General features: G+C 42.4%; 114 protein-coding genes and 1 pseudogene (2 of these 115 only partly in view). 46 read left to right on the top strand and 69 right to left on the bottom strand.

Annotation, left to right across the window (positions count from 1 at the left end):
* From ZOBGAL_RS12140 to ZOBGAL_RS23570, 4 genes are all read left to right on the top strand, one after another.
* Positions 1-143, top strand: the end of a protein-coding gene (locus ZOBGAL_RS12140) for a hypothetical protein (RefSeq protein WP_013993907.1). Its footprint begins 283 nt before the window's first position; 143 of the gene's 426 nt are visible here — the last part of the coding sequence; its start codon lies beyond the left edge, outside the window; its stop codon occupies positions 141-143.
* A 15-nt stretch (positions 144-158) separates the two neighbouring features.
* Positions 159-1,595 carry an SDR family oxidoreductase gene (locus ZOBGAL_RS12135; RefSeq protein WP_013993906.1) on the top strand — a complete coding sequence of 479 codons (1,437 nt, stop codon included), beginning with the start codon at positions 159-161 and terminating at the stop codon, positions 1,593-1,595.
* Between the two features lie 100 nt (positions 1,596-1,695).
* Positions 1,696-3,186: a BCCT family transporter gene (locus ZOBGAL_RS12130; protein ID WP_013993905.1), complete on the top strand. Its 1,491-nt coding sequence runs from the start codon at positions 1,696-1,698 to the stop codon at positions 3,184-3,186.
* A gap of 336 nt (positions 3,187-3,522) precedes the next feature.
* Positions 3,523-3,678, top strand: a complete 156-nt coding sequence (locus tag ZOBGAL_RS23570; protein ID WP_013993904.1) for a hypothetical protein — start codon at positions 3,523-3,525, stop codon at positions 3,676-3,678.
* Positions 3,679-3,810: 132 nt separating this feature from the next.
* Here the strand turns inward: ZOBGAL_RS23570 and ZOBGAL_RS12125 are convergent, their stop codons facing one another.
* Both ZOBGAL_RS12125 and ZOBGAL_RS12120 read right to left on the bottom strand, forming a co-directional pair.
* A complete protein-coding gene (locus ZOBGAL_RS12125; RefSeq protein ID WP_013993903.1) occupies positions 3,811-4,506 on the bottom strand; it encodes a LytR/AlgR family response regulator transcription factor in 696 nt (231 codons plus the stop codon).
* A complete protein-coding gene (locus ZOBGAL_RS12120; protein WP_013993902.1) occupies positions 4,493-5,524 on the bottom strand; it encodes a sensor histidine kinase in 1,032 nt (343 codons plus the stop codon). Before ZOBGAL_RS12120 ends, ZOBGAL_RS12125 begins: the two co-directional genes overlap by 14 nt.
* Positions 5,525-5,716: 192 nt before the next feature.
* On the opposite strand from ZOBGAL_RS12120, the gene ZOBGAL_RS12115 reads away from it, so the two are divergent.
* The 7 genes from ZOBGAL_RS12115 to ZOBGAL_RS12085 all read left to right on the top strand — a co-directional run bounded on the left by ZOBGAL_RS12115 (position 5,717) and on the right by ZOBGAL_RS12085 (position 10,664).
* Complete coding sequence (locus tag ZOBGAL_RS12115) at positions 5,717-5,995, top strand: EF-hand domain-containing protein (protein ID WP_013993901.1); 279 nt, start codon at positions 5,717-5,719, stop codon at positions 5,993-5,995.
* Between the two features lie 32 nt (positions 5,996-6,027).
* Positions 6,028-7,068: a YHYH protein gene (locus ZOBGAL_RS12110; RefSeq protein WP_013993900.1), complete on the top strand. Its 1,041-nt coding sequence runs from the start codon at positions 6,028-6,030 to the stop codon at positions 7,066-7,068.
* Between the two features lie 31 nt (positions 7,069-7,099).
* Positions 7,100-7,729 (top strand): hypothetical protein, encoded by a 630-nt coding sequence (locus ZOBGAL_RS12105; protein WP_013993899.1) that lies wholly within the window; start codon positions 7,100-7,102, stop codon positions 7,727-7,729.
* 140 nt (positions 7,730-7,869) lie between these two features.
* On the top strand, positions 7,870-8,640 hold the full coding sequence (locus ZOBGAL_RS12100; RefSeq protein ID WP_013993898.1) for a YHYH protein: 771 nt from the start codon (positions 7,870-7,872) through the stop codon (positions 8,638-8,640).
* A gap of 5 nt (positions 8,641-8,645) precedes the next feature.
* On the top strand, positions 8,646-9,263 hold the full coding sequence (locus tag ZOBGAL_RS12095) for a toxin-antitoxin system YwqK family antitoxin (protein ID WP_013993897.1): 618 nt from the start codon (positions 8,646-8,648) through the stop codon (positions 9,261-9,263).
* A complete protein-coding gene (locus tag ZOBGAL_RS12090) occupies positions 9,232-9,912 on the top strand; it encodes an SCO family protein (RefSeq protein WP_013993896.1) in 681 nt (226 codons plus the stop codon). Before ZOBGAL_RS12095 ends, ZOBGAL_RS12090 begins: the two co-directional genes overlap by 32 nt.
* Positions 9,909-10,664, top strand: coding sequence for a hypothetical protein (locus ZOBGAL_RS12085; protein WP_013993895.1), 756 nt, complete (start codon positions 9,909-9,911; stop codon positions 10,662-10,664). Before ZOBGAL_RS12090 ends, ZOBGAL_RS12085 begins: the two co-directional genes overlap by 4 nt.
* Before the next feature lie 137 nt (positions 10,665-10,801).
* On the opposite strand, the gene ZOBGAL_RS12080 is transcribed toward ZOBGAL_RS12085, so the two are convergent.
* The 4 genes from ZOBGAL_RS12080 to ZOBGAL_RS12065 all read right to left on the bottom strand — a co-directional run bounded on the left by ZOBGAL_RS12080 (position 10,802) and on the right by ZOBGAL_RS12065 (position 13,982).
* Positions 10,802-11,536: a LytR/AlgR family response regulator transcription factor gene (locus ZOBGAL_RS12080; protein ID WP_013993894.1), complete on the bottom strand. Its 735-nt coding sequence runs from the start codon at positions 11,534-11,536 to the stop codon at positions 10,802-10,804.
* A gap of 2 nt (positions 11,537-11,538) precedes the next feature.
* Positions 11,539-12,579, bottom strand: a complete 1,041-nt coding sequence (locus tag ZOBGAL_RS12075; protein ID WP_013993893.1) for a sensor histidine kinase — start codon at positions 12,577-12,579, stop codon at positions 11,539-11,541.
* A gap of 12 nt (positions 12,580-12,591) precedes the next feature.
* Complete coding sequence (locus ZOBGAL_RS12070; protein WP_013993892.1) at positions 12,592-12,918, bottom strand: DUF4907 domain-containing protein; 327 nt, start codon at positions 12,916-12,918, stop codon at positions 12,592-12,594.
* Positions 12,919-12,983: 65 nt separating this feature from the next.
* A complete protein-coding gene (locus ZOBGAL_RS12065) occupies positions 12,984-13,982 on the bottom strand; it encodes a Kelch repeat-containing protein (protein WP_013993891.1) in 999 nt (332 codons plus the stop codon).
* A gap of 240 nt (positions 13,983-14,222) precedes the next feature.
* On the opposite strand from ZOBGAL_RS12065, the gene ZOBGAL_RS12060 reads away from it, so the two are divergent.
* Positions 14,223-15,536, top strand: a complete 1,314-nt coding sequence (locus ZOBGAL_RS12060; RefSeq protein WP_013993890.1) for a DUF4270 family protein — start codon at positions 14,223-14,225, stop codon at positions 15,534-15,536.
* The gene (locus ZOBGAL_RS12055) at positions 15,529-16,782 is read left to right on the top strand and encodes an OmpP1/FadL family transporter (protein ID WP_013993889.1); all 1,254 of its coding nucleotides are present in this window, start codon (positions 15,529-15,531) and stop codon (positions 16,780-16,782) included. The genes ZOBGAL_RS12060 and ZOBGAL_RS12055 overlap by 8 nt, the downstream gene beginning before the upstream one ends.
* An 8-nt stretch (positions 16,783-16,790) precedes the next feature.
* Here ZOBGAL_RS12055 and ctlX read toward each other — a convergent pair whose 3' ends face one another.
* The 38 genes from ctlX to rpsL form a co-directional block, all read right to left on the bottom strand.
* Positions 16,791-17,723, bottom strand: a complete 933-nt coding sequence (gene ctlX, locus ZOBGAL_RS12050; RefSeq protein ID WP_013993888.1) for a citrulline utilization hydrolase CtlX — start codon at positions 17,721-17,723, stop codon at positions 16,791-16,793.
* A gap of 124 nt (positions 17,724-17,847) precedes the next feature.
* Positions 17,848-18,762: a dimethylarginine dimethylaminohydrolase family protein gene (locus ZOBGAL_RS12045; RefSeq protein WP_013993887.1), complete on the bottom strand. Its 915-nt coding sequence runs from the start codon at positions 18,760-18,762 to the stop codon at positions 17,848-17,850.
* A gap of 110 nt (positions 18,763-18,872) precedes the next feature.
* Positions 18,873-20,159 carry a citrate synthase gene (locus ZOBGAL_RS12040; RefSeq protein WP_013993886.1) on the bottom strand — a complete coding sequence of 429 codons (1,287 nt, stop codon included), beginning with the start codon at positions 20,157-20,159 and terminating at the stop codon, positions 18,873-18,875.
* 146 nt (positions 20,160-20,305) lie between these two features.
* Positions 20,306-21,841 (bottom strand): glycogen synthase, encoded by a 1,536-nt coding sequence (locus ZOBGAL_RS12035; RefSeq protein WP_013993885.1) that lies wholly within the window; start codon positions 21,839-21,841, stop codon positions 20,306-20,308.
* A 133-nt stretch (positions 21,842-21,974) separates the two neighbouring features.
* Complete coding sequence (gene eno, locus ZOBGAL_RS12030; RefSeq protein WP_013993884.1) at positions 21,975-23,267, bottom strand: phosphopyruvate hydratase; 1,293 nt, start codon at positions 23,265-23,267, stop codon at positions 21,975-21,977.
* 113 nt (positions 23,268-23,380) lie between these two features.
* On the bottom strand, positions 23,381-24,508 hold the full coding sequence (gene carA / locus ZOBGAL_RS12025; protein ID WP_013993883.1) for a glutamine-hydrolyzing carbamoyl-phosphate synthase small subunit: 1,128 nt from the start codon (positions 24,506-24,508) through the stop codon (positions 23,381-23,383).
* 93 nt (positions 24,509-24,601) lie between these two features.
* Positions 24,602-25,168, bottom strand: a complete 567-nt coding sequence (gene rplQ, locus ZOBGAL_RS12020; RefSeq protein WP_013993882.1) for a 50S ribosomal protein L17 — start codon at positions 25,166-25,168, stop codon at positions 24,602-24,604.
* Positions 25,169-25,229: 61 nt separating this feature from the next.
* Positions 25,230-26,222: a DNA-directed RNA polymerase subunit alpha gene (locus ZOBGAL_RS12015; protein WP_013993881.1), complete on the bottom strand. Its 993-nt coding sequence runs from the start codon at positions 26,220-26,222 to the stop codon at positions 25,230-25,232.
* A gap of 18 nt (positions 26,223-26,240) precedes the next feature.
* Positions 26,241-26,846, bottom strand: coding sequence for a 30S ribosomal protein S4 (rpsD, locus tag ZOBGAL_RS12010; RefSeq protein ID WP_013993880.1), 606 nt, complete (start codon positions 26,844-26,846; stop codon positions 26,241-26,243).
* Between the two features lie 88 nt (positions 26,847-26,934).
* Positions 26,935-27,339, bottom strand: a complete 405-nt coding sequence (gene rpsK, locus ZOBGAL_RS12005; protein WP_013993879.1) for a 30S ribosomal protein S11 — start codon at positions 27,337-27,339, stop codon at positions 26,935-26,937.
* 12 nt (positions 27,340-27,351) lie between these two features.
* Complete coding sequence (gene rpsM, locus ZOBGAL_RS12000; protein ID WP_013993878.1) at positions 27,352-27,726, bottom strand: 30S ribosomal protein S13; 375 nt, start codon at positions 27,724-27,726, stop codon at positions 27,352-27,354.
* 2 nt (positions 27,727-27,728) lie between these two features.
* Positions 27,729-27,845, bottom strand: a complete 117-nt coding sequence (gene ykgO, locus ZOBGAL_RS23055; protein ID WP_013305171.1) for a type B 50S ribosomal protein L36 — start codon at positions 27,843-27,845, stop codon at positions 27,729-27,731.
* A gap of 24 nt (positions 27,846-27,869) precedes the next feature.
* Entirely contained in the window at positions 27,870-28,085 is a 216-nt protein-coding gene (infA, locus tag ZOBGAL_RS11995) for a translation initiation factor IF-1 (RefSeq protein ID WP_013751343.1), read from the bottom strand.
* A gap of 2 nt (positions 28,086-28,087) precedes the next feature.
* Positions 28,088-29,431, bottom strand: a complete 1,344-nt coding sequence (gene secY, locus ZOBGAL_RS11990) for a preprotein translocase subunit SecY (RefSeq protein ID WP_013993877.1) — start codon at positions 29,429-29,431, stop codon at positions 28,088-28,090.
* A gap of 12 nt (positions 29,432-29,443) precedes the next feature.
* Entirely contained in the window at positions 29,444-29,896 is a 453-nt protein-coding gene (gene rplO / locus ZOBGAL_RS11985) for a 50S ribosomal protein L15 (RefSeq protein ID WP_013993876.1), read from the bottom strand.
* 13 nt (positions 29,897-29,909) lie between these two features.
* Entirely contained in the window at positions 29,910-30,092 is a 183-nt protein-coding gene (gene rpmD / locus ZOBGAL_RS11980; protein ID WP_013993875.1) for a 50S ribosomal protein L30, read from the bottom strand.
* A gap of 11 nt (positions 30,093-30,103) precedes the next feature.
* On the bottom strand, positions 30,104-30,628 hold the full coding sequence (gene rpsE / locus ZOBGAL_RS11975) for a 30S ribosomal protein S5 (protein WP_013993874.1): 525 nt from the start codon (positions 30,626-30,628) through the stop codon (positions 30,104-30,106).
* An 8-nt stretch (positions 30,629-30,636) separates the two neighbouring features.
* Positions 30,637-30,993, bottom strand: a complete 357-nt coding sequence (rplR, locus tag ZOBGAL_RS11970; protein ID WP_013993873.1) for a 50S ribosomal protein L18 — start codon at positions 30,991-30,993, stop codon at positions 30,637-30,639.
* Between the two features lie 9 nt (positions 30,994-31,002).
* Positions 31,003-31,545 carry a 50S ribosomal protein L6 gene (gene rplF / locus ZOBGAL_RS11965; RefSeq protein WP_013993872.1) on the bottom strand — a complete coding sequence of 181 codons (543 nt, stop codon included), beginning with the start codon at positions 31,543-31,545 and terminating at the stop codon, positions 31,003-31,005.
* An 18-nt stretch (positions 31,546-31,563) separates the two neighbouring features.
* Positions 31,564-31,962, bottom strand: coding sequence for a 30S ribosomal protein S8 (gene rpsH / locus ZOBGAL_RS11960; protein ID WP_013993871.1), 399 nt, complete (start codon positions 31,960-31,962; stop codon positions 31,564-31,566).
* 66 nt (positions 31,963-32,028) lie between these two features.
* Positions 32,029-32,298 carry a 30S ribosomal protein S14 gene (rpsN, locus tag ZOBGAL_RS11955; RefSeq protein WP_013993870.1) on the bottom strand — a complete coding sequence of 90 codons (270 nt, stop codon included), beginning with the start codon at positions 32,296-32,298 and terminating at the stop codon, positions 32,029-32,031.
* A 1-nt stretch (position 32,299) separates the two neighbouring features.
* Positions 32,300-32,851 (bottom strand): 50S ribosomal protein L5, encoded by a 552-nt coding sequence (gene rplE, locus ZOBGAL_RS11950; RefSeq protein ID WP_013993869.1) that lies wholly within the window; start codon positions 32,849-32,851, stop codon positions 32,300-32,302.
* A gap of 3 nt (positions 32,852-32,854) precedes the next feature.
* On the bottom strand, positions 32,855-33,169 hold the full coding sequence (gene rplX / locus ZOBGAL_RS11945) for a 50S ribosomal protein L24 (protein ID WP_013993868.1): 315 nt from the start codon (positions 33,167-33,169) through the stop codon (positions 32,855-32,857).
* A 14-nt stretch (positions 33,170-33,183) separates the two neighbouring features.
* A complete protein-coding gene (gene rplN, locus ZOBGAL_RS11940) occupies positions 33,184-33,552 on the bottom strand; it encodes a 50S ribosomal protein L14 (protein ID WP_013993867.1) in 369 nt (122 codons plus the stop codon).
* Between the two features lies 1 nt (position 33,553).
* Positions 33,554-33,814: a 30S ribosomal protein S17 gene (gene rpsQ, locus ZOBGAL_RS11935; protein WP_013993866.1), complete on the bottom strand. Its 261-nt coding sequence runs from the start codon at positions 33,812-33,814 to the stop codon at positions 33,554-33,556.
* Positions 33,815-33,827: 13 nt separating this feature from the next.
* Positions 33,828-34,019, bottom strand: a complete 192-nt coding sequence (gene rpmC / locus ZOBGAL_RS11930) for a 50S ribosomal protein L29 (protein WP_013993865.1) — start codon at positions 34,017-34,019, stop codon at positions 33,828-33,830.
* Between the two features lie 8 nt (positions 34,020-34,027).
* Positions 34,028-34,459: a 50S ribosomal protein L16 gene (gene rplP, locus ZOBGAL_RS11925; RefSeq protein ID WP_013993864.1), complete on the bottom strand. Its 432-nt coding sequence runs from the start codon at positions 34,457-34,459 to the stop codon at positions 34,028-34,030.
* Between the two features lie 19 nt (positions 34,460-34,478).
* A complete protein-coding gene (rpsC, locus tag ZOBGAL_RS11920; protein ID WP_013993863.1) occupies positions 34,479-35,201 on the bottom strand; it encodes a 30S ribosomal protein S3 in 723 nt (240 codons plus the stop codon).
* A gap of 1 nt (position 35,202) precedes the next feature.
* Positions 35,203-35,610, bottom strand: coding sequence for a 50S ribosomal protein L22 (rplV, locus tag ZOBGAL_RS11915; protein ID WP_013993862.1), 408 nt, complete (start codon positions 35,608-35,610; stop codon positions 35,203-35,205).
* A gap of 3 nt (positions 35,611-35,613) precedes the next feature.
* Positions 35,614-35,892, bottom strand: coding sequence for a 30S ribosomal protein S19 (gene rpsS / locus ZOBGAL_RS11910; RefSeq protein WP_013993861.1), 279 nt, complete (start codon positions 35,890-35,892; stop codon positions 35,614-35,616).
* 14 nt (positions 35,893-35,906) lie between these two features.
* Positions 35,907-36,731 carry a 50S ribosomal protein L2 gene (gene rplB / locus ZOBGAL_RS11905; protein WP_013993860.1) on the bottom strand — a complete coding sequence of 275 codons (825 nt, stop codon included), beginning with the start codon at positions 36,729-36,731 and terminating at the stop codon, positions 35,907-35,909.
* A gap of 9 nt (positions 36,732-36,740) precedes the next feature.
* Positions 36,741-37,031, bottom strand: a complete 291-nt coding sequence (gene rplW / locus ZOBGAL_RS11900; protein ID WP_013993859.1) for a 50S ribosomal protein L23 — start codon at positions 37,029-37,031, stop codon at positions 36,741-36,743.
* Between the two features lie 6 nt (positions 37,032-37,037).
* Positions 37,038-37,667 (bottom strand): 50S ribosomal protein L4, encoded by a 630-nt coding sequence (rplD, locus tag ZOBGAL_RS11895; RefSeq protein ID WP_013993858.1) that lies wholly within the window; start codon positions 37,665-37,667, stop codon positions 37,038-37,040.
* Entirely contained in the window at positions 37,667-38,284 is a 618-nt protein-coding gene (rplC, locus tag ZOBGAL_RS11890; RefSeq protein WP_013993857.1) for a 50S ribosomal protein L3, read from the bottom strand. Before rplC ends, rplD begins: the two co-directional genes overlap by 1 nt.
* A gap of 188 nt (positions 38,285-38,472) precedes the next feature.
* Positions 38,473-38,778 carry a 30S ribosomal protein S10 gene (gene rpsJ, locus ZOBGAL_RS11885; RefSeq protein WP_007094989.1) on the bottom strand — a complete coding sequence of 102 codons (306 nt, stop codon included), beginning with the start codon at positions 38,776-38,778 and terminating at the stop codon, positions 38,473-38,475.
* Between the two features lie 11 nt (positions 38,779-38,789).
* Positions 38,790-40,922, bottom strand: a complete 2,133-nt coding sequence (gene fusA, locus ZOBGAL_RS11880) for an elongation factor G (protein WP_013993856.1) — start codon at positions 40,920-40,922, stop codon at positions 38,790-38,792.
* A 6-nt stretch (positions 40,923-40,928) separates the two neighbouring features.
* On the bottom strand, positions 40,929-41,405 hold the full coding sequence (gene rpsG, locus ZOBGAL_RS11875; protein ID WP_013993855.1) for a 30S ribosomal protein S7: 477 nt from the start codon (positions 41,403-41,405) through the stop codon (positions 40,929-40,931).
* Between the two features lie 74 nt (positions 41,406-41,479).
* On the bottom strand, positions 41,480-41,854 hold the full coding sequence (gene rpsL / locus ZOBGAL_RS11870; RefSeq protein WP_010519393.1) for a 30S ribosomal protein S12: 375 nt from the start codon (positions 41,852-41,854) through the stop codon (positions 41,480-41,482).
* A gap of 687 nt (positions 41,855-42,541) precedes the next feature.
* On the opposite strand from rpsL, the gene ZOBGAL_RS11865 reads away from it, so the two are divergent.
* The 7 genes from ZOBGAL_RS11865 to rlmB all read left to right on the top strand — a co-directional run bounded on the left by ZOBGAL_RS11865 (position 42,542) and on the right by rlmB (position 55,656).
* A complete protein-coding gene (locus ZOBGAL_RS11865; RefSeq protein WP_013993851.1) occupies positions 42,542-45,802 on the top strand; it encodes a SusC/RagA family TonB-linked outer membrane protein in 3,261 nt (1,086 codons plus the stop codon).
* Positions 45,803-45,812: 10 nt separating this feature from the next.
* Entirely contained in the window at positions 45,813-47,240 is a 1,428-nt protein-coding gene (locus ZOBGAL_RS11860) for a SusD/RagB family nutrient-binding outer membrane lipoprotein (RefSeq protein ID WP_013993850.1), read from the top strand.
* Between the two features lie 27 nt (positions 47,241-47,267).
* Positions 47,268-48,443, top strand: a complete 1,176-nt coding sequence (locus ZOBGAL_RS11855) for a hypothetical protein (protein ID WP_013993849.1) — start codon at positions 47,268-47,270, stop codon at positions 48,441-48,443.
* A 932-nt stretch (positions 48,444-49,375) separates the two neighbouring features.
* Positions 49,376-52,474, top strand: coding sequence for a SusC/RagA family TonB-linked outer membrane protein (locus ZOBGAL_RS11845; RefSeq protein WP_013993847.1), 3,099 nt, complete (start codon positions 49,376-49,378; stop codon positions 52,472-52,474).
* A gap of 6 nt (positions 52,475-52,480) precedes the next feature.
* On the top strand, positions 52,481-53,989 hold the full coding sequence (locus tag ZOBGAL_RS11840; protein WP_013993846.1) for a SusD/RagB family nutrient-binding outer membrane lipoprotein: 1,509 nt from the start codon (positions 52,481-52,483) through the stop codon (positions 53,987-53,989).
* 11 nt (positions 53,990-54,000) lie between these two features.
* Complete coding sequence (locus tag ZOBGAL_RS11835; protein ID WP_013993845.1) at positions 54,001-54,774, top strand: hypothetical protein; 774 nt, start codon at positions 54,001-54,003, stop codon at positions 54,772-54,774.
* A gap of 135 nt (positions 54,775-54,909) precedes the next feature.
* Positions 54,910-55,656: a 23S rRNA (guanosine(2251)-2'-O)-methyltransferase RlmB gene (gene rlmB, locus ZOBGAL_RS11830; protein ID WP_013993844.1), complete on the top strand. Its 747-nt coding sequence runs from the start codon at positions 54,910-54,912 to the stop codon at positions 55,654-55,656.
* A gap of 21 nt (positions 55,657-55,677) precedes the next feature.
* Here the strand turns inward: rlmB and ZOBGAL_RS11825 are convergent, their stop codons facing one another.
* On the bottom strand, positions 55,678-56,433 hold the full coding sequence (locus tag ZOBGAL_RS11825; RefSeq protein ID WP_013993843.1) for a rhomboid family intramembrane serine protease: 756 nt from the start codon (positions 56,431-56,433) through the stop codon (positions 55,678-55,680).
* 144 nt (positions 56,434-56,577) lie between these two features.
* On the opposite strand from ZOBGAL_RS11825, the gene ZOBGAL_RS11820 reads away from it, so the two are divergent.
* Positions 56,578-57,855, top strand: coding sequence for a replication-associated recombination protein A (locus ZOBGAL_RS11820; protein WP_013993842.1), 1,278 nt, complete (start codon positions 56,578-56,580; stop codon positions 57,853-57,855).
* Here the strand turns inward: ZOBGAL_RS11820 and ZOBGAL_RS11815 are convergent.
* From ZOBGAL_RS11815 to ZOBGAL_RS11785, 7 genes are all read right to left on the bottom strand, one after another.
* The gene (locus ZOBGAL_RS11815) at positions 57,852-58,700 is read right to left on the bottom strand and encodes a hypothetical protein (protein ID WP_013993841.1); all 849 of its coding nucleotides are present in this window, start codon (positions 58,698-58,700) and stop codon (positions 57,852-57,854) included. The two genes, ZOBGAL_RS11820 and ZOBGAL_RS11815, sit on opposite strands and share 4 nt — an antisense overlap.
* A gap of 114 nt (positions 58,701-58,814) precedes the next feature.
* Positions 58,815-60,245 (bottom strand): DUF5723 family protein, encoded by a 1,431-nt coding sequence (locus tag ZOBGAL_RS11810; RefSeq protein ID WP_013993840.1) that lies wholly within the window; start codon positions 60,243-60,245, stop codon positions 58,815-58,817.
* The gene (locus ZOBGAL_RS11805; RefSeq protein WP_231854758.1) at positions 60,242-60,733 is read right to left on the bottom strand and encodes a hypothetical protein; all 492 of its coding nucleotides are present in this window, start codon (positions 60,731-60,733) and stop codon (positions 60,242-60,244) included. The genes ZOBGAL_RS11810 and ZOBGAL_RS11805 overlap by 4 nt, the downstream gene beginning before the upstream one ends.
* Positions 60,734-60,843: 110 nt before the next feature.
* Positions 60,844-61,533, bottom strand: a complete 690-nt coding sequence (locus tag ZOBGAL_RS11800; RefSeq protein ID WP_013993838.1) for a YjjG family noncanonical pyrimidine nucleotidase — start codon at positions 61,531-61,533, stop codon at positions 60,844-60,846.
* The gene (locus ZOBGAL_RS11795; RefSeq protein WP_013993837.1) at positions 61,526-62,821 is read right to left on the bottom strand and encodes a polysaccharide deacetylase family protein; all 1,296 of its coding nucleotides are present in this window, start codon (positions 62,819-62,821) and stop codon (positions 61,526-61,528) included. Before ZOBGAL_RS11795 ends, ZOBGAL_RS11800 begins: the two co-directional genes overlap by 8 nt.
* 74 nt (positions 62,822-62,895) lie before the next feature.
* Positions 62,896-63,594 carry a RadC family protein gene (gene radC / locus ZOBGAL_RS11790; protein ID WP_013993836.1) on the bottom strand — a complete coding sequence of 233 codons (699 nt, stop codon included), beginning with the start codon at positions 63,592-63,594 and terminating at the stop codon, positions 62,896-62,898.
* Between the two features lie 109 nt (positions 63,595-63,703).
* Positions 63,704-65,062, bottom strand: coding sequence for a UDP-N-acetylmuramate--L-alanine ligase (locus ZOBGAL_RS11785; protein WP_013993835.1), 1,359 nt, complete (start codon positions 65,060-65,062; stop codon positions 63,704-63,706).
* A gap of 257 nt (positions 65,063-65,319) precedes the next feature.
* Between ZOBGAL_RS11785 and ZOBGAL_RS11780 the strand changes: the two genes are divergently transcribed.
* The 6 genes from ZOBGAL_RS11780 (at position 65,320) to ZOBGAL_RS11755 (ending at position 78,857) form a co-directional block, all read left to right on the top strand.
* Positions 65,320-68,205 (top strand): gliding motility-associated C-terminal domain-containing protein, encoded by a 2,886-nt coding sequence (locus ZOBGAL_RS11780; protein ID WP_013993834.1) that lies wholly within the window; start codon positions 65,320-65,322, stop codon positions 68,203-68,205.
* 3 nt (positions 68,206-68,208) lie between these two features.
* Positions 68,209-69,147: a PorP/SprF family type IX secretion system membrane protein gene (locus ZOBGAL_RS11775; RefSeq protein WP_013993833.1), complete on the top strand. Its 939-nt coding sequence runs from the start codon at positions 68,209-68,211 to the stop codon at positions 69,145-69,147.
* A 2-nt stretch (positions 69,148-69,149) separates the two neighbouring features.
* Entirely contained in the window at positions 69,150-71,294 is a 2,145-nt protein-coding gene (locus ZOBGAL_RS11770) for an OmpA family protein (RefSeq protein ID WP_013993832.1), read from the top strand.
* Positions 71,295-71,438: 144 nt separating this feature from the next.
* Positions 71,439-71,750: a cupin domain-containing protein gene (locus ZOBGAL_RS11765; RefSeq protein WP_046287899.1), complete on the top strand. Its 312-nt coding sequence runs from the start codon at positions 71,439-71,441 to the stop codon at positions 71,748-71,750.
* Positions 71,751-71,784: 34 nt separating this feature from the next.
* A complete protein-coding gene (locus ZOBGAL_RS11760) occupies positions 71,785-72,570 on the top strand; it encodes an SDR family oxidoreductase (protein ID WP_013993830.1) in 786 nt (261 codons plus the stop codon).
* Positions 72,571-72,806: 236 nt separating this feature from the next.
* The gene (locus ZOBGAL_RS11755; protein WP_013993829.1) at positions 72,807-78,857 is read left to right on the top strand and encodes an alpha-2-macroglobulin family protein; all 6,051 of its coding nucleotides are present in this window, start codon (positions 72,807-72,809) and stop codon (positions 78,855-78,857) included.
* Positions 78,858-78,870: 13 nt separating this feature from the next.
* On the opposite strand, the gene ZOBGAL_RS11750 is transcribed toward ZOBGAL_RS11755, so the two are convergent.
* The 4 genes from ZOBGAL_RS11750 to ZOBGAL_RS23050 all read right to left on the bottom strand — a co-directional run bounded on the left by ZOBGAL_RS11750 (position 78,871) and on the right by ZOBGAL_RS23050 (position 82,313).
* A complete protein-coding gene (locus tag ZOBGAL_RS11750; RefSeq protein ID WP_013993828.1) occupies positions 78,871-79,236 on the bottom strand; it encodes a hypothetical protein in 366 nt (121 codons plus the stop codon).
* A 194-nt stretch (positions 79,237-79,430) separates the two neighbouring features.
* The gene (locus ZOBGAL_RS11745; protein ID WP_013993827.1) at positions 79,431-79,952 is read right to left on the bottom strand and encodes a DUF4136 domain-containing protein; all 522 of its coding nucleotides are present in this window, start codon (positions 79,950-79,952) and stop codon (positions 79,431-79,433) included.
* 67 nt (positions 79,953-80,019) lie between these two features.
* Positions 80,020-81,021, bottom strand: a complete 1,002-nt coding sequence (gene obgE / locus ZOBGAL_RS11740) for a GTPase ObgE (RefSeq protein WP_013993826.1) — start codon at positions 81,019-81,021, stop codon at positions 80,020-80,022.
* A gap of 185 nt (positions 81,022-81,206) precedes the next feature.
* Positions 81,207-82,313 (bottom strand): adenylate kinase, encoded by a 1,107-nt coding sequence (locus tag ZOBGAL_RS23050; protein ID WP_013993825.1) that lies wholly within the window; start codon positions 82,311-82,313, stop codon positions 81,207-81,209.
* Positions 82,314-82,423: 110 nt separating this feature from the next.
* Here ZOBGAL_RS23050 and ZOBGAL_RS11730 point away from each other — a divergent pair, with 110 nt between their 5' ends.
* The 5 genes from ZOBGAL_RS11730 to ZOBGAL_RS11710 all read left to right on the top strand — a co-directional run bounded on the left by ZOBGAL_RS11730 (position 82,424) and on the right by ZOBGAL_RS11710 (position 87,335).
* Positions 82,424-83,596 (top strand): 5-(carboxyamino)imidazole ribonucleotide synthase, encoded by a 1,173-nt coding sequence (locus ZOBGAL_RS11730; RefSeq protein ID WP_013993824.1) that lies wholly within the window; start codon positions 82,424-82,426, stop codon positions 83,594-83,596.
* Positions 83,597-83,600: 4 nt separating this feature from the next.
* Positions 83,601-84,092: a 5-(carboxyamino)imidazole ribonucleotide mutase gene (gene purE / locus ZOBGAL_RS11725; RefSeq protein WP_013993823.1), complete on the top strand. Its 492-nt coding sequence runs from the start codon at positions 83,601-83,603 to the stop codon at positions 84,090-84,092.
* Positions 84,093-84,123: 31 nt separating this feature from the next.
* The gene (locus ZOBGAL_RS11720) at positions 84,124-84,525 is read left to right on the top strand and encodes a hypothetical protein (protein ID WP_013993822.1); all 402 of its coding nucleotides are present in this window, start codon (positions 84,124-84,126) and stop codon (positions 84,523-84,525) included.
* 22 nt (positions 84,526-84,547) lie between these two features.
* Complete coding sequence (locus ZOBGAL_RS11715; protein ID WP_013993821.1) at positions 84,548-86,566, top strand: M3 family metallopeptidase; 2,019 nt, start codon at positions 84,548-84,550, stop codon at positions 86,564-86,566.
* Between the two features lie 247 nt (positions 86,567-86,813).
* The gene (locus tag ZOBGAL_RS11710) at positions 86,814-87,335 is read left to right on the top strand and encodes a 5' nucleotidase, NT5C type (protein ID WP_013993820.1); all 522 of its coding nucleotides are present in this window, start codon (positions 86,814-86,816) and stop codon (positions 87,333-87,335) included.
* Here ZOBGAL_RS11710 and ZOBGAL_RS11705 read toward each other — a convergent pair.
* Positions 87,332-87,688, bottom strand: coding sequence for a rhodanese-like domain-containing protein (locus ZOBGAL_RS11705; protein ID WP_013993819.1), 357 nt, complete (start codon positions 87,686-87,688; stop codon positions 87,332-87,334). The genes ZOBGAL_RS11710 and ZOBGAL_RS11705 overlap by 4 nt on opposite strands.
* Before the next feature lie 120 nt (positions 87,689-87,808).
* On the opposite strand from ZOBGAL_RS11705, the gene ZOBGAL_RS11700 reads away from it, so the two are divergent.
* Entirely contained in the window at positions 87,809-88,363 is a 555-nt protein-coding gene (locus ZOBGAL_RS11700; protein WP_046287897.1) for a sigma-70 family RNA polymerase sigma factor, read from the top strand.
* A 2-nt stretch (positions 88,364-88,365) separates the two neighbouring features.
* Positions 88,366-88,593: a hypothetical protein gene (locus tag ZOBGAL_RS11695; RefSeq protein ID WP_013993817.1), complete on the top strand. Its 228-nt coding sequence runs from the start codon at positions 88,366-88,368 to the stop codon at positions 88,591-88,593.
* On the opposite strand, the gene ZOBGAL_RS11690 is transcribed toward ZOBGAL_RS11695, so the two are convergent.
* Entirely contained in the window at positions 88,590-89,414 is an 825-nt protein-coding gene (locus tag ZOBGAL_RS11690; RefSeq protein ID WP_013993816.1) for a UbiA prenyltransferase family protein, read from the bottom strand. The two genes, ZOBGAL_RS11695 and ZOBGAL_RS11690, sit on opposite strands and share 4 nt — an antisense overlap.
* A gap of 125 nt (positions 89,415-89,539) precedes the next feature.
* Between ZOBGAL_RS11690 and gcvP the strand changes: the two genes are divergently transcribed.
* From gcvP to ZOBGAL_RS11665, 5 genes are all read left to right on the top strand, one after another.
* Positions 89,540-92,392, top strand: a complete 2,853-nt coding sequence (gene gcvP, locus ZOBGAL_RS11685; protein ID WP_013993815.1) for an aminomethyl-transferring glycine dehydrogenase — start codon at positions 89,540-89,542, stop codon at positions 92,390-92,392.
* Positions 92,393-92,558: 166 nt separating this feature from the next.
* Positions 92,559-93,614, top strand: a complete 1,056-nt coding sequence (locus ZOBGAL_RS11680) for a 3-oxoacyl-ACP synthase III family protein (RefSeq protein WP_013993814.1) — start codon at positions 92,559-92,561, stop codon at positions 93,612-93,614.
* Between the two features lie 43 nt (positions 93,615-93,657).
* Positions 93,658-94,194 carry a class I SAM-dependent methyltransferase gene (locus ZOBGAL_RS11675; RefSeq protein WP_046287466.1) on the top strand — a complete coding sequence of 179 codons (537 nt, stop codon included), beginning with the start codon at positions 93,658-93,660 and terminating at the stop codon, positions 94,192-94,194.
* Positions 94,195-94,241: 47 nt separating this feature from the next.
* Positions 94,242-95,102, top strand: a complete 861-nt coding sequence (locus ZOBGAL_RS11670) for a glycosyltransferase family 2 protein (RefSeq protein WP_046287896.1) — start codon at positions 94,242-94,244, stop codon at positions 95,100-95,102.
* A 100-nt stretch (positions 95,103-95,202) separates the two neighbouring features.
* Complete coding sequence (locus ZOBGAL_RS11665) at positions 95,203-96,000, top strand: hypothetical protein (protein WP_013993811.1); 798 nt, start codon at positions 95,203-95,205, stop codon at positions 95,998-96,000.
* A gap of 54 nt (positions 96,001-96,054) precedes the next feature.
* Here ZOBGAL_RS11665 and ZOBGAL_RS11660 read toward each other — a convergent pair.
* The 8 genes and pseudogenes from ZOBGAL_RS11660 to ZOBGAL_RS11620 all read right to left on the bottom strand — a co-directional run bounded on the left by ZOBGAL_RS11660 (position 96,055) and on the right by ZOBGAL_RS11620 (position 106,082).
* Positions 96,055-97,247: pseudogene (locus tag ZOBGAL_RS11660) on the bottom strand (IS256 family transposase).
* A 1,293-nt stretch (positions 97,248-98,540) separates the two neighbouring features.
* Positions 98,541-99,050 carry an OmpH family outer membrane protein gene (locus ZOBGAL_RS11650; RefSeq protein WP_013993810.1) on the bottom strand — a complete coding sequence of 170 codons (510 nt, stop codon included), beginning with the start codon at positions 99,048-99,050 and terminating at the stop codon, positions 98,541-98,543.
* A gap of 143 nt (positions 99,051-99,193) precedes the next feature.
* Positions 99,194-100,015 (bottom strand): OmpH family outer membrane protein, encoded by an 822-nt coding sequence (locus tag ZOBGAL_RS11645; RefSeq protein ID WP_013993809.1) that lies wholly within the window; start codon positions 100,013-100,015, stop codon positions 99,194-99,196.
* Between the two features lie 91 nt (positions 100,016-100,106).
* Positions 100,107-102,719: a BamA/OMP85 family outer membrane protein gene (locus ZOBGAL_RS11640; protein WP_013993808.1), complete on the bottom strand. Its 2,613-nt coding sequence runs from the start codon at positions 102,717-102,719 to the stop codon at positions 100,107-100,109.
* A 4-nt stretch (positions 102,720-102,723) separates the two neighbouring features.
* Complete coding sequence (locus tag ZOBGAL_RS11635) at positions 102,724-103,464, bottom strand: isoprenyl transferase (protein WP_013993807.1); 741 nt, start codon at positions 103,462-103,464, stop codon at positions 102,724-102,726.
* A 177-nt stretch (positions 103,465-103,641) separates the two neighbouring features.
* Positions 103,642-104,340: a type IX secretion system protein PorG gene (porG, locus tag ZOBGAL_RS11630; RefSeq protein WP_013993806.1), complete on the bottom strand. Its 699-nt coding sequence runs from the start codon at positions 104,338-104,340 to the stop codon at positions 103,642-103,644.
* Between the two features lie 101 nt (positions 104,341-104,441).
* Positions 104,442-105,323: an NAD kinase gene (locus ZOBGAL_RS11625; RefSeq protein WP_013993805.1), complete on the bottom strand. Its 882-nt coding sequence runs from the start codon at positions 105,321-105,323 to the stop codon at positions 104,442-104,444.
* Between the two features lie 102 nt (positions 105,324-105,425).
* Positions 105,426-106,082: a CBS domain-containing protein gene (locus ZOBGAL_RS11620; RefSeq protein ID WP_013993804.1), complete on the bottom strand. Its 657-nt coding sequence runs from the start codon at positions 106,080-106,082 to the stop codon at positions 105,426-105,428.
* 93 nt (positions 106,083-106,175) lie between these two features.
* On the opposite strand from ZOBGAL_RS11620, the gene ZOBGAL_RS11615 reads away from it, so the two are divergent.
* From ZOBGAL_RS11615 to clpX, 6 genes are all read left to right on the top strand, one after another.
* A complete protein-coding gene (locus ZOBGAL_RS11615; RefSeq protein WP_013993803.1) occupies positions 106,176-106,889 on the top strand; it encodes a pyridoxine 5'-phosphate synthase in 714 nt (237 codons plus the stop codon).
* Positions 106,890-107,660 (top strand): alpha/beta fold hydrolase, encoded by a 771-nt coding sequence (locus tag ZOBGAL_RS11610; protein WP_013993802.1) that lies wholly within the window; start codon positions 106,890-106,892, stop codon positions 107,658-107,660.
* Between the two features lie 113 nt (positions 107,661-107,773).
* Positions 107,774-108,124 carry a phage holin family protein gene (locus tag ZOBGAL_RS11605; RefSeq protein WP_013993801.1) on the top strand — a complete coding sequence of 117 codons (351 nt, stop codon included), beginning with the start codon at positions 107,774-107,776 and terminating at the stop codon, positions 108,122-108,124.
* Positions 108,125-108,220: 96 nt separating this feature from the next.
* Complete coding sequence (tig, locus tag ZOBGAL_RS11600) at positions 108,221-109,543, top strand: trigger factor (protein ID WP_013993800.1); 1,323 nt, start codon at positions 108,221-108,223, stop codon at positions 109,541-109,543.
* Positions 109,544-109,645: 102 nt separating this feature from the next.
* Entirely contained in the window at positions 109,646-110,326 is a 681-nt protein-coding gene (gene clpP, locus ZOBGAL_RS11595) for an ATP-dependent Clp endopeptidase proteolytic subunit ClpP (protein WP_046287895.1), read from the top strand.
* 97 nt (positions 110,327-110,423) lie between these two features.
* Positions 110,424-111,659, top strand: coding sequence for an ATP-dependent Clp protease ATP-binding subunit ClpX (clpX, locus tag ZOBGAL_RS11590; RefSeq protein WP_013993798.1), 1,236 nt, complete (start codon positions 110,424-110,426; stop codon positions 111,657-111,659).
* A 124-nt stretch (positions 111,660-111,783) separates the two neighbouring features.
* Here clpX and ZOBGAL_RS11585 read toward each other — a convergent pair whose 3' ends face one another.
* Both ZOBGAL_RS11585 and ZOBGAL_RS11580 read right to left on the bottom strand, forming a co-directional pair.
* Positions 111,784-112,347 carry a hypothetical protein gene (locus ZOBGAL_RS11585; RefSeq protein WP_013993797.1) on the bottom strand — a complete coding sequence of 188 codons (564 nt, stop codon included), beginning with the start codon at positions 112,345-112,347 and terminating at the stop codon, positions 111,784-111,786.
* A gap of 74 nt (positions 112,348-112,421) precedes the next feature.
* Entirely contained in the window at positions 112,422-113,936 is a 1,515-nt protein-coding gene (locus tag ZOBGAL_RS11580; RefSeq protein WP_013993796.1) for a GH3 auxin-responsive promoter family protein, read from the bottom strand.
* A gap of 77 nt (positions 113,937-114,013) precedes the next feature.
* Here ZOBGAL_RS11580 and ZOBGAL_RS11575 point away from each other — a divergent pair, with 77 nt between their 5' ends.
* Complete coding sequence (locus ZOBGAL_RS11575; RefSeq protein ID WP_046287894.1) at positions 114,014-114,808, top strand: DUF2797 domain-containing protein; 795 nt, start codon at positions 114,014-114,016, stop codon at positions 114,806-114,808.
* Between the two features lie 220 nt (positions 114,809-115,028).
* Here ZOBGAL_RS11575 and ZOBGAL_RS11570 read toward each other — a convergent pair whose 3' ends face one another.
* Positions 115,029-115,343 carry the final stretch of an AsmA family protein gene (locus ZOBGAL_RS11570; RefSeq protein WP_013993794.1) on the bottom strand. The gene runs 2,415 nt beyond the window's last position, so only the last 315 of its 2,730 coding nucleotides appear in the window; the start codon falls outside the window, past its right edge — the gene reads right to left on this strand; its stop codon occupies positions 115,029-115,031.

Raw genomic sequence — 115,343 nt, 5'->3', positions numbered from 1 at the left:
AAGGTGACATCGGTATCTATTCCATATATCGCGACCATTATTATGTCAAGGTCAAGGCAGACACCAAGGCCATACAAAAATTCTTTATCAAGCTTCAAAATTACAAGGCCGATAATGCTCCGACTTCGATCGACGACCTCTAACCCATAAAACTGCCCATGAAAATACTCTTGACAGGCGCCAACGGCTATATTGGCATGCGACTATTGCCCCAATTACTAGAAATGGGCCATGAGGTAGTGTGCACGGTACGTGACGAAACAAGATTTTCGATAGACAAAGAAATACGGGCACAGATCCAGGTGCTTGAAATCGATTTTCTAAAGGAAGTTGATCTTTCGATCATTCCAAAAGACATAGACGCGGCCTATTTTCTGATCCATTCCATGAGTTCGTCCGTACAGGATTTCGATGCCTTGGAAGCGCAGACCGCCGAAAACTTCAATACCTACCTCAGCCATACCCAGGTCAAACAGGTAATCTACTTAAGTGGAATCGTCAATGAAGAGAACCTGAGCAAACACCTACGGTCCCGAAAAAATGTGGAGCAGATTTTATACAAGGGCAATTTTCAGCTTACGGTATTACGTGCGGGCATTATTGTGGGATCAGGCAGTTCTTCCTTCGAGATCATTCGCGACCTATGTGAAAAACTCCCTGTAATGATTACCCCAAAATGGGTCTTGACCAAAACCCAGCCCATTGCCATTAGGGACATCTTGACATTTTTGACCGGTGTTTTGGGCAATGAGAAAACCTATAACGATTCTTTTGATATTGCCGGCCCCGATGTACTGACCTATAAACAAATGTTGGAGCAGTACGCCGAGGCCCGCGGATTTAAGAATTACATTATTACGGTTCCGATCATGACCCCTAAATTGTCGAGCTATTGGCTGTACTTTGTAACCTCTACCTCTTACAAATTAGCCCTAAACCTTGTCGACAGCATGAAAATAGAGGTCATTGCCAAAGACAAGAGACTGCAAGAATTATTGCATATAAAACCACACACTTATAAAGAAGCCATTGCCCTCGCCTTTAAAAAAATCGAGCAAAATCTCGTAGTTAGCAGCTGGAAGGACAGCATGGTAAGCGGGCGCTTTAAAAAGAACCTGGGGAAATACATACAGGTTCCCAAGTATGGCGTTCTTAAAGATGAAAAAAAAATCAGGGTAGACGACCCGGAACAGGTCTTGCGCAACATCTGGAAAATTGGCGGGGAAACCGGGTGGTACTACGGGAATTGGCTGTGGAAGATTCGTGGAATCATCGATAAATTTTCGGGAGGTGTCGGTCTACGCCGCGGGCGAACGCATCCCGACAAAATTTTCGCTGGCGACTCGCTTGATTTTTGGCGCGTTCTTCTCGCCGATAAAAAAGCAAAACGCCTATTGCTCTTTGCAGAAATGAAGTTACCTGGCGAAGCGTGGCTCGAATTTAAGATCGACGAACACAATATACTGCACCAAACGGCCACATTTCGCCCGCGCGGTCTTAAGGGCCGGCTCTATTGGTACAGTATTATCCCTTTTCATTTCTTTATTTTCGGAGGCATGATCCGTAACATAGCCAAGGCCAAGCCATCGCCCTAAAAAACTACCTTGACATTTTTTTGTATTTTTCAAGAAAGTAATCCCTACCCAAGGAGACTTAGAGCGGATTAGAACCCAAAAGATACATACCTTGCCCAAAATGCGCCATCTAAAAAATCCGTTGCTTGCCCTCCCCATAGGTTTTCTTGTCCTTTTTACCTTCGTTGTTTTTTTTGCCACGGAAAAGAGTTACGAGTTTATTGAACTGACCTCTATTTGGGTGCGGAACTATTTTGGTTTTTTCTACCTGTATTTAGGCTTGGGCTGTGTGCTCTTTCTTATTATTATCGCCCTTTCCCCCATCGGAAATATTAAGCTCGGAAAAAAAGAGTCCTCTCCCGAATACTCTCTTTGGTCGTGGACGGCAATGTTGTACAGTGCGGGCATGGGCTCGGGCATTTTATTACGTGCCGTTCAGGAACCCGTATTTATGCAGCAACACCCGCCCTTCGCTTCGCATTTGACGCCCGAAATCCTGGCCTTGGAATTCACCTTCTATCAATGGGGACTCACGGCATGGGCGTTTTATGGACTTTTTGCCATGGTAGTCGGTTATGCCCTTTTCGTACGCAAAAAGAAAGTCAGGGTAAGTTCGACCATTGAAGATTCCATTTCAAGCCCTTTGGCCAAAAAGGGAATCGATATCATGACTATCATTACCACGGTATTCGGACTCATTGCCGCTATTGGCTTGGGCACTACACAAATAAACGGAGGTCTCAACCATATCTTTGATTACGATTTCGGGATAGGCACCACATTACTTTTGGCCATCTTAATCTCGGCAATTGCTTTCTATTCGGCATGGCAGGGTGTGAACAAAGGCATCAAAGCCATTTCTAGAATCAACATTCTCATCACTACCCTCTTACTGTTGTTCGTATTCCTTATGAGTGATATGAGCGCAATATTGACCGCTTTTGGCAAGGCAAGCCTTAACTACCTGATCGACTTCGTTCCCATGAGCCTGGCCTACGGAAGCTATCACCCCGGCATGACCTTCTTGACCGATTGGACTTTTTATTATTGGGCCTTTTGGCTGGCATGGGCACCCTTTACGGGTATTTTTATCGCCAGGATTTCAAAGGGGCGCACCTTGAGACAATTGCTTCTTGGGGTCTTGATCATACCGTCGTTCGGAACGTTTTTTTGGTTTTCCGTTTTTGGTACCTCGGCATTCGGACTCATAGAGGACTGGGGCCAATACCAAAATGAATTTGGCCATGTGTTCTCTTCCATTTTCGTGTTTTTCGAAAATTACCCCATGGCCACCCTTTTGAACTTTACTACCATTTTGCTACTTGTGGGCTTTTTGGTCACCTCGGTCGACAGCGCGGTATTCGTATTGAGCATGTTTACCGACAGGGGCAAGAAAAACCCAAAGAAGAAACATAGGTTGATTTGGTCGGCCTGTATCCTTTTGGCAACCCTGGCCCTTATCCTTTTGGGCAATGCCAAGCCCGACATTGATGTCCTTACGGCCGTCCAGAAGCTTCTGATCATTACCTCCTTGCCCTTTGCCCTCTTTATGGTCTATATGGCCGGGGCATTTGTATGGGAGGTTTCCCGAAAACAGAAGTCCATTAATTAAGGTCCCTTTTTCCTGTGCTTTACTTCGATTAGGCAACGATTGACCGACAAGATTAAAACACGGCTATACACCACCAAAAATCTTCACAACAAAATTCATAAGATCCGTGTCCCAACACAAAAAATAACTGGTCAAAAGGGCCAAAATCGCGCAGCACTAGAAAACAACAAGGCTACAAGCCGCTCGATGAACTGAATCATATCTCCGATGAGTTAAAATGGCATTCAACAAAAAATGGCAGTTTTACATCACAAAACCCACATTTGACAACAATCCCGTTTTTCGTGGCAATGGGTAATGTAAATTAGATAAACAAACCAATAATCCCCCACCGTTATGAACAACAGATTAAAGAGTTTACTTTATTTAGCAAGTTTTGTAACCGCCGTAATTGTTTATGATAGATACAACAAAGACCACGAAGACAACAGCAACCATGTGGTTGCCGATGTTGTTATAGAACAAATTTCAGCACCTGAGAGGTTGAACTAAAAAAATTGTGAAAATTATCGAGCTTCCCAAAAGCCCTATGATTTTCACCAGAACATGCCTACTTGACTAAAAAGGGCCTAACGCAGAGTTAGGCCCTTTTTAATTTGAACAAGATACCACAGGCATCTGTCATTACTCGAAAAGCTCCTTTTTCACGGCCTCAAAATATTGCGCACTGACAGGTATTTCGGTTTTTCCTATAAAAATATCGCGCCCCTTTAAGGTCGTTACCTTTGTTTTATTCACGATATACGAGCGATGCACACGCATAAAGCGATCACTGGGCAAAAGTTCCGTCAGTTTTTTTAACGACTGCAAGCTCATAAGTTTTTTGTCCTCTAGATAAAAATTGACATACTCGCTATCACTTTCTATATATAGGAGGTCGTCATATTTGACCTTATGCAAATCGTAGCCCGATTTTACCGTAAGACTATCTGAAAGCATTTCACCGGTCTTCCCCGAATCCTCTATTTTCGCCTTCACCTTATTGACCGCAAGCAAAAAACGTTCAAACGTGATGGGTTTCAACAGGTAATCGACAACATTGAGTTCATAGCCTTGAAGGGCATATTCTGAATAGGCCGTGGTAAATATAACCTGAACCCCATCGGGAATCAGTTTTACAAAATCGGTCCCCTTGATTTCGGGCATCTGGATATCCAAAAAAAGTAAATCGATTTTCTCATCTTTCATAAGGCCCAATGCATCCAACGGATTGGCCATTTCATCTACAAACTGCAAAAAACCCAATCTCCCGATATATGTTTTGAGCAACCCCCTGGCCAGCTCTTCGTCATCGATAACAAGACATTTAATCGTTTTCATCCAAATCAATAGTTAGGTTAACCGTATATGTTTCCGCTTTTGGCTCTATTTGCAATCGATGTTTTTCAGGATAAAGTATTTCAAGCCTCTTCTTCACATTTTCAAGACCTATTCCTCCCACGACATCTTTCGTTATGGCGTTTTTCGGGATACTATTCGCTATAAAAAAATCTATTTTACGCTTATCGCACGAAACCCGGATCTCTAAAAACGAACCCTCTATCCTTTCTATATTGCCATGCTTCAAAGCATTCTCTACAAAAGGGATCAAGAGCATAGGCGCAATGGAAACCGTCGAGTTTTGGATGTCAAAATGCGTCGTAATCGGAAAGGGCTTACTACTCTTCAGGGCAAAAAGCGCCAAATAATTCTCAATATACGATATCTCTTTACCAATAGGCACTAATGGCCTATCGCATTCGTACAACACATACCTGAGCATTTCAGATAAGGTACTGATACTCTCTTGGGTGCGGTTTGAATCTATAACCGAAAGGGCATAGATATTGTTCAAGGCATTGAACAAAAAATGTGGGTTTATCTGAGATTTCAAGAATTTCAGCTCCATCTGTAGGCCGGCATTCTTATTCCGAATGGTCTCTTCCTCTTTCTTTTGGGCCAACAAAAAGGTTTCGACAAAGGTAGCCAATACATAGGCCACCGAAAGGACCAGAAATTGAATCAGAACTTGGGGCGGTGCCATATGGGGCCTACCGGGCGGAGGCCCTCCCATAGGAGGTCCCGGCACCCCATCGATGAGCCGGACTATCTCGGTGACGGCAAAGGAACATACTATGATGGCCACTATGGAGACCACTCCGAAGGCAATATACTTTTTCCTGAACAATAGACGGGGGGCGGTATAATAGATCAGAGTACCTATTAACAATACCTGCATGATAAAAGAAGATGCATTTTTCTCTAAAAATGAAGAATCATCACCTATCAGCAACCAAGCTATCAACCAAACGGCAAGCCATAAAATAGCGTGAAAAAGAAAACGATGTGCTTGTTTCATGCTACAAATTAAGGCATTTATTTTTCATCCATTCCACAAAACACGGGTTGAAAACCGGGTGAACCGAATCGCTCACAGAAGCTTATCGGCCATTCACTGAAAACCCCTCTCCCTCTACTGAATGGTTTCATACCGCCCTTGTTCTTTCTTCATCTTTGTACTGCCCAATAGGCTTAATTAAAAAATAATATCATGAAAAAAAATGTAATACACAACACACTGGCGCTTTCCATATTTATGTTGATGACCGCCACAGTATCATTCGCTCAAGAAAAAAAAGGACAAGAACCGCCATCGGCCACTGAAATATTAAAACAGATGGACAAGGATGAAGATGGAAAACTTTCCAAAGAAGAAGTAAAAGGCCCTTTAAAGAACGACTTTTCAAAAATAGACACGGACGAAGACGGCTACCTTTCACTTGATGAACTAAAGAAGGCCCCTAAGCCCCAAAGAAGAAAAAAGCAATAAACAGAAAAGCTTAAACCATAAACCTTATTCACATGAAACAAATTATAGTAATGGCACTTTCCGGTGTATTTCTAATTTTTTCGGGCAACAGCTGCAGTTCCGACGAAAGCTCCGGTCTTACGACAAACGATGAAGGCACTCGTACGGTAGATCCGACCCTATTTTTGGCGGATGGTCTAGCAGAACCCATTACCACCGTAGAAAAAACACTTTCCGATGGTACAGTGGCCACCTGCTATAAAATTACTACGACCTCTACCCCCACCGAACACCAAATGGGCCCTTGGTGCCCTACCCATATTTCCGATGGTGCCGACAAAGGGGGTAAGTGGTTTGAAAATGGTGAACTCTACGATGTAGATGGGGCCTTTATTGAAAACATGGCCGATTTCTATTCCGATGCCACTTGGAAAATGTACGATGAAAACGGAAACATCTATGTCACCAATTCATTGGAAGACTGCCAGAACGCCGCCAATCCGAACGTGGGTGAAGAATATGAGAATTTCTGTGTGGAATGTCTGCCTTCTTATGTTACCGATATTACGTTGACTTATTATATCCCCGTTACTCCCGTAAAACTAGATTCCCCCGATTATATTTCGGATGGGATTCCCGGAGGCGGCGGCGATGTACCTCCTACAGATGGGCCTCCACCAGGAGACGCTCCCATGGGAGGTGGCGACGGCTCGGTTATCGGCTTGGCTTTTAACGGAGTAAACTTTGATCCACCGGCACCGACCTCAGCCATTCTCGGCGCCTACACATTGGCCCCGATGGATGATAACGGAGGACACGTAAACCCAAACACCGGCTATCATTACCATGCCGCCACCGGTATGACCACTAAAATAGCCCAAGACGACGGACACTCGGCTATGATCGGATATGCCATAGACGGTTTCCCCATGTTCGAACGTTTGGACGATAGCGGTAACGAGCCAACGGATTTAGACGATTGTCGCGGTCACACTGACGACACCCGTGGCTATCACTACCATGTAGCCGCCGCAGGGACCAATAGCTTTATTGGCTGTTTTGCAGGTGCTCAAGGCTCCTTTGAAATAAATTAGAAATCAATAGCAAGACCCTAACACCGATATCATGAATAAAATAATATTCGGCCTTTTAACATGCCTCTGTTCGTTATTTGCCAGCGCCCACAGCTCCCAGATAGCAACGATGACCTTGGCACAAGACCAACAAAATAACTGGACGCTACATATTAGTTCTTCTTTTAATGGTTTTCGGTCGCAGTTGATCCAAAATTACCCTGACCTTCAAATGGACGCATTATCGGCCGATGAGTTTCAGAAATTGGTAATCACTTACGTAAAGGACAATATTCTCTTGAAGGCGAATTCTGATTTTACGGGCGAGCTTAAAGAAGGAGCCATAAAAATGGGCCACCAAACGGACCTTAAATTCAGGGTGGTCGGTTTGCCCAGTGAGTTAAACACCTTACAGGTCAAACTCAAAGGTTTTAAGCAAAATTCAAAACACAATACGGTTTTTAAAATAATCGATCAAGCGGATACTTCCGAAAACTTCGTCATAAAAAAAGACAATCAGTTTACGGTACAGGTCGAAAAAATTAACGGTCACTTTCAAACAAAAGGAGAAGAATCGAATCTCTTTTGGCCTTTTATTTCCCTAAATATTTTGGTAGTGGTCTCATCGATTATGATTGTAAAAATATTCAAACCGGAGAAAAGCGAGCTCAGTCCGGCTTAGGCAAAGATCGTTTACCCGATAGATTGAGGCAACCACTGAAAACAAAAGGCCACCTACCGCCCTCCCATTCGACATGGGCATTAAAGCTAAATTTGACCATCACAAAGAATTAACAATCAACTATTTAAAACACAAAAAACATGAAAAAAGAGTTTCTAAGAAAAGTTATTCCATTGGCTTTTGGTTGCGCAATACTGTGCATCGGCTTTGTTGCCTGTAGTTCAGATAGCATTGACGATTCTGACATGGACGAAACTTCTGAAGAGGAAACCGTAACGGAATTGCATGCCGCCTACGCCGCCTTCAATAGCGAAGCCACCACGATTTACTTAGATGGATCCGAGGTGGTTATCGAAACCACAGGTTTGCCCAACCACGAGACCGTTTATTGGGGAGAAGGCAACAGCCTGTACAAAGATGAGCCCGACGTGGCATTGACACCTAGTATAATGAGCAGTAACAACAACGCCACGACCATAAGAGTGGATGCAACACCCGATCTTACGGGCAATACGGTGGAAACGCAGCTGAACACTATTGGCATTGCCGTAAGTGGCGCATCCATATTCAATGACCAAGAAGGAGGCGGAGCACTTGACAAAGCGGCGGCAAGTCTCGATTGGACAGGAGCGCATATCGGCCCCGGCGTATACCATTATCACTTAGAGCCAAAGGCCTTCAGTAACGACGATGACAAGTTGGTGGGCATATTGTTGGACGGTGTTTTCCTCTACGGAAGAAAATGTAACGCTACTGGCACTTACCCAACCGACCTTGACGAGTCAGGCGGACACGTATCGACCACTCAATACACAGATGGTAAAGAAGAATACCACTATCATATTATTAACGAGGTATACTCCACAACAGGCTCTTATCTGGCCTTTGCAGGACCGTACCAAGGATATTAAGCCCTATGATAAAACGATTTCTTTACATAACCCTATTGTCGGCGCTCTCTTTTGCCAGTTGCAAAGAGAGCGCTACAACAAAGCCAAAAGTTGAAGAAGCCCCCCTTGTCATCAATATGCTGGAAGTGCTAAAAAAAGATTTGGTACTCAACCCCATCGAAGGCAAATGGTACTATAACGACCAACCGTACAACGGCTATTCGGTAAAATTCCACCCGAACGGGGCCTTGGGAGAACGCTTAGGTTTTGTAGACGGAAAAAGGGAAGGCATCGCAAAACAATGGTCTGACCATAACGTTTTGCGTGTTCAGGCCAATTATAAGCACAATCGGTTAGATGGCGTTTATAAGACGTGGTGGGAAAACGGAACATTATCGGAAAAATCACATTACGTCAATGGTCGACTTCACGGCAAGCAAACCAAATGGTATGCTAACGGTAAAATTTCAAAAGAGAGAAACCTGGTAGAAGGAAAAGAGGAAGGCCTGCAAAAGGCATGGCTTCAAAATGGCAAACTATACGTTAACTACGAAGCCAAGAATGGCCGTATTTTCGGAATGAAGAGAGCCAATTCATGTTATAAACTAGAAGATGAAGTTGTCGTTAGAGATAAAAAAATATAGCTTTTTACTATTGCTTGTGGCCTTGACCGCCTGCAATCAAACGGTAAAAAAGGAAAACAAGGAGAAATCGAGCAGGGTCGAACATCTTCCCTATTACGCAGATGCATCTTTTACGCCCCACTGGTTGGAACCTGGCTCACAAGAAGAAAAGGAGTTCCATAAAATTCCCGATTACCGCCTAGTGGACCAACTGGGAGACACCATAACCCCCGAAACCTTTAAAGACCAAATCTACATTACCGATTTTTTCTTTACCACCTGTCCCGGCATTTGCTTGAAAATGACCGGGAATATGCAAAAGGTTCAAGAGGCTTTTATAGATGACCCCGAAGTAGCACTTTTGTCACATTCCGTTACCCCTTCCATAGATTCTGTTGCCGTTCTGAACACCTATGCCAAAAAGAACGGTATCATCAATGAAAAATGGCACTTGGTCACGGGAGACAAACAAGAGATCTATGACTTGGGAAGGAACCACTATTTTGTTGAGAACGATTTGGGTATCCCTAAAGACATTAACGACTTCCTGCATACAGAAAACTTTCTGCTCGTAGACAAGAACAGACACATAAGGGGTATCTACAACGGATTGAACCGGGCCTCGATCGCACAATTGATCACGGATGTAAAAAGCTTAAAGAAGGAATGACCGTTTTTAGGAAAATAAGAAAGAAGCTTTTGGATTCGGGCAAACTCAAAGGCTATATAACCTATGCCCTAGGAGAGATTTTCCTCATTGTAATAGGTATACTGATCGCTTGGAAAATCAACGATTTAAACGAGATCCGAAAAAACAGGATCGTAGAACTCAAAATATACGAAAGCCTGTACGATGAACTCAACACCAATCTAAAAATCCTAAACACCACTATAGACCATTATTCGGACACTTCCAAAAGACTGGAAGCCACTATGAACTATATTGGGCTGCCCCCTAGCGAAATCACCGAAGGGGCCAAAGACACGATTATCCACATCAACTATTCGGAAACCAACTTGCTCGAAGGGGCCTTGAATTCCGTCATCAGCACGACCAAATTGGAACTTATCGAAAGTGACTCGCTCAAAGGATTGATTACCAATTACCCCGCCGAAATACAAAAGTTGGAATCTATCGATGCAAAAATCAAGGAAATCGTTCTTGATAGATTACAGCCGGTACTGGAGAGACACTTGGCCCTAAAAGACATGCTTTCGAAAGATAACCCCAGGTACAGCCGAATACGGACTTTCGGAAAATCGTCAAATTATGGGAATCTATTAAACAGTAAGGAATATCAGAATAGTTTGGTCGACCGGCTTATACAGACGCAAAACTTGTTGACCAGCGCCAAAAAATTGAGAAACAGAACCCAAGTTATGTCCTTGAGGTTAAAACAGGAATTGGGCTATACGCTTTAATATAAAGAAGTCTCCCTCAAAGACAACCACCCTCCCCTACATCATTCAACAACCGAAACCCGTCCCAATCTTTTAGGCCCTATAACGGTTTGTTCCTTTAGAAACTACTTTAAGCCTTACAAAAAGGCTATATTCGACTATAGCCCCAACATAGAGAAAAACTGTGTTTTGTGGCTCTCCCCTATCGGTATGCGAATATCATCGATTACAATTCTGTTCCGCTGTATGGTCTTGATAAAGTTCACATTGACCACAAATGATTTATGTACCCTGATAAACTGGTTCTGGGGTAATTTTTCCAAGATATCCTTAAAGCTGAGCAAGGTCAAAATCGCCTTATTACAGCCCACCACGTGAATTTTTAAATAGTCTTTTAGACCTTGCACGTATTGGATGTCGTCTAAATTGATCTTTACACTTTCGTGTTCCGATTTTACAAAAATGAACTTCTGGTTTTCATTGGTATCGCCATACGAAGGAAACACATTGGCAACGGTGGCAACCGCAGGGACATCTTTTCGGGCCATAAGCTCCTTTGCCCTTAAAACAGCCTTAATAAAGCGTTGATATGGAATGGGTTTCACCAAATAATCTACGGCATTCAGTTCAAAGCCCTCAACGGCATATTGGGAATAGGCCGTTGTAAAGATAAAAAGGGGAGGATTGTCAAGGGCACTTATAAAATCCAAGCCGTTGATTTGAGGCATCTCAATATCGCAAAAAATAAGGTCTACTTTTTTCTCGTTAATAGTCGCAATCGCCTCTAAAGGGTTCGTGAACGTACCTATGACCTCAATAAATCCAATTTTCTTGCAATAGTCCGCCAATATTTCAATGGCCAACGGTTCATCGTCAATGAGTATACAGTTCATATTTATAAGTTTAAAATTAAATTAACTTCATACGTGGCCCCGTCATCCTTTATATCCAATTCGTGGGAATTCGGATATAGAAAGTTCAATCTATTCTTTACATTCTGGAGGCCCACACCGCTACTCTCAGATTTTGCCCTGTGTTTTCCTATTTTGTTCACAACGTATAGATGTATAGACTTCTCTTTGATCAAAAGGTTTATCTTCACATTGGTCTTTCCATCGTAATCGGTGCCGTATTTAAAAGCGTTTTCAATAAATGAGATAAATAGTAGGGAGGGTATTATCTTTCCGGTGTCGTCCCCTGAAATTTTTAGGAAGACGTTTTCACTATCGGCCAAGCGCAATCTTTGTAAGGCCACATAATTTTTGATGTACTCTATTTCCTTATTCAAGGGCACTAGGTCTTTATCCGCTTCATAAATCATATAGCGCATCAATTCCGATAGGTTTATAATCGCCTCAGAAGTATCAGGTGATTTTTTGACCGACAGCGAGTATATGGTATTGAGGGAGTTGAAGAGAAAATGTGGATTCAACTGCGTTTTTAGAAACTGAAGTTCAGATTGCACCTTTTCCTTTTCCACGGTTTTGCGAAGGTTTTCATTTCGCTGTAATTCGTTAAAAACGCGCAGCATTATCGCGAAAATGTAGGGTATACCCAAAACCACGAATGGCATCAACAAAAATCGAAAAAAAGGCACTTGGCCTCCCCTATGTTCCTTTATATGATCGGCAACCGGACCAAAATCCCTAGGCGGTTGGGGCGAAAATATATTGTGGGAAAGATAACCGATGACCAGTAGCAATACGATCGATAAGACGATATAAACCTTCTTTTTGCCCTTTAACAGAAGACGGGGAACCAAATAGAAATAATTGAAATAAAACAAGGCCGTAGCCATCACCAACTTTACGATGATATGGGGAGGTACCGATCTTGGCTCGAATAAAAACGGATATATTATCAACCCGTACAAGGCACACCATAAGAAGGCATGTACCAACCACTGTGGCAAATATTTTCTTTTGGCGCCTTTCATTTTTTTTACGATTTAAAATGTTATTTGCATATGCTGAAGTTCTGAAACGGTAATAAATGGATCATCGCCTTTTTTCAGTTTTTCCATTACGACATCACCTATTAGCCGTGCCTCTTCTTCAGACTTAAAGGGTCTCTTCCCTTGGATTGCCGGTATAAATTCTTGTTTGACCAATACCTTATTGTCATACAGAATCTGATAACCATAGCCCTCATCAACTTCTATGACTTGGGTTTGGAGGCCCGTTGTTCGCACTGCGCCATCCTTTAAGCGAAATGCGACGGATACGAGAACCATGAACAAAACGCCAAATAATAGATATGTTTTTTTTGCTTTCATATAAACCCAATTAAAAAATGGGGCAGTGCCAAAAGTACTGCCCCATAGCTCACTCAAATAAATAACTAGTCTTCATCATCATATTCATCAAAAGGAAAAAACTCGTATAGGTCATCCAAATACAGACTTCCGGTCCTTCCCAAACCAACAACGGCCTTGCTCCCGTTGGAAAAAACGACCGCATCTTGCCTGCTCGTTCCCTCAAAGTCGGTTTTCAGCTCCCATTCATCCGTACTGGGGTCGTATTGCCAAACCGAAGCCAAAGTACCGCTAGACGTGCCACAAGCTATGTAGCCATAACCGTTTAAGGTAAAGCCTACCGCGTTACTTCGTGTTATACTGTAATCATCTTCTTCGTCTAGGTCAAGTTTTTTGGTCCAAGTCTCGCTTGTTGCATCGAAGGCCCAAAAATCATCGAGATAGATGCCGTTAGACACCCCTGTTCCCAAATACACCTTATCGCCAATGGTAAAGGTAGTAGCCGACCGTCTTTTATCTCCTCCAAAACCAACAAGTTCCGACCAAGAGTCCGTACTAGGGTCGTACTTCCAAAAATCCTTACGATCATTATCACCGTCGAAGCCTGTTCCAAAATAACCGAAACCGTTCATTCCAAAAGCTACGGCGCTCCTTCTTCCCGTTGACGGTAAGGAAGCTATCTCTTGCCATGAGTTGGAACTCGGGTCATAGGCATAAAAATCGTTCAATTCGTCCAACCCATCATAGCCCGAGCCGATATAGCCCTTTCCATCGACCTCAAAACCTACGGCCGCATTTCTAGCGCTTCCGATAAAATCTGCCTTTTGAGACCAAAAGTCGCCGTCCATATCGTAAGACCAAAATGAGGTAAGGTAATCGTCGCCATCGTATCCTACCCCGGTATACCCCATATTACCTATGGTAAAACTAGAGGTGCCGCTACGTGGACTTCCATCAAAAACAGACCTACCCACCCAGTTTCCAAGATACTCATCGTCATCATCGTCATTTGAGCAGCTGATCAATGAACAAGTCATTATGCTAAAAATCGTTATTGTTCCTATATAGTACTTGAATCCTTTCATGTGCCTTTCTATTATGTTAGCCAGTTAATTTTTGTCAAAACTAGAACACGGTTTACTCCCATGAAACCGAAATAGATAAAGCCGTTCATTTAACACATGAACACCTCGATTTAATCGACCAAAACGATTCTGGCTTTAGTCGCTAAAAACAAGGTATTGGTCATAAAACTATGAGGGTTGGTCTATTGCGGTTTTGAAGCACTGCAACGCACAATACTTTTACCTGCAAATACTACTTATATGAAGAATGTCCTAATCATTTTTATCTGTTCGTTTCTGCTAATTTCATGCAGCACCGACGCCTTGAACCAGTCGGATTTTGAAGCTGGGGATGCCTTTACCGATAGCGATATACGCGTGATTCAATTAGACACGATGACGGTAGCTTTCTCGACCATGAAATTCGATAGTATAGACACATCACAATCTTCCCGCATGCTTGTCGGTAAATATAAGGACCCTGTTTTTGGGGCCGTTAAAACCGCCAGTTTTATGGAATTGATTCCTAGCTCGTATTTCATCGACACCGATGCCGTATACGATAGCATCACTTTTCTTCTTAAGCCTGACGATTACTATTATAACGACACCCTACAGGTCAACACCATACATATAAAACAATTGAACGAAAACCTTAAACCCGCCGATGGTGTTAATTTTTACAATACCAGCAGCATAGGTTTCGATGAAGATGACCTCGGCTTCCTGACCTATACCCCAAGGCCCTTATCTACCGATACCCTTGAAATAAAACTCACCGATACCTTCGGCACTACACTTTTCGATAATTTACAACAGAAAAAAATAACGACGTACGACGAGTTTAAAAACTACTTCTACGGTATAAGCGTTCAACCGGGTGACAGCGATGACGGTTCTATCATCGGTTTTTCATTGACCTCCAATATGCGTCTCTATTACAGCATCGCCGGAGAAAGCGAACGAACCCAATATTCAACCGACTTCACTATTAACACCCTTAGCTCTCCCTTACCGTTTTTCAATCAAATTTCCACTGAAGAAGCCAACGAGTACTTAAATGCCCTGACCGACCAAGAGGTTAACCTCTATAGTTCGGAAACCGAAAACCTGAGTTTTATACAATCGGGTATCGGTATAGCCACTCGACTAGAGTTTCCACATATAAAATCCGTATTCGACATTCAAGGACAGGGCACCTTATTAGATGCCTCACTTAGAATTACGCCCGAAATAGGCTCGTATAACGACCTATTGACCTTACGGGATACATTGTCAGTCTTTATCGTAGACCAAAACAACGAACTGACCGACCAACTGTATTCAACCGATGGTACGGCTGCCCAGGCCATTTTAAATAGGGACAATGAAGAATTTAACGACATCTACTACGAACTCCCCTTAAGTGGTTATTTGGAAGATTTACTGTCCACTGACCTAGAATCATCAGATGCCTTGATTCTTCTACCAAGCAATTACAATTCGACAGTGGACCGTTTTGTTCTCAACACCGATATAAACACTCAAGGCACCACACTTGAACTTACTTATGCAATCTATGATGAAGATGAATAAAGCCTTACTTTTTTCCATATCCATATCCATATTCTTGTTCAACCTATGTTCGATACGGGCACAATCGGAAGGTTTGACCAGTTCGCCCTATTCCTTATACGGTCTAGGCGCCATAAACCAATCCAGCATAGGGCGCACCAACGGAATGGGCTATACAGGAATAGGCCTAAAGACTTCGAATCAAATCAACAACCTCAACCCCGCCAATTTCGCCTTGATTCCGCAAGGTTCATTTTTTTACGATGTAGGAATAAAGGGAGAATACAACCAGTACAGCAACAAAGCCGACAATGAAACAAAGACTACCCTGAATTTTTCAAACTTGGCCTTCGCCTTTAGGGTGGCGGAAAATTTGGGAGCAGGTATATCGCTCGTTCCCTATAGTGAAATGGGATATTCCTTGGTGGGAATAAAGACGAATATTGAAGGTTCGGAGGAAACCTTTGAAAGCAATGTTAGCGGACTTGGAGGGTTAAGTGAACTCAAATTCAATTTAGGCTATAGTATTATACCCAATTTCAGGTTGGGTGCCAATGCTTCTTTTTTATTCGGGAATATTGAGGAAACCGAAGCCTTTGCCATAAACCAGAGCACCTTTAGTTCTGAGGAAACCACAAATTATTCGGGTATACGTTTCGGTCTTGGTATGCAGTTCGATATTTCGGAGCAACTTACCTTGGGGAGTACCGTTCAATTCCCGACAAGTTTAAAGGGCAACATAAAACGGTCGATAACCAAAAGCTTGGACGGTACCGAAATTACGGTTGAAGACGGGGCAAGTGATACGTCAGCGAATTTCAACATGCCCCTTGAACTTGGAATCGGACTAAGCACAACCCTTTTAAAGTCATTTACCGTAAGTGCCGATTATAAGAAAAACTACTGGGACGCCACAGGGCAAACCGAAAGCCTTGGAAGTTACGCCGATCAAGACATCTACGCCATTGGCCTTGAATACGTAAAAAATCCCAGCAGCTATAAGTATGCCGACCGTATCCGTTACCAAACCGGCTTTAATTACGACAATGGCTACTTGGCCATTAACGGAAAAAAAGTTGATGGCTACAATATTACCGCAGGTATAGGTATACCCGTTGGCCAAAGACAAAGGTCTATGATGAACCTATCTTACAGCTATGGTTCAAAAGGGCAGATTCAGAATATCTTGATAAAAGAAAACTTTCACCTATTGACCCTAAACCTAAGCCTTGAGGACCTATGGTTTCAAAAACGAAAAATTAATTAGTCGCCCCCCTATTTGGAACGGGGAAGAAAAACTTCGGCCATCATGCAACGGGCACTTCCACCGCCACAGGTCTCGATAGTCTTCAATGAACTATGGATAATATCGCAATGCTTTTCGATGGCATCGATTTGGTTTTGATCTAGACTTTCGTAAGCCGCCGAACTCATCACCAAATACCGTTTGTCATCAGCCCCAAGAACCTGAAGCATGTTTCCTGCAAAATGGTGCATCTGTTGCTCGGTAATGGCTATGATTTCCTTTCCATCCTGCTTTAGATGGTCGACCACGTTCTTGCGTTCTTTTTTATCATCTATGGTATCAAGGCAGATTACGGAAAAATCTTCTGCAAGACACATCATCACATTGGTATGGTAAATGGGCATTCTTTTACCGTCAACGGACTGGTTTGCCGTAAAAATCACTGGCGAATATTCGAAATCTTCACAGAATTCTATAAAAAGTTCTTCATCGGCACGTTCGGATAGTGCACAATAAGCTTTATTATTCACTCGATCTAAGGCCATGCTTCCCGTGGCCTCCAAAAAAACACCTTCGGCTTCGGCAGATGTATAATCTACAACGTTCTCGATTTTAAACCCTTGTTCCTCTAGAATATCCAAAATATCCTCACGTCTTTCATTACGCCGGTTCTCTGCAAACATAGGGTACAGGCCAATAGTACCATTGGCATGAAAGGAAATCCAATTATTAGGAAATATAGAGTCTGGGGTATCGGGTTCTTTGGTATCTTCAACAACTACCACGTTCACTCCTTTTGAGCGCAGTACTTCTACAAAAGCATCAAATTCTTGCTGTGCTTTTTCATTGATCGTCGTATTCTGAACATCAATATCTTCTTGAAAATAATTATTGACGGCGGTCTGTTCGTTCATTCTAAAACTTACCGGGCGGATCATTAGTATAGTGTTCGTAACCTGCATAAGAAACTCAATTAATTTGAGGCAAAATTAGTGTTTTTAAAGCTGAGCAACCTCGTATAAAACTAAATAATTATGATATGTTTTAGCCAAATAAAAAATAAGCATTCAACTACTTGAGACCCTATTATTCCCGTACCAAGGGCAGGGTACTGCAACGCAAAAGCCCTTCTTGCTTGGCGATTTCAGCATAGGGAACCTCTTCTACCGTAAACCCCTGTTCACGTAACCACCAATTGAGCCGGGTAAAGTTCTTTTCAGAAATCACTACTTCCGGTGAAATGGAAAATACGTTGCTGAACATTTGATACATTTCATCAGATGTAATCTCGAATATATTATCCTTTCCGAAAAAATCGACCAACCATTGATACTCTTCCTCTACCAAGAAACCATTTTTGTGCAATATGGCCTTTCCCTTGCCCAATGGCTGAAAACAGCAATCGAGATGCAAGGCATTTTGCTTGGCATCCGTATTACTTTTTCGAAGCTCAAAAGACTTTACTTTTTTATGGGGAAATTGTTCGCTTATATATTCTACCGCAGCCTTATTGGTTCTTGCCGTTATATAATCGGCGTAATCACTGCCGGTATATGTGCCTATAAAAATGTAATCGCCCCAGGGCATTACATCACCACCTTCAACGTGAACCGCCTCTGGTGGATGCAAGATATGTGCATCATCTATTTCATCCAGAACATGAAGGATGGCCTCTACCTCCTTTTCCCTATCGGGAAGAATATTGGCTATGATAAGTTTGTTTTCTATAACAAAAGCGATATCCCTTGAAAAAATCTGGTTACAGTCTTGCAATACCTCGGGGCGGTACACCTGCACACCATACTTTTCAAACACCTTTGCAAGCGCCTCCATTTCTGCGACCATATCGCTTTCCTTCGGATAGGTGCCGGCCTTTATGTGTTCCAATGACTTGGGATCATAGGCCTCCTCTGGTTTCGGCGTGGGGCCACAACTTTCTGCCGTACCCAGAACCAGGACTTTTAACCTGGAAATCTCATCGTTAACATGAAGCTTTAACATATACTTTTATTGGCAAAGATAAGAGAACGGAATATTGCGCAAAATATAATCGAAAATAAAAATGCCCCCTTCAGATTTACCAAAGAGGGCATTCAAATTATTTTATGGCACTATCTTAAATCAACTTCAACAAAGGGGCGTTCGGTTTCCCCAATGTAAATCTGTCTTGGTCTTCCTATTGGTTCCCCTCTCAGGCGCATTTCCCTCCATTGGGCAATCCAACCAGGTAAACGGCCCAAGGCGAACATTACGGTAAACATTTCGGTCGGAATACCTAAGGTTCGGTAGATAATACCCGAATAGAAATCTACGTTCGGATAGAGTTTTCTGTCAACGAAGTACTGATCTTCCAAGGCTTCTTTCTCAAGTCCTTTGGCAATATCCAAGATAGGATCTTCGATACCCAAATCGCCCAAGACATCATCGGCCGCTTTTTTGATAATTTTGGCACGTGGGTCAAAGTTCTTGTAAACCCTGTGTCCAAAGCCCATTAACCTAAATGGATCTGATTTATCCTTGGCCTTGGCCATATATTTTTTCGTATCACCACCGTCTTGTTCAATTGCTTCCAACATTTCAAGCACAGCTTGGTTGGCCCCACCGTGCAACGGTCCCCATAAAGCGGAAATCCCGGCAGAAAGTGACGCAAAAAGACCGGCATGGGAAGAGCCTACAATACGTACGGTAGAGGTAGAACAGTTCTGCTCATGATCGGCATGTAAGATCAACAATTTATCCAATGCATCGATTACGACGTCATTTTTCTGATAGACTTGGTTTGGTTTTTTGAACATCATTTTGTGAATGTTCTCAACATAGCCCAATGCATCGTCACCATAATCTAAAGGCAAGCCTTTCTTCTTTCTAAGCGTCCATGCTACCAATACCGGAAATTTGGCCAATATCCTAACAATGGCGTGGTACATATCTTTTTCCGATGAAATATCGACCGTCGACGGATTAAACGCTATCAAGGCGCTCGTCAAGGAAGAAAGGACACCCATGGGATGTGCCGATTTTGGAAAACCATCCAATATTTTCTTCATTTCCTCGTCTACATGTGACTCTTCTTTGATGTCCGCATGAAATTTTTCAAGCTCTTTCCTATTCGGAAGCGCCCCAAAAATCAACAAATAGGCTACTTCCAAAAAATTGGCCTTTTCTGCCAACTCCTCGATAGAATAGCCACGGTATCTCAAAATTCCTTTTTCGCCATCCAAGAAAGTAATGGAACTCTCGCATGAACCCGTGTTCTTATAACCCGGATCGATCGTGACCATACCTCCTGTGACCGATCGAAGTGTTTTGATATCTATGGCGAGTTCACCTTCTGTGCCTTTTATTACTGGAAAATCGTATTTCTTACCGTTATACTCTAGAGTAGCTTTATCTGACATTTTTTGACTTTGCTTAAATTTGAAGTGAGTGTAAATTTACGGAAAATGTTACATCTTAACAATGCCACTTTTTCGTTTAATTTATAATTAACAATGATATTGATGATTCTATAAATTGCCTCTATCCAAATAGGGGCGCATATCACTTATAAAACGTAAAGTTTTTCATAATATGCATCTAATGATTTCTCCCAAGTAAAGCGGACTTTCTTGGCATTGGCCTTGATTTTTTTCCATTTGGGCTTATCATTTTCCCAAACGTCTAGGGCTTCACTAAAATTCTTGACCATATTTTTGACCTTCTCGTCATAGGTAACCCCGTCAAAAGCAAAACCGGTGACATGATGTTCGACCGTATCCTTTAAGCCGCCCGTATGATGCACAAAACAAGGATTGCCGTTTCGCATGGCCAACATTTGACTAATACCGCAGGGCTCGAAAAGGCTGGGCATGCAGTAAAGGTCACTTTCCAAATATATGGAATCGATCAGGTCTTCCGACTGGCCGTTCGTGAAAACAAAATTTTTGTGTTTATAGCTCATTTCCCTAAAGAACTCTTCATAACCGGGGTCACCTGTACCGAGCAGCATGAATATACCATCTATTTTTCTCAGGCGCGCCAGCATTTCCTCGAAGGCTTCCGGCGACCTCTTAAAGAAGTAAAATTTCTGTTCCGTAAGGCGCGCCACACTAGACACGATAAACTTGGGCCTTTCGTCTACATAAAGCATGATCTTTTCACCGGTGTGCGCCAAAAAATCGGCTTTGTATTTTTTCGATTCGTCTTGCAACCACCTAAACAAAGCCTTTACGGTATTTCTATACAAGAAGCCCTTATCTTGCTTTCGTATATCATTGTAGTTCGACGCGTTAAGAATACCAAAAAGACGGCCTTCGTTATTGGCTTGCTGCAAATCTTTCTCCAAGCTTTCTCCCCCTACGAATTCGGGCCTTGCACTCGGAAGCATGACATCTTCTTTGTATGAGGGGGAAACGGTATGGACCGCGTCGGCCAACCGAATACCCACTGCCATGAGGTTGATACAGTCTTCATAGCGCGGATCTTTTAAGGCTTCATGATCCAATTGCAACTCAGGGAACCAATTATGCACCGAAGCGTAATTGTCATAGAAGGGCCGTATTCCCTGTATGGCCAAGTTATGTATGCTGTACACATAGCGCATTTTCTTCAGGTCTTTGTAACTCGGATGGTAAGTTTTCAAGAAGAGCAGGGCACTTGCGTGCCAATCGTGCATATGAACCACATCCAAATTTCCAAAGGCTCCCATTTTTATGGCCTCTGCAACCGCGGTACAAAAAATGACGTACTTGATAAAATCGGTATAAAAGGGTTCAGTAGGGTCATCATGGTAAATATGGGCAATACCCCCTTCTTCAATTTCAGGATGATGGATAACATAGTGTACAATGTTCGGACATTCTTTTTTGCCCACCACCTCGTACAATTCGGCCGTATAGACCGTACCTCTTAATTGAAAATTCAAATTGGTTCTGAAGAGTCCGTTTTTATGCAAACGCGAATAGGACGGAACCACCACTTGAACCTTATCTCCCCGCTTAGAAATATGCCTTGGCACATCGCGGACTACGTCGCCCATACCACCCGCCTTACAGTTTGGAATCGCATCGTTTTCGGCTGCTACAAAAAGGAAGTTATTCATGGGAGAAATCGGTTAGAAGTTTGTTAAAAAGATAGGTAAACTTTGGCATTGAACCAAGAAAAAAAGCCTTTCAAGTTCGAAAATAATCGAATGAAAGGCTTTTTCTAAAAACAAGTTTTTCTTACCGAAACCCTTATTTTATCTTAAATGCTTTATCCTGAGGATAATAAGCCGTATCTCCTAATTCTTCCTCGATACGAAGCAATTGATTGTACTTGGCCATACGATCCGATCTTGAAGCCGAGCCCGTTTTAATTTGTCCGGTATTCAAGGCAACTGCCAAATCGGCAATGGTGTTATCTTCGGTTTCACCTGAACGGTGGCTCATAACAGAAGTATAGCCTGCATTTTTAGCCATATTTACCGCCGCTATCGTTTCGGTAAGCGTACCGATTTGATTTACTTTGATCAATATAGAATTGGCAATACCGTTTTCAATACCTTTTGACAAACGCTCAACATTGGTAACAAAAAGGTCATCGCCCACCAACTGAACTTTATCGCCTATTTTTTCGGTCAATGCTTTCCAACCGTCCCAATCGTTCTCGTCCATACCATCTTCAATAGAGATGATGGGGTATTTAGCGCTGAGGTCGGCCAAATATTGAGCTTGCTCTTCCGATGTTCTCACCACACCCTTATCTCCTTCAAATTTGGTATAATCATATTTACCGTCTACGTAGAACTCGGCAGAAGCACAATCCAAGGCTATCATAACCTCGTCACCTAATTTGTAACCGGCCTTTTCAACAGCCTTCGCAATAGTATCAAGTGCGTCTTCGGTTCCTCCGGCCAAGTTTGGCGCAAAACCACCTTCATCACCTACAGCCGTACTCAAACCTCTATCGTGCAAAACCTTTTTAAGGTTGTGGAAGATTTCGGTTCCCATTTGCATGGCATGTGAAAAATTCTTCGCTTTTACCGGCATCACCATAAATTCTTGAAAGGCGATAGGGGCATCGGAATGCGAACCACCGTTAATGATGTTCATCATCGGAACAGGTAAAGTATTGGCACTAACACCACCTACATAACGATATAATGACATACCTAATTCGTTAGCAGCAGCTTTGGCCGCGGCCAGAGAAACACCAAGAATGGCGTTTGCCCCTAATTTAGATTTATTAGGCGTACCGTCAAGATCAATCATAACCTGATCAAGAAGGTTCTGCTCAAAGACAGACATGCCCAAGATTTCTTCTGCGATTATCGTATTCACATTTTCTACGGCCTTACTAACACCTTTTCCCATAAAGGCATTTCCTCCGTCACGTAACTCTACCGCTTCGTGCTCTCCTGTAGAGGCCCCAGAAGGTACCGCTGCTCTACCCATTACCCCATTTTCGGTAATTACATCTACTTCTACCGTAGGGTTTCCTCTTGAATCTAAAATCTGGCGTGCGTGTACGCTAAGTATAATACTCATAAATATTATTTTAAGTTTGGAATTCTCTTAAATTTAACTAGCCGCAAATATACGAAACAGTGCTAGTAAAGCACCGTAGAATGCACGTATATTACCGCGGATATAACGATTACTTAACTTTTGGCCATTTCTACTGAATTATTTTCGATCATTTCGTAAAACTGATCAAAAAGATACTCGGCATCATGTGGCCCGGGACTAGCTTCCGGGTGGTATTGTACAGAAAAGACATTTTTGTCTTTCATACGAATACCCGCAACGGTCTGGTCGTTAAGGTGGACATGTGTAATCTCAAGGCTTTCATTGGCCTCGGTCTCTTCCCTATTAATGGCAAAACCGTGGTTCTGGGAAGTGATTTCCCCCTTACCCGTAAGCAAGTTCAATATGGGGTGGTTTATACCCCTGTGCCCATTGTGCATCTTATAGGTAGACACCCCGTTGGCCAAAGCAATGACCTGATGCCCCAAGCAGATACCAAAAACAGGTTTCCCACTATGGATCATTCCTTTTGAGGTTTCAATGGCTTCCGTCAAGGGTTCGGGATCACCAGGACCATTGGAGATAAAATATCCGTCAGGCGCCCAAGCTTCCATTTCGGGGAAAGATGTATTATAAGGGAACACCTTAATATACCCTCCGCGTTTGGCGAGGTTCCTCAAAATATTTTTCTTGATTCCTATATCGAGTGCGGCGATTTTGATACTTGCGTTTTCATCGCCCACATAATACGGCTCCTTGGTCGACACTTTAGAAGCGAGCTCCAATCCTTCCATACTAGGCACTTCCGCCAGTTGTTTTTTCAAGCCCTCTATATTATCGACTTCGGTAGAGATAACGGCGTTCATAGCCCCATTGTCACGAATATAGCTCACCAAGGCCCTTGTATCTACGTCCGATATGGCAAATAGGCCATTATCGTCAAGAAAGCCTTCAAGGCTCTTATCGGCCCTTGGTCGTGAATAATTATAACTGAAGTTTCTACAGACCAATCCGGAAATTTTAATCGAATCCGACTCAACCTCTTCGGCTACCGTACCATAATTACCGATATGGGCGTTGGTAGTTACCATAATCTGACCGAAATACGAAGGATCGGTAAAAATCTCCTGATACCCCGTCATTCCCGTATTGAAACAAACCTCGCCGAAGGCCGTTCCTTCCTTATCACCTACTGACTTACCGTAAAATATGGTTCCATCGGCCAACAATATCAATGCTTTTTTTCGGGTCTGATACTTCATATGTTTCCTAATTTTTTAATTTCACAAATAAACATAAAAAAAGGATAAACTATTAAGTTTATCCTTTTCCAAATATTATTAGATATCAACATCTTATTCTTCTGAATCGTCAGCTTTAGTTTCGATATCCGTTTGAGCTTCCGCTTCAGAATTTTCGGCGGCCACTGGTGGCGTCTTAGTTTCCTTAGCATCAACTTTTGCACTTTCTTCCTCGGCCTTACTACCACCTCTTCTACTTCTTCTTGTAGTTTTCTTCTTAGGCTTACCGGCATTGTAAAGCTCGTTGAAATCAACCAATTCGATCATTGCCATATCAGCGTTATCCCCAAGACGATTACCAAGTTTGATAATTCTTGTATAACCACCTGGTCTATCAGCTACCTTTTCGGCAACAGTACTGAACAATTCAGTAACTGCGTATTTGTCTCTAAGGTTTTTGAAAACGATACGTCTGTTATGTGTTCCCTTTTCAGCTGTAAGGTTGTTCTCTGCTTTTGATTTAGTAATCAAAGGCTCAACAAACTGCTTTAACGCCTTAGCTTTCGCTACGGTCGTATTGATTCTCTTGTGTTCGATCAAGGAACATGCCATGTTGGCCAACATCGCTTTTCTGTGCGCTGTCTTACGTCCTAAATGATTGACTTTTTTACCGTGTCTCATTTCTTTCTTCTAATGTATTTCTCCAATCCCAGGGCATTTCCCTTCGTGTAAGAAATAGCGATTAATCTTTATCTAATTTGTATTTCGAAAGGTCCATTCCGAAGCTAAGCCCCTTATTGATAACCAATTCTTCTAGTTCTGTTAACGACTTTTTACCGAAATTTCTAAATTTCATCAAATCGTTCTTATTGAAAGAAACCAAATCTCCCAATGTATCAACCTCGGCAGCTTTCAAACAGTTCAAGGCACGTACGGAAAGATCCATATCTACCAATTTTGTTTTCAACAACTGACGCATATGCAATGACTCTTCGTCATAAGTTTCCGTTTGTGCGATTTCATCGGCCTCTAGGGTGATGCGCTCATCGGAGAACAACATGAAGTGGTGAATCAAAACCTTGGCACCTTCGGTCAAGGCATCTTTTGGATGTATCGAACCATCGGTAACAATTTCGAAAACCAATTTTTCATAATCGGTCTTTTGCTCTACACGAAAGTTTTCGATGCTATATTTTACATTTTTGATAGGTGTAAAAATAGAATCTACTGCAATAGTACCAAGTGCGGCATTCGATTTTTTGTTTTCTTCAGCAGGAACGTATCCACGACCTTTGTCGATAACGATTTCCATATTGATGCTCACTTTGGAATCCATATTACAGATTACCAAATCAGGGTTCAACACTTGATAACCCGAGATGAACTTTTGAAAATCCCCAGCGGTCAATTGCTCTTTTCCACTAACGGAAATAGATACAACCTCTGCTTCTGAATCGTCTATCTGCTTCTTAAAACGAACTTGTTTCAGATTCAATATTATTTCAGTAACATCTTCTACAACGCCTGAAATAACGGAAAACTCGTGTTCTACACCATCTATTCGTACAGAGGTGATCGCATGGCCTTCCAACGATGAAAGCAATACTCTTCTTAGTGCGTTCCCAACAGTCAATCCATAACCAGGTTCCAAAGGACGGAATTCGAACTTTCCTTCGAAATCCGAGGAATCGATCATTATTACTTTATCGGGTTTCTGAAAATTAAATAATGCCATATGAATTAGTGTTCTTTATTATTTAGAGTAAAGCTCAACTATTAATTGTTCTTTGATATTCTCAGGAATCTGAAGTCTTTCAGGAACGCTAACAAACGTACCTTCTTTCTTTTCAGAATTCCACGTAATCCATTCGTACACTTTGCTGTTGGAAGCAAGTGAATCTTGTATGGCCTGTAAAGATTTAGATTTTTCACGTACACCGATTACATCGCCCGGCTTTAATGCGTATGATGGTATGTTTACCAATTCACCATTAACGGTAATGTGTCTGTGCGACACCAATTGTCTCGCTCCTCTTCTTGTTGGGGAAATACCCATACGGAAGACCACATTATCTAAACGTGATTCACACAATTGTAAAAGAACTTCACCGGTAACACCCTCTTTTCTCTTAGCAGTAGCAAATATATTTCTAAATTGCTTTTCCAAAATACCATAAGTGTATTTGGCCTTTTGCTTTTCCATCAACTGTACCGCGTACTCAGATTTTTTACCTCTTCTTCTTGCGTTTCCGTGTTGTCCTGGTGGGTAATTCTTTTTTTCGAAAGATTTATCATCTCCGAAGATAGCTTCGCCGAACTTACGGGCGATTTTACTTTTTGGTCCTGTATATCTTGCCATTTTCTTTAGTTTAGAAGTGTGATTATGAATTAAGGCTTATCCTTCGATAATCGTTAACAACACTTCTGTGAAATAATATAGTGATTAATTAAACTCTTCTTCGTTTCGGAGGACGACATCCGTTGTGCGGCATCGGTGTCACGTCAATAATCTCGGTAACTTCGATACCAGAGTTATGAATGGCGCGAATTGCAGACTCTCTTCCGTTACCAGGTCCTTTTACGTAAACCTTTACTTTTCTCAAACCAGCTTCGTGAGCTGTTTTTGAACACTCTTCAGCCGCTACTTGAGCTGCGTAAGGCGTGTTTTTCTTAGAACCCCTGAAACCCATTTTTCCAGCAGATGACCAAGAAATGACATCTCCTTTTTTATTGGTAAGGGATATAATGATATTATTGAAAGATGCCGTTACGTGAGCTTCGCCAACAGAATCGACTATTACTTTACGTTTCTTAGCAGCTTTTGCACTTGATTTTGAAGTTGCCTTTGCCATAATAACTACTTATTATTTAGTCGCCTTTTTCTTGTTGGCAACCGTTTTTCTTTTTCCTTTTCTCGTCCTAGAATTATTCTTTGTACGTTGTCCACGAAGGGGAAGACCAGATCTGTGACGAATACCTCGGTAACAACCGATGTCCATCAGACGCTTGATATTAAGCTGAGTCTCTGAACGTAACTCGCCTTCTATTGTATAAGAAGAAACGGCATCCCTGATACGACCTATTTCATCATCGTTCCAATCAGATACTTTTTTATCTTCATCTACCTGGGCCTTTTCCAATATTTCTTTAGCCCTACTTCTACCGACACCAAAAATATAGGTCAATGCAATTACGCCCCTTTTCTGTTTTGGTATGTCTATACCTGCAATTCTTGCCATAATTATCCTTGTCTTTGTTTAAATCTAGGATTCTTTTTGTTGATTACGTACAACCTGCCCTTTCTGCGTACTATCTTGCAGTCGGCACTTCTTTTTTTAACTGATGCTCTTACTTTCATCGTTCTTATTCTTCTATCGTATTACTAATATCTATATGTAATTCTGGCCTTGCTAAGGTCATACGGACTCATTTCCAGCTTTACCTTATCACCGGGAAGCAACTTAATGTAATGCATACGCATCTTTCCGGAGATATGGGCCGTTACTACATGACCGTTTTCTAATTCAACCCTAAACATTGCATTTGACAATGCTTCAATTATAGACCCGTCTTGTTCTATTGCTGCTTGCTTAGCCATAATTATGCGACTTTTCTATTTTTACCAGTTTTCATTAATCCATCATAATGCCTGTTCAAAAGATAAGCATTCACCTGTTGAACCGTATCTATGGCCACACCAACCATAATCAATAAAGAGGTGCCTCCATAAAACATTGCCCATCCGGCCTGAATATCCATTAACTTAAGCACTACTGCCGGTAAAACTGCCAACAGGGCCAAAAATACCGATCCTGGCAAAGTTATTAAAGACATAATCTTATCCAAGAAATCACCGGTTTCCTTTCCAGGTCTGATACCCGGAATAAAACCACCGCTTCTTTTTAAATCATCTGCCATTTTGTTCGTGGGAACCGTAATAGCCGTATAGAAATATGTAAAGACGATAATAAGAAAGGCGAACAATAGGTTGTATGCCAATCCGAATATATCTTGAAACTGTACCTCCATCCACTGGCCAGCACTGGTATTGTTGAACGTCTTACCTATTAAACTAGGAGCGAACATGATTGCCTGGGCAAAGATAATGGGCATTACCCCAGAAGCATTAAGTTTCAGAGGAATATATTGCCTCGATCCCATAACGTTCTTCTCATATCCACCCGACGCCGTTCTCCTTGCGTACTGCACCGGTATTTGACGTGTAGCCATCACCAAAAGAATACTGGCCAAAATAACCAAGAACCAAAGTATAACTTCAATTAGGATAAACATCAACCCACCGTTATTGTCAACGGTTCTAGAAATAAATTCTTGAACAAATGATTGTGGCATGGTCGCTATAATACCAATCATGATCAATAGTGAAATTCCGTTACCGATACCTTTATCGGTAATCTTTTCACCCAACCACATGGCAAACACACACCCTGTTACCAAAATGATAACCGCCGGAATCATAAAGTCCAATCCTTTACCTAAAACGAAGGCACTGTCTTGGACACCGAAGGCCTCCAATCCGTACAGATAGGCTGGCGCTTGAACGACACAAATACCGATCGTAAGCCAACGAGTAATCTGATTCTTCGTTTTTCTACCACTCTCCCCTTCTTTGTCCAACTTCTGCAAATAAGGAATGGCGATACTCATAAGCTGTACAACAATAGATGCCGATATATAGGGCATGATACCCAAGGCAAAAATTGAAGCGTTAGCAAAAGCACCACCTGTAAAGGCATTCAATAAGCCGAAGATCCCGGAATCGGTACCTGAGGCTAATTCCGCCAATTGAGTAGAATCAATACCCGGAAGAACTATTTGACAACCAAAACGGTATACCAACAACAAACCAAGGGTTAGTATAATCCTATTCCTTAGTTCGTCTATCTTCCAAATATTGGATATGGTCTCGAAAAATTTCTTCATGGTCAGTTATGCTTATAAATTTATTGCTTCTCCACCAGCAGCTTCAATGGCCGCTTTAGCACTTGCCGTAAATTTATGCGCTGAAACTTTAAGTGAAGCTTTCAATTCCCCACCACCCAATATTTTTACCAGGTCTTTACTTTTAGCCAAACCGTTGTCTACCAAAGTTTCAAAAGTAATAACGTCTTTAACTTTTTTGTTATCGACCAACTCCTGTAACTTTTCAACATTGATACCTTTATACTCTACTCGGTTTATGTTCGTGAAACCAAACTTGGGCACACGTCTTTGCAAAGGCATTTGACCACCTTCAAAACCAATTTTCTTAGAGTAACCAGATCTAGACTTGGCACCTTTATGTCCTCTTGTAGCTGTACCGCCTTTACCAGACCCTTGACCTCTACCTACTCTTTTGCCCGCTCTATTGGTAGCACCATCGGCTGGCTTTAGATTACTTAAATTCATTATAATATGCTATTTAAGCTTCCTCAGTGGAAACCAAATGTTCAACTTTAGCTATCATACCGAGTATATTCGGCGTGGCATCATGCTCTACTACTTGACCAATTTTCTTGAGACCCAAAGCCATCAATGTACGCTTTTGGTTCTGTGGCCTTTTGATGCTGCTCTTCAACTGTTTTACCAGAATTTTCTTTGCCATAATATCTTTACTTATCCTTTAAACACTTTTTCAAGGGAAACCCCTCTTTGGCTTGCTACGGTCTTAGCATCCCTAAGTTGCAAAAGTGCATCAAAAGTAGCTTTCACCACGTTGTGAGGGTTAGATGAACCTTGAGACTTAGAAAGTACATCTTGTACACCTACAGCCTCGAGTACGGCCCTAACGGCTCCACCTGCAATAACCCCGGTACCGTGAGATGCCGGTTGGATATAAACGCGAGCTCCACCGAATTTCCCCTTTTGCTCATGTGGCAAGGTTGCCTTGTTCAAAGGAATACGAATCAAGTTCTTCTTAGCGTCTTCTATAGCCTTTGCGATAGCAGTAGCTACTTCTTTTGATTTTCCTAAACCGTGACCAACAACCCCGTTTTCATCACCTACAACAACTATAGCTGAAAAACCGAAAGCTCTACCACCTTTAGTAACCTTGGTAACACGTTGTATGCCTACCAATCTATCTTTAAGTTCCAACCCACTGGGTTTTACGGTCTCTACGTTTTTATATTTCTGGTACATACTCTTATTTAAAAATTAAGTCCTGCTTCCCTTGCTCCTTCAGCCAAAGATTTCACTCTTCCGTGGTAAAGGTTACCACCTCTATCAAAAGCAACTTTTTCAATACCTGCTTCTTTGCACTTAGTAGCAATCGCTTTACCTACAAGGTTCGCAATCTCTGTCTTAGTACCTTTTTCTTTTGCCAAATCTTTATCCCTTGACGACACGGCTACCAAAGTAGTACCTTTAGTATCATCTATAACCTGGGCATAAATTTCGTTATTACTTCTAAAAACGGACAATCTAGGTCTTTCCGCTGTTCCATTGGAAACCTTTCTGATTCTTCTCCGTATTCTCTGTTTTCTTTCGCTTGTTGATAATCCCATGATATACTATTAAGCTGATTTACCTGCTTTTCTTCTTAATTGTTCGCCAACAAACTTAACCCCTTTTCCTTTGTAAGGCTCTGGCTTACGGAACGAGCGTATTTTAGCGGCTATTTGGCCTACTAACTGCTTGTCGTGCGATGTCAATTTTATAATTGGGTTCTTTCCTTTTTCAGATGTAGTCTCAACTTTAACCTCTGGGGCCAAGTCGATAACAATGTTATGGGAAAAACCTAGGGCGATGTCTAATTTCTGACCTTGGTTGCTAGCTCTATAACCAACACCTACAAGTTCCAATTCTTTTGTCCACCCTTTTGAAACACCTTCGATCATATTTCTGACCAAAGAACGGTAAAGACCATGCTTTGCCTTGTGCTCTTTTGAATCTGACGGTCTGGTTACCCAGACTTGGTTATCTTCTATCTTTACCTCGACGGCGGAAAACTCTTGGGTAAGTTCTCCCAACTTGCCTTTAACGACAATCTCGTTATCCTTAACCTCAACAGTAACCCCTTCAGGAATAGCTACCGGATTATTACCAATTCTTGACATTTCTTACTATTTATCCTATTAATATACGTAGCAAAGCACCTCGCCACCTACATTTTCATTTTTCGCCTGCTTGCTAGTCATTACCCCATGAGAGGTAGATACTATCGCTATCCCTAAGCCGTTTAAGACCCTAGGCAGATTTTCAGCACCGGTATACTTACGTAGACCTGGCTTACTTACTCTCTGAATTTTTTTGATAACAGGCTCTTTAGTGGCCTTGTCGTATTTCAAAGCTATTTTAATAGAGCCCTGAACTTTATCTTCTTCAAATTTGTAACTTAAAATATAGCCCTGATCGAACAATATTTTAGTTATCTCCTTCTTCACCTTTGAAGCGGGTATCTCTACCACTCTGTGACCAGCTCGGCTGGCGTTTCTAACTCTCGTTAGATAATCTGCTATAGTATCTGTAACCATTTGTATATAATTCGGTAACGGTTTTCGTCTTTATTAACGAACCTGAAACCAGTTATTCAATAAATATTACCAGCTTGCTTTTTTAACACCTGGAATAAGACCTTTGTTTGCCATTTCCCTGAACATAACCCTAGAGATACCGAAAGTTCTCATGTAACCTTTAGGTCTACCTGTCAACTTACAACGGTTGTGCATACGAACAGGTGATGCGTTACGTGGCAACTTTTGCAATGCTTCGTAATCTCCAGCTTCTTTCAAAGCCTTTCTTTTCTCGGCGTATTTTGCAACAGTTCTCGCCCTTTTGCGCTCACGGGCTTTCATTGATTCTTTAGCCATACTAGTTCTTTTTAAAAGGTAATCCTAATTCGGTTAATAATGATTTTGCTTCCTTGTCCGTTTCGGCCGAAGTAACAAAGGTAATATCCATTCCGTCAATTCTATTGATTTTATCAATATTGATTTCAGGAAAAATTATTTGCTCCGTTACACCAAGGCTATAATTTCCACGACCATCAAAGCCAGTAGCCTTAATACCTTGAAAATCACGAACACGAGGCAATGCACTAGTGATCAAACGATCTAAAAATTCGTACATACGCTCACCACGCAAAGTTACTTTGGCGCCAATCGGCATACCTTTTCGCAACTTGAACGCAGCAACATCCTTCTTAGACAATGTGGCAACCGCTTTTTGACCAGTAATATTGGTCAATTCGTCTACCGCATGATCGATAAGTTTCTTATCTGCTACAGCGGCACCTACACCCCTACTAACAACTATCTTCTGAAGTTTCGGCACTTGCATTACATTCTTGTAACCAAACTCTTCTTTAAGCGCATTTACTATACGCTCACCATATTCTTTCTTTAACCTTGAAACGTAAGCCATAACTTATATTACTTCATTGGATTTCTTAGAAAACCGGACTTTCTTTCCGTCTCTTACCTCATAACCTACTCTCGTTGTCTCACCTGATTTAGAATCGATAAGGGCAAGATTGGAAATATGGATAGGAGCTTCTTTTTTTACGATACCACCTTGAGGGTTCTGCGCACTTGGCTTCTGATGTTTAGAAACCATGTTCGCACCTTCTACGATAGCTTTGTTCTTCTCACGGTCTACGGTCATGACCTTGCCTTCAGTACCTTTATGGTCTCCTGCAATGATACGAACCGTATCTCCCGTTTTAATTTTCAACTTTTTCATGCTTTGCTCTATTATTAAAGTACCTCAGGGGCCAATGAAACAATTTTCATGAATTGCTTATCGCGAAGTTCGCGCGCAACCGGACCGAAAACACGGGTTCCTCTCATCTCTCCCGTTGGGTTCAACAATACACATGCATTGTCATCAAAACGGATGTACGAACCATCTGGCCTTCTTACTTCTTTCTTTGTTCTTACAACCACCGCCGTAGATACAGCACCTTTTTTGATACCACCGTTAGGCGTAGCCTCTTTAACGGTAACAACGATCTTATCTCCGATGGAAGCATATCTTCTCTTGGTACCACCAAGTACACGAATGGTCAAAACTTCTTTTGCCCCAGTGTTATCCGCTACCTTTAATCTTGATTCTTGCTGTAACATATTATTTAGCTCTTTCTAAGATTTCTACTAAACGCCAAGTTTTAGTCTTGCTTAACGGGCGTGTCTCCATTATCTTAACGGTATCACCTTCGTTGCAATCGTTTTTCTCGTCGTGCGCAACGTACTTTTTCGTTTTCAAAACGAACTTACCGTACATAGGGTGCTTTACTCGCTTTACCTCAGCCACAACAATGGATTTCTCCATTTTGTTACTGGTTACAACCCCTATCCTCTCTTTTCTTAAGTTTCTTTTTTCTTCCATAAAGCAGAACCAGTTATTGGTTTTCCCTATTAGTTAATTCCGTTGCCAATCTAGCTACCGTTCTTCTTGCCTTTCTGATTTGAAGCGGATTCTCAAGAGGGGTTACAAAATGCCCCATTTTAAGATTCGCATGCTGCGTTTTGAACTCAGCCAGCTTTTGCTTAAGCTCTTCTATAGACAATTCTTTAATTTCCTTGTTTTTCATGGTACACCTTAGATTAAATCTTGATCAACGTAGTCTCGAGCAACAATAAACTTTGTCTTGACCGGTAATTTCTGTGCTGCCAACCTAAGCGCTTCTTTAGCTATGTCCATAGGTACACCGGCAACTTCAAACAAAACCCTACCTGGCTTAACAACCGCCACAAAGTATTCTGGAGCACCTTTACCTTTACCCATACGTACTTCCAATGGTTTTTTAGTAATAGGCTTGTCCGGAAATATCTTTATCCACAACTGGCCTTGTCTTTTCATGTATCTAGTAGCCGCAATACGCGCTGCTTCTATCTGACGTGACGTTATAAATTTTGAATCCAAAGTCTTGATGCCGAACATACCATTCGATAGTTGATGTCCACGGCCCGCATTACCTTTCATGCGGCCTTTTTGCATCTTGCGAAACTTGGTTCTTTTAGGTTGTAACATTGTTTACTTCTTTAAAAAATTACTTTCTACGACGTTGCTTTCTACCGCCTTCACGTTTATCACCTCCTTTTGAAGCCTGACCTTTGGTCATACCTACTAATGGGGACAATTCACGCTTGCCGTACACTTCACCTTTCATGATCCATACTTTGATACCTAACTTACCGTAAGTTGTTTGCGCCTCATGCAAAGCGTAATCAATATCAGCACGAAAAGTAGACAATGGAATACGACCATCTTTATACGATTCGGAACGCGCCATCTCAGCACCGTTCAAACGACCGGAAATCTGTACCTTGATACCTTCGGCGTTCATTCTCATTGCCGCAGCAATAGCCATTTTTATGGCCCTTCTAAATGAAATCCTGCTTTCGATTTGACGGGCGATACTTGCCGCAACCAAATTCGCATCAAGCTCAGGTCTCTTGATCTCGTAAATGTTGATCTGAACCTCTTTATTGGTGATTTTCTTAAGCTCCTCTTTAAGCTTATCTACCTCTTGACCACCTTTACCGATAATAATACCAGGTCTTGCAGTAGTCACCGTAATCGTAATCAACTTTAAGGTACGCTCTATAATTACCCTTGAAACGCTAGCCTTGGCCAAACGCGCATGGATATACTTACGTATCTTATCGTCTTCAGCTAGTTTATCTCCATAATCGTTTCCACCATACCAGTTAGATTCCCATCCCCTGATAATTCCTAGACGATTTCCTATCGGATTTGTTTTCTGTCCCATTCTAGCTTTCTATATTATTATTAGACCCCAACACCAATGTAACATGGTTGGAACGTTTTCTAATTCTATGTGCCCTACCCTGAGGTGCCGGACGCAATCTCTTTAACATACTACCTCCGTCAACGCGAATCTCCTTTACATAAAGGTCCGCATCTTCAACGCTAGCATCTTCATTCTTAGCTTGCCAGTTTGCCAAGGCAGAAAGCAACAACTTCTCTAACTTACGAGAAGCCTCTTTTGGGTTGAAACGTAGAATGGCCAAGGCCTTTTCTACTTGCACACCCCTAACAAGGTCTGCTACCAAACGCATCTTTCTAGGCGATGTAGGGCAATTGTTCAACTTGGCGAACGCTATTTGCTTTTTCTCGGCCTTGATTCTTTCGGCCATCTGTTTTTTTCGAACTCCCATAGCTTACTTTTTTCCTTTGTTCTTGGCTCCTGCATGACCTCTAAAAGATCTTGTCGGAGAAAATTCGCCTAATTTATGACCTACCATATTCTCTGTAACGAACACAGGAACAAACTGTCTTCCATTATGCACAGCTATAGTCTGACCTACAAAATCAGGTGTTATCATCGATGCTCTTGACCACGTTTTAATAACGCTCTTCTTTCCTGAAGATGCGCTCTGCTGGATTTTCTTCTCCAAGCTGTAGTGAACGTAAGGTCCTTTTTTTAACGATCGTGCCATTGTTTCTTACTTTATTATTTCTTTCTACGTTCTAGAATATACTTATTCGTCTTCTTGGTTCTAGTACGCGTTCTATAACCTTTAGCCGGAATTCCGTTTCTCGATCTTGGGTGACCACCTGAAGCTCTACCTTCACCACCACCCATTGGGTGATCGACAGGGTTCATCGCTACCGGTCTTGTTCTAGGCCTTCTACCCAACCATCTGCTTCTACCCGCTTTACCGGATACCAACAACTGGTGATCTGAGTTTGAAATAGCCCCGATAGTCGCCATACATGTTGACAAAATCAACCTTGTTTCACCTGACGGCATCTTGACCGTAACAAACTTACCGTCTTTCGCCATCAACTGGGCAAACGTACCAGCACTTCTCGCCATAACGGCACCTTGACCTGGCCGCAATTCAATACAAGAAATAATAGTACCCAATGGAATATCACTAATGAACAATGCATTCCCTATTTCAGGTGCAGCACTCTTACCAGCAACCACTTCCTGACCAACTTGCAGGCCATTCTGTGCAATGATATATCGCTTCTCACCATCGGCATATTTTAGCAATGCTATAAAGGCCGTTCTGTTAGGATCGTACTGAATAGACTCAACGGTCGCAGCAATATCTTGCTTATCCCTTTTGAAATCTATCACACGATACCTTCTTTTATGACCACCACCTCTATGGCGCATAGTCATTTTTCCTTGACTGTTTCTACCTCCCGATTTTTTTAACGGAGCGAGCAAACTCTTCTCCGGCTTATCAGCAGTAATGGCGTCAAAACCATTTACTACTCTAAAACGCTGCCCGGGGGTTATGGGTTTTAATTTTCTAACTGACATTTCTTGTCTTTATAGATTACTGTAAAAATCAATGATATCACCTTCAACCACATCAACTACCGCTTTTTTAATCGCGTTAGTCTTTCCATGCTGTATACCAGTCTTAGTGTAACGTGTCTTTCTGCTAGGACCATAGTTCATGGTTCTTACTTTCTTTACCGAAACACCGTAAGTTGCTTCTACCGCGTCTTTTATCTGGATCTTGTTGGCCCTTGGATCAACTATGAAACCATAACGATTGTACAACTCGCTATCAGCGGTCATTTTTTCCGTTATTATTGGTTTTATCAACACATTCATGGCTTTCTATTTTGTTAAATTAGACTCCAATCCTTCTAAGGCACCTTCCAACAACACAATATTATTTGCGTTTAAAATCTTGTAAGTGCTTATCTCTGAGGAGGTTATGACTTCGGAATCCTTCAAATTTCGCGAAGACAAATATAAGCTATTATTTGGTTCACCCAAGACAAACAGCGATTTTTTGTTTTCAAGCCCTAAAGACTTTAAAACATCCTTAAAATCTTTTGTCTTTGGAGCATCAAAATTAAAGTCCTCAACAACCAAAATTGCCTGTTCCTTAGATTTGATACTCAAGGCAGATTTACGGGCCAAACGTTTCACGTTCTTGTTCAATTTTTGACCGTAATCTTTTGGTCTTGGACCAAAAATCCTACCACCACCCCTAAAAATTGGGGATTTGATACTACCTGCACGGGCCGTACCTGTTCCTTTTTGTTTTTTGATCTTACGAGTACTACCCGCAATCTCCGCACGCTCCTTAGATTTATGCGTACCTTGTCTTTGGTGTGCCAAATATTGCTTAACATCCAAATAAACGGCGTGCTCGTTAGGTTCTATTGCGAAAACAGCATCAGAAAGGTCTGCCTTTCTACCTGTTTCTTTTCCTTTGATATCTAAAACTGCTACCTTCATTACTTCTCGATAGTTACGTAAGCGTTCTTATGACCTGGAACAGCACCTTTTACAACCAAAAGATTCTTTTCCGGAACAACCTTCAACACTCTAAGGTTCTGAATGGTAACTCGTTCACCACCCATTCTACCGGCCATTTTCATTCCTTTAAAAACTCTTGCAGGATAAGATGCGGCACCAATGGAACCCGGAGCCCTCAATCGGTTATGCTGACCGTGGGTCGCTTGACCTACACCACCAAATCCGTGGCGCTTTACAACACCCTGAAAACCTTTTCCTTTAGACGTACCAATAACATCCACAAATTCTCCTTCTACAAAAAGATCGACACCGACGGTATCCCCTAATTTGTATTCCTCCTCAAAACCTTGAAATTCAACGACCTTTTTCTTAGGAGATGTACCCGCCTTTTTAAAATGACCTGCTTCGGCCTTATTAGCACGCTTCTCTGCCTTGTCATCGAAACCAAGCTGAAGGGCATTATAGCCATCAACTTCCTCGGTTCTGACTTGGGTAACTACACATGGTCCGGCTTCGATAACGGTACAGGGGATATTCTTCCCGTTCTCGTCAAAGATGCTGGTCATGCCTACTTTTTTTCCAATTAACCCAGACATACTGATTTTAGATTATGGAATCCAGATTTACAAAAACCCGTCTTCCGTTTATATTACATTTATTAATACTCGTTAACTATCGGACAAAAAAACAGGGTCAAAACAATTCAACCCTGATTGTTTTTCTCCGTTTTTCCCTCGCACGCAGCTCGGGACATGTCCCCCATCCTAATCTGGACGGGAAATACTTAGACTTTTATCTCAACCTCAACACCACTTGGAAGCTCAAGCTTCATAAGCGCATCAATAGTTTTTGATGAAGAGCTATAAATATCCAACAATCTCTTGTAAGAACTTAGCTGAAATTGCTCTCTAGACTTCTTATTTACGTGCGGTGAACGCAATACGGTAAATATCTTTTTGTGCGTAGGCAACGGAATTGGTCCGGTTACCACAGCCCCAGTAGTCTTTACGGTCTTTACGATTTTCTCTGCAGACTTATCTACTAGATTATGATCGTAAGATTTTAGTTTTATCCTTATTTTTTGGCTCATCTTTCTAAAAATTAAGCGGTGGTTACACCTTTTGCTGCCTTAATTACTTCTTCTGCGATATTCGATGGTGTTTCTGCATAGTGAGAAAATTCCATAGTGGAGGTTGCCCTACCCGATGACAATGTTCTCAATGAAGTCACATAACCGAACATTTCAGACAAAGGCACTTCACCTTTAATCACTTTTGCCCCAGCCCTGTCACTCATATTGGAAATTGTACCTCTTCTTCGGTTCAAATCACCAACTATATCACCCATGTTTTCTTCAGGTGTCAACACCTCAATCTTCATGATAGGCTCCATAAGCACAGCTTTCGCAGCTTTTGCAGCAGCCTTATAACCCATTTTGGCAGCCAACTCGAACGATAAGGAGTCAGAATCCACCGCATGGAAGGAACCATCCTTAAGGGTAACCTTCATACTATCCATCTCAAATCCGGCCAAAGGACCATTCTTCATGGCATCCTTGAATCCTTTTTCAACAGCTGGTATAAATTCCTTAGGAATGTTACCACCCTTTATCACATTGATAAACTCAAGACCTGTAGCCTCTTCGTCTTCAGCAGGCCCAATTGTAAATACAATATCGGCAAACTTACCACGACCACCAGATTGCTTTTTATAGGTTTCCCTATGATCCGCCGTCTGAGTAAAGGCCTCCTTGTACTCAACCTGTGGTTGACCCTGGTTTACCTCAACCTTAAATTCCCTCTTCAAACGATCCACAATAATATCCAAGTGAAGCTCACCCATACCGGATATAATTGTTTGACCGGAAGCCTCATCGGTTTTTACCTGAAAAGTAGGATCTTCTTCAGCCAATTTACTCAAGGCCATACCCAACTTATCAACATCGGCCTTTGTTTTAGGCTCAACGGCAATACCGATTACAGGATCAGGAAAGTCCATGCTCTCCAATACAATAGGATGCTTTTCAGCAGACATTGTATCCCCTGTTTTAATATCTTTAAATCCAACAGCAGCCCCAATATCACCCGCTTCGATATAATCGATAGCATTTTGTTTATTGGAATGCATTTGATATATACGCGAAATACGCTCTTTCTTACCTGAACGGTTGTTCAATATATATGAACCGGCATCCAAACGACCAGAATAAGTTCTAAAGAAAGCCAACCTACCCACGAAAGGATCTGTAGCAATTTTAAATGCAAGGGCCGCAAACGGCTCTTTTACATCCGGTTTTCTCGACTCTTCTTTTCCAGTCTCGGGATTTACACCGATAATAGCCTCTTTATCAACAGGCGAAGGCAAGTACCTACAAACGGCATCCAATAAAAATTGAACCCCTTTGTTCTTAAAGGAAGAACCACATACCATTGGTATAATCGCCCTATCCATTACAGCAGCCCTTAAAGCGGCATGCACTTCATCTTCGGTGATAGAATCTTCATCTTCGAAGAATTTCTCCATCAACTCCTCATCGTATTCAGCAACTGCTTCGATCAAAGCAGCCCTATACTCCTTAACCTCGGCCTTCATATCTTCTGGAATCTCAATCTCATCAAAAGTAGATCCAAAATTATCTTCGTGCCATTCGATAGCCCTATTCTTGGCCAAATCGACAATACCCCTAAAATCAGCTTCGTCACCAATTGGAAGAACGATCGGCACAGCATTTGAACCGAGCATTTCCTTCACTTGCTTACAGACATTCAAGAAGTTAGCTCCTTGACGGTCCATTTTGTTCACGAAACCAATACGTGGCACTTTATAGTTATCGGCCAATCTCCAGTTTGTCTCTGATTGAGGCTCAACACCATCAACAGCACTAAAAAGGAAGACCAAACCATCCAGCACACGCAAAGATCGGTTTACCTCAACGGTAAAATCAACGTGTCCCGGGGTATCTATAATATTAAAGTGGTAATCTTTTGTTTCAGGTAACGGTTTTGCGTTTTCCAAAGGAAACTTCCATGTACAGGTAGTAGCCGCAGAGGTAATGGTGATACCACGCTCTTGCTCTTGCTCCATCCAGTCCATAGTTGCAGCACCATCATGCACCTCCCCTATTTTATGGCTTACACCCGTATAAAAAAGTATACGCTCCGTCGTAGTGGTCTTACCGGCATCGATATGTGCCGCAATACCTATATTTCTTGTGTATTTTAAATCTCTTGCCATTTCTGATTAAAATCTAAAGTGGGAAAATGCCTTATTGGCCTCAGCCATTTTATGCGTATCAACTCTCTTTTTAACAGCTGCACCTTCTTCTTTCGAAGCGGCAAGAACCTCAGCTGCCAATTTTTGGGCCATACCTTTCTCGTTACGCTTTCTAGCGAAACTGATAAGCCATTTCATTGCGGTAGATATCTTACGGTCCGGTCTGATTTGCATCGGAATCTGGAACGTAGCCCCACCAACCCTTCTACTTCTCACCTCAACGTGAGGCATCACATTGGAAAGAGCATCTTTCCAAAGCTCTAAAGCAGTTTTTTCGTCATCGGTCTTTTTTTCTTCTACGATATCCATTGCATCGTAAAAAACACTAAAAGCGATAGACTTCTTACCGTCCCACATCATCATATTGACGAAACGCGTCACCAATTGATCGTTAAATCTCGGATCCGGTAAAAGTGGTCTTTTTTTTGCCTGTCTTTTTCTCATTACTTAATAATTTCGGATTTTAAGCTACCGTCGAAACTATTGTCACGACCTTCACCTAACCACCCTTTGTTCATTTACTTCTTAGGGCGTTTTGCACCGTACTTAGACCTACGTTGAGTCCTTCCTGCAACACCTGCAGTATCCAAAGCACCTCTAACGATATGGTATCTAACACCTGGCAAATCCTTCACCCTTCCGCCCCTTACTAATACTATCGAGTGCTCTTGGAGGTTATGTCCTTCTCCGGGTATGTAAGCGTTCACTTCCTTACCATTGGTCAACCTAACCCTCGCTACTTTTCTCATAGCTGAATTTGGTTTCTTTGGCGTAGTCGTATAAACACGAGTACAAACACCCCTTCTTTGAGGACACGAATCCAAAGCCGCCGATTTACTCTTCTTAGTAATCGTGGACCTTCCTTTTCGTACTAATTGTGAAATTGTTGGCATACTAAATATATATGTATAAATAAGCCCTTGTTTAAGGGTCGGCAAATGTAATACTATTTCACAGAAATTCAAATAGTTTGCCATTAATTTTCCAAGAAATTTGTTTTAGAAACCCTCATCGGAAAAAATCCACCCTCAATCAAGAAAAAAAAGACACATTAATATAAAGTCTCTTAAACCCAAAAAGCCAAGACCCACGGCCTAAAACCGACATATACCCTGTAATCAAAATAACACTTCCGCCCCACCTTCAAAAACACACCTATTCCGACCCCCGATAAAACCACAAGAAAAGCCAATTTCATCATAATGAACAAAGTCACCCAAACAACAAAATCCTATAAATTTCAACAAAACACTATAATTCAATTCAATAATTGAAAGGTTTTACTTACTTTAGACCAAGTGAATCAGTGTTATTTTAACAAAAACTTATCAAAATACGTATTATTCAATAATTCCGATTTTTTTAACAAAAACCAACCTTGTTTTTCATAAAGTATTTGAAAAAACTGTCTTTTATGTAACATCGAGCAAATTTTATGTGTTATTTTCTCAAAAAATAGAGCTGTTCTTTCAATTTGTAACATCAAAACCCCTATGCATGCATAATTTAAAGTTAAAAAAAATTGGTTTATTAACGTCTATTTAGGACTTTTGGCGCTAGCTAATTCAAATAATTATAAAATGAGAGCAAAACAAAAAGGATTGTTGACGCTGTTTTTGGCGTTAATCGTGCAGTTATCGTTTGCACAAAGCAAAACCATTACCGGTACGGTTACCGACCAAGAAGGTCTACCCCTGCCAGGCGTGAACATTTTAGTTCAGGGAACTACTAATGGAACCCAAACCGACTTTGATGGAAACTATGCCATTTCGGCTAGCGAAGGTCAATCATTAGTATTCTCCTACATCGGGTACAAAAATGAAACCCGAACCATTGGAGGATCGACCACCATTAACCTTCAAATGTCGGAGGACGCCCAGGCCCTTGACGAAGTGGTCGTTACCGCCCTCGGTATTAAAAGGGAGAAAAAATCCTTAGGATACGCGACACAAAAAGTCGATGCCGAAGAGCTTACCACAGTAAAAGAATCGAACGTACTGAACCAACTTTCAGGAAAAGTTGCCGGTCTTGCGGTTCAAAGAACCAATAACCTCGGGGGGTCCACCAACGTTGTTATAAGGGGACAAACCTCGCTAACAGGCTCAAACCAAGCCCTGTTCGTTGTTGACGGTGTGCCAATTTCCAACAGGAATACCAATACAGGTACTCAGTCACAAGGTGCCACTGGATATGATTACGGTAACCCTATTTCCGACATCAACCCAGACGATATAGAATCCATGAACGTCTTAAAAGGAGCTGCCGCAACCGCTTTATACGGTTCAAGAGCCTCCAATGGTGTTATTGTCATAAACACAAAAAAAGGTACCAGCGCGAACAAGAAGGATTATACCATAACCTTATCTTCAAACGCCAGTATCGGTAGCATCGACAATACTACCTTTCCTAAATTCCAACAAGAATACGGAGCGGGCTATGGTGGTGACGACTACAATTTTACACCATCTGATTTTAATGGGGATGGAACAATTGACCGTTATGCAAACGTAAATGACGATGCATCTTTCGGTCCTGCATTCGACTCTAATTTAAAATTACTACAATGGGACGCCCTATACCCGCAGCTTCCCGACACTTACGGAGTTGCACGACCTTGGGAGGCTTCCAAAAACGGTCCTTTGAGCTTTTTTACCACTCCAACCTCCTTTACGAACTCCGTTTCCGTTGCAAAACAATTTGCGGATAGGGATGGCTCATTCAGACTATCTTACTCAAATTACGATGCCACAGGTATCCTTCCTAACAGCTCTCAGAAGAGAAATACATTTTCCCTATCTGCCACTGCTATGTTGACCGATAAGTTACAAGCTACCGGTTATGTTACCTATGTAAACAGTAAAACCGTAGGTCGTAACTCTACCGGTTACAATGACAACATTGTAGGTTTTATGCGTCAGTGGGGTCAAAACAATGTTGACTTCGCAAAGCAAAAAGCCGCTTATGAAGCCACTGGTGAAAACATCACTTGGAACCCTAAGTCCCCAACGGATTTACAACCCATATATTGGGATAATCCCTATTGGACACGTTATGAAAACTATCAAAACGATGGCAGGGACAGATTAACAGGTTATGCCCAATTAAAATACGACATTACCGATAATCTATCCGTTACAGGTAAAGCGGCCGTAGATCAGTATAGCGAAATACAAGAAGAAAGACGCGCCGTAGGGTCTGTTGCTACCGCTTTTGGTATCAACGAAGGCAGTGATGGAAGTTACAACAGAAACGACCAACAGTCGGGGTACCTCAGAAGGAACATCAATTCAAGGGAAACCAATGTAGACCTATTGATAAATTACTCAAAAAACTTTACCGATGATTTAAGTTTCAGTTCTTTTCTAGGTGGAAATGTTAGGCATTCGACCCTTAACATGCTTACCGCTGCAACAAATGGTGGTCTAAAGGTTCCTGGGGTATACTCCTTGCAAAATACCACAGATGCATTGCCCAATCCAAAGGAAAGGGATGAAACGATAGAGGTTCAAAGCTTTTATGCCGGAGCTACTTTCGGTTACAGGGATTTCCTTTTCCTAGAAGGTACCTTACGACGTGACCAATCATCTACCCTACCTGCTGACAATAATTCCTATTATTACCCAGCTGTTTCAGGTTCATACTTGTTTTCCAACAACCTAAACGTACCCTTTATCAAATTCGGTAAATTAAGGGCTAACTGGGCACAAATTGGTAATGATACCGGTTTTGATGATATCTACGACACCTACACCGCCTTAACTTCCTTTCAAGGAAATGCCGCGGCTGCCGTAAGTAACTCAAAGAAAAACCCAAACTTAAAACCTGAGCTATCAACATCGTATGAAGTAGGTCTTGAAATGAGGTTTCTAGAAAAGGCAAACCTAGGGTTTGACCTTGCTTTGTACAAAACAAACACTACAGATCAGATTGTTCCCGTATCCGTAAGTGAAACTACAGGTTACGTTAGCAAGATCATTAATGCCGGGGAACTAGAAAGCAAGGGTATTGAACTAACCGCTTTTTCGGAATTCGATATTACCGATGACTTTAAATGGAAACTCAATGTAAACTGGTCTAAAAACGAAAGTACTGTAATCTCTCTAGCCGAGGGACTTGACGAACTGTTGATCGGTTCATTTGGAGTGCAAGTAGTAGCCAAACCAGGAGAAAGGTACGGCGCCTTAAAAGGAACCGATTACACATATAACGAGAATGGTCAAAGAATAATCGGAGATAACGGAAAACCTGTTTGGAGTGACGCCGACCAAATTATTGGTAACGGTAACCCTGATTGGGTAGGTGGTGTCAGAAATACTTTCGCATACAAAAACTTGGCCTTAAGTGTATTTGTAGATATTAGAAGCGGTGGTGACATGTACTCATTAGACCAACGTTATGGACAAGCTACGGGCGTGCTCGCAAGCACATCGTACATTAACGATTTAGGCAACCCCGTAAGAAACGCTCTTTCAGATGGCGGTGGTTTTATATACGAGGGGGTATTAGCCGATGGAACACCGAACACAACAAGACTAGATGCAAGTGGTTTTGGAAACACAGGTTACCAGGCATTACCTTTAAGCGAATTTGTATACGATGCTTCCTTTGTTAAATTGCGCGAAGTTAGTTTGGCGTACAATTTCCCTAAGGATTTTGTCTCAAAATTAAAAATGGACAATTTATCTTTAAGTCTAGTTGGATCAAACTTGTGGATCATACATAAAAATATACCGGATGCCGATCCCGAAACAGGTTTTGGAGCTGGTAATATTCAAGGGATTTCCTCCGGATCTTTACCTACCACAAGGAACTTTGCCCTAAACGTTAAACTTCAATTTTAATATATAAAAAATGAAAAAAAATATAATCATAGCTCTTTTGTCTTTAGTGGCGCTATCGTGCACTAATGATTTGGAGGAGCTGAACGTAAACAAAAAGGATTTTGCAAACACCACCGATGCATCCCTTTTTACAAGTGCCCAGTATAAGTTGTTTAATCAGATGGCCGAAACTAGCGTCAATGAAAACATCTTTAGACTAATAGTTCAGCATTGGACAGAGACGACCTATACAGATGAGGCCAATTATGACCTTAAAACTAGACGAATCGATGAATTTCATTGGGAAGTTTTATACAGGGATGTATTGAAAAACTTTAAGGAAGCCAAAAGTTTAGTTAGTGGTTTGCCAGATGTACAGGCCAACAAGATCGCGACTATTGAACTATACGAAATTTACACCTATTATGTTCTTGTAACTTCTTTTGGGGACATCCCTTACACAGAAGCACTGGACATAGATGTTTTAAATCCCGTATTTGACAAACAAGACGTTGTATTTAATGACTTAATTGACAGACTTGATAATAACGTACTTTCAAAATTCGTAGAGGATGAAGTCGGTTTTTCAGCATCTGAAGATATCGTTTATAATGGTGACATTGCCCAATGGAAAAAGTTCGCTAACTCTTTAAAGTTACAAATGGGAATGATGTTGGCCGATTCAGACCCAGCCAAAGCCGAAACTGTTGTAAGTTCTGCTGTTGCCAGTGGTGTTTTCACTTCTGCAAGCGACGACATGAAAATAGCTTTCGAAAGTGCAGCACCGTATACCAACCCCGTTTATGCGGCATTGGTATTATCCGGACGTGATGACTATGTCCCAACCAACACTATTGTTGACATGATGGGGTCTTTGAACGACCCTAGAAGAGACGACTATTTCACCCAACATAACGGTGAATACGTTGGAGGTATTCCTGGTAAACTAAACTCCTTTCCAAACTTTTCACATGTATCGGACAAAATCGGTAAAGACCCGACTTTAGAAGCTCCATTGCTTACTTATTACGATGTTGAATTCTTATTGGCCGAAGCTGTAGAGAGAGGTTTTATTACCGGTGATGCAGAAACGCACTATAACAATGCCGTTACCGCTTCCATCAATTATTGGGGAGGAACAGATGCGGAAGCCGCAGGTTATTTGGGACAAGCCTCTGTTGCATACAGTACGGCCCCTGGAGATTACAAACAAAAATTAGGCACTCAAAAATGGTTGGCACTTTACAATAGAGGTTTTGAATCATGGACTGAATGGAGACGATTAGATTACCCATTATTAACTGCTCCCGAAGATGCGGAGACGACCAACGGTCAGCCTCCATACCGATTGACCTACCCAGATGTTGAACTTACTTTGAACGAAGTAAATATAAAGGCAGCTATCACAAGTATCGGTGGAGACGAATTGGAAACAAAGCTATTCTGGGATAAAAACTAATTAAAAAACAGTCATAAAATATAAATTATGAAAAAAATTAAAATATTCTTGATTTTGCCGATATGCGCTCTTCTCTCTTGTAGCGACGATGACGGCCAAATCGGCAATTACGATTTAGGCGCCAGTGTAATTTTAAACACAAGTACCCTGAGCACCCTTGATGAAAATCACACAATGGAGTTTTCCATCTTTACAGCTGATGACGTAACCGTATCAGGAGTGCAAGTGAGTAAAGGAGAAACTACCGTTGATGCTACAATCTCTGGCAATAACGCAACATTTAATTCATCTTTATTAGGAACATTAAATGGCGAAGAGCAGCTGGAAGACGGAATCGACTTTATGACCGTCACTTCACTGTCCAATGGCCTGCCTTATTCAAAGGAATTTAATGTTAAGATCGAGAAAGCCCTTTCTCTAGAAAAAGAACTAGATGTCATTACCTATAACTCTTCAGTACAAGACACTTTAGGTTTTAAAGCTTCTACTCAATCTGCGGTAATCGACAATATATCTTTGGAATGGAAAAAAGGAAAAGAAGGAACTTACGCTTCCACAACTCCTCTTGGAAGACCCTTGAATATTGATGGCGAAGAGATTTACTTTGTTAATTTTACCGATACCAGCTACGGTTACAATCTAGCTGTAAAGGACACTCTTTATTATAGATTCATAGCTACAAGCGGCGGTTTAACCGACACTTTGGAAACTCATATACCCATCGTAAGCCAAACTTTTGAAAGCAGCAATAGTGTAGTATTAAGTTCCGACGTTTCAAAAAGCAAGTTAAGCTTAGACACCGCTACCCTATATTCTGATCTGAACGAAGAGGATGGGGAAATAAAGTTTAACGGCCCTAGCGGTTTTGAAAAAGAAGGCGATACCGATATTGACTTTGTGAAAGTCGGTGATTTATCCGGAGAGAGCGAGTACTATAACACTGTAGATAAACTCTTTGCTGAAAAAGACTTATTGATAGCAAAAAGACTCTATGACGCCGGTACTAAAGAAACAGGTTTCACTACTACTGCAAAAGGAGATTTGTTTGTTTATAAAATAACTCGAACCGTTACCGAAGAAGGTGCCGACGACAAAGAAGTTACCGAATACGGTATGATTAAAATCGGGGATATTCTAACCACAAATGGTGGCACTACCCAAACAGATTTATCAATTGAATACGGTGAGGCTGAAATTAAATAACATTTAGCTTTTATACCACACCTAATTAAAAAGGGGCCATCTAAACAGATGGCCCCTTTTCTTTTGTTATATCTGGTATATCCACCGGTATCAATTAAAAATAATTAGCCATCGAAGCACATCCTTCCTTGACAAAAAAATCGTTCTCGATTTTTAACCGACCACACTTTTCTTACCTCTGCACTATCCCTTTGTCAAAAGACACACATTCGAACGCCCCTGCCTAGCAAGAAACCGCAAGCCGTTACTAGTCCCCCCTCCCCCAAAAGAAAACGGGAGAGTCGTCATTATAACAATTAATAAATATCCTTTGGACCTTGTATACCAGACATACGAGCTATAATGATATTAGTAAATCAAAATTTATCAGTTCCTATTGCTCTATGTAATGGATAATAAAAATACGTTTATTAGCCCCGGAGAGACCTATCCACATAGCTTAAAATTTACGAAGGCCAACTACATCAAATCGACTACAAAACACCTTTGTTGGCTTTTACGGTTTAGCATTCAACAGAAAACAGAATCTTACCAACACCTTCTACTTTTGCCCCTCTCAAATACATCGATTGCCCATTTCTAATTCTAAACACGTATAACACATTCAAGTTTTGAAAAAAATTTTGGTCTCCCGTCTTGTCACACCAAAAAATAAATAAGATAAAAGGCCGTTTTTCAAGACCTCTAGATTAATACAATAAGTACAGCTTCACCAATGTTTTACCACAAAACCTTCTCACTCCAAGACCGATAGAAAAAACACCAATAACACAACTTTATCTCCAAACATTGTGGTATTATTCGCATTAAAGTATAAAAAAGAACTTTTTTTCACACAAAAAAGCTATGCACGCATAACTTTACGTTAAAAAAAATTGGATTTTTAACGAGGAATTAAGATTTTTACGATAGCTAATTCAAATAATTATAAAATGAGAGCAAAACAAAAAGGATTGTTGACGCTGTTATTGGCGTTAATTGTGCAGTTATCTTTTGCACAAAGCAAAACCATAACCGGTAAGGTTTTAGATCAAGATGGTCTTCCATTGCCGGGGGTTAACATTGTCGTACAAGGCACCACAAATGGTACCCAAACTGATTTTGACGGTATTTTTGCCATTAAAGCCGAGACAGGTCAAAACTTAATCTTTTCCTACCTAGGTTACAAAGACAGTAGCCAGAAAGTTGGCAACAGTAACACCATCAATGTTCAAATGGAAGAAGACGCAGAAGCATTGGAAGAAGTGGTGGTTACTGCCTTGGGTATAGAAAGAAAGCCACGTGAACTTTCTTACTCCGTAGGAAAAGTAGACAATGATCAGTTAACTCAAACGAGGGCTGTAAATACCGCTACGGCCATGGTAGGTAAAGTTTCCGGTATGCAAATAAACACTATTAGCAACGGAGTTAACCCAAGCACAAGGGTTGTTTTAAGGGGTAACCGTTCGTTATTAGGAAACAACCAAGCCTTAATTGTTGTCGATGGATATCCCTCAAGCAGAGATGCCTTTGACCGCATTAACCCTGACGACATTGCCGAAATTTCGGTGTTAAAAGGAGCTAATGCATCCGCTCTTTACGGTTCCGATGCAGCCAATGGAGTTGTCGTTATCAAAACTAAATCGGGGGAAGGAAAAGTTAGCGTCACATTCAACTCCAGTATCCAACAAGAGTCAGTAGCCTTCTTACCTGAATTACAAGATGAGTTTGGTGTTGGAGGTTTTCCCGATGGAACACTATGGCCACTAGAAAACGTAGCATGGGGCCCACGTTTTGACGGACGTCTGGTCGATGCCAGTGAAACTTATGAAGATGGTAGTGTTTGGCAAGTTCCCTATAGCCCAATCCCAGGAAACCATAAGTCCTTCTTTCAATCAGGAAGTACGATAAGAAACGGTATTTCATTTAGTGGAGGAGACGAAAAGAGTGACTTCCTATTCTCTCTAGACCACTCCTTAACCGATGGCGTAATACCTAAAGACCAATACAACCGAACCAATGTTAGATTAAAAGGATCTTACGACTTTGGCAAACTGGAAGTTGGAGGTAACTTATCTTTATTCCGTTCCCATGCTAATGTTGTAGGTCAAGGTGGTCACCAAGAAAGACCTCTCTATTGGTATATTTTAAATACTCCTTTACACATCCCAATCAACGAAGTAAAAGATTGGAGAACGGGTCAATTCACAAGAAACGAAGCTTCCTATTATGCTTTCTATGAGAATCCATGGTTTATATTGGATACCCAAAGAAACACAACCGATCGTACCGAAATGACTTTTATCGGGGACATGAAATACGATTTCACCGACTGGCTTTCAGCTTCATTAAAACTAGGTTTTACCAAATATGCCTATGAATACAAAGAAGAACATGGGGGACTATCCTATGCTTTTGAATTACCCAATACTTATGCTAGAATCGATGAATTCAATCCGAGTACATACGATGCGATGCTAAACAGTTCCCGTTTCAACAGCGATTTCATCATTAATATCGACAAAGATTTATCCGAAAGTTTCTCTATCAACGCGAACTTAGGACACAACATTAGAATTACCGATTCTAAAACCATCAATGTCGAGGGACTAAACTTAATTATACCTGACTTCTATAACGTATCTACTAGAACTGGCGAATTACAAGGCGACGAAGGCAGAACAGACTATAGAAAAGTTGGGGTTTATGGTGATCTTACATTTGGCTTCAAAGATTACCTTTTCTTGAATGCCACCGCCAGAAACGATTGGTCTTCTGCCCTACCTGCAGATAACCGCTCCTATTTTTACCCAGGAGCAGGTATTTCGTTCGTACCAACTGATGCATTTGAAGGATTAAAAGGCACCTTAAGATATTTGAAAGCCAACGTAAACTGGACAAAAACCGGTAACGACGCCGACCCTTATGTAATCAACCAAGTCTTTAGCGCGCCAACCGGATTTCCTTATGGATCGACTACGGGACTATCTTTATCCGGTAGGGAGCCCAATCCGAATTTAAGCCCTGAATTTACTACTTCTTTGGAAGCTGGTATTGAATTCGCTTTCTTTAAAGGCGACCGACTATCAGGTAGCATTACAGGTTATCAGACAAACACTACAGATCAAATCGTCCCCATCAATACATCCACAACTTCAGGTGCCACAAGTATTTTAACCAACTTAGGAGAGGTACAAAACCAAGGTTTGGAAGTTGACTTAAACGGAACCATTCTAAAAAACGAAGACTTTTCTTGGGACTTGGGCGTCAACTATGCTTTAAACAAATCGGAAGTAATCTCTCTTTCTGATGGTGTTAACGAAATCGAAATAGGCTCTCCATACGTAGATGGTCCCGGCTATGGTGCAGTTGTAGTTGCAAAAGTAGGCGAGTCTTACCCCCTACTTAAAACTACCGATTATCAAAGGGATGAACTGGGAAGAGTAATTGTTGGAGATGATGGTGACCCACTAGAAGCATCAGATCTCCAAATTCAAGGAAAAACAACTCCTGACTATATCGTAGGGTTAAACACTACCCTAAAATACAAAGGTTTATCACTATATGCCGTAGCCGATTACAGAACAGGTCATGTATATTACAACAATATCGTTGACGTCCTTGAATTTACCGGGTTGACGCAACATGGTGTTACCGCTGGAAGACAAGCCTTCGTCTTTCCTAACTCGGTATATGAAGACGGCTCAGGTGGCTATGTCGAAAACAATGATCGTTTAACAAGTGGCGGCGGTAATTCTTTCTGGGACGTATACGGTGACACCAAATCAAATTATGTTTCCGATGCCTCTGTACTAAAATTAAGAGAGATATCCCTTTCGTATTCTTTCGATGATGCAATCGTAGACAAATTGGGTATGCAAGCTCTAAGCCTTGGACTCTATGGCCGTAATTTATTTATGTGGAGACCAGCTGACAATGTTTACACTGATCCAGAATTCAATTATTCATCCGGTAATGCTGTTGGCTTCGGTACCCAGTCCCAAACTCCACCGACCAGACAGTATGGTTTGACTTTAACAGCTAAATTCTAAAAAAAGATGAAAAAAATATATAACATTTTGAACAAGAGCTTGCTGGTATTCTCCTTTGGAATTCTTGCCACAAGCTGTAGCGATGATTTCTACGATGTCAACGACAATCCGAACGACCCGTCGATATCAACACCGATACAAACCCTACCTACCGCACAGGTAACTTTCGCCTCGTTGAACGGTACCTCGATGACCTATGTTGGTAATATGTTTGTATACAACTGGGCAACACCATCCAACTGGTCCGCTAACTCAGATTTTTTCCGATACAACGTTTCCAGTAGTTTTTATACGAATATATTCGAAACATCTTATTCTTCTATTTTCAAAAACCTTACCTATATTGAAAATTATGAAGACCCGACAGGAGCCGTAGATTATTCTGCTTATGATGTTATCGCCCAAACTATGAAAGGCTTCCAGTATCAGTATTTAGTGGACCTGTATGGAGATGTTCCTTTCTCCGAAGCAAACCTACGGGCCGAAAACACCACTCCCGTATATGACGATGCAGAAACGGTATACAAAAGTGTTATCGATTCACTGACCCGTGTAGCCACTATGGCCCTAGATTTACCAGAAAATGCCGAAACCCCTGGGGACAGCGACATATTCTTTGGTGGAGATATGGAAAAATGGGCTCAATTTGCAAACACCATAAAATTACGAATGCTTGTCAGACTAAGTAATACAGGCCAAGACACCTATATAAAAGAGCAGATAGGCTTAATCGATGCAAACGGAGCCGGGTATATCCAAGAAGACGTTATGGCTAATCCTGGATACTCTAAGAATGCGGACAAACAAAGTCCTTTTTACGATTATGCCGGTTGGGACGAAGGCGACGCAGAAACGAACCGCCACGATTATACTGTCGCAACTGACCATACCGTTAATTACCTTTCCGCAACCAATGACCCGCGCTTAGGATATTTATACAGTCCATCAGAAAATTCAGGGACATTCAAAGGTGTTTGGCAAGCTATAAATCTTCCTGGCTCAGGCTATACCTCCAAGGATTTATCCAAGATAGGCTCCGGTCTTCTTAAAAGTCCTACACAAGACCAGCCCATTATGCTGTTGGCCGAAGCACTTTTATTGCGATCAGAAGCCATTGTTCGAGGGTATATCAACGGAAGTGATGCAGATGCAAAACAGTTATATAATGATGCCATTACCGCTTCTTTTGAATATCTCGAGGTAGAGGATGCCGCTACAGAAGCAGAGACCTATTACTCGCAAGCCATCAAAAATACAGGCTGGGATGCTTCTACAGATAAAATCGAAGCCATTATCACTCAAAAATGGGTTGTTCTCAACGGTACAAGCTCGATAGAGTCTTGGATAGAAAACACAAGAACAGGTTTTCCTGTTGACCTTCCAGTTTCCGGTGACTCAGATGGGGTACGACCAGTATCTCTACTTTACCCGACCTCGGAATATTCTAGAAATAGCCAAAATGTACCTCCGACGACGAGAGAAGACGCATTTACTAAATATCCATTCTGGAAATAAACTCAAGAAAAATGAAAAATATATATAGAAAAATAACATTTATCCTTGCATCGATTAGCGTCGCAACCTTAAGCGTTTCGTGTGACGCATTGTTAGATCAAGATGAAACAGATTTTGGAAAAGGGCCGATTGTTGTTCAATTTCCTGAAGCAAAAACTTCCAGTAATTTCATACAAGACGGAGAGGTTTACGAACTCGAAATACCATTTGAGTATTTTGGCGCCGATGGCCTACCTTTAGATGAAGAAGTTACTGTTACAATTGGAGTTGACGAAAGCTCTACCGCTATAGAAGGTAATGAATTCAGTTTGGGTGAAACCAAATTCACCATTCCAGCGGGTTCCAATACGACTTCCGCGGTAATAATGGTCAACTCTGCCAATTTAGATGGCGACAACCCTAAAGAAGCGGTATTAGAAATCCTCACTTCCTCTAAAACCGTATCTTCCAATAGAAACAAGATCGCCATAACCCTTCAAGGAATCTGCCCAACCTTTTTGGAAGGAAATTACGTATACCCCGATAGTGGCAGGGAAGTGACCATCGAAAGTACCGGGGTAGGTACATATTCCGTTAGTGCCGATAATTATTTCAGTGGATTATATTCTTTCGAATTTACAGATTATTGTAATTCCTTGACCATAACAGGGGGGTTCCTCCAAGATAATTGGGGATACGGAACCTCTGGAACCGGAAGTGTAGACCCAGAAACAGGTACGATTACTTTTTATTACACCGTAGATGGCTACGCCTCAAATTACGAAATGGTATTGGAGAAGTTATAAATCAATTTTTAATTGAATTAACAGAAGAGGCAAGCTTTAAAAGCTTGCCTCTTTTTGTTCAAAACATAACAATCTGATTGTTTTAACCTAACTTTGCCTCAAGTGAAATTCACTTTTTACAAATTTAAGGCAAGCATGCACAAAACAACTCAAATTTACGGTATACGGGCGGTCATAGAAGCTATAAACGCCAATGAACCCATCGACAAGGTCTTTGTTCAAAAAGGGCTTAAAGGCGACTTATCGCGTGAGCTTGAAGGATTGATTAGAAAGAACGGAATCAACACCTCATACGTTCCGATCGAAAAACTTAACAGGCTGACCCAAAACAACCATCAAGGTGTTGTTGCCAATATCTCCCCCATTACCTTTTACGAACTGGAAGAGCTTGTAGAAAAAGTTATTGCAAAAAAGGAAGCCCCCCTATTTTTGTTACTTGACCAACTTTCTGATGTCCGTAATTTTGGTGCCATTATAAGAACTGCCGAATGTACCGGTGTCGACGGGATCATCATTCAGAAAAAAGGAGCTGCGCCCGTTACTGCCGATACCATTAAAACATCTGCCGGAGCGGCTTTTAAAGTACCTATAGCAAAGGTCGACCATATAAAAGACGCTGTCTACTATTTACAGGCCAGTGGCATCAGTGTTGTGGCAGCGACCGAAAAGACCGATACTTCTATATACGACATTTCCTTTAGCGGACCATCGGCCATAGTTATGGGTTCTGAAGATCGGGGCATCTCCCCCTCTACCCTAAAAGCGGCCGACCACCTTGCCAAATTGCCCCTGTTGGGCGAAATAGAATCGCTTAACGTTTCGGTTGCCTGTGCGGTATTCCTATATGAAGCGGTACGGCAAAGGGCCTTGCCTAAATCTTAGGTATAGGAACAAGCGACTTACCTATTTACTAGCTTCCCCAGAAAAATCATCGGGTTTTTGCTCCTTGTAGTGATACGTAACTTTCACCGTATCCTCGGGAACCTCCTGTTCTGGGGCTTTCTCAATAAAATTTCCGTATTCATCGAACTGCCGTAGAAACTCATCGGCTTCCTCGTCATAGTCTTCTTTTTCCCAATCGTACTTTTTTACGGGCGGTATTTCGGACTTTAGCACGAAGGCCAATAAAAGTCCGCCCAAAAATCCCCCGAGATGCCCTTCCCAAGAAATTCCATCTTCTATGGGAAAGATATACCAAAGCATACTCCCGTAGATAAAAACCACGATCAGCGACAAGGCCACCAATCGGTAATGCTTTGTAAAAATCCCCTTAAAAAAAATAAAACTGGCCAAAAGATAAATAACGCCACTTGCCCCGATATGATAAGAAGGCCTACCGATTGCCCAAGTAAACAATCCGGAAATCAAAATACCCATAACGAGCACCCTTAAGGCTATACCCCTATAAAAATAAAACAATGAGGCGGTCAACACTGCCAATGGAATGGTATTGTTATAGAGATGCTCTACCGAACCATGAATAAAAGGACTGAAAATTATGCCTTTTAAGCCCGAAACCCGCTGCGGGTATATGCCATAGTCGTTCAAGTTGACTTTAAAGCGCAATTCAACCCAAAAGACCGTCCATATCGAGAGTATAGCCAACAAAGGGGCTACAACTACACTGTTCGTAAATTTGAAATAGGCGTTATCCGACATATCTTAAAATTAACAATAAGTTAGCCAACTCTTTGCAAACTGCTAAATCGTCAGTACCCAACAGGCTTTATAACTCTTTTGAAAAAGCGTGTTTCCTCTGCTATATGAAACCATCTTCTGCCAACTTTATTATATTTTTGCACCATGAACGAACCTTTAGCCGAACGCATTCGCCCCAAAACCCTAGATGACTACATCAGCCAACACCATTTGATTGGTAAGGACGGCTCATTAACGAACCAAATAAAAAGGGGCATTATACCTTCCCTCATTCTTTGGGGGCCTCCGGGTACGGGCAAAACTACCTTGGCCAACATTATCGCCAACGAAAGCCAACGTCCGTTTTACGTGCTTAGTGCCATCAATAGTGGCGTCAAGGATATTCGAGAGGTAATCGACAAGGCCAAACAAAGTGGGGGACTTTTTACTTCCAAGAACCCTATTTTGTTCATTGATGAGATCCATCGTTTTAGCAAATCGCAACAAGATTCGCTCTTGGCCGCAGTTGAAAAAGGCTGGGTTACCTTGGTAGGGGCCACAACGGAAAATCCGAGTTTTGAAGTGATTCCCGCCCTCCTATCGCGTTGTCAGGTATATGTATTGAACCCTTTTGGAAAAGATGACCTCGAGAACCTTCTTAAAAGGGCCATACAGCAAGACAAATATCTAAAAACAAAAAATATAGAGCTCAAAGAAACCGAAGCCCTTATGCGGCTATCGGGCGGTGACGGAAGAAAATTGCTGAATATTTTTGAACTGGTCGTCAATTCCGAGGCGGGAGATAGCGTTCAGATCACCGACGAGCTGGTAATGAGCAAAGTGCAAAAGAATACGGTACTTTACGATAAAACCGGCGAACAACATTACGATATTATCTCTGCCTTTATCAAATCCATTCGAGGGAGCGACCCCAATGGTGCCGTTTATTGGCTGGCCAGAATGATCGAAGGCGGCGAAGATGTAAAATTCATTGCCCGAAGACTTCTTATTTCGGCCTCTGAAGATATCGGTCTTGCCAACCCTACCGCCTTGGTCATAGCCAATAATGCTTTCCAGGCCGTTACCACAATCGGGTATCCGGAAGCTAGCATTATTTTGAGCCAGTGTGCGGTTTACTTGGCCACATCGCCTAAGAGCAACGCCAGTTATATGGCCATCAAAAAGGCACAACAAAAAGTGAGGGAAACCGGAGATCTTTCCGTGCCCCTACCTTTACGCAACGCCCCCACCAAACTAATGAAGGATTTGGGGTACGGTGCCGAATACCGTTATGCACATGATTATGAAAACAATTTTGTAGAAGCCGAATTTCTTCCCGAGGAACTATCAGGGACTCCCTTTTACGAGCCCGGAAACAATTCGCGGGAGAATGCCATTAAAGAATTTTTAAAAAATAGATGGAAGGGTAAATACGACCACTAGAACTTTACGGCCAATTCTTCCGTCTTAAGCTTCCCATCGACGTACTGCTCAAAATACCATTTTCCGCCCTGCTGAAATACCACGCCGTTTTCCCCATCGCCTTCGGCTAAAAAGTAATTGGGCAAGGAAGTCTTAAATATCTTCAGCTGAATTTTAGGGGTACTGTCTACCAATTGAAACCCGTTGGGTATTTCCTGTGCGTAAAGGGTGCCCTTATCCGATTGCGACGCGTTGATAACGACACTTGGGGCAGGAGCTACGGCTTGTGGCGATTGCACTGACTTATAATTGGAAGGTTGTGGCGTATTGTCCTTATAACTTTGGGTTTCCTTAGTGGCCACTTGCTCCACCATGGGCTGTCTGTTCTTTGGTTCGTAAGGCGCCTTCTCCTCAACCTGCTTGACATCATCCTTAAAGCTTACACGAACAGGCTCCGATGTATCGGCCTTTCCATTGTAGCTATAATTCACGGTATCAAAAGATTTGAAAGCGTTTCTCAAGGCCTGGCCATAGGCCAGCTTGTAATCTTTCTCCTTGCTTTTACCTATGGCGGTAGTAAATACCTCTTGCCCCTTGCAATTCTCCAAAACCACTCCCGCCTTGGTAGTGAACATCGATGAATCGTCAATAAGGTTCGCCACTAGGCCCAAACATCTATTGTTGTTCAGTTCGCCGGGCAGTTCATCTTCATAAACGGCTTGAAACCCTTTTTCGGTAAACAGAAATTTTACAAGGGTACTGGTCTGGTATTGGTTCTCTTTTTTAAAGCCATCGAATTTTTTGGGAACGATGATATACTTATAATCGTTCAACTGGTCTTGGGCCATACCGATGAGACTTACCATGAAAAAACAGGTTAGGAATATATACTTCACAATTGTTGTTTTTAATATTTGTAAATAGGAAGATGAAAAAAGCGTGCCAAACCTTGAAGTTGTTCATTTATCGGCTACGCCATATCATTTCTTGCCCCAAGATATGATATTTAATCCTAACTGAAAAGAAGCATAATGGCTATTTGCCAAATTGCCGTAAGACAACAGATTATCGGCCATGGCATAAATATTTACCGGTCCTGCCTGTACCGAAAGTCCTAAACCAATATTCGAATAAGAGAACTTATCTATGGTATAGGTGGTTTTAAGGGCCATAAAATTACCGAATCGCCTTTGATAAAAACCCGTCAAGGCCATTTGCGGACCTCTTGGTCTATTTATAATATATAACTGACCACCAACACTGTTTACATATTTGGCCCGTGCTCGGTTGCTTGAAGCATTTACACCACAGGCGCAATTGGCCCTGTTATCAACACGCTCACCAAAATTATAACGTAAAGACCCGTACAATTTTGTAGGCCTAAAGGCTATATAAGCATCTTCATTATCTTCAAAAGGCACAAAATCTTCAACGTCATCCACTAGGTTCTGCCAAAAATCGGCATTGGGATCTGCGGCGGCATCGGGCAAAATAATCCCTATACCTTCAATAGTGGCCTTACCGTTAAGGCTGTAGTTTTTAATATCTTTTGAATGGTAGACAAATCCCAAATCCAAAAGGCTAGCGGTAATAACGGTTTGATCGTTCAGTTGATAGGTAAAACCAAAATCAAGGCCTAGCCCAAGGTTGCCTCCCAAAAGGGCCCTTTTGGCGACAGTGCTTCCCACGGTTCCCTCGTCAACGGCATCCTTTAAGCCGTTAAGTCCTGATGTACGTAATTGCATGTCGGCTTCCACGGTACTGGAATATATATTGTTGACCCCTTCCTTGGTAACAAAAGTACCTTTGTTCTTGGTGGAGTTAAAGTCGAAAATACTGGAATACAATTTACCCCTCACCCCAATCGTAAGATCATTATCCACTTTTTTGTTCAAACCGACGTGAAATACGTTCATTAACTCGCCCCTTGTCTTCAGCTGGCCTAAATCAAAGGGTTGGTTCAGTTTATCGGCATTTCCCTCAAAGGCCAATATGGCGTAATCTTGGAACCAATACCCAATGGCATCGCCTTCAATATACATCCCGGCCGTATAGAAATTATCGGGATTTTTACCACGGAAACCAAAACTTAAAAGTTCAGTTTGAAATGTACCGCTCAGCTCATCTCGTGGATTCATGCCGTAAATGGCCCGCTCCCGTATTTTATCATTAATATTCAGACCGTCATCGGCGAAGATATCGTTCACGGAAAGACCACTTAAACCTGCTTGAAGCGACATTCCCGACAATAATGGAACGCCTGCATACCATTGAAAATCGGTATCGACCCCAGGGTTGACCATGGCCGACTGTGGAATCTCGACAAAATCGTACAGAAGCTGCTTGTTCTGACCGTAAACGGCGAAGCCTGCCCAAAAAAGGACTATAAACAGTAGTTTTGAGGCTCTCATTTTATTTCGACTCTGAATTGTCCGCTCGATTTTAAGATGATTTTTGGCTCGGGCTCATTTGAAGTGCTAGTAGTATTTCCTAAATTATTGGCCGTTACGCGTATACTTGAGGTATTCTTTATAATATCTATACTGCGGCCCGAACTTCCATATGCTACATCGCGTTGCAAGCTATAGGGTGTAGGGTCTACAGGAATTATTTCCGTATCGAGAACATTATCGTCCGCATCAAGCAATTCTACAGTAACCTGCAGCTCTTTACTAGTCGTATTTTCAACAATATAGGTAATGGTACCATCGAGCACGCGCTTTGCAAAAACATCGGAACTAAAGGCATCAAAATTAAAGTTGCGCGAAAAGATATTTGCCCCATTCGTATCGTTAACCAAAGATTCAGGGGCTTCTACATAAAGAATACTCGCTTCTAGGTTCGGGGTTACCCCAATCTCGTCATATTGGTTAAAATCTTGATCCTCTATACACGACAAAAGTGTCAGGCAAGACAAGGTACAAAGTAAAATGGATTTAATAAATTTTATCATGGCAATACCGAACACAGGCCTTAGTTGGCGCAATTATGGTCTTACCTAATATAACTCTATAAAAAGGTTTTTATTTCGTGTAAATCGTCAATGATTTCACAAAAATCGTGTTTTGGTCCCTGATGTGCGTTAAAGTGAAGCGCATGATAACCTACGGCCTGTGCCCCCAATATATCGGCCTCTAAATTATCGCCTATCATCAAGGAGTTTTCCGGCCTTGTTTCGGCCCTTCTCAACGCCAATTCAAAAATAAAGGGATCGGGCTTTTTTACACCGGCCATTTCCGAATCTATAATTTGGTCAAAGTAGCCGTATATATTTGAATTTTTGAGTTTCTTCTCTTGAACCTCTTGAAAGCCGTTGGTGATAATATGGAGCTTATACTTTGGCTTTAGATAATCTAAAATTTCGGTTACATTGGGAAACAAATGATTGAAAGACGACAGGTATCGGATATACTCATCGGATAATTTGTTTATGGTTTTATCGGGAACAGGATATTTCAAATCATCGAATACCGATTTCAGTCGCTGATACCTCAGATCTTCCTTACTTATTTTTTCTTCCCTATAAAGCTTCCAAAAGGCAAAGTTCGCCGGAATATAAACCTCTAGAAAATCGGGAAGCGCTACCTCAATAGCGTTTTCCTGAAAAATCTTTTCAAAGGTAAGGGCCGAATTCTTCTCAAAATCCCAAAGGGTATGGTCTAAATCGAAGAAAACATCGGTAACTACATTCTTAAACATGACATTGTTTTAAAACGGTTTCATAAAAGTCTTTCCAGTCCATTTTTTCCTCGCCCCCTAGAAGTTCATTAGAAAAAACCGACACAAATTCCCCGTTAACGGATTTGACCTCATCACATATCGTCTGGATTTCCCCTATGATGGCCTTACTGTCATTATGGCCAACAAAAGCGTAATCGTGAAAGGCAAACGAATGTATGCGAATGGGTTGTTGTACCTCTAGATTGATATCGTAAAAATAAAAAGGGGTACACGTACTGGCCCGAAAACCGATTTCGTGGGTATAGCCCATAGTATAATCATCAACAAACTCCGCCTCTACCAAGTTCCTATAGGTATGGGGCAGATCCACGCGATTATAACGCAAACGTGACGAATTTATAGGCCTATTGATTACACTGGTCAACTTTTTCTTCTCTTTCGTCAAAAGATCGATATCGTTAAAGGAGCTATAAGATGCCGCTAGGGCGACCTTACTGTAATCTGCAATGGACTTTATAAGAAAACGGAATTTATTGTTATCGGGAGAAACATTCTTATCGTAAGTGGAGTAGTCGGCAAACTGAAAAAAGAAAATATCCTTTACCCTATATTTTTTATGTAAATCGATGAGGAAGGAAAAGTTATCGTAGGGATCCTTTTCTGGGTCGAACCAAACTTTTAGTCGCTGTGCCACCCGCTTAAACTTTAAAGAGCCCAAGTCATAGAAAAGACCGGCAAGACTGCGTACAACGCCCCTATAGGCAAAGCAATGCGACGTGGTTACATCTATGGCCGATACATATCTGTACTTTTTAGGCTTGCGTTCCATATCAGGAAACCGCGACTTTAATTCATCGAGTAATCTGTAGGCCCAGATATCGACTACCGGCGACCTCAAAAACTTATGTTTATAGGCAAGACTGTCTTTCACCGGAAACCTTTCATGCACATCCTTTACATGGGGCAAGTACTCTTCATAACGGCTCAACAGGTAGAAACTGGCCGAAAATATATCGAAGGGCAGATTGCTGCGCTCGCCTGCCTTAAAAAAACACGGAACCCCGTCCCAATCGGCCACCGAAATATCCAAGTCATTTATACCTTGTTCGAAGAGAAGGTCGTTGCTCCGTACAAAAAATTCGTTTTGCAAAGGCTGTTTGGTATACGTAATCTTAGCCCCCGTATGCTTTATAAAATCTTCGACCTTGGTCGTAAATACAATCTCTATACCCAAAATACGGGTAAATACCTGTTTCATGGTATATCTGAAACGCGGTGTGATCTTATGGGTATAGATAAGTAACATAATCGGTTAAGAGTTCAAATTTCAACTGCTATTGGGCCTTCAGGGCCGATTCGGTTTCAAATGGCAAATAGGCCCTAAAGAATACCTTCATCGGCAAAACTATAATAATCATTCTGGGTAATTATCAAATGATCCAAAACTTTTATATCGAGTGCCGCGGCCGCCTTTTTTAATTTCTGGGTAACCTTGCGGTCTTCCTCGCTAGGCCGCAGTGTTCCCGAAGGGTGGTTATGCGATAGTATCAACCCGACCGCCCCCTGCTCCAAAGCTTGTCGCATTACGATCCTGACATCTACCAAGGTACCCGTCAAACCGCCCTTGCTCAACTGCGCACTGTGCAAAACCTTATTGGCGTTACTAAGGTAGAGAATCCAAAACTCTTCATGCTGCAACTCACCGATTCGGGGATGCAATAAATGGAAAACATCCCTACTACTACTGATCTTCTCGATTTTTTGGGCTTCTTCTCCCCGTCTTCTTCGACCTATTTCCAAGGCCGCCGCTATGGTAACCGCCTTTGCCTCACCGATACCCTTGAACGCCATCAATTGTTTTAAGGATAGTTTACCCAGCTCATTTAAATTGTTATTCGCCGACGCCAAAATTCTTTTGGCCAGCTCAACGGCGCTTTCTTCCCGACTGCCGGAGCCGATTAAAATGGCGACCAGTTCGGCGTCGGATAACACCGACCTTCCTTTTCGGACCAATTTTTCACGTGGTTTATCATCGTCCGACCAATGTTTGATCGAGAACGAGACTGGCTTTTTATGCATGATATAAATATAATAAACTCCAATTCCTTATAAGAGCCCTATACCCCACAAAACCTATAATCACCTAAGCAAGAGCTTCTTTACACCGCGCCCCCTGGCAAAACTTTCGTTACGAAGAGAACTTCCCTTTCAATTCGTTTAGGTCCAATCCCCCATAATTTCCCGAACTCATTAAAAGCAATACCGAGTTGCCGTAATCTTGACCAAAGACAAAGTCTTTAAAATCTGTGGCATTGGTATAGATCTTAAGGTCATTTCGCTCAAAAGCTTCCGAAATTTGTTCGGGAGTGACTTCCTTTAGTTTTTTAATGGCAACGGACTCTGGCAAATAGAAAATCACCGCTTCGTCGGCTGCATCCAATGCCCCTTTGTATTCCTTTAAAAACTCAGGATTAAAACTGCTATACGTATGCAATTCCAAACAGGCAATTAGTTTCCTGTTCGCATATTGTTCCTTTACTGCTTTTGTAGTTGCAGCCACTTTACTTGGTGAGTGTGCAAAATCTTTATACGCTACGGAAGTTTTTCCTTCCGCAATTTTCTCAAGGCGCTTTGACGCTCCTGAAAACGTTGCAATGGCTTCATAGAAATCGTCTTCATCTACGCCCATGTTCTGGCAGATCCACTTGGCTCCTGCCAAGTTGCTCAGGTTGTGCTTCCCAAAGACTTCAATAGGCATTGGCCCTTCTGGGGTCTCTAAAAAAGTGGTGCCATCTTCTATCGAATATTCGGGCGTGGTATAAGGTAATTTTCGGATGGCATTTTCCGAAGCCTCGACCACCTTTTTAACTTCGGGATCTTCCTCGTTATAGGTTATGCTTCCTCCTTTGACAATGCTATCCACAAAAATCTGGAACTGCTCTACGTAGTTTTCGAAAGTGGGAAAAACATTGATATGGTCCCAAGCTATTCCACTTAAAAGCGCAATATTCGGTTTGTACAGATGAAATTTGGGTCTGCGGTCTATAGGGGAAGAAAGGTATTCGTCTCCTTCCAAAACCATAAAATCATTATGATCGGTCAGATGCACCATCCGTTCAAAACCCTCCAACTGTGCCCCCACCATAAAATCAACTTCCCTATCGTGATAGTTGAGCACATGAAGAATCATTGAAGTTATCGTGGTTTTTCCATGACTGCCCCCAATAACCACCCGGGTCTTGTCTTTTGAATGTTCGTATAGAAATTCGGGGTAGGAATATATTTTAATTCCCAACTCTTGGGCCTTTAGCAATTCAGGGTTGTCTTCCTTTGCGTGCATCCCCAGAATTACAGCGTCTAAATCTTCATGGATCTTTTCAGGATACCAACCAAAACTTTCGGGAAGGAGGCCCTTTGCTTTCAATCGTGATTTGGACGGCTCAAAAATGACATCGTCACTTCCTGTTACCATGTCACCTTTATGTGCCAAGGCCAAGGCCAAATTGTGCATGGCACTACCACCAATTGCAATAAAATGAATCTGCATAAACGCTGTATTTGCAACAAATATAGGCATTGATTTCCCGAAAAAAAATAGCAGAACCAGCTACCGTTCATCCAAGCACCGCCCTGATAAAACCAAGAAAACATCGACAAAATACACTATTTCACATAGCCCCTGCTACGTATTTAATAAGATTCACCCTTCATTTCCCCCTATTGACAACATTTATTCCCTTACACCTAATCGACGAACTACATTTGTTTTCGGACAAAATGCACCTTGTCCCCTAACATCATAAAATGATCGATCGAACTTACACGAGAAGCTTTTTGCAATTGGTAATGCCTTTATGCCTGATCTTATGCTCCGTAAATGCAATGGCGCAATGTGCGGGTATCGATGACTCCATAACCATATGTGAAAAAGATGCCGATGATGCCAATAAAACATTCAACCTTTTTACGGTTTTGGGAGGCACCCCAGACCCTGGGGGCACTTGGTCTACCAACGACCCGGCCAATTTTTATGCCCTAGACCGTAATACCGGTATCGTCAACCTATGGGAAGTTAAAAATTCAGGATCACACGAATTCACCTACACCAATATCTGCGGCGGCGCGGAAGAATCGGCCGTAGTGACCGTAATGCTCGGCGGCTATCCCGGTGAAGATAATATAGACGGTTCCGCAGATGCCTGTGGAGACGACCCCGCGGTAAACCTCCATGGTTTTATTGGGGATGAAACCGAAGGAAAGTTCCAAGATTTCAATGGTACCTGGGATGCGATAACCCCCGAGGCCATTCCCCACTTATCGCTAAACTTTTTCGATGCCGAATCCGCCGGCCCCGGTATTTACGAATTCACCCACACCGTACCCGCCGTAGGCTCTTGCCCTAGTAGGCAGGCTACCTTGCTCCTTGAGGTGCAAAGGCCGGCCAATTCCGGAATCGGCTCTGGACTAACGCTTTGTACCACTGATGATTTATCTGTCTACACTGATTTTGATTTAAATAGTCTTTTAGAAGATGAGGACATCAATGGCACTTGGTCAGAAGGAGCGGAAACAAACCAATTATCTGACCTTACCGACCATAATATAGATATACAGGCTATTAGAGACAACCACATCTACGGCTCTTTTTCTTTTACCTATACCGTATACCCGTCACATGCCGTTTGTGATATACATAGAACAACCGTAGAAATTAATATTCTACCCGCATTTCGCGGCACGATGACAGCACCTAACTTTTGTGAAGGACCACCAAGATACAGAATAGACATTACGGATTATGACGACACATTAATTTCCGATGGTACCTATACCGTTAGCTACAGACTGGATTCTGACAGTGGATTCCAAATAGATGCAGCTCAACTCACATTAAATCCAGACCGAACCGGTTTTTTTGAAGTCGACGCCAATTCTGTTCTAAAAAATGAAACTACTACGCTATCGATTACTTCCTTAGGGTTAGATGTTTGCGCCGATATTCAAATTGCACCGATACAATTTATAGTAACCGAACCTATAGCCAATGTAACCGATACGTGCGAAGGCGAAGATGTTCCAGTTACTTTAAGCGATATTTTTGACCCATCCTTTACCCGGGCAAACGGCACTTACGATGTAAATTATACCATTACCGCACCCAGTGGAACGGAAACTGCACATATTGCAAGCACCATTACCTTCAATTCTGGCAGTGCAGAGTTTGCTATACCTGCTTCCCTAATTACAGAATCCGGAGAATACGATTTTGATTTTGAAGTGGTTAACGGGTTCCCAATGGAATGTGACATTACCAGTACTGCAATAATTACCGCTATACCAGAAGCAATACAGTTAGATGTAGTGGTAGATAATTCATGTAACGCTACAGGTATTGACGTTTTAGTAACGGCCCCTACCCTGGTAGACGGAGCATATATCGTTACTTATGAAGTTGTTTCACAAGAAACCAATGCCGTTTTAATAGATAATACCATTAATTTCTCTGGCGGTACCGCAGATTATCAAATTGATGTAGCCACCCTAGAACAAGGCAATTACACCATAACCGTAAAAAGCACACAGAACGATACGACGCCTTGCAGGACCCAATTTGATTTTGAGGTCAACGAAAACTTTGCCATAGAAGGCGTACCGGCCCTACCGGAAGCCGAACCCTTACAAACCCTTTGTCTTGCCTCTTTTGCCCCAGCCTTACCGACCCTTCAGGATATTGTTGTAGAAGCCAACGGTGAAATTCTTTTCTATGATACCGCCACGGATCTAGACATTCTTCCCTTGGATACCCAACTCGTAGATGGGGAAGATTACTTTATATCGAACATTGATCCGAACAACAATTGTGAAGGTTCTGACCGAATTCAGGTTACCGTTTCGCTCTCCGACCCCGAAATGCCCACATTAGTAGAAGGAAGCCCGGCATTCTGTGGTTCCGAAAACCCAACGGTCGGCCTTTTAAACACTAGCGTAGCCAGTAGCGACGGTATTGTCTGGTACGATTCGGCTATTGGCGGAAACGTTCTCGACAACAACGAGACCTTGACCCATGGCAAGAGTTATTTTGCCGCTACGGAGGTCAGCGGAAAATGTCAAAGCTCCGGACGCATAGAAGTTATCCCTATCGTTTACGAGCTCGAGGCCGCTTCCCTTGAGTTTTCAACACTGGCCCTTTGTGGATTGGACGAGCCTACCATAGCGAACCTACGTGAGGCCGAAAGCAATAACCCTTACGACGTGCTCTGGTACGACACCCCTGAAAACGGTTCTCCCCTCGACGGAAGCACTTTACTGGTTAGCGGTACCACTTATTACGCCGAAAGCTACAACCCTGATACCGGCTGTATGAACCCTGATAGAAAGGCCATAACCGTTGACCTTACCAATTGCGATCCCGAAGATTACGGTTTTTTCGTCCCCGACGGGTTTTCACCTAACGGCGATGGCAGAAACGACACCTTTTTTATACCGAACATCGAAGTCATATTTCCCGAATTTACACTTGAAATCTTAAACCGTTACGGTACCACCCTTTTTAAGGGAGACCAAAACAACCCCGCTTGGGATGGTAAAAATGGAAGCGGAACGGCCCCGAACGGAGTGTATTTCTACATCATAAATTATAACAAAGAAGGACATACCCCAGTACAGGGCCGATTGTACCTCAACCGCTAAACCATGAAAGAAATAAAACGCTATTTTATTTTTCTGATGTTGGTATGTGCTGCGGCCCATGGGCAACAAGACCCTCAATACACGCAGTATATGTACAACATGAATGTTGTAAACCCTGCGTATACCACCAACGAATTAGGAATGCTTAACTTTGGTGCCCTCTATCGCTCACAATGGAAGAATGCCGTAGGGAGTCCTAAAACATTGACTTTCTTTGCCCATGCGCCTATGAGCGACAAGATAGAGATGGGCCTCTCCTTTATCACCGATAACATTGGGGACGGTGCCCTAAAGGAAAATAACATCTATGCCGATTTTGCCTATATCCTAAAATTGGATGAAAAAAGTAACCTGTCCCTGGGTTTAAAAGGAGGCATTACCACTTTCGAGACCAATTTCAACGGTTTTATGCTTCCTGAGTTTCAAGACGATCCCGCCTTTAACGAAAACCTCAACAGCACTTTTCCGAATGTAGGCGTAGGCGCTTTTTATCATAGACAGAATTTCTATGCCGGAATTTCCGCCCCGAACCTATTGACGACGAAGCATCTGGAAAACAAAGACGGTATCAACCGCATCGGTTCTGAAAAAATACATTTTTTTATGACTTCGGGTTATGTTTACGAACTGAACCCCGACCTGAAATTAAAACCTTCGGTATTGGCCAAAATGGTTCAGGGCGCCCCGTTGACTTTCGACCTTTCGCTTAACGCCCTTTTTCTAAACCGCTTTGAAGGCGGATTGTCGTATCGCTTGGAAGACTCGGTAAGTGCCATGTTCAATATTGCCGCCACACCGGCTTTGCGTATTGGCTATGCCTACGATTACACCCTATCGAACCTAAGCACCTACAGCTCCGGTTCCCATGAAATTTTCATCCTTTTCAATCTTGATCTATTGGGCCTGGGCAAAGGATACGACAAATCCCCAAGATTCTACTAAACATGAAAAAAATACTCTTCATATGTTTTATTCTGGGGCTTACGGTACCGACCTTTGCCCAGCAAGAACTTAAACGCGCCGACACCTATTTCGAACGTGCTTACTATAGTGACGCCATTCCCCTATACGAACAATTATTGCCCCGCAACAAGAGTTCAAAACTCATAAAAAACCTGGCCGATTGCTATTACCACACCTTCGACATGAAGTCGGCCGCCCGTTGGTACGGCTATCTCGTGTCCAACTACGGGGAAAACCTTGATGAAAGCTACTATTTTAAGCTCAACCAATCGCTAAAGGCTATTGGGGAATACGAAAAAGCCCAACAAACACTGTTGCATTTTTATACCGAACAGGATCAAGGCGACAAGGCATCACAGCTAGCCGAAGACTTCACCTATATTGAAAATGTTCGCGCCATAGGTGACCGTTTTAAAATTAAAAACCTTAACCTCAACACGGCAAGCTCTGAATTCGGGGCGGCACGAATAGATTCAAACCTGATCTATAGCGCTTCTCGAAAACAAACTTCCGCCCTGTCCAAACTATACCGATGGAACAACGAAAACTACCTTGATATCTATTCCCATCCTATCGATAAAATCGGTATGGGCGACAGCTTAAGTACCTCCCTAAGCAACACGATCAATTCAAAAATGCACGAAGGCACCTTTGCCATTACCAAGGATAGAAAAACAATATATTTTACCAGAAACAGTAAAAAGAAGACCGAAGACGATAAAGTCAGCAACCTAAAGATCTACCGTGCCGAATATATCGATGGCGCTTGGAAAAACGTCATAGCCCTCCCCTTCAACAGTGACGATTTCTCTACGGAACACCCCGCTTTGAGTCCTGATGAAACCAAACTCTATTTCTCATCGGACCGCGAAGGCGGTTTTGGGTCGTTCGACCTATATATGGTCAGTATCCAGAAGGACGGTTTCTTTGGAAGCCCTATTAATTTAGGAAAGGAAATCAATACCGATAAGAAAGAGCAGTTTCCGTTTGTGGACAACAACGGCAACCTCTATTTTGCCTCTAACGGCCACCCCGGTTTCGGCCTATTGGATGTTTTTGTTTCCAAGAAAGAAAACGGAGGTTTCGCAAAACCCGATAACCTCGGACTCCCCGTAAATAGCGGTTACGACGATTTTTCCTTGTCATTGGACCGCGATTCCGGCAGCGGTTATTTTTCTTCGAATCGACCTAGTGGGAAAGGGAGCGACGATATCTACTCCTTTTCGGAAACGAAGCCCTTGGTCATAGAGGATTGCAAACAGTTCGTTGCCGGTATTTTGACCGACAAAACTACCAAGTTCCCCTTGCCCGGCGCCTATATCGAGCTTGTAGATGGCAACGGAAAGCTTATCGAAAAAATAAGGACGGCCAAGGATGCCTCGTTTAAATTTCAGCTTACCTGCTCCAGCGAATACCGTATAAAGGCCTATAAGGAAGGATATGAAGACAATTCAAAAAATATTTTTTCAGATACCGAAAGAAACGCCGTAAAAGACGGTTCCCTTTCGCTATATTCCATTGAAGAACGGGAAGCGCAAAAGGCAAAAGAGCTACTCGCCCAAAAAGAAGCAGCCGAAAAAGAAGCCTCGGCCCAGATAAAAAGACAAAAAGAGCAAGAAAAAGCCGCGGAACTCGAACGGATCAAAAAAGGGCAAGAAATGGCCCTCAAGCAAAAGGCCGACCAAGAAAAGGAAAAACGGGAGCGTCTGAAAAAAATCGATGAGATCATTGCAAAAGAGGATGCCATTATCAAAGAAAAGAATCGCATCGTCATCAAGACCGAGGAAATCCATTTCGACTATAGCCTCTGGTACTTACGACGTGAAGCGCGTCAACGTCTGGCAAAGGTCATTGCCATCATGAAACAAAACCCAGGCATGGTCATCGAAATAGGCACCCATACCGATATTCGGGGCAATGCGGAATACAACCGCGACCTCTCCCAAAAACGGGCCGATTCGGCAAAGGAATTTATGGTCAAGAACGGTATAGCCCCAGAGCGGGTCATTGCCAAGGGCTATGGCGAATCTAAGCCCATTGTAAAATGCGAAACCGAAGAAAGCTGTACCGAAGAAGACCATGAGTGGAACAGAAGGTGTGAACTTGTCGTCGTAAAATGGGAATAAGCCTTAAATAAAACACCCGTAGAAGTACAAGTTTCCACAAACAATAATTACCATCCTAAACTTTGCCCCAAATCAGAAAATATGGTTTGGGGCTTTTTCATTTCTGTAGGTATTCTTTATATCTTCGTTAGACAATACTACGTTATGAACCTATCCGATATTCCTTCAAAGGAAATTATGCCGGGCTACCACGGTAAACTGGTGCATTCAGAAAATATGTCCATAGCTTTTTGGACAGTGGAGGAAGGGGCCGAAGTACCCGAACACTCGCATATGAACGAGCAAATAATGCACATACGGCAAGGCCGTTTTGAATTTACGCTCGATGGAAACACAAAAATTTACGAGGCAAACGACATCGTTATCATACCGCCCCATAGCCCCCATAGCGGCAAGGCCCTCACGCCCTGCAAACTTATAGACGTGTTTAGCCCCGTACGGGAAGCATACCGATAAAAACAGAATTAAAATCCCAAAAAAATCTTACACTATGAATATCTCTTTAAAAGGAAAAAACGCATTAGTAGGCGGCAGCTCAGGTGGAATAGGCAAGGCCATAGCCCAGCAACTGGCCGAAAGCGGGGCAAATGTAACCCTCATGTCAAGAAGTGGGGAAAAGCTCAAAAAAATAGTACACGAACTACCGACCGACCAAGGCCAGGAACATAGCTATTTGGTGGTCGATTTTTCAGATTTTCACGGCTACCGCGAAACCATATATCACTATTTTGAAAACCACAATATCGATATCTTGGTCAACAACACCCAAGGTCCCTCAGCCGGAAGCGCCCTGGAAAAACAGACTTCCGATTACCAAGAAGCCTTCGACCTCCTATTTAAGACCGTATCCTACACTACCGAACTGGCGCTGGAACACATGAAGAATAACAAATGGGGCCGGATCATAAACGTCGCCTCTGTTTCGGTAAAGGAACCCTTGTCGTATTTGGCGCTTTCAAACACCATCAGGGCCGCCGTAGTTACCTGGGCCAAATCATTGGCCAATGACGTGGGACCTTACGGAATAACCGTAAACAGTGTACTTACGGGCTACTTCGACACCGAACGTATCACTCAACTTAACGCAAAAAAAGCGGAGCAATTGGGCATTTCGGAAGACGAAGTACTTGCCGATATGGAGTCTAGAGTCCCGGTCAAGCGTATTGGAGACCCAAAAGAATACGGGTATCTCGCCACTTTTTTGGCCTCAGACCAAGCTGCCTATATCACCGGTACCCAAATACCTATTGATGGTGGACTCTTAAAAAGTTTATAACCGCTCCCCCTGTAGCCCCTTCTTCTATCGACTAGAAGGAAAGATGATCTTATAAAGAGAAAAAAATACAGGCATTAAAACCTAATATTTTAAGGCATCAGCACGTTAGGATTTTAAATTGTAAGTTGTTTCCTATTGTTTAAAACATCCTATTCCCTAACCCAATGCCCTCGTTCACTCATTTAGCGTTTTGCTTGGCACTGATTTTGCCCAGTTTTGTTCTATAATCTTATACTATGAAAAAATTGTCCTTGATATTTACCCTAATCCTTTTTTCGCAAATGCTACCAGCACAAGACAACGGAGATTCCTATACATCGCTTTGGAAAAGCGTGCAAAAACTCGAGAGCGAGGCGCTGACCAAGTCAGCCTTAAAAGTTGTGGAAAGTATTTCCGAAAAGGCGAAAAAAGAAAAGAATCCAGAACAGATCGTAAAGGCTTTACTGTTTACCTCCAAATATGCCATGACCTTGGAGGAAGACGCCCAGCTGAACATCATCAACCGTTTTAAATCGGAAATCGAAACAGCCGATTTCCCTACGAAAAACATCCTAGAGAACTATTTGGCGAATCTCTACTGGCAATATTTCCAAAACAACCAATATCTATTTTACGACCGTACCACTACCGAAACCAAGGTAGACAGCATCGATTTTCGCACATGGGACCTCACTACCCTATTCCATGAAATAGACATTCACTTTAAGGCTTCCCTTGAAAACAAAAACAAGCTTCAAAAGACCGGTTTAGAAAGCGTCAAAGAATTATTGAGCCAACAGGAAAACTCGGAGACCTTCCGCCCTAGCCTTTACGATTTGCTTGCCCATACGGCACTTCAATTTTATAAGACCACCGAAACCGCGATTACCCGACCCGCCGACAAATACGAAATCAACGATCCGGAAACCTTATGCGAAGCCTATCAGTTTGTGCATCATGACTTGAGCACAAAAGACGAAACTTCGCTACAGGCGAAAGCCCTGCAAACCTATCAAGAACTTATACGTTTTCACTTCGATGACCCCAAATTGGAACCTTTGGTCATGGTCGATATCGAGCGTATGAATTTCGTATACCGGAACGCCACTTTCCCCAACAAGGATACCTATTACGAGGAAACCTTAAAAAATTCGGTAGAACACCTAAAGCACCATGAACTTTCTGCGCTCTACAACTATGAACTGGCCGCACTGTACAACATTCAGGGGCAAACTTATCATTCTAAAACCAACAAGGAAATCCGCTGGAAAAAGAAGGAAGCACTAAGCTTATGCGATAAGGTTATTGCCGAATTCCCAGGTAGTATGGGCGCCGAAAAATGCAAGGCGCTACGGTTGGAGATCCTGGCCCCTGGTCTTTCCCTTGTAACGGAAAAGCATATTCCGGTAAACCAGCCCGCAAAACTATTGGTCAATTATAAAAACCTAACGGAACTACAACTGACCGCCTATAGGGTCAACAACGACCAAATCAAGAAACTACAGGATCTTTACCCACAAGACGAGCAATACGACTTTATTCAAAAACTGAAACCGGCAAAAACTTGGTCGGCTCCATTGAAAAATGAAAAAGACTATCAACAGCACAGCATAGAGGTATTGCTTCCGCCACTGGAAAACGGACAGTACATCATCTTAGCTTCTCCGGAAAAGAAAAGCGATGAAAATTTTGCCTTTAGTCACGTTCAAGCGACCAATATGGCCTTGACGGAAATCAGTAGCAACACGGAACAACGCTACCAAATCATCGACAGGACTACGGGCCTCCCCATTTCAAACGCAAAATTGAGGTTTACCTATCTTAAAAATTACAACAAACCTTATCTGACCAAGACGAAACATACCGATAAAACAGGGTTTGTAACCCTAGCCCTAACCGATGACTATTGGAACGATGTAAATATTGAAGTGAAGTATAATGGCGAGACCGCCTTCTTTGGGGAATATTATGTAAACAATAAACGTATAGAGTACAAAAACAACGATGCTCAAAAACGTCTCTTTCTATTTACCGACCGAAGCATATACCGACCGGGACAGCCTGTCTACTTCAAAGGGATCCTTATGGAAACTTTTGAGAAAAAATCAGAGGTTGTAGCGAATGAAGCCGTCACCGTAGGCCTTTATGACGCGAATGGCCAAAAAGTATCGGACCTTGAGTTCACCACCAACGAATTCGGTTCTTTTAACGGGGAATTCATCTTACCGAATTCAGGGTTGACAGGTGATTTCCATATAACAGCCGATAACCTTTCAAAAACGGCCGGGCACACCCAATATTTCTCCGTGGAGGAATACAAGCGCCCTAAATTCGAAACCTCGTTCAAGCCCGTCACCGAAAGCTATAAAGTAAACGACAGTATTACCGTTACTGGTGTCGCTACAGCATATGCCGGAAGTAAAATTACCGATGCCAAAGTGAGCTATCGCGTAAAACGGGCCGTGTATTTCCCTCGTTGGTTCTATTGGCGCATGCCCTATTACGATAACGCTCCCCAAGAAATAGCCCAAGGTGAAACAACTACGGATGCTTCGGGCAACTACGACATCACCTTTAAGGCCATCCCCGACAACAGTGCGTCAAAAGAAGCCCTGCCCACCTTCAATTATGAAATTACGGCCGATGTTACCGACCTCAACGGAGAGACCCACAGCACCACTACCTTTGTTTCGGTAGGCTACCATTCGGTAGTTGCCCATATCGATGCTCCCGAGCAGTGGGACAAGGTCAAAAACGAAGATCAAATACACATTTCCACCACAAACCTTAACGGACAGCCCGTTCCTTCAAAAGGAACATTGAAAATGTACAAACTACAGGCCCCCGACCAAGTTTTACGAAACAGGCCATGGCCGGCGCCGGACTATAAAAATTGGAGCAAGGAAGAATACCGTACCTTGTTTCCTCATGAGGCTTACGACGGAGAGGACAAGGCCGTAAACTGGGACAAAGGCAAACTGGTCTGGCAAACCGATTTCGATACTGAAAAATCTACGCAGTTCAGCATCAAAAACCTTAAAAACTATACATCGGGAAAATATATCATAGAACTTGAAACCAAGGATAAATTCGGCCAACTTGTTCAAGAAAAGGCAATAACCACGCTTATTGGCGAAAACGACAAGCAACTAGCGGACAACGGCTTGTTCGATATCAAAACGAACAAACAGCGCTATAACGTTGGCGACAAGGTAGAAGTTACACTTTACTCCAATTCAGAAGATCTGACCGTAACGGTTTTTGTTGAAAAAGGGAGAAAGCTTGTCGACATCCACAAAGTACGTTTGAGCCAAAACTCAAAGTCTATCAGTATACCCGTTACCGAGGATGATTTGGGGGGCTTCGCCATCAACTATATGTATTCTGCCTATAATTCATTTCAATCGGGCAATCTTTCGGTAATCGTACCTTACCCTGAAAACCAACTCGAAATTGAAACCACCACTTTTAGGGATAAATTGCAACCCGGAACCGATGAAACTTGGTCGTTTAAAATAAAGGGGCCTGAAGGCGAAAAAACATCGGCAGAGCTTTTGGCCAGCATGTACGACGCCTCCTTGGATGTTTTTCGATATCATTCATGGAATTTCAATCCGCTTGCACGCCGTTCGTATTACGCTTCCCTCTATGCCAACGCCCGTACAAGTTATGGAACAAACTCCTTTCGCTCCTATCTTTATATACCTCAGCATGGCTACCCTTACCAAGGATACGACTCCTTTAACTGGTTTGGATTACAATTTAGGCACACCAACTATTATCGCAACTCCTTATCGAGAAAAATGTCGATGCATGAAGAAGCTCCCCTAGGTATCATGGCTGAGGAGTCAGAATTGGAAGATGTTGCCGAAATATCGGCCCAAGCTCCCCAAGCGGACGAAATGGATAAGGCGGCCCTTACTCCGGCACAAGCACAAGTGCAACCCGGTTCAAAAAACGATCCGGAAGCCGTACAAATCCGTAAAAACCTTCAGGAAACCGCCTTTTTCTTTCCTGAACTACGCACCGATAAAGAAGGTAATGTTTCTTTTAACTTCACTACGCCAGAAGCCCTTACCAAATGGAAATTGCAATTGATAGCACATACCAAATCTTTGCAGAGTTCGGTAAGGACCCTTCAGACCGTTACCCAAAAAGAATTGATGGTCATACCCAATGCCCCGCGCTTTCTACGGGAAGGCGACAAGATTACCATAAGCAGTAAAATTGCGAACCTAAGCGACAAAAAATTATCGGGACAAGCCCAATTGGTTCTCGTTGATGGTATTTCGGGAAAGGATATTTCCGATCAACTTTTAAATGCAAAGACCGAACATACCTTTACGGTAGATTCCTTAGGAAACACCCAGGTGTCATGGCAATTGCACATACCCGAAAACCTACAGGCGGTCCAATACACCGTAATAGCCAAGGCAGGAAATTTTAGCGATGGCGAACAAAGCCTACTTCCTGTATTGACCAACCGCATGCTGGTGACCGAGACCCTTCCCCTATGGGTACGAAGCAACCAGACCAAAACCTTTGTTCTGGACAAGCTAAGGGACCACACCTCGACCACCCTTAAAAACCACAAACTTACCCTTGAGGTGACTTCCAACCCAGCATGGTATGCCGTACAGGCCCTCCCCTATCTGATGGAGTACCCTTACGAATGTAACGAGCAAACCTTTGCCCGATATTACGCGAATAGTTTGGCAAGCCACATTGCAAATTCGAACAAAAGAATTAAGGAAGTATTCGACCAATGGGCCAATTCCGATGCCCTGATCAGCAACCTTGAAAAAAACCAAGAGCTGAAATCGCTCTTAATCCAAGAAACCCCATGGCTAAGGGATGCCCAATCGGAAACGGAACAGAAAAAACGCATTGCCCTCTTGTTCGACCTCAACAAAATGAAGAACGAACAGGCCAATGCCCTGAACAAACTCCAACAAAACCAAATGTCTAATGGGGCGTGGTCCTGGTTTAATGGTGGGCGTGAAAACCGCTTTATCACCCAACATATCGTTACCGGACTTGGTCACTTGGAAAAACTTTCCGTCGTGCCCCAAGAAAAAGCCAAACAAGACGAAATGATCGCCAAGGCAGTCCATTATTTAGATGATGCCTTTGTAAAGGAGTACGAAAACATGAAGAAATATGCTACCAATCTCAAGAGCGATCATCTAAGCCAGTCGCAAATCCATTATTTGTATATGCGCAGTTTCTTCAATGACATTAAAACCTCTAAGAAAGTCGACAAAATCAGGTCTTATTACCTAGACCAAGCCCAAACATATTGGACCAACAAAGCGCTTTATACAAAAGGGATGTTGGCCTTAATATTGAATAGGACGGGCGACACTACCACTTCCAAGAAGATCCTAAGGTCGTTAAAAGAGAACAGCATCGTTTCGGAAGAACTCGGTATGTATTGGAAGGAAAATACGCCTTCATGGTACTGGTACCAAGCCCCTATTGAAACACAGGCGCTCTTGATCGAGGCTTTCGGGGAAATAGAAGGCGACATAAAGACCATTGACAACCTTAAGATTTGGCTCTTAAAGCACAAGCAAACCAACCAATGGTCTACCACGAAATCTACCACCGATGCGGTTTATGCCCTATTGCTTCAAGGTAGCGACTGGCTTTCGGTGACCGATGCCGTAGACGTTCGCTTGGGAGGCACCGAAATCCGCCCCGAAAAGTTGGAAAACACCAAAGTCGAAGCCGGAACAGGTTATTTTAAAACTTCTTGGAACAGCAATGAAATAGAACCAAAAATGGCAGAGGTACAGCTCAGCAAAAAAGGCGATGGTATCGCTTGGGGCGCCCTGTACTGGCAATATTTTGAAGATTTGGATAAAATAACTTCGGCCGACACCCCCCTAAAACTCAAGAAAAAGTTGTTCCTAAAAAAGAATACCGATACGGGCGAGAAAATTTCGGAAATTACCGATGCCACGCCATTACAAGTAGGCGACTTGGTACGCGTACGAATCGAACTGCGTTCTGACCGCGATATGGAATTTGTTCATATGAAGGATATGCGTGCCGCAGGTTTTGAACCCTTGAATGTAATTTCAAGGTACAAATGGCAAGATGGTTTAGGGTATTATGAAAGTACAAAAGACGCCAGCACCAACTTCTTTTTCGACTATCTACCCAAAGGGGTATTTGTTTTCGAATACGACTTAAGGGTAAACAACGCCGGGGAATTCAGCAATGGCATTACAACGATCCAAAGCATGTATGCCCCCGAGTTTTCAAGTCACTCAGAAGGTGTTCGGGTAAGTGTCGACAACTAATGAACCGAACGAATTACACGCCTGAAGTAGGCCAGAGTATCTTATAGAGGACAACGCCCAAAATAAAGCCGGTACCCAGACCACAAAGAACGACCATAATAAACAGCTGATGGGACGGCTTTTGGGACAGTCTATTGACCAACGATACGGGTGAGCCGTTCTTTCGAATCTCAAAACGATTCAATTTCTCACCGTAGGATATGTCACGCTGGGCGATGCGATACCTGTTTTCCCCAATCGTAAACAAATGCTCTACCCCTACTTCATATGCTTTTTTAGAAACGGTCTTGCCGTTCAGAAGGATTTTTTCCTTTCCAAAAAAAGTATGCACCACTTCGATCTTATGGTTATCAATATAATAAAGGGCACGCTTTGACATTAGGAAAATCTCCTTTTTAAGTTCATTTTGGGGGGTTGAAAACAGCCTTCCAACACATATATCACAGGCTCTTTGCTTGTAGCCCGGAAAACACGAATTGAAAGAAGGTTCGAAAATATGGAATAATAAATTACCTACACAGGAAAGTTTTTAACACTAGGGGAGATACTTGTTTCTAAGAAGCTAACCGCTCTCTATTTTTTGGGGGGATATTTTGAAAAAACCTTGGCGGCCAAGGCACGCAATTTTTCCTCACGCTCTTCAGGGCTTATGTTTTCCTTGAAGGTGCTTTGGCCCTGGCCTTGCCAAAAGAGCTCATCTTTTTTGGTATCGACAAAATCGAAACGTATTTCGCGTTCCATTTTAGGTTGCCCAACGGGTATACCTACCGATACGCCACCACCTACACTGCGGCCCGTACCCCCGACACCTACTCCCACAGTATTACTCCTGGGCGCCTGAAACGAATTGCTCTCTATATTGATGAAAAAATCAGGGTCTTCCGAAAAACGTATGCCCTTCAACTGCATTTCGGAGTTTACGGCATCCAATAGGCGTTTGGCATCGAGTTCGCTCAATCCCGTATCCATATCCGGATAATAGTTGTACGTGCTATAATTGGTGAAATCGGTATTCTTATCATAATCATAGTTTACCCGGATCGCGTTACACGAGGCCAAAAACAGAACCAATACAAAAGTAAAGACATTTTTCATCGTCTCGATTTAAAGTAAATATAGGTAATTTATCAGGACAACACCCTGAGCCCTAAAAGCCCCGAAGCTAGTTGTTCAACATAGCCCACAGTTTGTCCTTCAACTCCGTTATGCCCTGTTGTGCTACGGAAGAGATGAACATATAGGGAATCCCTTTCAATTCTTTATCCAGTTCTTGTGTCATTTCATCAATGAGTTCCTGATCTAACATATCACTCTTTGATATGGCGACCAAGCGCTCTTTATCCAACAATTCAGGATTGTACCGTCTAAGTTCGTCAAGTAAGATTTGGTACTCCTTGGCGATATCATCACTGTCGGCCGGTATCAAGAACAACAAGGTGGCGTTACGCTCGATATGCCGTAAAAAATAATGGCCCAACCCCTTTCCTTCGGCGGCCCCTTCAATGATTCCCGGAATATCGGCCATTACAAAACTTTGAAAATCGCGATACTCAACAATGCCCAAGTTGGGTTTTAGGGTAGTAAACTCATAATCCGCTATTTTGGGTTTTGCCGATGTAATTACCGATAACAAGGTTGACTTACCGGCATTGGGAAAACCGACAAGACCGACATCGGCCAAGACCTTCAACTCAAGGATGACCTCTACCTCTTGTCCCGGAATACCGGGCTGTGCATATCGAGGGGTCTGATTGGTACTGGTCTTAAAATGCCAGTTTCCACGACCGCCCATTCCGCCTTCGGCCAAGATTCGCTCCTCTCCATGTTCGGTAATCTCAAAAAGGATTTCGAGTGTTTCGGAATCTTTGACCACGGTCCCTAAGGGAACGTCTAAATACACATCTTCGCCATCTGACCCTGTACTACGTGATTTACTACCGTGTTCGCCGTGACCGGCCTTAAAATGCTTTTTAAACTTAAATGTAACCAGCGTCCAGAGGTTTTCATTCCCCCTTAAGATAATATGACCCCCACGACCACCGTCGCCTCCATCGGGCCCGCCTTTGGTAATGTACTTCTCCCTATGCAAATGCACAGAGCCTTTTCCTCCTTTACCAGATTCCGCATAAATCTTAACGTAGTCTACAAAATTACCCTCGGTCATAAAAATATCCTGAATTATATATTGACAACAGCCAACATTTCTGCAAAAATAGGCATTTCGCATGAAGCTTGAACATGCCAGGCCCTTAGAAGTTAGCCCTATAAAACTAAAAAGGGAGTCGAAATAGGACTAAACCACGGCTTGCCCCCTTCAACTCCCTTAAATATGACGGTATAGCGAAGAAACTACAGTTCTTCGATAACCTTGCCCAAACGATGGGTAATTTCATCTATGGCCCCAATGCCGTTCACACTGTGAAACTTGCCTTGATTCTCGTAAAAATCCTTTAAAGGAGCCGTCTTCTCATTATACTCGTCAAAACGGTTACGTATCTTAGATTCGTCTTGATCATCAGAACGGCCGCTTACCTTGCCCCGTTCCAACAAACGCTGAATAAGAACTTCATCATTGGCCTCCAAGGCGATAGTCGCGTCTATTTTCATGTCTTTGGTCGCCAAGAACTTATCAAGAGCCTCGGCTTGGGCCACGGTACGAGGAAAACCATCAAAAATAAACCCACTAGCTTCAGGGTTCTTTTCGACCGCATCTTGTAACATTTTTATGGTTACTTCATCGGGCACCAAATCGCCGCGATCAATATATGATTTTGCCAATTTACCTAGTTCGGTATCGTTTTTCATGTTAAAACGGAAAAGGTCCCCTGTTGAAATATGTTTCAGGTTATACTTATCCTTTAAAAATTCAGCTTGTGTTCCTTTTCCGGCACCCGGTTTCCCGAACAGCACGAGATTGATCATATGTTTCTGGTTTAATTGGTAAACTTCCCTAAGGTTTCGGCCCAACTCGTTATAATCGAGACCATAACCCACAATAAATTTATCGGGTATATCTATACCCACATAGTCAATGGTGTACTCACCATTGTATACTTCGGACTTATAAAAAAGACTGGCTACCCTGAATTCCTTCACGTTTGCCTTTGAAAAAAGGTGTACCAACTTTTTCAGGGTACGTCCCGTATCGATTATATCTTCTAAAATTATGACACTGCGTCCCTCTATATTTTCAGAAACATCTAAAAGGGTCTCCACAATGCCCGTAGAGGTCAAACCTTGATACGAGCTCAACTTCACAAAGGAGACTTCGCACGGATACTGGTATTCCTTTAAAAAATCGGAGATAAACATAAAGGCCCCGTTGAGCACACCCACAAAAATGGGTGTCTCGTCTTTATAGTCAGCGGCAACTTGCTCGGCCACCTTTTTTACGGCCGCCTTAATCTGGGCTTCGCTCAAGAACGGTTTAAAATGTTTATCGTGTAGCTTTATCACATCGCTTTTTTAAAGAACGGCTAATATAACACTTTGAATTTGCTTTTTTAAGCACACGGCTTCCGTTTTAAGAATTCAACGTATTTTTGCACCATTCATAAATCAAATGCATGTCAACAGATAATTCATCGGAGTACTTTTCCTCACAATTCAAACTGGGCATCCTAGGCGGTGGCCAACTCGGAAAAATGTTGCTTTACGAAACCCGCAAATTCGATATTTACACCGTAGTTATGGACGCTTCCAACGAAGCTCCCTCAAAAATTGCCTGCAACGAATTCGTTTTGGGCGACCTGATGGACTTTAACGCGGTTTACGATTTCGGGAAACGGGTAGACGTGCTTACCATTGAAATTGAAAACGTAAATATTGACGCGCTTGAAAAACTCGAAGATGAAGGCCTAAAGGTTTTTCCTCCTACCAAAGCCCTTAAAATCATTCAGAACAAGGCCAAGCAGAAACTCTTTTATGTGGACCATGACATTCCCACAGCCGATTTTCAACGATTTGCCTATAAAAGTGAAATCAAGGACAGCATCGCGAACGGGGCCTTAGACTTTCCCTTTATCTGGAAGGCCGCCCAGTTCGGTTACGACGGACAAGGGGTTGCCGTCATACGCAAAACCGAAGATTTGGATCGCTTACCTGCCGGCGAGTGCATTGCCGAAAAAATGATCGATTTTAAAAACGAACTGGCCGTTATTGTTACCCGAAGTGCCAGTGGCGAGGTAAAGACCTATCCCGTAGTAGAGATGGAATTCCACCCCGAGGCCAACCAGGTAGAGTACGTTATTTGCCCGGCGAGAATCGATGCCGCGGTAGCTGCAAAAGCACAGGAAATAGCACTGAAGGTTTCCGAAAAGATACAGCATGTAGGCATTTTGGCCGTAGAGCTCTTTCAGACCAAAGACGATCAGATCTTAGTCAACGAAGTTGCCCCAAGACCCCACAACAGCGGTCATTACAGTATCGAGGCCAGCTATACCAACCAGTTCGAACAGCACATCCGCGCAATTTTAGACCTGCCTTTGGGCGATACCAAAAGCAAGGTCGCCGGTATTATGGTAAACTTGGTAGGGGCCGAAGGCCATACAGGTGCGGTCGTCTATGAAAATATGGCTGAAATTTTAGGAATGGAAGGAGTAACTCCCCATATTTACGGCAAGAAAGAAACCCGCCCTTTTAGAAAAATGGGCCATGTTACCATCGTGAACGAGTCGATCTCGGAAGCGCGAAAGATTGCACAACAAGTAAAGGAAACGATAAAAGTCATAAGCAAATAACCCTATGAACAAAGTAGCCGTAGTAATGGGCAGCACTAGCGATATGCCCGTAATGCAAGACGCCATTGATATTTTAAGAGGATTCGACATTGAGGTCGATGTCGATATAGTATCGGCACACAGAACCCCCGAAAAACTCTTTGATTTCAGTAAAAATGCCCACACTAAGGGCTACAAGGTAATTATTGCCGGTGCCGGTGGTGCCGCCCACTTGCCCGGTATGGTGGCATCTATGTCTCCTTTACCCGTTATAGGTGTACCGGTAAAAAGCAGTAATTCCATAGATGGATGGGATTCCGTACTCTCCATCCTTCAAATGCCCGGTGGCGTTCCTGTGGCCACAGTAGCCCTAAACGGGGCAAAAAACGCCGGCATTTTGGCCGCACAGATCATCGGATGCTCCGATAAGTGTGTTCTAGACAAAATTATTCTCTACAAAGAAGGGCTAAAGCAAAAGGTTATCGACGGAGCAAAATCGGTAGCTACCAAAAAGTAATCCTTTACATCCCAAACCCCTCCTTTTTATTATGAACTACCCATCTCTTTTCGGTTTTCTGATAAGTATTGTAGCCATTTTTGTTTTGCTTTTTTTAAGGGCAAAAGTCAAAAATCCATACGTTAAAAGTGCCTGGCGCTGCTCGCTACTGTTCTTCTCGATGTATGGACTGATATTGGTACTCGTATTTTTACGATGGAAGTATTACCAAATACAATTAGACACTTTTGACCTTAATTCGAACGGCACCATAGATCTGGCCGAATACACCAAAGATTATCGAAACGTAAGAGACAAGGTACTGATCGGCACCACTAGGAATTTCGCTTTTATGACAGGTGCGGCACTATCCTTTCTTCTCGCCGGCCTCGCTTTTATTTTAGATCTGATCAACACCCGCTTTCAGCTAAAAAACAATCCTTTGAAAATATAACGCAACAAAAATCTTACGACATATGAATCCTTTATTGAGCCTTTTTGATACCGCTCCTTTTTCACAGATAAAGAACGAACATTTTAAACCCGCCTTTCTACAGGCCATGGAAGAGGCCCGCGCCGAAATAGACCGGATCACCGAAAATGCGGAGGCGCCTTCTTTTGCCAACACTATCGAGGCCCTTGAGTTTTCAGGACAACAACTAGACCGGATTTCGAGCATATTCTTCAATTTGAATTCGGCGGAAACCAATGAAGAGATTCAAAAGATAGCTCAAGAAATTTCACCCTTGCTATCTGAATTCAGCAACGACATTACACTGAACGAAGCCTTGTTCAAACGCATAAAAACGGTTTATGGGCAAAGAGATTCATTAGACCTAACGGTAGAGCAACAGACCCTGCTCGACAAAAAATACAAGAGTTTCAGTAGAAACGGTGCCAACCTGAGCGACGACAAAAAGAAGCGTCTACGTGAAATCGACGCCGAACTGTCCCAACTTAAACTCAAATTCGGGGAAAACGTACTGGCCGAGACCAATACGTACGAAATGCACCTGACCGATGAAAACGATTTAGACGGTTTACCCGAAGGAGAAAAAGAAGCCGCGGCCCAATTGGCCCAATCAAAAGGTAAAGAGGGCTGGCTGGTCACCCTAGACTACCCGAGCTACATTCCCTTTATGAAGTATGCCAAAAATCGTGAGCTACGAAAAACACTAGCCTTGGCCTTTGGCAGCAAAGCCTTTCACGGCGATGAACATGACAACCAAGAAAACGTTCTTAAAATTGCCCAATTGAGGTATGAACGCGCCAATTTGCTCGGCTACAAAACACATGCCCACTTTGTATTGGAAGAACGCATGGCCGAAACCCCCGAAAAAGTACACGAGTTTCTAAATGAATTGCTCGTAAAGGCCAAACCTGCCGCTGAAAAAGAATTTACCGAACTAGAAACATTCGCGAAAGAACTTGACGCCATCGACCGGCTGGAAAAATGGGACGGTAGCTACTACTCTGAAAAACTCAAGCAAAAACGGTTCAACCTTGACGACGAAAAATTAAAGCCCTATTTCAAACTCGAAAATGTAATAGACGGTGTTTTTAAGGTGGCGGAAAAATTGTTCGACCTAAAATTCCAAGAGGTCTCCGACATTGAAAAGTATCATGACGAGGTAAAAACCTATAAGGTTTATGACACTTCAGGAAACTTCATCTCGATTTTTTATGCCGATTTTCACCCGAGAAAAGGAAAACGTGGTGGCGCTTGGATGACATCGTACAAACCACAATACCGATTGAACGGTGAAAACGTACGCCCGCATATATCTAACGTATGTAATTTTACACGATCCACTCCCAGCAAACCCTCGCTTTTGACCTTTAACGAGGTTACCACATTGTTTCACGAGTTCGGCCACGGACTGCATGGTATGCTGGCCGACACCACCTACCCTAGCCTTTCCGGAACTTCGGTGTTCTGGGATTTTGTTGAACTGCCCAGCCAGGTCATGGAAAATTGGTGCTATGAAAAAGAGGCCCTAGAACTTTTTGCCAAGCATTACGAAACAGGGGAAGTAATTCCAATGGAATTGGTACAAAAAATCAAGGAGTCGGCTACTTTTCAAGAAGGCATGCAAACCTTGAGACAATTGAGTTTTGGGTTATTGGATATGTCTTGGCACGGCGTCGACCCATCGGGTATTACCGATGTAAAGCAACACGAGAGCGAAGCCTTCAAAGATACCAACTTATATCCTGACACCCCGGAAACCTGTATGAGCACGGCTTTTTCACATATATTTCAAGGCGGCTATTCTTCGGGCTATTACAGTTATAAATGGGCCGAAGTTCTTGATGCCGATGCCTTTGCCCTTTTCAAAGAAAAAGGTATCTTTAACAAGGAAATCGCCACAAAGTTCAAGGATAACGTGCTTTCTAAGGGCGGAACCGAGAGCCCTATGGTGCTCTATAAGCGCTTTAGGGGAGCCGAACCAAAGGTAGAAGCCCTACTGGAAAGAGCCGGCCTGCTTGAATAAATTGAAATTTTAAAAAAAAATTAACCTAAATTATGTTTTGTAAGTTTTTTCTTATATATTTACGTAACATAAGTAGGTTGAAAAGGTTATATCAAATAATTTTTTTAACGGTTTAAAAGAGGGTGTGGGGACGCCCTCTTTTTTTATTTCCTAGAAACTTCTACAAATTACAAATTAAATCATTATCAAATTTGGCCTTAGGTTTTTTTACGTCGTAGGCTTTTTAGAACTTCGTAAAAAAAAAGCGATGGTCATATTCGTTGATATGGACGAAGTAATTGCGGACACATACGGTGCGCATATAGAAATTTACAACAAACAGTTTAGCGAAAACCTGACACTAGAGCTTTGCAACGGCAACGAGGTCTGGCGTATGGTGCCGCCCGAACGTCAACAAAGTGTTCGCGACCATGCCCGTAACAGAGGCTTCTTCCGCAATCTAAAACCCATTAAAAATGCCCAGGTAGTATTAAGGAAGCTAAACGAAAAGCACGAAGTATACATAGCCAGTGCCGCCATGCAGTTTCCGAATTCACTCGAGGAAAAATCCGATTGGCTAGATGAACACCTTTCTTTCATTCCATGGCAGAACCGTATTCTCTGCGGTCATAAGCACATTCTGTTAGGCGATGTGCTCATCGACGATCGCAGTTACAACCTTGAGAAATTCGATGGGCGAACCCTGTTGTTCACCTCTCCACACAATATAAGAACTACGGGTTTTGAACGTGCGAACAATTGGTTAGAAGTGGCCGATAAACTCCTCTAATTCTTTTTAGAAGCCATATAAGCATCGTAGCCCCCTTCTAGGTCAACTACATTAAAGCCCAAAGAATCAAGCACCTGGGCCGCCTTAGCGCTACGTCCGCCTTTCTTGCAGTATACGTAAACGGTTTGCGCCCTATCGATGGTATTGACACGTTCAGCAAAATCAGCATCGAACCAGTTGATATTTACGGCCTTATCTAAATGCCCCCCATTAAATTCTTCGGGAGTACGAACATCCAGCAAAATCGCATTTTCTATATCATTCTGTGAAAATTCTGTGATAGGTTTTGTTTTACTTTGAGCACAACCTAAAGTAATCATACATAGTAAAAGGGTGAATATATAGACTTTCATGTTCAAGAAGTTTAATCAAAAATAAGAAATATGGCAGCATTAAATTATATTAGAAGCAATGAAAAAAAATTAAAGGTCATTAAATCTAATTCCATTACTTTTGACAATGACACGAAACCTATGGCACAACACCAATTACAGCCCGAAAACTGGGTAGATTTATATGCAGATTACCTTTTCAACTATGCCATCGGCCGCATAAGCGATTCGGAGGTAGCAAAAGATTTGGTACAGGAAACCTTTATGGCCGGACTAAAATCGGCAAAAAACTATAAGGGCGATGCCGCTGAACGTACTTGGTTAATTGCTATTTTGAAGCGAAAAGTAATCGACTATTATCGAAAGATAAATTCAAATAAAGGCAAGGCCGAGGTTCGAATGAACTACAGCTCTCAAAGTGATGCCGAAGGCGATTGGTTGGAAGAACAAGTAGCCGACCCCTTTAGTTCGTTTGAAAATAGCAACATAGAAAATGAAGAACTAGGTCTCGCCATACAAGACTGCATCTCTAAATTACCAAAAAAACAGGCCCTGGTATTTACAATGAAAACCATTCAAGGAATTAGTACCGAAGATATTTGTAATGAGCTCGATATTAATCCGTCTAACCTGTGGGTAATGATACACAGAGCTAGAACGGCCTTGATGGATTGCCTTAATCAAAATTGGTTTTAAATATGATTTCTTGCGAAAAAGCTGCAATAATTTGCAACAAGGCCCAATATAGGGAAGCCACTTTTATCGAGAAGTTAAAGCTTCGCTTTCATCTATTTATGTGTAAGACCTGTTCAAAGGCCACAAAGAAAAACACCCAACTTACTTCACTCTGCGATAAGGCCAATCTCCATAGCCTCTCGGAACAGGACAAGCTTAAGATGAAGGAAATATTACAGGAAAAAGACTAAATGTACGTGGTGGCCAACAGCAACAGAAACCACCAAAATACAGAAATAGCTTCCACCCAAAACGAAGCGAAATACCGATTTTGCCTTCGCCCTGTAATAAACATTAGGAAGCCAAGGATTAAAAAGACTATACCTGCCGCTATTGCCTCGCCACTAGATACACTATTTTTTAGGAAAATCAAGAAGAAGAACGGAACACTCAAAAAAGAACCAAAGATTTTGGTGTTGGCAATACCGTAACGCTGTGGCAAAGTCTTCAAATCAGGAGCATCAAAGGCCAAATCGCGGATTTCGAAGGGGATCAATAAGATCAACACAAAAATAAAACGTTGAACGGTTTCTACCCAAACGTCTTTTGTCATAGGTTGTTCGGCCGACAACATAGGCAAGATTACCGTTGCCCCGGCCCATACCAAAGCCACGATAAAAATTTTTAACCCGCCCCAACTTCTCAAGTTTTTCGCATGGGGCAATAAAGGTAAGGCATACAGTCCCGTCAATCCCACGAGCCCCACAACACCGAACCAGACTTCCAAGGACAAAAACCAACCGTGGTAGAGTGCAATGAGCAAGGCTATTATACTTACCAATTGAATATTCTTATGATAGCGATTGGCCACAAGAATGTACTTTTTGGCTTCCACCCCATACTTTACAAAATTGTAGCAGGCTACCGAACCAAAAAAAAGAAACCAGGCCAAATGCCTGTCTACCTCAAAGCCCAAGGTAATATCGGTAATATGTACAAGGGCATACACCCCAAAGGCTATATGTATACTTGCATCAAGGTAAAAGTCGAAAATGCGCTTTATAGCCTTCATCCTACAAAATTAACCAAACTGTTCATAAACTGCCGTTTTAGTTAAAAACTTTAATGACCTAGCACAATTATGTGATTTTTTTAAGGGATTAAATGTCTAATTTTACGCCACTTTTACAATAAGCTATGAAGACAGATGTATTTGCTTTACGCCATATAGGCATTAAGGAAGAAGATCAAGAGCACATGCTCAAGACTGTAGGTACCGAAACCTTGGACCAGCTCATTTACGAGACCATCCCCAACGACATTCGTTTAAAGGAACCATTGCAGCTCAAAGCCGCAATGAGCGAACACAAGTTTCTCGCCCATATTCAAGAATTATCGGAGCAGAACCAAGTATTCCGTTCATATATCGGCTTGGGCTACCATGAGAGTTTGACGCCTTCAGTCATCAAAAGGAATATTCTTGAAAACCCAGGTTGGTATACCGCTTACACCCCATATCAAGCTGAAATTGCACAAGGCCGACTAGAGGCGCTTCTAAATTTTCAAACCGTAGTCGCCGACCTTACGGGTATGGAACTGGCCAATGCATCACTGTTGGACGAAAGTACGGCCGCAGCGGAAGCTATGACCATGTTATACGATGTTCGCAGTCGGGAACAAAAGAAAAACGGTATTCTAAAATTCTTCGTTTCAGAAGAAGTTCTTCCGCAGACCCTATCCCTTTTAAAAACACGTTCAAAACCTTTGGGCATTGAACTGGTAATAGGAAACCATGAAGAATTTACCTTTGGACAAGATTTTTATGGCGCCCTATTACAGTACCCTGGCAAATACGGACAAGTAAACGACTATAGCGACTTTGTTTCCAAAGCCCAGGAAAACGACATTAAAGTTGCCGTTTCCGCAGACATCTTAAGTTTGGTACTACTTACCCCTCCCGGGGAATTCGGTGTGGACGTAGTTGTCGGCACCACCCAACGATTCGGAATTCCTTTGGGATATGGAGGCCCTCACGCCGCATTTTTCGCTACCAAAGAGGCCTACAAAAGAAACATCCCCGGCCGTATTATCGGTATCACAAAAGACACTGACGGCAATATGGCGTTGAGGATGGCGCTTCAGACGCGAGAGCAACACATAAAACGCGATAAGGCCACATCGAATATATGTACCGCACAGGTATTATTGGCCGTTATGGCCGGCATGTATGCCGTTTACCACGGACCCGAAGGCTTGAAATACATAGCGAGGAAAGTCCACCATACCGCCGTAACCTTAGCCGATGCCTTAGAGAAATTAGGGCTCTACCAAACCAATCTTTCGTATTTTGATACGATTACGGTCAAGACCGAGGCCAAGCGCGTTCGAACAATAGCAGAGCAAAACGAAGTAAACTTTCTTTACATAGACGACGAAACGGTTTCCATAGCGGTAAACGAGGCAACCTCATTGCAAGACCTGAATCAAATCGTTTCTATTTTCGCGGAAGCGCTTGAAAAGAAGGCGGCCCCAATCGAGGAGCTATCCACGAAAACCGCGCTACCTTCGAATGTGCAGCGCCAATCGAATTTCTTACAGAACGAAGTCTTCAATCTATACCATTCAGAGACCGAGCTTATGCGCTACATAAAAAAATTGGAGCGCAAAGACCTTTCCCTGAACCACTCCATGATTTCCTTGGGATCATGCACCATGAAATTGAATGCAGCCTCAGAAATGTTGCCATTGAGTATGGCTCGTTGGGCCAACATCCATCCCTTCGTACCTATCGAACAAGCAAAAGGCTACCAATACGTACTAAAAGAACTGGCCAAAGATCTATCTACCATTACTGGATTTGCCGCAACCTCGTTACAGCCGAATTCCGGCGCACAGGGCGAATATGCAGGACTCATGGTCATCAGGGCCTATCACGAATCACGAAACGAAGGCCATAGGAACGTCTGCATCATTCCCGCTTCGGCACACGGTACCAACCCGGCTTCCGCCGTAATGGCCGGTATGAAGGTGGTCGTTACCAAAACCGACGAACGAGGAAACATAGACGTAGCCGACCTAGAGGACAAGGTCTTGAAACACGCAGACCAGCTTGCCGCCTTAATGGTTACCTACCCCTCTACCCATGGTGTTTTTGAATCTTCCATAAAGCAGATTACCCAACTCATACATGACCACGGGGGTCAGGTCTATATGGACGGCGCCAACATGAATGCCCAGGTCGGACTTACCAATCCTGCCATTATCGGTGCCGACGTTTGCCATTTGAACCTTCACAAGACCTTTGCCATACCCCATGGCGGTGGCGGTCCTGGTGTAGGCCCAATATGCGTAGCCGAACAGCTGGTGCCCTTCCTTCCCGGAAACCCCGTAGTGGAAACCGGTGGCGACAAGGCCATCACCGCAATATCGGCCGCTCCCTGGGGCAGCTCATTGGTATGCCTGATTTCTTATGGTTACATTAAAATGCTCGGGGAAAGCGGACTTAGACATTCCACAGAAATCGCCATTTTAAATGCCAACTACATCAAACAGAAACTCAGCGGAGCCTATGATGTACTTTATACAGGCGAAAACGGACGTGCAGCCCATGAGATGATCATTGATTGCCGCCCCTTTAAAAAGAATGGCATAGAGGTTACCGATATCGCCAAGAGATTAATGGATTACGGCTTTCACGCCCCTACCGTTTCTTTTCCCGTTGCAGGCACCTTAATGATCGAACCGACCGAAAGCGAAAGTCGGGCCGAACTTGATCGTTTTTGCGAAGCCATGTTATCGATAAAGGAAGAAATCAATACAGCTTCTTCAGACGAACCTAACAATGTGCTGAAAAATTCGCCCCATACCTTGGATATGCTTACGAACGATACGTGGGACTTCCCTTACAGCAGACAAAAAGCGGCATTTCCGCTTCCATTTATTCAAGAGAACAAATTTTGGCCTTCGGTCAGGCGCGTTGACGATGCCTATGGAGACCGTAATTTAATATGTACGTGTGCGCCTATAGAAGCCTACGCCGAAGCTGAATAAATCACTACAAATAATTGACAAACAACCCTTTGCAAATTGATTGCAAAGGGTTTTTCCTTTAATCTCACCCCTACAAAAACCTCTTGAACATCGTAATAACTACTATGCATGCATAGCAGTAAATCTATTATACCGTATCTTGTGAGGTGCTAAAATAATTTACACTATGTCGATTGCAATTACAGGAACAGGAAGCTATATACCCTCACTGGTCGTGGCTAACGACAGTTTTGAAAGTCATGATTTTTTAAATGCGGACGGATCTCCGTTTCCCCATGATAACGCAGTTATTATCAAAAAATTCAAGGGTATTACCGGCATCGGTGAACGCCGATACGCCGAAAACAATCTAAACACATCGGACCTAGGTGTCTTAGCCGCGGAAAAAGCGATAGAAGACGCCAAAATTGACAAAGAAACCATAGACTACATTATTTTCGCCCATAATTTCGGGGATCTATCACCAGGCCAAATACAAGGAGATACGCTTCCCAGCTTGGCCAGCAGGGTAAAACAGCTTTTGCAAATTAAAAACCCAAGCTGCATAGCCTACGATCTTATTTTCGGTTGCCCGGGATGGATCCAAGGCGTCATTCAAGCCAATGCCTTTATAAAAAGCGGTATCGCCAAAAGATGCTTGGTCATTGGCGCGGAAACCCTATCGCGAATTACCGACCCCCACGACAGGGATTCCATGATCTACTCCGATGGTGCCGGAGCGGCCATAATCGAAGAAAAAGAAGGTGCAGGGGAAATACTGTCCCACACAAGCGCCACCCACACCAAGGACGAGGCCTATTACCTTTTCTTTGGAACGTCGTACAAAAAGGAAAAAGACAACACCAAGTACATTAAGATGTACGGTCGTAAAATTTATGAATTTGCCGTTACCCACGTACCTCAAGCCATGAAGGATGCCTTGGACAAAAGTGGACTGGGCGTAAACGACCTCAAAAAAGTATTCATCCATCAAGCCAATGAAAAGATGGACGAAGCCATAGTAAAACGTTTCTATGGGCTTTACGACTTGGAAGTACCGGAAAACATCATGCCCATGAGCATTGGAAAACTAGGCAATAGTTCCGTAGCTACAGTACCTACCCTATTCGATTTGGTACTTAACGGAAAAATAGAAAATCAAGAGGTTCAAAAGGGAGATGTTGTTATATTTGCAAGTGTCGGTGCAGGCATGAATATCAATGCCATAGTCTATAGGGTATAACATCCGGTTGATGCACGGGCAACCAACCTTGCAAGCTGTTCAAATGTACGAGAATACCTATCCGAGTAAACGTTTTCAACACACTCTAGAATTTCTTAGAAAACACGTATCGACCGATGAGTCTATACTGGATCTAGGTGTTGAGAATCCGTTTTCAAAAATCATGAAAGAACAAGGGTATTCCGTAGAGAACACCAAGGGGGAAGATCTAGACCTTGATTTTTCGTCAGTGAAGGCATCCGAGGCCCAGGTCGTTACCGCTTTTGAAATATTCGAACACCTTTTGGCCCCTTTTAACACCTTAAGGGAAATCAAAGCCAACAAACTAGTGGCCAGCATACCTTTAAAACTCTGGTTTTCGCCCGCCTATCGGAGCAAGACCGACCCATGGGACCGCCACTACCATGAATTTGAAGATTGGCAGTTCGATTGGCTCTTGGAAAAGGCCGGTTGGGAAATCAAGGACAGGGCCAAATGGACGAATCCTGTCAAAAAAATAGGTTTACGCCCCTTATTACGAAGTTTTACCCCTCGGTACTACATTGTATACGCCGAAAAAAAACCTATCGATCAAGCCTAAGAATCCAATTCAATTTCATAGCTTTTGACCTTTAACACCCTATGGCCATGCATTACTATGTTATTGTTCCCGCACATAATGAGGAAGGCTTTTTGGCCGATACCTTAAACTCTATTCTCAGACAGTCGCTACAGCCCAAAAGAGTGGTTGTAGTGAACGATAATTCTACAGACGACACAGAGGCCATTATCGACCAATTTAGAGCGCTCAGCCCCATTTTTACAAAGCTAAACACCCTATCCTCTACCGAACACATGCCAGGGAGCAAAGTGATCAATGCTTTTGACAAAGGGCTCCAGCTTCTCGACAAGGATTATGAGTTTATCGTAAAGCTGGATGCCGACCTTATTCTACCCGATAATTACTTCGAAAAGATCGCATATATTTTCAGGGGGCAACCCAAGGTCGGCATAGCCGGGGGATTTATTTACGAACAGGACGAAACCGGGGAATGGAAATTAAACCACCCCATGGACAAAAACCATGTTCGCGGGGCCTTCAAAGCCTACACCAATAAGTGTTTCAATACCATAAATGGATTACGCAACGCCATGGGCTGGGATACGGTAGACGAATTACTCGCCCAATACCATGGCTTCGAAATCTATACGGATGACATATTAAAGGTAAAACACCTTAGGCCCACGGGAAACGCATACAACCAAAAGGCCAAACTGCTTCAAGGCAAAGCCATGTACACCATGCGCTATGGCCTTTTAATTACGGTAATAGCCTCGTTAAAAATGGCTTTTAAACAGCGGAAACCACAAGCGTTTTCCGATAACCTATACGGCTACCTTGAAGCCAAAAAAGAGAATACCCCTTTCTTGGTCAGCAAATCCGAAGGTCAGTTCATACGCAACTTACGTTGGAAAAATATAAAGGATAAATTTACTAATCAAAAATAAAGATTTAACATATATTTAACATATACATTACGTAAAGTAGTATTAATACTACAATATATGTAGTATATTCGACATATGTTTAATTTATAAAATTATTAAAATGAACCGCATTACAATCATTCCTTTGTTAGTAGCATTTCTAGTAATCTCCTGTAGTAAAGACTCCAATGAAAACTACTCGGATAGCACACTCAAAATCCAACCAGACTTCACTCAAAAAATTTACTATAAAAATAACACCTACGAAATAGGGTTTAAGGAAAACGGAGAAGGGGAATATCATCCTATTACAAAAATACCGATGGAGCTACAAAACCTTGAAGAAAAACCTAATCTGGCAACCGTAATTGACGGTGATGACATATATCTTTTCGATGATGAAAAATCGAAATTTGCTTTTTACAATATGGATTATTCAGCAATAATAACATCAAGAAAAAACAACTTAACATCTAAAACAAATAAAAATGAAGCAAGCGCTTTAGCGGCCGGGCCTTCTATTAGCTTCACCGTGTCCAATTTTAACGCTAACGTCTTATGTTTTGAGGATATACACTACAAAAAGGAAAAACTAATCATATCAAATTTCAGTCAACTTCGCGACTTACATCCCCTCAAATTTGGCAACAAAATAAGTTCGTTAAGAATTAATACAGCTTTCGTATACTCCTACCCCAACCATTCTGAGAGACGAAAAATTATTTTTTATCAACATCCCGAATTTGATGGACGATCTATTGAATTCTATACAAATTATCGTTTACCAGCTCCGTACACAAACTATTTTGGGCACAGGGATCTTACAAAACTAAAGCACGGATTTTTAAATTTATCAAATTGGAATGATAAAATATCCTCAATAGACGTTATACAAGGAAACACCTCACTTATTAACTAATGACACTATCCCAAAAACTGTGTAAGTTAAAAATAACAGGGGGTTGGACTTTATTTAAAGTCCGACCCTTTTTTCATAGATCGTAAGGAACTGATTTAAAATGATGCCCCAGTTCCTGATGGGCATAAACCACTTTTTCGTGGCCTCCCTTACCGCTAAATATACGGATTTCATCACGGCCTCGTCGGTCGGAAAGGACAGCTTGTTCTTGGTGTACTTCCTGATCTTGCCGTTCAGGTTCTCGATAAGATTGGTGGTATAGATAATCTTGCGTATCTCCAAGGGGAACTCGAAGAAGACGGTCAGGTCCTCCCAGTTGTCCCTCCAGCTCTTTATGGCATAGGAATACTTTGCCTCCCATTGTCCGGCAAAATCGTCCAGGACAGCCCTTACGGCCTCTTGGTTCGGGGCGTTGTAGATATGTTTCATATCCGCCGTGAACGCCTTCTTGTCCTTCCATACGACGTACCTGCATGCGTTGCGGATTTGGTGTACCACGCAGATCTGGGTCTTTGATTCCGGGAATACGCTTCTGATGGTATCGGTAAATCCGTTCAGGTTGTCCGTGGCGGTAATCAGGATGTCCTTCGCGCCGCGGGGCTTGATATCGGTGAGCACGGACATCCAGAAAGAGGACGATTCGTTTTTGCCCAGCCAGAGGCCGAGCACTTCCTTTTTCCCGTCCCTGCGCAGCCCAACGGCCACGTAGACCGTCTTGTTGATTACCTTGGAACTTTCCCTGACCTTGAAAACGATACCGTCCATCCAGACGATAAGGTAAACGGGTTCCAGGGGGCGGTTCTGCCAGGCTACGATATCGTTCGATACCTTATCGGTAATCCTTGATATGGTGGATCTGGAAACATCGAAGTCGTAGACCTCCCGTATCTGCTCCTCGATATCGCTGTTGCTCATGCCCTTGGCATAAAGGGACACGATGACATTTTCGATGCCGTCGACCATATTGCCCCGTTTGGCTACTATCATCGGGTTGAAGGACGCGTCCCTATCCCGTGGCAGGCGATCTCGGACTCGCCGAAGGAGGTGCGTACCGTCTTCCTGGAATGGCCGTTACAAGTGTTGCCCTTGGAACTTTGGTGCTTTTCGTAATCGAGGTGGCCGTCGAGCTCCCCCTCCAACATCTTCTCGATGCCGCGTTTCTGCAGTTCCTTCAGAAAGCCGTTGAGCTCGTCGCCGGTCTTGAACTGCTTCAGGAAATCGTCGTTGAATAATTCCTCTTTCTTCATAATGGTGTAAAAATTTAAAGTTAAAAAAATAGCGGGGGCATGCCCCCGCTATTTTTTTATTTACACACTTTATGAGATAGTCCTTAACTAATGTTAAATCATAAAAAATAATCAATATAGATTGTTAAATTATAAAATCAACTTTATTAAAGTTGAAGAATAGTATTATTCTTCAACTTTTTATATTCCCGTGTTACTGCACTTCGTCCAGCGCGTAGTATATTAATGCCTGAGAAGTACGACCCCTTGTGTTTATAGATAATCATTCGAATCATTTCTATTTTTACACACTTTATGAGATAGTCTCTTTTCTTCATATCGAAATAGTTGTTAATCATGACAATGACCTTTTAGCAATCGCGCTTTAATAAGTGTCAAATTTTCCGCTACGCTCCCCCCCATCTTTTTGTTCAATACTTGCTTTTATTCGTTGAAACAACAATCTTCCTATTCTTCACATGATGTAAGAGCGACCTGCTTTTGAGTGCTCGAGAACACTTGCAATAACTATACATTCGGAACATTACACCTCCTTTCTGTATAGAGTAAGTATCTGTTCTCATTGCGAGATAGGATATACCCTCATATTCCGACGACATTCTTATTCACCGAACCTTACAACCAAAATCAATTACAATAAAATTGCTTCACCTCTGTCATATGGGATATAACAAACCCTAATACCCTCAACAAATCTTTCCCACCTATAATCAAAACCGTTCGATATCCCTGAGAAGAAGCTAAGTTTTAAAAACAATGTTACGAACGTTATTTACGGTGACGAGTTACTGAGCCAAACACTCCCGTACAATCTATTTACCAGAGAAATTCGTATGTAAAAACCATTGTTTCCCTTTTTCCTTTTACAAACAACGAAAAACATGACAGTAAAAACCTTTCTACACCTAATGGCGTATTCCTACTCATCAACACTTATACAGAATATTATCATATTTAATTCTAGCCATCCGTTTTATTCAACACACTAACTTTATCTTCCAATTAAGTTTTTTGAAAGTTTTTGACCTTGCGTTTGAACCTTGCCTACTGAATCAAATTATAATATTGAATAACCAGATAAAAACCATTACAACCCTATTTAGGTTTAACCAATGATTTTTTTAATTGACCAAATTGCAGCGTAAAGGAGTGTGTTTTTTTTATAAGCACTTCCACGATATCTCTATTTCTCAACCCTTTAATTAAAACAAAGTGCAAGTTTACCGCCACTTCAGATCATAAAAAAAGCCCGCTGCAATAGCGGGCTTTTTTTATGATCTAATCTGAAGTCGATTAAATACCTAACTCTTTCTTTACGTCTGGCAATAGATCCTTACCTTTTGCTACGATAAGACCACCACCTGGCTGGGCATCGATCACGTAGTCAAAACCTTGGGCGGCCGCTACTTTTTCTATGGCCGCTTTGGCTTTGTCGGATATAGGTGCAAAAAGCTCCTGTTGTTTTTTCTGCAATTCACGTTGTGCAGCTTGTTGTGCTTCACCAATATTCTTTTGAACACCTTGAAGCTCTATCGCTCTTTTTTCGTTCTCTTCTTTTGATTTGGAAGGAGCTTCGTTTTGGTACAAGGTAGCCTTGTTCTGAAACTCGGTCATAGAACTTTCAATATCGGCATTATACGTTTCAGACAATTTTTTAAGCTCCGCTTCAGCAGCTTTCATCTCCGGCATTGCACTTAATAATTGGGTAACATCAATATGTGCTACTTTGCTCTGTGCGTTAACAAAACCTGTAGCGGCTACGAACAATACTAAGGCTACTGCTATTTTCTTTAAGTGTTTCATGATAATTCTAGTTAATAAAATTGAGTGTTAATTTCAGGTTAATGTATTTTTCAATGTTCGACATTTGGTATACAAATCGCCGCAATGTATTAAAATTATGTCTATTTAGCAGATGATTGCGGCACTTTGTTAATTAAACCTTCTTACTCTTCGGTTTCCTCCTCATCTTGCCCGCCTTCTTTGCGTTCTTCGAGCTTCTCTTTGCGTTTGGCCTCACGTTCCTCCAAGAGTTTCTTTCTTCGGGCTTCGTACGCCTTTTTGCGTTCTTCCCTTAGTTTTAACTGCTCGGCCCGTTTCTCCTCTACACTCTTCTCTCTGGCTTCCTGTGCCTTTTCTGCGTTCTCTTTCCTTTCCTTGAGGGCTTCGCTCATTTCCTCTTCGGCCTCTTCCCCATCTTCAAACTTACTCCTGCTATCCTTCTTGGGCTTACTGATCTTTCGTGTTCTGGAAATACCCCTGAGCACCAAGTCGCTAATATCGTGCCTTTTTTCGGAATACAACATAACCACATCGGCCGATTTATCGAAAATAAAGTCGTATTTCTTATTGGCCCCAATTTTTTGAACCTCGTTGAACACTTGATCTTGAATCGGTTGGATTAAGCGTCGTTTCTGTAACACCAAGTCACCTTGCGGACCGAAACGATCCTGTTGGTATTCTACCATTTCCTTTTCCAGAATCTGGATCTCTTCTTCCCTTTCGGCAATCAGCTCATCGGTCAAGAGCACACGTTCGGCCATCAAATCTTTCTTCATCTGCTCAACCTCGCTCTGCTTCTGCTCAATATCGATTTTCCATTTCTGCACCTTGTCCGCCAATTGTTTGTTGGCATCCCTATACTCTTCTACGTTCTCCAAGATATATTCCATATCTACGTAAGCGATACGTACGCCACGTTGAGCAAATGTATATACCGAACACAAGGTCAGTACCAGTACAAAAAGAACGTTTGATTTTGTTTTCATTACTTTATCGTTTTATCCAATAGAAAATATCGTGCCAAAATTACTAAAACTTTTAAAATGAGCGTTTTAGCATATTGAACGATTCCTTAAATTAAAACTGTTGGCCGATAATGAAGTGTGTTTGAAGTCCGCTAGGTCCGTTTCCGATAGACTGAGGTCTATTATCTTCGTCAAACCCATAACCAAAATCAATACCCAATAACCCGAATGCCGGCATAAATATGCGCAGCCCCACTCCGGCCGATCGTTTTATTTGAAACGGATTAAATTCCTGAAAATTGTTGAAGGCGTTACCTCCTTCCATAAATGCAAGCATATAAATGGAAGCTGAAGGTTTTAAGGTTAATGGATAGCGTAGTTCCATCGAAAACTTATTGTAGACCAAACCACCTTCTTGCTGACTTGTTACGGGGTCGATAGGGGTCAACGATTGGTTTTCGTAACCTCTCAACTGCACCACGTCACGACCATCCAAAGTAAAGTTCCCTAGACCGTCACCACCGACGAAAAAACGCTCAAAAGGCACATCGCCCACATCGTTGTTATAGTTCCCCAAGAAACCGAATTCCGCATTGGTACGCAATACCAATTTATCAACCAAGGTCGTATACCAATCTCCTTTAAACTTTACCTTATAGTATTCCAACCACCTAAAGCGTTCTTGGTCGATTTCTTCCAATTCCGCCTCATCTGATACACTTAACCCATTTTGCTGAGTTTCCAAGAGACTCAACTCTTCGCTACGGTCCCGTAAGCTCTCGTAATCTTTGCTGCTAAAAAGGGAGTATGGCGGTGTAAACTTGGCGGTAATTTCAAAATTAGACCCACCCCTTGGGTAAATACGTCCACCAGAAGTGGCGTTTCTTGAAATCCCCAAGGTATAGGCAAAGGAATTTGATTTTCCGTTACCAAAGTTGAACAATCCGATATCATAGTTATTAAACTCGTACAATTGGTAGCTCAAGGAATGTGAAATGGTGAAAAAATCGTCGGGCCATTGTACACGCTTTGCCAAACCTGCAGAAATACCCGTAATGGAAAAACCTCGATTTTTATCAACTTTAATCTTACTACTGGTAGAGTTGTTGTAATCTACCCCGAACTGTTGTGTTCTCGAAAGGTTCAAACTAAATTGAACGGGCTTTCTTCCACCCAACCAAGGTTCTGCAAAGTTAAGACTGTAAACCCTAAAGGTTCTACTGGCCTGCACCCTCATGGCGAAAGTCTGACCGTCACCCATAGGCACCGGCTTATACTCCTCGCCCTTTAAAATATTCTTTATAGAAAAATTATTGAACGAAAGTCCTAAAGTTCCGATAAAACCTCCACCGCCATAACCACCTTGCAGTTCTATCTGGCTCGATCCCGACTCTACCAAGTTGTACTTGATATCAACCGTACCTTCATTAGGGTTCGGATTAAGGATATCCGGTTTAATTTGTTCCGCATCAAAGTATCCCAACTGTTGTAGTTCGCGAATGGTTCTAATAATATCACTCTTATTGTATTTTTGACCTGGTCTTGTACGGAGCTCACGATAGATTACGTGGTCATTGGTACGGTCGTTACCGACTACGTCTACATGGTTAAGAAAAGTTTCCTTTCCTTCAATGACCCGTATTTCAAAATTAATGGTATCGTTTTCCGCAGAAACCTCTACGGGATTGATACTAGAAAACAAATATCCGTTATTCTGATACAAGCTGGTAACATCTTGGGGTTCAGGTTTTGAATCATCGGCAATACGCTCCCTCAACAAAACACCGTTATACGTATCCCCTTTTTTAATACCCAGTACTGCGGCCAACTGACGGTCGGTATAAACACTGTTACCTACAAAATCAATATCACCGAAATAGTACTTATTACCTTCTTCTATCTGATACTTTAATATAATGTTGTTCTCATCTACCTTTATAACCGAATCGGAAAGGATACGTGCATCACGGTAACCGTTTTCTGCATACTTATCGGCCAGAAGGTCTAAATCATTTTCGTAATCTTCTTCAATGAATTTAGATTTCTTCCAGAAACGCCAAAAGCGTTTTTCCTTGGTTTTCTTAAAGGCGCCTTTTAATTTTTTATCGGAAAGCTGTTCGTTCCCTTCAAAGATGATTTTCTTGATCTTGACCTTATCACCTTTGTTTACATTGATAACCATCTTCTGGGCATTGGTCTCAGAAGTATCGTTGGCCACAATAATAGAGGTCTTTGCATTTAGATACCCCTGTTTCTTATACTTATTATCGAGATAGTTTTTAGTATTGGCAATTAAACTTTCTGTAATCTTCTTGCCTTTTTTCAGGTCGGTATCGTCAAGAATGTCGTCTACCTTTCTAGGTTTTACGCCGTTTATGGTGATATCCGACAAAGTAGGGCGCTCTATAATGTTCAATTCAAGAAAGACCTTATCACCTTCGATGTTGGTAATATAAAAGTCGATATTCTTGAAAAGCTCAAGCCCCCAAAGTTTATTGATAACACTACTGATCTCATCTCCCGGTAAGGTGATGGGCTGCCCTACCCTTAATCCGGTATAGGTCTTTACTGTCTGCTCGTTATAACTTTGCAGTCCTGTTACTTCCAAGCCGCCTAAAATGTATTTTTTACCATCCTCAAAAGAAAGTTCTTGTGCGGAGCAAAATACGGTAGTAAGAAGTAATAGAAGTGTAATTAAAGGTTCGAAGGATATGAACCCTTTCATATCGCTAATTGAGTTGTTCGCTGGTTTTTCCAAATCTTCGTTCTCTGTTCTGATAACTTTTTATGGCTTTTGCCAATTGTTGACTACTAAAATCGGGCCAAAATACATCAACGAAATATAATTCCGCGTAGGCTATCTGCCACAGCAAAAAATTGCTGATACGATGCTCTCCACTAGTGCGGATAAGCAAATCTACATCTGGCAAATCATGCGTGTAAAGATGGCTATTTATAATGGTTTCGTCAATGTTTTCAATTGAAATTATATTATTTTTAACTTTGGCACTTATTTGTTTTACTGCGTTTTTCAGCTCTTCCCGTGCACCATAACTCAAGGCCAAAGTAAGCGTCATTCCTGTATTTTGCTTTGTTTTACCCATAACCTCAACAAGCTCTTTATAAGCGCGTTTGGGCAAAGACTCAATATTACCTATAGCATTTAACCGGATGTTGTTTTCCGAAAAGGTCTTTAATTCTTTCTTTAAAGACGACACCAAAAGCTTCATCAAAGTGTCGACTTCTAGCTTAGGTCTTTTCCAATTTTCTGTAGAGAATGTGTACAACGTAAGGTACTCTATACCAAGTTCAACACAGCTTTCAACCGTTTCACGAACCGTATTGACCCCGTTCTCATGGCCAAAAACACGTAATTTCCCTTGTTTTTTGGCCCAGCGCCCATTCCCATCCATAATGATTGCAACGTGATGAGGTAGTTTATTTCTGTCTAATTCTTCTAGGTTGTCCATAGTGAATTGATCATATCGCGCTGTTCAACAAAATTTTAGCCCAGACTTTCACGGTACTAAAACGTTATAAAATTTGATTTTTTTTCACGCGCTCGGCAAAAGTAGCCCATAAATTTTAATTATTCCCATTTTAGAACCAACTCATGAAGATAAAAATGAGGAAACACAGTGGTTTACCTACTCAAAACATTCCATACAAGGCTTTCTACCGAAGGTATAGGTCAAGGTAAGTCCTGAGAAAACGTACCAATCGTCACTAAAGACATTTCCGAACCTCAGGTCTGACAACTGTCGACTCACATTGAGTTTTTCAGGATTACTACCATCTAGGTTATCGGTAAACGTATAACGTGCGCCTATTTCGGCCCCCAAAATCAAAAATTGGTTCAAACGGAGTTTAGCCCCAACGGTCATAGGTATGGCAAAGGCACCATCCCTTTGTGAAACATCTATGTACCTGCCGGCATCGAAATAATTATAATCGTACCTAAAATAGGTAAGGCCGGTATATAGATAAGGAGTAAAGGCTGGCCCCAGTTTATGTAGATTGTACTCTACAAAGTTAAATTCGAGTCCTGCAGACGCCTCAAGAATGGAGTTATCCATCTCATACCCCCTTTGTTGACGTGAGGGATTGCTCGATTTGCTGTCATCGGCATTGAACTTTCCGTAGATTACACTGGCACGCCACGCATAGCGCTTGGCGATATTCCATTTAAAAATCCCCCCCAGGGCAATGTTCGAGGGCAAAATATAATTCGTACGTCCGACGTCTCCAATATTATTGGCTCCCCCGGCAAATACACCCACTTCGTAGGTCTGTGCCGTTATGCTGCCAAAAGTGCATAGCAAGACTATGACAATGAATCGCTTCATAAATAGTATTAGTTTGCGAATATAACAATTGCACCCAACTATTATATTAATGTTCTCACATGATAAACAGGATTTGCCGTTTTTTATTGCCCGTTACGAATTCAATTACGGCGATCTTCTCCCCATAACAATTTATTACGCAGGGTTTTCAAAAAGCTCTCTGAAGTATATTCGATCATTTTGATGGTAAAATCGGCCTTTTTGATAAGGATTTCCTTTCCGTTGGCCACCGATGCTATTCTTGAGTCCAAAGATATAAGGTGATGCTCTTCCCTACCCGACACCTTTAGCCTTATTTGGGTATCATCTGAAATCACCAAAGGCCTGGCATTGAGGTTATGAGGCGCTATCGGCGTCAAGACAAGTGATTTTGCGGTAGGCTCGATAACCGGCCCCCCACAACTCAAGGAATATCCGGTCGAGCCCGTAGGCGTAGAAACAATCAACCCATCGGCCCAATAGGAAGTCAGATATTCATTGTTCAGATAGGTCTCAACCGTTATCATAGAGGTCGTATCCTTTCTGCTTACGGTAATTTCGTTCAAGGCAAAGTTCAACCCGTTCAACTCGGGTATATCGGACCTTTCATCTACTTCCACCAAGCTTCGTTCCACTATAGTGTATGCCCCCTTATTAAACTCTTGCACCACTTTGCGCACCTCTTCCTTACTAAAGGTAGACAGAAAGCCCAAGCGCCCGGTATTCACCCCAACAATTGGAATGCCCAGATCGCCCACAAAGGTAGTCGCCCGAAGAATGGTGCCATCGCCCCCAAAACTCACAAACATATCAAAGGAAGCATCCAAGCCTTCCGAATCGGAAAACGTACTATAGGCCCCTGCGCTATATTTTTGGGAAAGAAAGGCATGAAACTCCTTTTCTATTGCTATCTCGGCCCCTTCCTTTTCAAGTTCATCAAGCAACTCCATTACATACTGCAAGGTGTCTTCTTGATACATTTGACTGTAGACGGCAACTTTCATCACTTTTCTTTATCGGGTTACAAAAACCTTATGGCTTTTGCGACAAAAATAGCGATTGTACTTTTGATTGTGGATTATTTTATTGAGAATCGAAGGAATAATCTAGACGTTGAGATATTTGTCCAAATAATCGGACCTCTCTTTAAGGTCTTCCAAAAATTGGTCGTCGCTATTTCCGAACAACACGTTGTAATTGTACCGTCGGAAGGTCTGTAGAATATCGTTCAAGTTAGACGAGGCGATCTTAATGGTAATCTGAACCACGTCGTTTTTTGAATCCGTTATAAAACCTCCGATAAGTTTAGTGTTATTGCTTTCCACGATCTGGGCTATCTCACTAAAAGAATAATCTTTAATGCCCTTCGCCACGACAATAATACCCCCCGGCTCCGTAAAGAACGGCGTATCGATAAACACGCTTACGATATCGGTAAGATCGTAATATCCATCGATCCTTCCCTTTTCATCGATAATGGGCACGAGATTAGATTCATTTCGGGCAAAAGTTTCGAGCACGTCCAACCAACTCGTTTCCTTTCTCACGAAAAAGGTATCGAGTTCGTAGCGGTATTGCTCTACTTTTTCGTTTTTATCGAAATTCTCAAGGTCGTTTTCACTGAGCAACCCCAAATAGGCATCGTTCTCCGTAACGGCAACGTGCGAATGTGTGGTTCCTTCAAAAAAGGTGATAACCCCCGCTAAGGAGTCCCCTATCTTAAACGACGGAATATTGGTGACTATGTGGTCTTGAATATGCATAACTCTTTATACTAAACGCAAAATACTAATTAAAAATATCAAAAGGCATGCCTAATTTGTATTTTTGTGCCGAATGGTAAATTCTATCGGCAAATGACTAAATTAAGCGTTAACATAAATAAGATTGCAACCCTTAGAAACGCCCGAGGTGGCAATATGCCCGATTTATTGAAAACGGCAGCAGACATTGAATCTTTTGGGGCACAAGGCATAACCATACATCCAAGGCCCGACGAAAGGCATATTCGCTATCAAGATGCACGTGACCTAAAAGCATTGGTCACTACCGAATACAACATCGAAGGCAACCCCGTGAAGCAATTTATCGACCTCGTACTCGAAGTGCGCCCCACCCAGGTCACCCTAGTACCCGACGCCGTAGACGCCATTACCTCGAATGCCGGCTGGGATACCGTAAAACACAAAGACTTTCTAAAAGACGTTATACAGACCTTCAAAAATGCAGGCATACGTACTTCCATTTTTGTAGACGCCGAAGCCAAGATGGTCGAAGGTGCGGCAGAAACCGGCACGGACCGAATTGAACTATACACCGAAAGTTACGCCAAAGATTACGGAAAGGGACCGGAAAAAGCTGTCATGCCTTTTACCGAAGCTGCCAAAATTGCATACCAATGCGGTTTGGGCCTTAATGCCGGACACGATTTAAGCTTAGACAACATTAAATATTTCAAGGAAAACGTCCCCCATTTACTAGAGGTCTCCATTGGCCACGCCCTAATTTGCGAAGCGCTCTACCTCGGACTTGAAAACGTAGTAAACATGTACCTGAACAAATTGAAATAAATGACTACCCTACACTCCAAAATCATAGGCAAAGGTTCGCCCCTTTTAATTTTACACGGTTTCCTAGGAATGTCAGACAACTGGAAAACCCTGGGCGGACAATATGCCGAAGCCGGCTTTGAAGTCCACCTCATCGACCAGCGCAACCACGGCAAAAGCTTTTGGTCCGACGATTTCGACTACGACCTGCTCGCCGAAGACCTTAAGGCCTATATGGAAGCCCACCATCTAGACCGGGCCGCAATTATCGGACATTCCATGGGCGGCAAGACCGCCATGCAGTTCGCCTGCTCCTACCCCGAGCTTACCGACAGGATCCTCATTGCCGACATTGCCCCTAAATTTTACCCCCCGCACCACCAGGCTATAATCGACGGCCTAAACGCCCTTCGGCTCGAGACCATGACATCACGAAACGAAGCCGATGCGGCACTAGGGCAGTATATCACCGATTTCGGCACTAGACAGTTTTTACTCAAAAACCTATATTGGGTAGAAAAAGGCCAATTGGGCTTTCGGTTCAACCTAAAGGTCTTAAGCCAGAAAATGAACGAAATAGGGGAAAATATCAACCCTACGGATATGTACAACGGCCCCACGCTATTCCTTAGGGGCGACAAATCGGAGTACATCATGCCCAACGACCTCACCGAGATCAAAAAGCATTTCCCACAGGCAGAATTACAAACCATAGATCGCGCCGGACATTGGCTACACGCCGAAAACCCAAAACAGTTCTTTGAAAAATCATTGGCATTCCTGAAAGGGTAAACCGTTTTTTTACACTTGCTTATTTTAGGGGCAAGACCATAAAACCGCGTACAAATTTCTATCTTTAAGGGTAGCGAGCCGATTCGCAATGCATAACCAAATACATTTTACCCATGAAACTAATATTACGAATACTCTTGAGCGCGCTTGCCGTAGTCATACTTTCAAAAGTGCTGCCCCATGTCTTTGTCGACAGTTACACCACCGCAATCATTGTTGCTGTCGTACTCAGTCTTTTGAATTTTATAGTCAAGCCTATTTTGGTCTTGCTCACCCTACCGGTAACCATTTTAACCCTAGGACTTTTCCTTTTGGTTATCAATGCCGTAATCATTTTATTGGCCGATAACCTTATCGATGGCTTTACCGTTGACGGCATTTTGTGGGCCATACTTTTCAGCCTGTTGCTATCCTTTTTGCAATCCATATTGTTTTCACTTTTAAAAGAGGATGAAAAATCGTAACGATTGTTTGAATTCCAACGGTTTAAAAACTTGCTAGGCTACATTAAATGTACTACTTTTGCATCCCATTTTATGGAAACAAAAAAGAAGATTTAGATGAATATTACAAAAGAGCAGATCGACGATCTAAATGCCGTCGTTAAAGTGGCCATCACCAAAGAAGATTACCAAGACAAGGTAGATAGTATTCTAAGGGACTATAGAAAGCAGGCCAACGTGCCCGGTTTCAGAAAAGGCCATGTGCCCATGGGCTTGATTAAAAAGCAGTACGGAAAGGCCGTTTTGGTCGACGAAGTGAACAAGCTTCTTCAAGATAACCTAAACAAATACCTTACCGAGGAAAAACTGGATGTTCTTGGGAACCCGCTTCCTAAACAACAAGACAATTTTGATTGGGACAATGAAGAATTAGCTTTTGAATTCGAGTTGGGCCTTGCTCCCGATTTTGAAATCTCGCTTCAGACCAAAAAACCGATCACCCATTACAAGATCATTGCCGACGATAAAATGGTAGATGAGCAAGTTGACCGTATTCAAAAACAATACGGCAAACTGGTCAGCAAGAACGAAGTTTCCAAAAATGACGAAGTAAGCGGTACGTTCAAGAACGAAGAAGAAGAGATAGACAATAAGGCCACGCTAGAACTGGACAAGATCAAGAGCAAAAAAGCTTTGGATGCCCTAAAAGGGAAAAAAGTAGGCGATGTCGTAACCTTAAAGTCAAAAGGCCTGTTTAAGGAAGACTACTTACTATCAAGCGTTTTCGGCGTTTCACAAGAAAAAGCGAAAGACCTAGACATTGAAGCTTCTTTCACCATAGAAGAAATCAACGAAAGGGAGCCTGCTGCTTTAGACCAAGAGCTTTTCGATAAACTTTTCGGCAAAGACGAGGTCAAATCGGAAGAAGAATTGAAGCAACGTATCAAAGATGATTCGGAAAAACAGTTCGAGCAACAGTCCGACCAAAAATTATTGAACGACGTTACCGAACATTTTATCGAAAACACCAAGTTTGAACTTCCTGCGGACTTCTTGACGAAATGGATCCAGATGACCGGAGAAAACCCATTGACCGAAGAAGAGGCCAGTGAAGAATACCAGAAATCGGAAAAAGGGCTTCGCTACCAACTTATTGAAGGTAAGATTATCAAAGAAAACGATATTCAAATTCAATTTGACGAGCTTAAGGAATTTGCCAAAGGTTTCATAAAATCGCAAATGGCACAGTTCGGACAATTGAACCCGAAAGAAGAAGAATTGGACAATATTGCCGCTCGTGTTTTGGGTAACCAAGACGAGGTCAAGCGTTTATCGGAACAATTGATGAGCCAAAAACTACTTACCCTTTACAAAGAAAAACTAAACCTCAAAACGAAAGAGGTTACCTATGAAAACTTTGTGAAGGAGGTATACGGGTAATATTTCCAAAAAATTATAAGTATCTTTACGGTGCCGAAAATAATATTTTCGGCACCTTTTTTATTTTATACCCCAGGGTACCTAAACATCGAACAGAAAAATATGGATTACGGAAAAGAATTCAAGAACTATGCTATAAAACACCAAGGTATCAGCAGTACCTATTACGATTCTATCTTAACAAGCATGTATCCCGTTGGTCTAACGCCCAATATTATTGAGGAGCGTCAGATGAATGCCGTGGCCATGGATGTGTTTTCCAGATTAATGATGGACCGCATTATCTTTTTAGGAACGGGCATTAACGATCAGGTCGCCAATATCGTCCAAGCACAATTATTGTTCTTGGCCAGTACGGATGCCTCAAAAGATATTCAGATCTACATCAACTCACCAGGCGGAAGCGTTTATGCCGGTTTGGGCATTTATGACACCATGCAGTTCATCTCTCCCGATGTCGCTACCATCTGTACAGGAATGGCCGCTTCAATGGGAGCCGTATTGCTATGCGCCGGTGAAAAGGGAAAACGCAGCGGACTGACCCACTCTAGGGTAATGATTCACCAACCTATGGGCGGGGCCCAAGGACAGGCGAGCGACATTGAAATAACCGCCCGCGAGATCTTGAAATTAAAATCGGAATTGTACGACATCATCGCCAAGCACTCAGGTCAATCTATAGAGAAGGTCAACGAAGACAGTGACCGTGACTACTGGATGAAAGCCGAAGAAGCACAAGCCTACGGTATGATCGATGAAATTTTGGTAAGGGAAAAAGCATAATCTCGACCAAGTATACACGAATTATCGGTTTTTCGACCAAATCGATGAACCAAAACGCAGTTATCTGCGTTTGTTTTTTGAAAGAAAGTAGATTTATATGGCTAAAGAAAATTTAGAATGTTCGTTTTGTGGCAGAAAGAAACCTGAAACCAATCTTTTGATTGCTGGTCTTGATGCGCACATATGCGACAGATGTATAGAGCAAGCCCACGGTATTGTTACCGAAGAATCTAGACAGACCAAGACCAATGACCTTTCTTCAGAACTTACCCTGAAGAAACCGATTGATATCAAAGCATTTTTAGACACGTTCGTCATAGGGCAAGAGCGTACCAAAAAAGTTATGTCGGTAGCGGTCTACAATCACTATAAAAGGCTTTTACAGCCCAAGTCAAAAGATGACGATATAGAGATCCAGAAAAGTAACATCATAATGGTGGGCCAAACCGGTACAGGTAAGACCCTTATCGCCAAGACCATTGCAAAAATGCTCAACGTACCCTTGGCCATTGTAGATGCCACGGTCTTGACCGAAGCGGGCTATGTTGGCGAAGATGTGGAAAGCATACTTACCCGCTTGCTACAGGCGGCCGATTACAACCTTGAAAAAGCCGAACGCGGCATTGTCTTTATCGATGAGATAGACAAGATCGCCCGTAAAAGCGACAACCCTTCCATTACACGTGATGTATCTGGCGAAGGTGTTCAACAAGGACTCTTGAAGTTGCTCGAAGGTACGGTCGTAAACGTACCGCCCAAAGGAGGAAGAAAACACCCGGACCAGAAATTTATCGAGGTCAACACAGAAAACATCCTCTTTATTGCGGGAGGTGCTTTCGACGGAATTGAGCGTGCCATTACCAAAAGGTTGAACATGCAGGCCATTGGGTACAGTGCGGCAAAAACCGACGACAATCTAGACCAAAGCAATATCCTTCAATATATTATCCCAAAGGATTTGAAGGAATTTGGACTGATCCCAGAAATAATAGGAAGGCTTCCGGTATTGACCCACATGAACCCATTGGACGAAAAGACCCTAAGGGCTATCCTTACCGAACCTAAAAATGCCATTATAAAGCAATACGAAAAGCTTTTTGCGATGGACGATATAAGCTTTACCATTACGGACCAAGCTTTGGACTATATCGTTAAAAAAGCCATTGAGTATAAATTAGGGGCCAGGGGCCTACGGTCATTGTGCGAGGCCATCTTTACCGATGCCATGTTCGAAATGCCGAGCAACGACGAAACCGTATTCAAGGTAACCAAGGCCTATGCCGAAGACAAATTATCTTATGAGACCATAAAAAAGCTAAAAGCGGTTTCTTAGTTTCCATAAGAATACAAACCCATAAAAAAAGCGGGACCACTTTGAGTGGTCCCGCTTTTTTATGTTATTGAGTGTTAGTTTAAAACCTAAGTATTCGTAAGCTCGCCAATAGGCAAACGTTCTTTTATATCACTTTTTGTCCAACATTTCTTCCCGCGTTTTGTGTAACCGTATTCAGAAGGTCTAGACAGACTTTTTTAATAATTTTCTCATCACTGTACATATCATGGCCAAAACCCTCGACCAGCTCGCCTGTTAGGCCTAATTTCTCATACCAAGACGCCTTAGGACGGTACATATCACCGTCACCGAACAAAAGACGGATTTCACCCTCGGGCTTTTCGACCTCCGAACGTATTCTGGTAGCGGAAACCGCATACAAGGATTTCATGGGCAAGCCTAAGAGTCCGGCTTTCCAAGCTATGGCCCCACCGATACTAAAACAAAGGTAGTGTGCCGGTTCTTTTTCCTTTTTAAGCAGGTGCGCTACCGCAGTGTCGATCCCTCCATCAACAAATGCCTGGTGTACGTTCTCCGCCGAGTTGATCTTTTCATCCACATTCCCCAATTGTTGGCAATCGTAAAAGGCGATATTAAAATACTGCTGAAGATATCCAAGATACGAGGTGATCCAGAGCCCTTTTTTAGCTCCCCACATATCGGATACAATTACAAGTCTTTCTGCCATAATACTGGTTTTTATTTGCCGTTTGGTTCAGTTATTGGTGTCAATTTCCAATATTAAACGGACAAATCCCTTTTTTATTTGTTCATGTGGAGCAATTCTTCGATGTAGTCCCTCTTGTTCGACAATCGCGGAATTTTATGTTGCCCTCCCAGCTTCCCTTTCGACTTAAGCCAATCATAGAAAAGGTTTTCACGCGCCACATGTACCTTTGGGAGATTCAAAGTAATATTGTTGTATCGTTTCGCCTCATAATCGGAATTCAACGATTTTAGGGCATTGTCTAAATATTCAGTAAAAACATCTATATCTTCAGGTGGTTTTCTAAACTCTATGACCCATTCATGGGCTCCTTTTTCCTTACCCTCCATAAAGATTGGGCCCGCCGTATAATCCTTAATCTCCGCACCAGTCTTCATGCAAATAGTTTTTAGGGCCTCCTCTGCATTTTCTATGATCAGTTCCTCCCCAAAGACGTTGATATGGTGCTTGGTACGCCCCGTAACCTTAATACGATAGGGATCGATAGAAGTAAAACGTACCGTATCACCCACCTTGTATCGCCAAAGGCCCGAATTTGTGGTAATGATTATGGCGTAATTGGTATTTACCTTTACTTCCCAAAGCGGAATGGCCTTTTGGTTTTCCGTGCCATATTCGTCCATTCCAATAAACTCATAGAATATACCGTAGTCGAGCATCAAGAGCAGGTCATCGGCATTATTCCTATCCTGAATGGCAAAAAAGCCCTCCGATGCATTATAAATTTCATAGTATTTGAAATTCTTTCGAGGCAGTAATTTCTTGTACTGCTCTTTGTAGGGGTTAAAACTTACCCCTCCATGAAAGTACACCTCAAGGTTTTCCCATACCTGAAAAAGATGGTCTTTTCCCGTCTCCTCGATCACATTGTTCAGCAGCACCAGCATCCAAGAAGGCACTCCCGCCAAACTGGTCACGTTCTCCTGCGTACTTTCCTTGATTATGGCCTTGAGCTTGCTTTCCCATTCGCTCATCAGCGACACCTTGTTACTCGGCGTACTGCTAAACTCCGCCCATAAAGGCATATTATCAATTAGAATGGCCGACAGGTCTCCGAAGAAAGAACCATTGTCTTCGTACAACTCCTTACTTCCGCCAAGACGAAGGCTCTTGCCGGTGAACAATTGCGAATTTTCATTATTGTTCAGGTACAGGCACAACAGGTCTTTACCCGACTTATAATGACAGTCTTCAAGCGCTTCTTCGCTTACCGGAATAAACTTGCTCTTGGCATTGGTAGTACCACTGCTCTTGGCGAACCATTTGATAGAGGTAGGCCAAAATATATTCTGTTCGCCCCTACGGGTTCTTTCTATAATAGGCTCCATTTCTTCGTAAGACACGATAGGAAGCCGTTCGCGAAAAGTTTCGTAGTTGTTGATGGACTCAAAACCATACCGCCTACCGGTTTCGGTATCTTCCGCAATTTCCAATAATTGGTGCAACACCTCTTCTTGAACTTCTCCAGGATATTTTAAAAAAAGTTCTATCTGGTGATATCGCTTTTTTAGCAACCATGAGGCAATGGAATTGAATAGGGTAATTGGCATTTTTGGGTATCTTTGAATTCGCTAAATTTAGGTTTAATAGTTATCATTTTCAAATCGATTTTAAATCAAACTTTTTTATGCAGTACGAAGGCGTTCTAAGAAAAATGCAGACGGAAATAGGAAACCCCATTCAATACTACATGGTATTTGAAAATGATTTTCTAAACGTAAACCAAGTTTTAGGCAAAGCCCTAGAAATCAATTTCATAAAGTTCCAATGTTTGAACTGCGGAAATGACCGTCCTATTTTTCGCCAAGGTTTTTGCAAGACCTGTTTCTATGAAATACCCTCCGCAGGCGATTGGATCATGCGGCCCGAACTCAGTACCGCCCATCTTGACAAAGAAGATCGCGACCTAGAATACGAGAAAAAAGTACAATTGCAACCCCATATCGTTTACTTGGCCAACTCGAGCAACATCAAGGTCGGCGTTACCCGAAAGACGCAAATACCTACACGGTGGATCGACCAAGGGGCGCACGAGGCTATCGAAATAGTTGAAGTACCAAATAGATACTTGGCCGGGATTACGGAAGTAGCCCTTAAAGACCACATTGGCGACAAGACCAATTGGCGAAAAATGCTCACGAATAACGTAGAGGATGAAAACTTGGTCGAATGGCGCAACAAACTAAAGCAGTACATCCCTGAGGAGGCCCAAGCGTATTACATTGCCGACAATACAGAGACCAATCTTGAGTTTCCGGTACTGAAATATCCTGAAAAGGTAAAAAGTCTTAACCTCACAAAAACCCCGAACTACAAAGGCATTTTAAAAGGGATAAAGGGCCAATATTTTATTTTCGAAGACAATACCGTGTTCAACGTTCGCAGCAACGAGGGATATTACATATCGCTTCAGATTAGCTAAGACTTGTTAAAGCTTAGAACAAAACAGCAATACGCCACACTTTCGCCCTTCACCAAAACCTGAACGGCCTCCCTATCGACAAAAGGCTGTTGAAAGTTTTCCTATCAAAAAAGCCCCCAGTCACTTTTTAAGCGATTGGGGGCCATTAGTCGGTTTACCTTTTTTATATTTTTTATCGGAAACAACAAAAGGAGCCAAAGAAAGAAGGCTATCCGTTTTGTTATTCACTTTTCTTTTTTCCCAAGAGACCGCCCAATATGTCCTTGGCCTTCTCCTTGACCACACCTTCATCTTTCTTAGGCGTGGCCGAATCCGCTTTCACCTCGGTCGTATCTTTTTTACTTCCTCCCAAAAGACCGCCCAAGACCTCTTTCACACCATCTTTGGTCGAAGTTTTGGTAGAATCCGTTTCAGAATTGTTTCCTCCCAACACATCGCTCAATAGATCTTTGGCCTTATCCTTTCCTTTACCGATAAGTTTTTGCTTTTGAATTTCCACCAATTGACCGGTCAAGTTCTTTACCCCTGAGCTCAG

The sequence above is a fragment of the Zobellia galactanivorans genome (genome assembly GCF_000973105.1).
GTDB lineage: Bacteria > Bacteroidota > Bacteroidia > Flavobacteriales > Flavobacteriaceae > Zobellia > Zobellia galactanivorans.
The sequence above is the reverse complement of the archived record's forward strand: the minus strand, read 5'-3'. Positions and strand labels throughout refer to the sequence as shown.

What these genes read in the sequence shown, in the direction of transcription:
- ZOBGAL_RS12135 (WP_013993906.1), top strand. Translation starts at nt 159, where the DNA reads ATGAAAATACTCTTGACAGGCGCCAACGGCTATATTGGCATGCGACTA.
- ZOBGAL_RS12130 (WP_013993905.1), top strand. Translation starts at nt 1,696, where the DNA reads ATGCGCCATCTAAAAAATCCGTTGCTTGCCCTCCCCATAGGTTTTCTT.
- ZOBGAL_RS23570 (WP_013993904.1), top strand. Translation starts at nt 3,523, where the DNA reads ATGAACAACAGATTAAAGAGTTTACTTTATTTAGCAAGTTTTGTAACC.
- ZOBGAL_RS12125 (WP_013993903.1), bottom strand. Translation starts at nt 4,506, where the DNA reads ATGAAAACGATTAAATGTCTTGTTATCGATGACGAAGAGCTGGCCAGG.
- ZOBGAL_RS12120 (WP_013993902.1), bottom strand. Translation starts at nt 5,524, where the DNA reads ATGAAACAAGCACATCGTTTTCTTTTTCACGCTATTTTATGGCTTGCC.
- ZOBGAL_RS12115 (WP_013993901.1), top strand. Translation starts at nt 5,717, where the DNA reads ATGAAAAAAAATGTAATACACAACACACTGGCGCTTTCCATATTTATG.
- ZOBGAL_RS12110 (WP_013993900.1), top strand. Translation starts at nt 6,028, where the DNA reads ATGAAACAAATTATAGTAATGGCACTTTCCGGTGTATTTCTAATTTTT.
- ZOBGAL_RS12105 (WP_013993899.1), top strand. Translation starts at nt 7,100, where the DNA reads ATGAATAAAATAATATTCGGCCTTTTAACATGCCTCTGTTCGTTATTT.
- ZOBGAL_RS12100 (WP_013993898.1), top strand. Translation starts at nt 7,870, where the DNA reads ATGAAAAAAGAGTTTCTAAGAAAAGTTATTCCATTGGCTTTTGGTTGC.
- ZOBGAL_RS12095 (WP_013993897.1), top strand. Translation starts at nt 8,646, where the DNA reads ATGATAAAACGATTTCTTTACATAACCCTATTGTCGGCGCTCTCTTTT.
- ZOBGAL_RS12090 (WP_013993896.1), top strand. Translation starts at nt 9,232, where the DNA reads ATGAAGTTGTCGTTAGAGATAAAAAAATATAGCTTTTTACTATTGCTT.
- ZOBGAL_RS12085 (WP_013993895.1), top strand. Translation starts at nt 9,909, where the DNA reads ATGACCGTTTTTAGGAAAATAAGAAAGAAGCTTTTGGATTCGGGCAAA.
- ZOBGAL_RS12080 (WP_013993894.1), bottom strand. Translation starts at nt 11,536, where the DNA reads ATGAACTGTATACTCATTGACGATGAACCGTTGGCCATTGAAATATTG.
- ZOBGAL_RS12075 (WP_013993893.1), bottom strand. Translation starts at nt 12,579, where the DNA reads ATGAAAGGCGCCAAAAGAAAATATTTGCCACAGTGGTTGGTACATGCC.
- ZOBGAL_RS12070 (WP_013993892.1), bottom strand. Translation starts at nt 12,918, where the DNA reads ATGAAAGCAAAAAAAACATATCTATTATTTGGCGTTTTGTTCATGGTT.
- ZOBGAL_RS12065 (WP_013993891.1), bottom strand. Translation starts at nt 13,982, where the DNA reads ATGAAAGGATTCAAGTACTATATAGGAACAATAACGATTTTTAGCATA.
- ZOBGAL_RS12060 (WP_013993890.1), top strand. Translation starts at nt 14,223, where the DNA reads ATGAAGAATGTCCTAATCATTTTTATCTGTTCGTTTCTGCTAATTTCA.
- ZOBGAL_RS12055 (WP_013993889.1), top strand. Translation starts at nt 15,529, where the DNA reads ATGAATAAAGCCTTACTTTTTTCCATATCCATATCCATATTCTTGTTC.
- ctlX (WP_013993888.1), bottom strand. Translation starts at nt 17,723, where the DNA reads ATGCAGGTTACGAACACTATACTAATGATCCGCCCGGTAAGTTTTAGA.
- ZOBGAL_RS12045 (WP_013993887.1), bottom strand. Translation starts at nt 18,762, where the DNA reads ATGTTAAAGCTTCATGTTAACGATGAGATTTCCAGGTTAAAAGTCCTG.
- ZOBGAL_RS12040 (WP_013993886.1), bottom strand. Translation starts at nt 20,159, where the DNA reads ATGTCAGATAAAGCTACTCTAGAGTATAACGGTAAGAAATACGATTTT.
- ZOBGAL_RS12035 (WP_013993885.1), bottom strand. Translation starts at nt 21,841, where the DNA reads ATGAATAACTTCCTTTTTGTAGCAGCCGAAAACGATGCGATTCCAAAC.
- eno (WP_013993884.1), bottom strand. Translation starts at nt 23,267, where the DNA reads ATGAGTATTATACTTAGCGTACACGCACGCCAGATTTTAGATTCAAGA.
- carA (WP_013993883.1), bottom strand. Translation starts at nt 24,508, where the DNA reads ATGAAGTATCAGACCCGAAAAAAAGCATTGATATTGTTGGCCGATGGA.
- rplQ (WP_013993882.1), bottom strand. Translation starts at nt 25,168, where the DNA reads ATGAGACACGGTAAAAAAGTCAATCATTTAGGACGTAAGACAGCGCAC.
- ZOBGAL_RS12015 (WP_013993881.1), bottom strand. Translation starts at nt 26,222, where the DNA reads ATGGCATTATTTAATTTTCAGAAACCCGATAAAGTAATAATGATCGAT.
- rpsD (WP_013993880.1), bottom strand. Translation starts at nt 26,846, where the DNA reads ATGGCAAGATATACAGGACCAAAAAGTAAAATCGCCCGTAAGTTCGGC.
- rpsK (WP_013993879.1), bottom strand. Translation starts at nt 27,339, where the DNA reads ATGGCAAAGGCAACTTCAAAATCAAGTGCAAAAGCTGCTAAGAAACGT.
- rpsM (WP_013993878.1), bottom strand. Translation starts at nt 27,726, where the DNA reads ATGGCAAGAATTGCAGGTATAGACATACCAAAACAGAAAAGGGGCGTA.
- ykgO (WP_013305171.1), bottom strand. Translation starts at nt 27,845, where the DNA reads ATGAAAGTAAGAGCATCAGTTAAAAAAAGAAGTGCCGACTGCAAGATA.
- infA (WP_013751343.1), bottom strand. Translation starts at nt 28,085, where the DNA reads ATGGCTAAGCAAGCAGCAATAGAACAAGACGGGTCTATAATTGAAGCA.
- secY (WP_013993877.1), bottom strand. Translation starts at nt 29,431, where the DNA reads ATGAAGAAATTTTTCGAGACCATATCCAATATTTGGAAGATAGACGAA.
- rplO (WP_013993876.1), bottom strand. Translation starts at nt 29,896, where the DNA reads ATGAATTTAAGTAATCTAAAGCCAGCCGATGGTGCTACCAATAGAGCG.
- rpmD (WP_013993875.1), bottom strand. Translation starts at nt 30,092, where the DNA reads ATGGCAAAGAAAATTCTGGTAAAACAGTTGAAGAGCAGCATCAAAAGG.
- rpsE (WP_013993874.1), bottom strand. Translation starts at nt 30,628, where the DNA reads ATGTACCAGAAATATAAAAACGTAGAGACCGTAAAACCCAGTGGGTTG.
- rplR (WP_013993873.1), bottom strand. Translation starts at nt 30,993, where the DNA reads ATGGGATTATCAACAAGCGAAAGAAAACAGAGAATACGGAGAAGAATC.
- rplF (WP_013993872.1), bottom strand. Translation starts at nt 31,545, where the DNA reads ATGTCAAGAATTGGTAATAATCCGGTAGCTATTCCTGAAGGGGTTACT.
- rpsH (WP_013993871.1), bottom strand. Translation starts at nt 31,962, where the DNA reads ATGGTTACAGATACTATAGCAGATTATCTAACGAGAGTTAGAAACGCC.
- rpsN (WP_013993870.1), bottom strand. Translation starts at nt 32,298, where the DNA reads ATGGCTAAAGAATCAATGAAAGCCCGTGAGCGCAAAAGGGCGAGAACT.
- rplE (WP_013993869.1), bottom strand. Translation starts at nt 32,851, where the DNA reads ATGGCTTACGTTTCAAGGTTAAAGAAAGAATATGGTGAGCGTATAGTA.
- rplX (WP_013993868.1), bottom strand. Translation starts at nt 33,169, where the DNA reads ATGAAAAAGTTGAAAATTAAAACGGGAGATACGGTTCGTATCATTGCA.
- rplN (WP_013993867.1), bottom strand. Translation starts at nt 33,552, where the DNA reads ATGTTACAGCAAGAATCAAGATTAAAGGTAGCGGATAACACTGGGGCA.
- rpsQ (WP_013993866.1), bottom strand. Translation starts at nt 33,814, where the DNA reads ATGGAAGAAAAAAGAAACTTAAGAAAAGAGAGGATAGGGGTTGTAACC.
- rpmC (WP_013993865.1), bottom strand. Translation starts at nt 34,019, where the DNA reads ATGAAAAACAAGGAAATTAAAGAATTGTCTATAGAAGAGCTTAAGCAA.
- rplP (WP_013993864.1), bottom strand. Translation starts at nt 34,459, where the DNA reads ATGTTACAACCTAAAAGAACCAAGTTTCGCAAGATGCAAAAAGGCCGC.
- rpsC (WP_013993863.1), bottom strand. Translation starts at nt 35,201, where the DNA reads ATGGGACAGAAAACAAATCCGATAGGAAATCGTCTAGGAATTATCAGG.
- rplV (WP_013993862.1), bottom strand. Translation starts at nt 35,610, where the DNA reads ATGGGAGTTCGAAAAAAACAGATGGCCGAAAGAATCAAGGCCGAGAAA.
- rpsS (WP_013993861.1), bottom strand. Translation starts at nt 35,892, where the DNA reads ATGGCACGATCGTTAAAAAAAGGACCTTACGTTCACTACAGCTTGGAG.
- rplB (WP_013993860.1), bottom strand. Translation starts at nt 36,731, where the DNA reads ATGTCAGTTAGAAAATTAAAACCCATAACCCCCGGGCAGCGTTTTAGA.
- rplW (WP_013993859.1), bottom strand. Translation starts at nt 37,031, where the DNA reads ATGAATGTGTTGATAAAACCAATAATAACGGAAAAAATGACCGCTGAT.
- rplD (WP_013993858.1), bottom strand. Translation starts at nt 37,667, where the DNA reads ATGAAGGTAGCAGTTTTAGATATCAAAGGAAAAGAAACAGGTAGAAAG.
- rplC (WP_013993857.1), bottom strand. Translation starts at nt 38,284, where the DNA reads ATGTCTGGGTTAATTGGAAAAAAAGTAGGCATGACCAGCATCTTTGAC.
- rpsJ (WP_007094989.1), bottom strand. Translation starts at nt 38,778, where the DNA reads ATGAGCCAAAAAATAAGGATAAAACTAAAATCTTACGATCATAATCTA.
- fusA (WP_013993856.1), bottom strand. Translation starts at nt 40,922, where the DNA reads ATGGCAAGAGATTTAAAATACACAAGAAATATAGGTATTGCGGCACAT.
- rpsG (WP_013993855.1), bottom strand. Translation starts at nt 41,405, where the DNA reads ATGAGAAAAAGACAGGCAAAAAAAAGACCACTTTTACCGGATCCGAGA.
- rpsL (WP_010519393.1), bottom strand. Translation starts at nt 41,854, where the DNA reads ATGCCAACAATTTCACAATTAGTACGAAAAGGAAGGTCCACGATTACT.
- ZOBGAL_RS11865 (WP_013993851.1), top strand. Translation starts at nt 42,542, where the DNA reads ATGAGAGCAAAACAAAAAGGATTGTTGACGCTGTTTTTGGCGTTAATC.
- ZOBGAL_RS11860 (WP_013993850.1), top strand. Translation starts at nt 45,813, where the DNA reads ATGAAAAAAAATATAATCATAGCTCTTTTGTCTTTAGTGGCGCTATCG.
- ZOBGAL_RS11855 (WP_013993849.1), top strand. Translation starts at nt 47,268, where the DNA reads ATGAAAAAAATTAAAATATTCTTGATTTTGCCGATATGCGCTCTTCTC.
- ZOBGAL_RS11845 (WP_013993847.1), top strand. Translation starts at nt 49,376, where the DNA reads ATGAGAGCAAAACAAAAAGGATTGTTGACGCTGTTATTGGCGTTAATT.
- ZOBGAL_RS11840 (WP_013993846.1), top strand. Translation starts at nt 52,481, where the DNA reads ATGAAAAAAATATATAACATTTTGAACAAGAGCTTGCTGGTATTCTCC.
- ZOBGAL_RS11835 (WP_013993845.1), top strand. Translation starts at nt 54,001, where the DNA reads ATGAAAAATATATATAGAAAAATAACATTTATCCTTGCATCGATTAGC.
- rlmB (WP_013993844.1), top strand. Translation starts at nt 54,910, where the DNA reads ATGCACAAAACAACTCAAATTTACGGTATACGGGCGGTCATAGAAGCT.
- ZOBGAL_RS11825 (WP_013993843.1), bottom strand. Translation starts at nt 56,433, where the DNA reads ATGTCGGATAACGCCTATTTCAAATTTACGAACAGTGTAGTTGTAGCC.
- ZOBGAL_RS11820 (WP_013993842.1), top strand. Translation starts at nt 56,578, where the DNA reads ATGAACGAACCTTTAGCCGAACGCATTCGCCCCAAAACCCTAGATGAC.
- ZOBGAL_RS11815 (WP_013993841.1), bottom strand. Translation starts at nt 58,700, where the DNA reads ATGGTAAGTCTCATCGGTATGGCCCAAGACCAGTTGAACGATTATAAG.
- ZOBGAL_RS11810 (WP_013993840.1), bottom strand. Translation starts at nt 60,245, where the DNA reads ATGAGAGCCTCAAAACTACTGTTTATAGTCCTTTTTTGGGCAGGCTTC.
- ZOBGAL_RS11800 (WP_013993838.1), bottom strand. Translation starts at nt 61,533, where the DNA reads ATGTTTAAGAATGTAGTTACCGATGTTTTCTTCGATTTAGACCATACC.
- ZOBGAL_RS11795 (WP_013993837.1), bottom strand. Translation starts at nt 62,821, where the DNA reads ATGTTACTTATCTATACCCATAAGATCACACCGCGTTTCAGATATACC.
- radC (WP_013993836.1), bottom strand. Translation starts at nt 63,594, where the DNA reads ATGCATAAAAAGCCAGTCTCGTTCTCGATCAAACATTGGTCGGACGAT.
- ZOBGAL_RS11785 (WP_013993835.1), bottom strand. Translation starts at nt 65,062, where the DNA reads ATGCAGATTCATTTTATTGCAATTGGTGGTAGTGCCATGCACAATTTG.
- ZOBGAL_RS11780 (WP_013993834.1), top strand. Translation starts at nt 65,320, where the DNA reads ATGATCGATCGAACTTACACGAGAAGCTTTTTGCAATTGGTAATGCCT.
- ZOBGAL_RS11775 (WP_013993833.1), top strand. Translation starts at nt 68,209, where the DNA reads ATGAAAGAAATAAAACGCTATTTTATTTTTCTGATGTTGGTATGTGCT.
- ZOBGAL_RS11770 (WP_013993832.1), top strand. Translation starts at nt 69,150, where the DNA reads ATGAAAAAAATACTCTTCATATGTTTTATTCTGGGGCTTACGGTACCG.
- ZOBGAL_RS11765 (WP_046287899.1), top strand. Translation starts at nt 71,439, where the DNA reads ATGAACCTATCCGATATTCCTTCAAAGGAAATTATGCCGGGCTACCAC.
- ZOBGAL_RS11760 (WP_013993830.1), top strand. Translation starts at nt 71,785, where the DNA reads ATGAATATCTCTTTAAAAGGAAAAAACGCATTAGTAGGCGGCAGCTCA.
- ZOBGAL_RS11755 (WP_013993829.1), top strand. Translation starts at nt 72,807, where the DNA reads ATGAAAAAATTGTCCTTGATATTTACCCTAATCCTTTTTTCGCAAATG.
- ZOBGAL_RS11750 (WP_013993828.1), bottom strand. Translation starts at nt 79,236, where the DNA reads ATGTCAAAGCGTGCCCTTTATTATATTGATAACCATAAGATCGAAGTG.
- ZOBGAL_RS11745 (WP_013993827.1), bottom strand. Translation starts at nt 79,952, where the DNA reads ATGAAAAATGTCTTTACTTTTGTATTGGTTCTGTTTTTGGCCTCGTGT.
- obgE (WP_013993826.1), bottom strand. Translation starts at nt 81,021, where the DNA reads ATGACCGAGGGTAATTTTGTAGACTACGTTAAGATTTATGCGGAATCT.
- ZOBGAL_RS11730 (WP_013993824.1), top strand. Translation starts at nt 82,424, where the DNA reads ATGTCAACAGATAATTCATCGGAGTACTTTTCCTCACAATTCAAACTG.
- purE (WP_013993823.1), top strand. Translation starts at nt 83,601, where the DNA reads ATGAACAAAGTAGCCGTAGTAATGGGCAGCACTAGCGATATGCCCGTA.
- ZOBGAL_RS11720 (WP_013993822.1), top strand. Translation starts at nt 84,124, where the DNA reads ATGAACTACCCATCTCTTTTCGGTTTTCTGATAAGTATTGTAGCCATT.
- ZOBGAL_RS11715 (WP_013993821.1), top strand. Translation starts at nt 84,548, where the DNA reads ATGAATCCTTTATTGAGCCTTTTTGATACCGCTCCTTTTTCACAGATA.
- ZOBGAL_RS11710 (WP_013993820.1), top strand. Translation starts at nt 86,814, where the DNA reads ATGGTCATATTCGTTGATATGGACGAAGTAATTGCGGACACATACGGT.
- ZOBGAL_RS11705 (WP_013993819.1), bottom strand. Translation starts at nt 87,688, where the DNA reads ATGAAAGTCTATATATTCACCCTTTTACTATGTATGATTACTTTAGGT.
- ZOBGAL_RS11700 (WP_046287897.1), top strand. Translation starts at nt 87,809, where the DNA reads ATGGCACAACACCAATTACAGCCCGAAAACTGGGTAGATTTATATGCA.
- ZOBGAL_RS11695 (WP_013993817.1), top strand. Translation starts at nt 88,366, where the DNA reads ATGATTTCTTGCGAAAAAGCTGCAATAATTTGCAACAAGGCCCAATAT.
- ZOBGAL_RS11690 (WP_013993816.1), bottom strand. Translation starts at nt 89,414, where the DNA reads ATGAAGGCTATAAAGCGCATTTTCGACTTTTACCTTGATGCAAGTATA.
- gcvP (WP_013993815.1), top strand. Translation starts at nt 89,540, where the DNA reads ATGAAGACAGATGTATTTGCTTTACGCCATATAGGCATTAAGGAAGAA.
- ZOBGAL_RS11680 (WP_013993814.1), top strand. Translation starts at nt 92,559, where the DNA reads ATGTCGATTGCAATTACAGGAACAGGAAGCTATATACCCTCACTGGTC.
- ZOBGAL_RS11675 (WP_046287466.1), top strand. Translation starts at nt 93,658, where the DNA reads ATGTACGAGAATACCTATCCGAGTAAACGTTTTCAACACACTCTAGAA.
- ZOBGAL_RS11670 (WP_046287896.1), top strand. Translation starts at nt 94,242, where the DNA reads ATGCATTACTATGTTATTGTTCCCGCACATAATGAGGAAGGCTTTTTG.
- ZOBGAL_RS11665 (WP_013993811.1), top strand. Translation starts at nt 95,203, where the DNA reads ATGAACCGCATTACAATCATTCCTTTGTTAGTAGCATTTCTAGTAATC.
- ZOBGAL_RS11650 (WP_013993810.1), bottom strand. Translation starts at nt 99,050, where the DNA reads ATGAAACACTTAAAGAAAATAGCAGTAGCCTTAGTATTGTTCGTAGCC.
- ZOBGAL_RS11645 (WP_013993809.1), bottom strand. Translation starts at nt 100,015, where the DNA reads ATGAAAACAAAATCAAACGTTCTTTTTGTACTGGTACTGACCTTGTGT.
- ZOBGAL_RS11640 (WP_013993808.1), bottom strand. Translation starts at nt 102,719, where the DNA reads ATGAAAGGGTTCATATCCTTCGAACCTTTAATTACACTTCTATTACTT.
- ZOBGAL_RS11635 (WP_013993807.1), bottom strand. Translation starts at nt 103,464, where the DNA reads ATGGACAACCTAGAAGAATTAGACAGAAATAAACTACCTCATCACGTT.
- porG (WP_013993806.1), bottom strand. Translation starts at nt 104,340, where the DNA reads ATGAAGCGATTCATTGTCATAGTCTTGCTATGCACTTTTGGCAGCATA.
- ZOBGAL_RS11625 (WP_013993805.1), bottom strand. Translation starts at nt 105,323, where the DNA reads ATGAAAGTTGCCGTCTACAGTCAAATGTATCAAGAAGACACCTTGCAG.
- ZOBGAL_RS11620 (WP_013993804.1), bottom strand. Translation starts at nt 106,082, where the DNA reads ATGCATATTCAAGACCACATAGTCACCAATATTCCGTCGTTTAAGATA.
- ZOBGAL_RS11615 (WP_013993803.1), top strand. Translation starts at nt 106,176, where the DNA reads ATGACTAAATTAAGCGTTAACATAAATAAGATTGCAACCCTTAGAAAC.
- ZOBGAL_RS11610 (WP_013993802.1), top strand. Translation starts at nt 106,890, where the DNA reads ATGACTACCCTACACTCCAAAATCATAGGCAAAGGTTCGCCCCTTTTA.
- ZOBGAL_RS11605 (WP_013993801.1), top strand. Translation starts at nt 107,774, where the DNA reads ATGAAACTAATATTACGAATACTCTTGAGCGCGCTTGCCGTAGTCATA.
- tig (WP_013993800.1), top strand. Translation starts at nt 108,221, where the DNA reads ATGAATATTACAAAAGAGCAGATCGACGATCTAAATGCCGTCGTTAAA.
- clpP (WP_046287895.1), top strand. Translation starts at nt 109,646, where the DNA reads ATGGATTACGGAAAAGAATTCAAGAACTATGCTATAAAACACCAAGGT.
- clpX (WP_013993798.1), top strand. Translation starts at nt 110,424, where the DNA reads ATGGCTAAAGAAAATTTAGAATGTTCGTTTTGTGGCAGAAAGAAACCT.
- ZOBGAL_RS11585 (WP_013993797.1), bottom strand. Translation starts at nt 112,347, where the DNA reads ATGGCAGAAAGACTTGTAATTGTATCCGATATGTGGGGAGCTAAAAAA.
- ZOBGAL_RS11580 (WP_013993796.1), bottom strand. Translation starts at nt 113,936, where the DNA reads ATGCCAATTACCCTATTCAATTCCATTGCCTCATGGTTGCTAAAAAAG.
- ZOBGAL_RS11575 (WP_046287894.1), top strand. Translation starts at nt 114,014, where the DNA reads ATGCAGTACGAAGGCGTTCTAAGAAAAATGCAGACGGAAATAGGAAAC.